This window comes from Thermosyntropha tengcongensis (assembly GCF_055381335.1).
In genome coordinates this window covers 1,990,110-2,104,272 of sequence record NZ_AP042437.1, presented here as the reverse complement: position 1 = coordinate 2,104,272, position 114,163 = coordinate 1,990,110, and the positions used below count along the sequence as shown (strand labels likewise).

Annotated in this window: 132 protein-coding genes, 5 tRNA genes and 2 other annotated features (2 of these 139 only partly in view); of the genes, 128 read left to right on the top strand and 9 right to left on the bottom strand. The window is 43.3% G+C overall.

Annotated features, from left to right (window positions below; all coding sequences use genetic code 11):
* The 33 genes from prfA to disA all read left to right on the top strand — a co-directional run.
* On the top strand, positions 1-670 hold the 3' portion of the coding sequence (gene prfA, locus ACZ42E_RS10280) for a peptide chain release factor 1 (protein WP_464892225.1). It extends 398 nt beyond the left edge of the window; the window shows 670 of its 1,068 coding nt (coding positions 399-1,068); the start codon falls outside the window, past its left edge; the stop codon is at positions 668-670.
* Entirely contained in the window at positions 671-1,528 is an 858-nt protein-coding gene (gene prmC, locus ACZ42E_RS10275; RefSeq protein WP_464892224.1) for a peptide chain release factor N(5)-glutamine methyltransferase, read from the top strand. It begins immediately after the preceding gene.
* Positions 1,529-1,532: 4 nt separating this feature from the next.
* Positions 1,533-2,507, top strand: coding sequence for an L-threonylcarbamoyladenylate synthase (locus ACZ42E_RS10270; protein ID WP_464892223.1), 975 nt, complete (start codon positions 1,533-1,535; stop codon positions 2,505-2,507).
* A gap of 18 nt (positions 2,508-2,525) precedes the next feature.
* The gene (locus ACZ42E_RS10265; protein ID WP_464892222.1) at positions 2,526-3,113 is read left to right on the top strand and encodes a manganese efflux pump MntP; all 588 of its coding nucleotides are present in this window, start codon (positions 2,526-2,528) and stop codon (positions 3,111-3,113) included.
* A 13-nt stretch (positions 3,114-3,126) separates the two neighbouring features.
* On the top strand, positions 3,127-3,639 hold the full coding sequence (locus ACZ42E_RS10260) for a low molecular weight protein arginine phosphatase (RefSeq protein ID WP_464892221.1): 513 nt from the start codon (positions 3,127-3,129) through the stop codon (positions 3,637-3,639).
* Positions 3,617-4,069 (top strand): ribose 5-phosphate isomerase B, encoded by a 453-nt coding sequence (gene rpiB, locus ACZ42E_RS10255; RefSeq protein WP_464892220.1) that lies wholly within the window; start codon positions 3,617-3,619, stop codon positions 4,067-4,069. The genes ACZ42E_RS10260 and rpiB overlap by 23 nt, the downstream gene beginning before the upstream one ends.
* Before the next feature lie 3 nt (positions 4,070-4,072).
* Positions 4,073-4,549 carry a deoxycytidylate deaminase gene (locus ACZ42E_RS10250; protein WP_464892219.1) on the top strand — a complete coding sequence of 159 codons (477 nt, stop codon included), beginning with the start codon at positions 4,073-4,075 and terminating at the stop codon, positions 4,547-4,549.
* A gap of 117 nt (positions 4,550-4,666) precedes the next feature.
* On the top strand, positions 4,667-4,975 hold the full coding sequence (locus ACZ42E_RS10245; protein WP_464892218.1) for a MazG-like family protein: 309 nt from the start codon (positions 4,667-4,669) through the stop codon (positions 4,973-4,975).
* Between the two features lie 150 nt (positions 4,976-5,125).
* Positions 5,126-5,368, top strand: coding sequence for an AtpZ/AtpI family protein (locus ACZ42E_RS10240; protein ID WP_464892217.1), 243 nt, complete (start codon positions 5,126-5,128; stop codon positions 5,366-5,368).
* 75 nt (positions 5,369-5,443) lie between these two features.
* Complete coding sequence (gene atpB / locus ACZ42E_RS10235) at positions 5,444-6,130, top strand: F0F1 ATP synthase subunit A (protein WP_464892216.1); 687 nt, start codon at positions 5,444-5,446, stop codon at positions 6,128-6,130.
* A gap of 43 nt (positions 6,131-6,173) precedes the next feature.
* Positions 6,174-6,392: an ATP synthase F0 subunit C gene (gene atpE / locus ACZ42E_RS10230; RefSeq protein WP_296862755.1), complete on the top strand. Its 219-nt coding sequence runs from the start codon at positions 6,174-6,176 to the stop codon at positions 6,390-6,392.
* Positions 6,393-6,508: 116 nt separating this feature from the next.
* On the top strand, positions 6,509-7,129 hold the full coding sequence (gene atpF / locus ACZ42E_RS10225; protein ID WP_464892215.1) for a F0F1 ATP synthase subunit B: 621 nt from the start codon (positions 6,509-6,511) through the stop codon (positions 7,127-7,129).
* Positions 7,123-7,671 (top strand): ATP synthase F1 subunit delta, encoded by a 549-nt coding sequence (gene atpH / locus ACZ42E_RS10220; protein ID WP_464892214.1) that lies wholly within the window; start codon positions 7,123-7,125, stop codon positions 7,669-7,671. The genes atpF and atpH overlap by 7 nt, the downstream gene beginning before the upstream one ends.
* Before the next feature lie 22 nt (positions 7,672-7,693).
* Positions 7,694-9,208, top strand: coding sequence for a F0F1 ATP synthase subunit alpha (gene atpA, locus ACZ42E_RS10215; protein ID WP_464892213.1), 1,515 nt, complete (start codon positions 7,694-7,696; stop codon positions 9,206-9,208).
* A 15-nt stretch (positions 9,209-9,223) separates the two neighbouring features.
* Complete coding sequence (gene atpG / locus ACZ42E_RS10210) at positions 9,224-10,108, top strand: ATP synthase F1 subunit gamma (RefSeq protein ID WP_464892212.1); 885 nt, start codon at positions 9,224-9,226, stop codon at positions 10,106-10,108.
* A gap of 3 nt (positions 10,109-10,111) precedes the next feature.
* Positions 10,112-11,542, top strand: a complete 1,431-nt coding sequence (gene atpD, locus ACZ42E_RS10205) for a F0F1 ATP synthase subunit beta (RefSeq protein WP_464892211.1) — start codon at positions 10,112-10,114, stop codon at positions 11,540-11,542.
* A 3-nt stretch (positions 11,543-11,545) separates the two neighbouring features.
* Positions 11,546-11,965: a F0F1 ATP synthase subunit epsilon gene (locus ACZ42E_RS10200; RefSeq protein ID WP_464892210.1), complete on the top strand. Its 420-nt coding sequence runs from the start codon at positions 11,546-11,548 to the stop codon at positions 11,963-11,965.
* A gap of 69 nt (positions 11,966-12,034) precedes the next feature.
* Positions 12,035-12,250, top strand: a complete 216-nt coding sequence (locus ACZ42E_RS10195; RefSeq protein ID WP_464892209.1) for a hypothetical protein — start codon at positions 12,035-12,037, stop codon at positions 12,248-12,250.
* A 33-nt stretch (positions 12,251-12,283) separates the two neighbouring features.
* Complete coding sequence (locus ACZ42E_RS10190) at positions 12,284-12,514, top strand: hypothetical protein (RefSeq protein WP_464892208.1); 231 nt, start codon at positions 12,284-12,286, stop codon at positions 12,512-12,514.
* Positions 12,515-12,649: 135 nt separating this feature from the next.
* Positions 12,650-13,384, top strand: coding sequence for a YwmB family TATA-box binding protein (locus ACZ42E_RS10185; protein ID WP_464892207.1), 735 nt, complete (start codon positions 12,650-12,652; stop codon positions 13,382-13,384).
* 71 nt (positions 13,385-13,455) lie between these two features.
* The gene (murA, locus tag ACZ42E_RS10180) at positions 13,456-14,709 is read left to right on the top strand and encodes a UDP-N-acetylglucosamine 1-carboxyvinyltransferase (RefSeq protein WP_464892206.1); all 1,254 of its coding nucleotides are present in this window, start codon (positions 13,456-13,458) and stop codon (positions 14,707-14,709) included.
* 27 nt (positions 14,710-14,736) lie between these two features.
* Complete coding sequence (gene spoIID / locus ACZ42E_RS10175; protein ID WP_464892205.1) at positions 14,737-15,657, top strand: stage II sporulation protein D; 921 nt, start codon at positions 14,737-14,739, stop codon at positions 15,655-15,657.
* A gap of 61 nt (positions 15,658-15,718) precedes the next feature.
* Positions 15,719-15,988, top strand: a complete 270-nt coding sequence (gene spoIIID / locus ACZ42E_RS10170) for a sporulation transcriptional regulator SpoIIID (protein WP_464892204.1) — start codon at positions 15,719-15,721, stop codon at positions 15,986-15,988.
* Between the two features lie 73 nt (positions 15,989-16,061).
* Complete coding sequence (mreB, locus tag ACZ42E_RS10165; RefSeq protein ID WP_464892203.1) at positions 16,062-17,090, top strand: rod shape-determining protein MreB; 1,029 nt, start codon at positions 16,062-16,064, stop codon at positions 17,088-17,090.
* Between the two features lie 70 nt (positions 17,091-17,160).
* Entirely contained in the window at positions 17,161-17,904 is a 744-nt protein-coding gene (gene flgF, locus ACZ42E_RS10160) for a flagellar basal-body rod protein FlgF (RefSeq protein WP_464892202.1), read from the top strand.
* A gap of 133 nt (positions 17,905-18,037) precedes the next feature.
* The gene (locus ACZ42E_RS10155) at positions 18,038-18,763 is read left to right on the top strand and encodes a WecB/TagA/CpsF family glycosyltransferase (protein WP_464892201.1); all 726 of its coding nucleotides are present in this window, start codon (positions 18,038-18,040) and stop codon (positions 18,761-18,763) included.
* 26 nt (positions 18,764-18,789) lie between these two features.
* Complete coding sequence (locus tag ACZ42E_RS10150) at positions 18,790-20,919, top strand: cell division protein FtsA (protein WP_464892200.1); 2,130 nt, start codon at positions 18,790-18,792, stop codon at positions 20,917-20,919.
* 140 nt (positions 20,920-21,059) lie between these two features.
* A complete protein-coding gene (locus tag ACZ42E_RS10145) occupies positions 21,060-21,485 on the top strand; it encodes a CtsR family transcriptional regulator (RefSeq protein ID WP_464892199.1) in 426 nt (141 codons plus the stop codon).
* Between the two features lie 29 nt (positions 21,486-21,514).
* Positions 21,515-22,033: a UvrB/UvrC motif-containing protein gene (locus ACZ42E_RS10140; RefSeq protein ID WP_464892198.1), complete on the top strand. Its 519-nt coding sequence runs from the start codon at positions 21,515-21,517 to the stop codon at positions 22,031-22,033.
* Positions 22,034-22,047: 14 nt separating this feature from the next.
* Positions 22,048-23,121 (top strand): protein arginine kinase, encoded by a 1,074-nt coding sequence (locus ACZ42E_RS10135; protein ID WP_464892197.1) that lies wholly within the window; start codon positions 22,048-22,050, stop codon positions 23,119-23,121.
* 22 nt (positions 23,122-23,143) lie between these two features.
* Complete coding sequence (locus tag ACZ42E_RS10130; protein ID WP_464892196.1) at positions 23,144-25,624, top strand: ATP-dependent Clp protease ATP-binding subunit; 2,481 nt, start codon at positions 23,144-23,146, stop codon at positions 25,622-25,624.
* Positions 25,625-25,756: 132 nt separating this feature from the next.
* Positions 25,757-27,118: a DNA repair protein RadA gene (radA, locus tag ACZ42E_RS10125; protein WP_464892195.1), complete on the top strand. Its 1,362-nt coding sequence runs from the start codon at positions 25,757-25,759 to the stop codon at positions 27,116-27,118.
* Positions 27,119-28,192, top strand: coding sequence for a DNA integrity scanning diadenylate cyclase DisA (gene disA / locus ACZ42E_RS10120; protein WP_464892194.1), 1,074 nt, complete (start codon positions 27,119-27,121; stop codon positions 28,190-28,192).
* Positions 28,193-28,272: 80 nt separating this feature from the next.
* Here disA and ACZ42E_RS10115 read toward each other — a convergent pair whose 3' ends face one another.
* Positions 28,273-28,671 (bottom strand): nucleoside triphosphate pyrophosphohydrolase family protein, encoded by a 399-nt coding sequence (locus ACZ42E_RS10115; RefSeq protein ID WP_464892193.1) that lies wholly within the window; start codon positions 28,669-28,671, stop codon positions 28,273-28,275.
* A gap of 203 nt (positions 28,672-28,874) precedes the next feature.
* Between ACZ42E_RS10115 and ACZ42E_RS10110 the strand changes: the two genes are divergently transcribed.
* Genes ACZ42E_RS10110 through aguB form a run of 5 tightly spaced genes read left to right on the top strand, consistent with a single transcriptional unit; the run spans position 28,875 to position 34,498 of the window.
* Entirely contained in the window at positions 28,875-29,987 is a 1,113-nt protein-coding gene (locus tag ACZ42E_RS10110; protein WP_464892192.1) for a PIN/TRAM domain-containing protein, read from the top strand.
* Positions 29,980-31,164, top strand: a complete 1,185-nt coding sequence (gene ispD / locus ACZ42E_RS10105) for a 2-C-methyl-D-erythritol 4-phosphate cytidylyltransferase (protein WP_464892191.1) — start codon at positions 29,980-29,982, stop codon at positions 31,162-31,164. Before ACZ42E_RS10110 ends, ispD begins: the two co-directional genes overlap by 8 nt.
* A gap of 54 nt (positions 31,165-31,218) precedes the next feature.
* Positions 31,219-32,121, top strand: a complete 903-nt coding sequence (locus tag ACZ42E_RS10100; protein WP_464892190.1) for a DUF1002 domain-containing protein — start codon at positions 31,219-31,221, stop codon at positions 32,119-32,121.
* Between the two features lie 46 nt (positions 32,122-32,167).
* Entirely contained in the window at positions 32,168-33,613 is a 1,446-nt protein-coding gene (gene gltX / locus ACZ42E_RS10095; RefSeq protein WP_464892189.1) for a glutamate--tRNA ligase, read from the top strand.
* A 15-nt stretch (positions 33,614-33,628) separates the two neighbouring features.
* The gene (gene aguB / locus ACZ42E_RS10090) at positions 33,629-34,498 is read left to right on the top strand and encodes an N-carbamoylputrescine amidase (RefSeq protein ID WP_464893531.1); all 870 of its coding nucleotides are present in this window, start codon (positions 33,629-33,631) and stop codon (positions 34,496-34,498) included.
* Positions 34,499-34,538: 40 nt separating this feature from the next.
* Here the strand turns inward: aguB and speE are convergent, their stop codons facing one another.
* The 8 genes from speE to ACZ42E_RS10050 form a co-directional block, all read right to left on the bottom strand.
* A complete protein-coding gene (gene speE / locus ACZ42E_RS10085) occupies positions 34,539-35,444 on the bottom strand; it encodes a polyamine aminopropyltransferase (RefSeq protein ID WP_464892188.1) in 906 nt (301 codons plus the stop codon).
* The gene (arcC, locus tag ACZ42E_RS10080; RefSeq protein ID WP_464892187.1) at positions 35,395-36,402 is read right to left on the bottom strand and encodes a carbamate kinase; all 1,008 of its coding nucleotides are present in this window, start codon (positions 36,400-36,402) and stop codon (positions 35,395-35,397) included. Before arcC ends, speE begins: the two co-directional genes overlap by 50 nt.
* Before the next feature lie 146 nt (positions 36,403-36,548).
* Positions 36,549-37,664, bottom strand: a complete 1,116-nt coding sequence (gene aguA / locus ACZ42E_RS10075) for an agmatine deiminase (RefSeq protein WP_464892186.1) — start codon at positions 37,662-37,664, stop codon at positions 36,549-36,551.
* Between the two features lie 25 nt (positions 37,665-37,689).
* On the bottom strand, positions 37,690-39,102 hold the full coding sequence (locus tag ACZ42E_RS10070; RefSeq protein WP_464892185.1) for an APC family permease: 1,413 nt from the start codon (positions 39,100-39,102) through the stop codon (positions 37,690-37,692).
* Positions 39,103-39,145: 43 nt separating this feature from the next.
* Complete coding sequence (gene ptcA / locus ACZ42E_RS10065) at positions 39,146-40,177, bottom strand: putrescine carbamoyltransferase (protein ID WP_464892184.1); 1,032 nt, start codon at positions 40,175-40,177, stop codon at positions 39,146-39,148.
* A 210-nt stretch (positions 40,178-40,387) separates the two neighbouring features.
* Positions 40,388-41,707: a sigma-54 interaction domain-containing protein gene (locus ACZ42E_RS10060; RefSeq protein WP_464892183.1), complete on the bottom strand. Its 1,320-nt coding sequence runs from the start codon at positions 41,705-41,707 to the stop codon at positions 40,388-40,390.
* 10 nt (positions 41,708-41,717) lie between these two features.
* Complete coding sequence (locus ACZ42E_RS10055; RefSeq protein WP_464892182.1) at positions 41,718-42,947, bottom strand: cache domain-containing protein; 1,230 nt, start codon at positions 42,945-42,947, stop codon at positions 41,718-41,720.
* A 19-nt stretch (positions 42,948-42,966) separates the two neighbouring features.
* A complete protein-coding gene (locus ACZ42E_RS10050) occupies positions 42,967-45,006 on the bottom strand; it encodes a methyl-accepting chemotaxis protein (RefSeq protein WP_464892181.1) in 2,040 nt (679 codons plus the stop codon).
* A gap of 136 nt (positions 45,007-45,142) precedes the next feature.
* Positions 45,143-45,379, top strand: a binding site (T-box leader).
* A gap of 118 nt (positions 45,380-45,497) precedes the next feature.
* Between ACZ42E_RS10050 and cysE the strand changes: the two genes are divergently transcribed.
* The 90 genes from cysE to ACZ42E_RS09600 all read left to right on the top strand — a co-directional run.
* Positions 45,498-46,220, top strand: a complete 723-nt coding sequence (cysE, locus tag ACZ42E_RS10045; RefSeq protein ID WP_464893530.1) for a serine O-acetyltransferase — start codon at positions 45,498-45,500, stop codon at positions 46,218-46,220.
* Positions 46,159-47,745, top strand: coding sequence for a cysteine--tRNA ligase (gene cysS, locus ACZ42E_RS10040; RefSeq protein WP_464892180.1), 1,587 nt, complete (start codon positions 46,159-46,161; stop codon positions 47,743-47,745). Before cysE ends, cysS begins: the two co-directional genes overlap by 62 nt.
* Positions 47,732-48,127, top strand: coding sequence for a Mini-ribonuclease 3 (locus ACZ42E_RS10035; RefSeq protein ID WP_464892179.1), 396 nt, complete (start codon positions 47,732-47,734; stop codon positions 48,125-48,127). The genes cysS and ACZ42E_RS10035 overlap by 14 nt, the downstream gene beginning before the upstream one ends.
* Positions 48,128-48,156: 29 nt before the next feature.
* A complete protein-coding gene (gene thyX / locus ACZ42E_RS10030; RefSeq protein ID WP_464892178.1) occupies positions 48,157-48,846 on the top strand; it encodes an FAD-dependent thymidylate synthase in 690 nt (229 codons plus the stop codon).
* 8 nt (positions 48,847-48,854) lie between these two features.
* Complete coding sequence (rlmB, locus tag ACZ42E_RS10025) at positions 48,855-49,628, top strand: 23S rRNA (guanosine(2251)-2'-O)-methyltransferase RlmB (protein WP_464892177.1); 774 nt, start codon at positions 48,855-48,857, stop codon at positions 49,626-49,628.
* On the top strand, positions 49,600-50,121 hold the full coding sequence (locus ACZ42E_RS10020) for an NYN domain-containing protein (RefSeq protein WP_464892176.1): 522 nt from the start codon (positions 49,600-49,602) through the stop codon (positions 50,119-50,121). Before rlmB ends, ACZ42E_RS10020 begins: the two co-directional genes overlap by 29 nt.
* Positions 50,122-50,345: 224 nt before the next feature.
* Entirely contained in the window at positions 50,346-50,996 is a 651-nt protein-coding gene (gene sigH, locus ACZ42E_RS10015) for an RNA polymerase sporulation sigma factor SigH (RefSeq protein WP_464892175.1), read from the top strand.
* A 67-nt stretch (positions 50,997-51,063) separates the two neighbouring features.
* Positions 51,064-51,138: transfer RNA gene (locus ACZ42E_RS10010), tRNA-Thr, on the top strand.
* A gap of 23 nt (positions 51,139-51,161) precedes the next feature.
* Positions 51,162-51,246 (top strand) — tRNA-Tyr (locus ACZ42E_RS10005).
* Between the two features lie 7 nt (positions 51,247-51,253).
* Positions 51,254-51,329, top strand: a tRNA-Met gene (locus ACZ42E_RS10000).
* A gap of 10 nt (positions 51,330-51,339) precedes the next feature.
* A tRNA-Thr gene (locus tag ACZ42E_RS09995) sits at positions 51,340-51,415 on the top strand.
* Between the two features lie 11 nt (positions 51,416-51,426).
* A tRNA-Met gene (locus ACZ42E_RS09990) sits at positions 51,427-51,503 on the top strand.
* A 127-nt stretch (positions 51,504-51,630) separates the two neighbouring features.
* Positions 51,631-52,833, top strand: a complete 1,203-nt coding sequence (gene tuf, locus ACZ42E_RS09985; RefSeq protein ID WP_464892174.1) for an elongation factor Tu — start codon at positions 51,631-51,633, stop codon at positions 52,831-52,833.
* Between the two features lie 141 nt (positions 52,834-52,974).
* Positions 52,975-53,124: a 50S ribosomal protein L33 gene (gene rpmG / locus ACZ42E_RS09980; protein WP_464892173.1), complete on the top strand. Its 150-nt coding sequence runs from the start codon at positions 52,975-52,977 to the stop codon at positions 53,122-53,124.
* Between the two features lie 23 nt (positions 53,125-53,147).
* The gene (gene secE / locus ACZ42E_RS09975) at positions 53,148-53,390 is read left to right on the top strand and encodes a preprotein translocase subunit SecE (protein ID WP_464892172.1); all 243 of its coding nucleotides are present in this window, start codon (positions 53,148-53,150) and stop codon (positions 53,388-53,390) included.
* An 81-nt stretch (positions 53,391-53,471) separates the two neighbouring features.
* A complete protein-coding gene (nusG, locus tag ACZ42E_RS09970; protein WP_464893529.1) occupies positions 53,472-54,008 on the top strand; it encodes a transcription termination/antitermination protein NusG in 537 nt (178 codons plus the stop codon).
* 16 nt (positions 54,009-54,024) lie between these two features.
* On the top strand, positions 54,025-54,450 hold the full coding sequence (gene rplK, locus ACZ42E_RS09965; RefSeq protein WP_464892171.1) for a 50S ribosomal protein L11: 426 nt from the start codon (positions 54,025-54,027) through the stop codon (positions 54,448-54,450).
* A 53-nt stretch (positions 54,451-54,503) separates the two neighbouring features.
* Positions 54,504-55,205 carry a 50S ribosomal protein L1 gene (gene rplA, locus ACZ42E_RS09960; protein WP_464892170.1) on the top strand — a complete coding sequence of 234 codons (702 nt, stop codon included), beginning with the start codon at positions 54,504-54,506 and terminating at the stop codon, positions 55,203-55,205.
* 16 nt (positions 55,206-55,221) lie between these two features.
* Positions 55,222-55,383 (top strand) — a sequence feature (ribosomal protein L10 leader region).
* 25 nt (positions 55,384-55,408) lie between these two features.
* Positions 55,409-55,933 (top strand): 50S ribosomal protein L10, encoded by a 525-nt coding sequence (rplJ, locus tag ACZ42E_RS09955; protein WP_464892169.1) that lies wholly within the window; start codon positions 55,409-55,411, stop codon positions 55,931-55,933.
* A 75-nt stretch (positions 55,934-56,008) separates the two neighbouring features.
* A complete protein-coding gene (rplL, locus tag ACZ42E_RS09950) occupies positions 56,009-56,392 on the top strand; it encodes a 50S ribosomal protein L7/L12 (RefSeq protein ID WP_464892168.1) in 384 nt (127 codons plus the stop codon).
* Between the two features lie 166 nt (positions 56,393-56,558).
* Entirely contained in the window at positions 56,559-57,419 is an 861-nt protein-coding gene (locus ACZ42E_RS09945; RefSeq protein WP_464892167.1) for a histidinol-phosphatase HisJ family protein, read from the top strand.
* Complete coding sequence (locus ACZ42E_RS09940) at positions 57,416-58,576, top strand: inositol-3-phosphate synthase (RefSeq protein ID WP_464892166.1); 1,161 nt, start codon at positions 57,416-57,418, stop codon at positions 58,574-58,576. Before ACZ42E_RS09945 ends, ACZ42E_RS09940 begins: the two co-directional genes overlap by 4 nt.
* A gap of 7 nt (positions 58,577-58,583) precedes the next feature.
* Positions 58,584-59,930 (top strand): sugar phosphate nucleotidyltransferase, encoded by a 1,347-nt coding sequence (locus ACZ42E_RS09935; RefSeq protein ID WP_464892165.1) that lies wholly within the window; start codon positions 58,584-58,586, stop codon positions 59,928-59,930.
* 71 nt (positions 59,931-60,001) lie between these two features.
* Positions 60,002-60,640, top strand: coding sequence for a hypothetical protein (locus ACZ42E_RS09930; RefSeq protein WP_464892164.1), 639 nt, complete (start codon positions 60,002-60,004; stop codon positions 60,638-60,640).
* A gap of 204 nt (positions 60,641-60,844) precedes the next feature.
* A complete protein-coding gene (gene rpoB / locus ACZ42E_RS09925; RefSeq protein WP_464893528.1) occupies positions 60,845-64,225 on the top strand; it encodes a DNA-directed RNA polymerase subunit beta in 3,381 nt (1,126 codons plus the stop codon).
* A gap of 58 nt (positions 64,226-64,283) precedes the next feature.
* Positions 64,284-67,826, top strand: coding sequence for a DNA-directed RNA polymerase subunit beta' (gene rpoC, locus ACZ42E_RS09920; protein ID WP_464892163.1), 3,543 nt, complete (start codon positions 64,284-64,286; stop codon positions 67,824-67,826).
* 120 nt (positions 67,827-67,946) lie between these two features.
* Positions 67,947-68,195, top strand: a complete 249-nt coding sequence (locus ACZ42E_RS09915) for a L7Ae/L30e/S12e/Gadd45 family ribosomal protein (RefSeq protein ID WP_073093125.1) — start codon at positions 67,947-67,949, stop codon at positions 68,193-68,195.
* Positions 68,196-68,216: 21 nt separating this feature from the next.
* Positions 68,217-68,597 carry a 30S ribosomal protein S12 gene (rpsL, locus tag ACZ42E_RS09910; RefSeq protein WP_073093123.1) on the top strand — a complete coding sequence of 127 codons (381 nt, stop codon included), beginning with the start codon at positions 68,217-68,219 and terminating at the stop codon, positions 68,595-68,597.
* Between the two features lie 14 nt (positions 68,598-68,611).
* Positions 68,612-69,082 (top strand): 30S ribosomal protein S7, encoded by a 471-nt coding sequence (gene rpsG / locus ACZ42E_RS09905; protein ID WP_464892162.1) that lies wholly within the window; start codon positions 68,612-68,614, stop codon positions 69,080-69,082.
* A 26-nt stretch (positions 69,083-69,108) separates the two neighbouring features.
* On the top strand, positions 69,109-71,196 hold the full coding sequence (gene fusA / locus ACZ42E_RS09900) for an elongation factor G (protein ID WP_464892161.1): 2,088 nt from the start codon (positions 69,109-69,111) through the stop codon (positions 71,194-71,196).
* A gap of 62 nt (positions 71,197-71,258) precedes the next feature.
* The gene (gene tuf / locus ACZ42E_RS09895; protein ID WP_464892160.1) at positions 71,259-72,461 is read left to right on the top strand and encodes an elongation factor Tu; all 1,203 of its coding nucleotides are present in this window, start codon (positions 71,259-71,261) and stop codon (positions 72,459-72,461) included.
* A gap of 104 nt (positions 72,462-72,565) precedes the next feature.
* Positions 72,566-72,877, top strand: a complete 312-nt coding sequence (gene rpsJ / locus ACZ42E_RS09890; RefSeq protein WP_464892159.1) for a 30S ribosomal protein S10 — start codon at positions 72,566-72,568, stop codon at positions 72,875-72,877.
* A 151-nt stretch (positions 72,878-73,028) separates the two neighbouring features.
* Positions 73,029-73,640, top strand: coding sequence for a 50S ribosomal protein L3 (gene rplC, locus ACZ42E_RS09885; protein WP_464893527.1), 612 nt, complete (start codon positions 73,029-73,031; stop codon positions 73,638-73,640).
* 40 nt (positions 73,641-73,680) lie between these two features.
* Positions 73,681-74,307, top strand: coding sequence for a 50S ribosomal protein L4 (gene rplD, locus ACZ42E_RS09880; protein WP_464892158.1), 627 nt, complete (start codon positions 73,681-73,683; stop codon positions 74,305-74,307).
* Entirely contained in the window at positions 74,307-74,594 is a 288-nt protein-coding gene (gene rplW, locus ACZ42E_RS09875) for a 50S ribosomal protein L23 (RefSeq protein WP_464892157.1), read from the top strand. The genes rplD and rplW overlap by 1 nt, the downstream gene beginning before the upstream one ends.
* Before the next feature lie 37 nt (positions 74,595-74,631).
* Complete coding sequence (gene rplB / locus ACZ42E_RS09870; protein WP_464892156.1) at positions 74,632-75,456, top strand: 50S ribosomal protein L2; 825 nt, start codon at positions 74,632-74,634, stop codon at positions 75,454-75,456.
* Positions 75,457-75,472: 16 nt separating this feature from the next.
* The gene (rpsS, locus tag ACZ42E_RS09865) at positions 75,473-75,760 is read left to right on the top strand and encodes a 30S ribosomal protein S19 (protein ID WP_464892155.1); all 288 of its coding nucleotides are present in this window, start codon (positions 75,473-75,475) and stop codon (positions 75,758-75,760) included.
* 18 nt (positions 75,761-75,778) lie between these two features.
* Entirely contained in the window at positions 75,779-76,120 is a 342-nt protein-coding gene (rplV, locus tag ACZ42E_RS09860) for a 50S ribosomal protein L22 (protein ID WP_464892154.1), read from the top strand.
* Positions 76,120-76,794, top strand: a complete 675-nt coding sequence (gene rpsC, locus ACZ42E_RS09855) for a 30S ribosomal protein S3 (RefSeq protein WP_464892153.1) — start codon at positions 76,120-76,122, stop codon at positions 76,792-76,794. The genes rplV and rpsC overlap by 1 nt, the downstream gene beginning before the upstream one ends.
* Positions 76,794-77,231, top strand: coding sequence for a 50S ribosomal protein L16 (gene rplP / locus ACZ42E_RS09850; protein WP_464892152.1), 438 nt, complete (start codon positions 76,794-76,796; stop codon positions 77,229-77,231). The genes rpsC and rplP overlap by 1 nt, the downstream gene beginning before the upstream one ends.
* Positions 77,221-77,418 carry a 50S ribosomal protein L29 gene (rpmC, locus tag ACZ42E_RS09845; RefSeq protein WP_464892151.1) on the top strand — a complete coding sequence of 66 codons (198 nt, stop codon included), beginning with the start codon at positions 77,221-77,223 and terminating at the stop codon, positions 77,416-77,418. The genes rplP and rpmC overlap by 11 nt, the downstream gene beginning before the upstream one ends.
* A gap of 22 nt (positions 77,419-77,440) precedes the next feature.
* Positions 77,441-77,710: a 30S ribosomal protein S17 gene (gene rpsQ / locus ACZ42E_RS09840; protein ID WP_464892150.1), complete on the top strand. Its 270-nt coding sequence runs from the start codon at positions 77,441-77,443 to the stop codon at positions 77,708-77,710.
* Between the two features lie 28 nt (positions 77,711-77,738).
* Positions 77,739-78,107 carry a 50S ribosomal protein L14 gene (gene rplN, locus ACZ42E_RS09835; protein WP_073090591.1) on the top strand — a complete coding sequence of 123 codons (369 nt, stop codon included), beginning with the start codon at positions 77,739-77,741 and terminating at the stop codon, positions 78,105-78,107.
* Between the two features lie 17 nt (positions 78,108-78,124).
* A complete protein-coding gene (gene rplX, locus ACZ42E_RS09830; RefSeq protein ID WP_464892149.1) occupies positions 78,125-78,436 on the top strand; it encodes a 50S ribosomal protein L24 in 312 nt (103 codons plus the stop codon).
* 28 nt (positions 78,437-78,464) lie between these two features.
* Positions 78,465-79,010 carry a 50S ribosomal protein L5 gene (rplE, locus tag ACZ42E_RS09825; RefSeq protein ID WP_464892148.1) on the top strand — a complete coding sequence of 182 codons (546 nt, stop codon included), beginning with the start codon at positions 78,465-78,467 and terminating at the stop codon, positions 79,008-79,010.
* An 8-nt stretch (positions 79,011-79,018) separates the two neighbouring features.
* Positions 79,019-79,204 carry a type Z 30S ribosomal protein S14 gene (locus ACZ42E_RS09820; protein WP_073090600.1) on the top strand — a complete coding sequence of 62 codons (186 nt, stop codon included), beginning with the start codon at positions 79,019-79,021 and terminating at the stop codon, positions 79,202-79,204.
* A 28-nt stretch (positions 79,205-79,232) separates the two neighbouring features.
* A complete protein-coding gene (gene rpsH, locus ACZ42E_RS09815) occupies positions 79,233-79,631 on the top strand; it encodes a 30S ribosomal protein S8 (RefSeq protein ID WP_073090603.1) in 399 nt (132 codons plus the stop codon).
* A gap of 18 nt (positions 79,632-79,649) precedes the next feature.
* Entirely contained in the window at positions 79,650-80,189 is a 540-nt protein-coding gene (gene rplF, locus ACZ42E_RS09810; RefSeq protein ID WP_464892147.1) for a 50S ribosomal protein L6, read from the top strand.
* Positions 80,190-80,210: 21 nt separating this feature from the next.
* Complete coding sequence (gene rplR / locus ACZ42E_RS09805) at positions 80,211-80,576, top strand: 50S ribosomal protein L18 (RefSeq protein WP_464892146.1); 366 nt, start codon at positions 80,211-80,213, stop codon at positions 80,574-80,576.
* Positions 80,577-80,607: 31 nt separating this feature from the next.
* Complete coding sequence (gene rpsE / locus ACZ42E_RS09800) at positions 80,608-81,111, top strand: 30S ribosomal protein S5 (RefSeq protein WP_464892145.1); 504 nt, start codon at positions 80,608-80,610, stop codon at positions 81,109-81,111.
* Between the two features lie 12 nt (positions 81,112-81,123).
* Positions 81,124-81,309 (top strand): 50S ribosomal protein L30, encoded by a 186-nt coding sequence (rpmD, locus tag ACZ42E_RS09795; protein WP_073090616.1) that lies wholly within the window; start codon positions 81,124-81,126, stop codon positions 81,307-81,309.
* 19 nt (positions 81,310-81,328) lie between these two features.
* The gene (rplO, locus tag ACZ42E_RS09790) at positions 81,329-81,769 is read left to right on the top strand and encodes a 50S ribosomal protein L15 (protein WP_464892144.1); all 441 of its coding nucleotides are present in this window, start codon (positions 81,329-81,331) and stop codon (positions 81,767-81,769) included.
* Complete coding sequence (secY, locus tag ACZ42E_RS09785; protein ID WP_464892143.1) at positions 81,769-83,034, top strand: preprotein translocase subunit SecY; 1,266 nt, start codon at positions 81,769-81,771, stop codon at positions 83,032-83,034. The genes rplO and secY overlap by 1 nt, the downstream gene beginning before the upstream one ends.
* A 19-nt stretch (positions 83,035-83,053) precedes the next feature.
* Complete coding sequence (locus ACZ42E_RS09780) at positions 83,054-83,701, top strand: adenylate kinase (protein ID WP_464892142.1); 648 nt, start codon at positions 83,054-83,056, stop codon at positions 83,699-83,701.
* Positions 83,701-84,468 carry a type I methionyl aminopeptidase gene (gene map / locus ACZ42E_RS09775; protein ID WP_464893526.1) on the top strand — a complete coding sequence of 256 codons (768 nt, stop codon included), beginning with the start codon at positions 83,701-83,703 and terminating at the stop codon, positions 84,466-84,468. Before ACZ42E_RS09780 ends, map begins: the two co-directional genes overlap by 1 nt.
* Positions 84,469-84,479: 11 nt before the next feature.
* Positions 84,480-84,770 carry an RNA-binding protein gene (locus tag ACZ42E_RS09770; protein WP_464892141.1) on the top strand — a complete coding sequence of 97 codons (291 nt, stop codon included), beginning with the start codon at positions 84,480-84,482 and terminating at the stop codon, positions 84,768-84,770.
* A gap of 2 nt (positions 84,771-84,772) precedes the next feature.
* Positions 84,773-84,991, top strand: coding sequence for a translation initiation factor IF-1 (gene infA / locus ACZ42E_RS09765; RefSeq protein ID WP_073090634.1), 219 nt, complete (start codon positions 84,773-84,775; stop codon positions 84,989-84,991).
* 35 nt (positions 84,992-85,026) lie between these two features.
* Complete coding sequence (gene rpmJ / locus ACZ42E_RS09760; protein WP_073090637.1) at positions 85,027-85,140, top strand: 50S ribosomal protein L36; 114 nt, start codon at positions 85,027-85,029, stop codon at positions 85,138-85,140.
* 20 nt (positions 85,141-85,160) lie between these two features.
* On the top strand, positions 85,161-85,529 hold the full coding sequence (gene rpsM, locus ACZ42E_RS09755; RefSeq protein WP_464892140.1) for a 30S ribosomal protein S13: 369 nt from the start codon (positions 85,161-85,163) through the stop codon (positions 85,527-85,529).
* 24 nt (positions 85,530-85,553) lie between these two features.
* The gene (gene rpsK, locus ACZ42E_RS09750) at positions 85,554-85,946 is read left to right on the top strand and encodes a 30S ribosomal protein S11 (RefSeq protein ID WP_464892139.1); all 393 of its coding nucleotides are present in this window, start codon (positions 85,554-85,556) and stop codon (positions 85,944-85,946) included.
* Between the two features lie 16 nt (positions 85,947-85,962).
* Positions 85,963-86,592 carry a 30S ribosomal protein S4 gene (gene rpsD / locus ACZ42E_RS09745; protein ID WP_464892138.1) on the top strand — a complete coding sequence of 210 codons (630 nt, stop codon included), beginning with the start codon at positions 85,963-85,965 and terminating at the stop codon, positions 86,590-86,592.
* 27 nt (positions 86,593-86,619) lie between these two features.
* Positions 86,620-87,570, top strand: coding sequence for a DNA-directed RNA polymerase subunit alpha (locus tag ACZ42E_RS09740; RefSeq protein ID WP_464892137.1), 951 nt, complete (start codon positions 86,620-86,622; stop codon positions 87,568-87,570).
* Between the two features lie 16 nt (positions 87,571-87,586).
* Positions 87,587-87,928: a 50S ribosomal protein L17 gene (gene rplQ, locus ACZ42E_RS09735; protein WP_464892136.1), complete on the top strand. Its 342-nt coding sequence runs from the start codon at positions 87,587-87,589 to the stop codon at positions 87,926-87,928.
* 7 nt (positions 87,929-87,935) lie between these two features.
* Positions 87,936-88,766 (top strand): ATP-binding cassette domain-containing protein, encoded by an 831-nt coding sequence (locus tag ACZ42E_RS09730; RefSeq protein WP_464892135.1) that lies wholly within the window; start codon positions 87,936-87,938, stop codon positions 88,764-88,766.
* Positions 88,742-89,626: an ATP-binding cassette domain-containing protein gene (locus tag ACZ42E_RS09725; protein WP_464892134.1), complete on the top strand. Its 885-nt coding sequence runs from the start codon at positions 88,742-88,744 to the stop codon at positions 89,624-89,626. Before ACZ42E_RS09730 ends, ACZ42E_RS09725 begins: the two co-directional genes overlap by 25 nt.
* Positions 89,619-90,362 (top strand): energy-coupling factor transporter transmembrane component T family protein, encoded by a 744-nt coding sequence (locus tag ACZ42E_RS09720; protein WP_464892133.1) that lies wholly within the window; start codon positions 89,619-89,621, stop codon positions 90,360-90,362. Before ACZ42E_RS09725 ends, ACZ42E_RS09720 begins: the two co-directional genes overlap by 8 nt.
* Positions 90,359-91,108 (top strand): tRNA pseudouridine(38-40) synthase TruA, encoded by a 750-nt coding sequence (gene truA / locus ACZ42E_RS09715; RefSeq protein WP_464892132.1) that lies wholly within the window; start codon positions 90,359-90,361, stop codon positions 91,106-91,108. Before ACZ42E_RS09720 ends, truA begins: the two co-directional genes overlap by 4 nt.
* 165 nt (positions 91,109-91,273) lie before the next feature.
* Positions 91,274-91,696, top strand: coding sequence for a 50S ribosomal protein L13 (gene rplM / locus ACZ42E_RS09710; RefSeq protein WP_464893525.1), 423 nt, complete (start codon positions 91,274-91,276; stop codon positions 91,694-91,696).
* A gap of 11 nt (positions 91,697-91,707) precedes the next feature.
* Positions 91,708-92,100: a 30S ribosomal protein S9 gene (gene rpsI / locus ACZ42E_RS09705; protein ID WP_464892131.1), complete on the top strand. Its 393-nt coding sequence runs from the start codon at positions 91,708-91,710 to the stop codon at positions 92,098-92,100.
* 162 nt (positions 92,101-92,262) lie between these two features.
* Positions 92,263-94,566, top strand: a complete 2,304-nt coding sequence (locus ACZ42E_RS09700; RefSeq protein ID WP_464892130.1) for an HD domain-containing phosphohydrolase — start codon at positions 92,263-92,265, stop codon at positions 94,564-94,566.
* Between the two features lie 89 nt (positions 94,567-94,655).
* Positions 94,656-95,408, top strand: a complete 753-nt coding sequence (cwlD, locus tag ACZ42E_RS09695; protein ID WP_464892129.1) for an N-acetylmuramoyl-L-alanine amidase CwlD — start codon at positions 94,656-94,658, stop codon at positions 95,406-95,408.
* 5 nt (positions 95,409-95,413) lie between these two features.
* Positions 95,414-96,808, top strand: a complete 1,395-nt coding sequence (gene amrA, locus ACZ42E_RS09690; RefSeq protein ID WP_464892128.1) for an AmmeMemoRadiSam system protein A — start codon at positions 95,414-95,416, stop codon at positions 96,806-96,808.
* A 13-nt stretch (positions 96,809-96,821) separates the two neighbouring features.
* A complete protein-coding gene (amrS, locus tag ACZ42E_RS09685; protein ID WP_464892127.1) occupies positions 96,822-97,820 on the top strand; it encodes an AmmeMemoRadiSam system radical SAM enzyme in 999 nt (332 codons plus the stop codon).
* A gap of 193 nt (positions 97,821-98,013) precedes the next feature.
* Complete coding sequence (locus tag ACZ42E_RS09680; protein ID WP_464892126.1) at positions 98,014-98,796, top strand: short-chain-enoyl-CoA hydratase; 783 nt, start codon at positions 98,014-98,016, stop codon at positions 98,794-98,796.
* Positions 98,797-99,050: 254 nt separating this feature from the next.
* Complete coding sequence (locus ACZ42E_RS09675) at positions 99,051-100,247, top strand: methyl-accepting chemotaxis protein (RefSeq protein ID WP_464892125.1); 1,197 nt, start codon at positions 99,051-99,053, stop codon at positions 100,245-100,247.
* A gap of 107 nt (positions 100,248-100,354) precedes the next feature.
* The gene (locus ACZ42E_RS09670; RefSeq protein ID WP_464892124.1) at positions 100,355-101,008 is read left to right on the top strand and encodes an MBL fold metallo-hydrolase; all 654 of its coding nucleotides are present in this window, start codon (positions 100,355-100,357) and stop codon (positions 101,006-101,008) included.
* 62 nt (positions 101,009-101,070) lie between these two features.
* Complete coding sequence (locus ACZ42E_RS09665; RefSeq protein WP_464892123.1) at positions 101,071-101,355, top strand: DUF4160 domain-containing protein; 285 nt, start codon at positions 101,071-101,073, stop codon at positions 101,353-101,355.
* An 11-nt stretch (positions 101,356-101,366) separates the two neighbouring features.
* Positions 101,367-101,627 (top strand): DUF2442 domain-containing protein, encoded by a 261-nt coding sequence (locus ACZ42E_RS09660; protein WP_464892122.1) that lies wholly within the window; start codon positions 101,367-101,369, stop codon positions 101,625-101,627.
* Between the two features lie 325 nt (positions 101,628-101,952).
* On the top strand, positions 101,953-102,999 hold the full coding sequence (gene argC, locus ACZ42E_RS09655; RefSeq protein WP_464892121.1) for an N-acetyl-gamma-glutamyl-phosphate reductase: 1,047 nt from the start codon (positions 101,953-101,955) through the stop codon (positions 102,997-102,999).
* Between the two features lie 35 nt (positions 103,000-103,034).
* Complete coding sequence (argJ, locus tag ACZ42E_RS09650) at positions 103,035-104,240, top strand: bifunctional glutamate N-acetyltransferase/amino-acid acetyltransferase ArgJ (protein WP_464892120.1); 1,206 nt, start codon at positions 103,035-103,037, stop codon at positions 104,238-104,240.
* A gap of 16 nt (positions 104,241-104,256) precedes the next feature.
* Positions 104,257-105,120 (top strand): acetylglutamate kinase, encoded by an 864-nt coding sequence (gene argB / locus ACZ42E_RS09645; RefSeq protein WP_464892119.1) that lies wholly within the window; start codon positions 104,257-104,259, stop codon positions 105,118-105,120.
* An 18-nt stretch (positions 105,121-105,138) separates the two neighbouring features.
* Positions 105,139-106,329, top strand: coding sequence for an acetylornithine transaminase (locus ACZ42E_RS09640; protein WP_464892118.1), 1,191 nt, complete (start codon positions 105,139-105,141; stop codon positions 106,327-106,329).
* A 13-nt stretch (positions 106,330-106,342) separates the two neighbouring features.
* Positions 106,343-107,284: an ornithine carbamoyltransferase gene (gene argF / locus ACZ42E_RS09635; RefSeq protein WP_464892117.1), complete on the top strand. Its 942-nt coding sequence runs from the start codon at positions 106,343-106,345 to the stop codon at positions 107,282-107,284.
* A gap of 23 nt (positions 107,285-107,307) precedes the next feature.
* Positions 107,308-108,513, top strand: a complete 1,206-nt coding sequence (locus ACZ42E_RS09630; RefSeq protein ID WP_464892116.1) for an argininosuccinate synthase — start codon at positions 107,308-107,310, stop codon at positions 108,511-108,513.
* A gap of 337 nt (positions 108,514-108,850) precedes the next feature.
* Positions 108,851-110,971: a ribonucleoside triphosphate reductase gene (locus ACZ42E_RS09625; protein WP_464892115.1), complete on the top strand. Its 2,121-nt coding sequence runs from the start codon at positions 108,851-108,853 to the stop codon at positions 110,969-110,971.
* Between the two features lie 6 nt (positions 110,972-110,977).
* Complete coding sequence (locus ACZ42E_RS09620) at positions 110,978-111,691, top strand: anaerobic ribonucleoside-triphosphate reductase activating protein (protein WP_464892114.1); 714 nt, start codon at positions 110,978-110,980, stop codon at positions 111,689-111,691.
* Positions 111,692-112,103: 412 nt separating this feature from the next.
* Positions 112,104-112,457, top strand: coding sequence for a phasin family protein (locus ACZ42E_RS09615; RefSeq protein ID WP_464892113.1), 354 nt, complete (start codon positions 112,104-112,106; stop codon positions 112,455-112,457).
* Positions 112,458-112,580: 123 nt separating this feature from the next.
* Positions 112,581-113,123: a hypothetical protein gene (locus ACZ42E_RS09610; protein ID WP_464892112.1), complete on the top strand. Its 543-nt coding sequence runs from the start codon at positions 112,581-112,583 to the stop codon at positions 113,121-113,123.
* 47 nt (positions 113,124-113,170) lie between these two features.
* Positions 113,171-113,620: a MaoC family dehydratase gene (locus ACZ42E_RS09605; RefSeq protein ID WP_464892111.1), complete on the top strand. Its 450-nt coding sequence runs from the start codon at positions 113,171-113,173 to the stop codon at positions 113,618-113,620.
* Positions 113,620-114,163 carry the beginning of an alpha/beta fold hydrolase gene (locus ACZ42E_RS09600; RefSeq protein ID WP_464892110.1) on the top strand. The gene runs 551 nt beyond the window's last position, so 544 of the gene's 1,095 nt are visible here — the first part of the coding sequence; its start codon is at positions 113,620-113,622; its stop codon lies off the right edge, out of view. Before ACZ42E_RS09605 ends, ACZ42E_RS09600 begins: the two co-directional genes overlap by 1 nt.

The following is a 114,163-nucleotide window of genomic DNA, read 5'->3' as shown; positions in this document are numbered from 1 at the left end:
GTACAGCCGTTATGCTGAAGAACAGGGCTGGAAAATCGAGATAATGGATGCCCACTATACAGATATTGGAGGCATAAAGGAAATAATATTTGTGGTAGAAGGAGAAGGTGCTTACAGCAAACTTAAATATGAGTCAGGGGTACACCGGGTACAGAGGGTACCAGCCACTGAATCGGGAGGGAGGATACACACTTCCGCGGCGACGGTGGCTGTTCTCCCGGAAGCGGAGGAAGTGGAAGTAGAGATTGACCCTAATGATTTGAGGATAGATGTGTACTGTTCCAGCGGTCCAGGAGGGCAGTCGGTTAATACTACCCAATCAGCAGTCAGGATTACTCACCTTCCTACCGGATTGGTAGTAACCTGCCAGGATGAAAAATCACAGCACAAGAATAAAGCCAAGGCTATGCGTGTTTTAAGGGCCAGGCTCAAGGAAATGCTGGAAGAACAGAAAAATGCGGAACTGGCAGGTGAAAGGCGGAGCCAGGTAGGAACGGGGGACAGGAGTGAACGTATCCGCACCTATAATTTCCCGCAGGGAAGAGTAACCGATCATCGTATAAATCTTACCCTGCATAAGCTGGATGCGGTTTTGGAAGGACAGCTGGAGGAAATAATTGAGGCTTTGATTACTCATGATCAGACAGAAAGATTGAAACAGGTGGAATAAGTGGGAAATACATGGAGGATAAGAGATTTGCTGGCATGGACAACCCGGTTTTTTACTGATAAGGGGCTGAAAGAACCGCGGCTGGAAGCGGAGATTCTTTTGGCTTCTGTGCTGGGTAAAGACCGGGTATATTTGTATACTAATTATGATTTGCCGGTTAACCAAAAAGAGCGTGAAGTTTACCGGGAATGGATTAAGAGGAGGGTACAGGGGGAGCCTGCAGCTTATATAACAGGGAATAAAGAGTTTATGTCGCTTGATTTTAAGGTGAATCCCCATGTTTTAATACCCCGTCCGGATACGGAAATACTGGTAGAAGAAGCTATGAAACTGGCTGCCAGGTGGCCGGGGGAAGTGAGGATATGTGATGTGGGAACCGGTTCCGGTGCTATTGCAGTCAGTTTGGCCTATTATTTAAAAAATGCCCGTGTCTATGCTACTGATATATCCAGGGAAGCCCTTAAAGTGGCAGCCTATAATGCAGAAAGGCACGGGGTAGAAATTGTACTGGAAGAAGGAGATCTTTTAACCCCCTTTTTGGATAAAGGGGAAAAATTTCACCTTATTACGGCTAATTTGCCGTACATAAATGAGGAAGACTATGAAATGCTTGATGTATCAGTAAAAGGTTATGAGCCTGAGCTGGCCTTGCTGGCTCCCGGGGATGGCCTTGATTTATACCGGAGGCTGCTTCCCCAGGCCTTTGCACTGCTTTATGATGGAGGTTACCTGTTGATGGAAATCGGCTTTAATCAGGGGGAAAAAGCTCTGCATATGACAAAAGGATGGGGGAAGGCTGAGATTATAAAAGATCTGGCGGGAAGGGACAGGGTGGTCAGGTTGAAAAAGGAGGAGTAAAATTTTGGAAACAGCATATTATAAAGTAAATGCTGAACATCCAGAAAAGGATATCATCTTAAAAGCAGCAGAACTTTTAAAAAAGGGTGAGGTTGTAGTATTCCCTACCGAGACTGTTTATGGGGTGGGAGCGGTATTTGACAACCCGGAAGCAGTGAAAAAAGTTTTTGCTGCCAAAAAGAGGTCTCCTGACACCCCTCTTCTGGTTCATTTAAGCTCTATTGAACAGGTAAAGCTGGCAGTGGATGAAATTCCCCCTCTGGCTTTGCAGCTGATGGAAAAGTTTTGGCCAGGACCGTTATCCCTCATTTTGCCGGCTAAAAAAAGTGTGCCCCGGGAAGTTACCGGGGGTAAGGATAGTGTAGGCTTGAGGATGCCTTCCCATCCGGTAGCCAGGTCGCTGATCGACATTACTGGACCTCTGGCAGCTACCAGTGCCAATCTGTCAGGCAGGCCAAGTCCGGTTACTGCTGAACATGTAAGGCAGGACTTGCACGGCAGGGTTTCTATGGTGCTGGATGCAGGGGAAACTGGAGTAGGAATAGAATCTACCATTATCGACATGACAGGAGAAGATTTAAAAGTCCTGCGGCTGGGGGGAGTTTCTACTGCGGATATTGAAAAGGTTATCGGCTATAAGCTGGAAGATTTTGCTCTTAACAAAAAACAGCGTTATATGCTTAAAACCCGGGTTCTACTGGCAGAGAACGATAGTCATCTGTATTCTCTTATTGGTCGGGAAGACATAAAGGGGAGCAAAAAGGGTATTGTTTTTTATGATGAAGAAGAGCATGAAATAGAAGGGATAGACGAAAAATATAGACTAGATTTGAGAGAAAACAGCACTTTCTTTTTTTCGCTTTTGCGGGAAGCGGAGAGCAGAGGGATAGAAGTTTTGATATTTTCACCCCTGCCAGGAGATGTAAAAGGGTTAAACCTTTCTCTTATTGACCGCATTTATAAGGCAGCGGAAAATTAATGTTATGGAGAGATAAAAATGTGGACACAGCTGGCGACGGTAATTTTAATTGCTATAGTTCTGGGAATGGATGCTTTTTCCCTTTCCATGGGGATGGGCCTGAATGGAGTAAGCCGACGGTATGAGATTAAATTTGCCTCAGCGGTAGGAGTAATGCATGTAATAATGCCCCTCATAGGGTTAAGCCTGGGACTGGCGGTTGGGAAAATACTGGGGGTATGGGCAGGCAGGCTGGGAGCCTTGATATTAATATATATAGGGGTAAGTTTTTTGCGCCATGGATATCAGGATATAAAAGGGGAAACTTTATCTTTCGCGGAAGCCAGAAAAAGATTGGAGAAAAAAGAACAGCTGCTGAAAGATGATTTCAAGACTTTGCTTATACTGGCTTTTTCGGTGAGCGTAGATGCCTTAACGGTGGGATTTAGCCTGGGAACCCTCAACATGCCTTTATTGTGGACGGTTGTTATCATGGGCATCATAGCGGGAACCATGACTTTTCTGGGCTTTATTGGGGGTCGGATTTTCAGCAAACTGGTAGGAAGTTATGCCCAGATGGCAGGAGGATTAGTTTTGCTTTTTCTGGCAGTAAAACTGGTTGTTTAAGGGGGGGAAGAGCTTGGCAGCAAGGAATATATTATTTGTCTGTACGGGCAATACCTGCCGCAGCCCTATGGCAGCTGCCCTTTTTTTGAAGCTTCTGGAAGAAAGGGAAGCAGGGTTGAGCAGTAAGTTCCAGGTTTTGTCAGCGGGCATTTTCGCTCAGGACGGCATGAAAGCAAGCCGGGAAGCCATAGAAACTATGAAGGAAGAAAATATTGACCTGGAGAATCATGAAGCCCAGATGGTATACCCTGACCTGGTAAGGGATGCTGATTTAATACTTGCTATGACTGAAAATCATAAAAGGATTTTGCTGGACAAATTTCCGGAGGCAGAGCCCAAGATATTTACCCTTATGGAGTATGCGGGGCTTGAGGGAGAAATTCATGATCCATTCGGTTTGGGTAAGGAGGAGTATTTGAAAACTGCCAGACAGCTTAAGGAGGTGCTGGCAGGGGTGATAGAGCGTTTGCTGGAAAAAAGAGAAGAAGAGGAAGGAGATAAAGATGAAAGTAGCCATAGGCAATGACCATGCAGGGGTAGTATTGAAAGAGGAAATAGTATCTTTTCTAAAAAATGAAGGATATGAGGTTATCAACTGCGGTACTGACACATTTGAGTCTGTAGATTATCCTGATATTGCCGAAAAAGTAGCCAGGGAAGTTTTGGATAAAAAAATTCCCGGGATATTGATATGTGGGACAGGCATAGGCATTTCTATTGCAGCCAACAAAATACCAGGCATAAGGGCTGCTCTCTGCAATGACCTTTTTACAGCCCGCATGACCAGAAAACATAATGATGCCAATATTCTGGCCCTAGGAGCCAGGGTTATAGGGCCAGGATTGGCGCTTGAAATCGTACGTGAATTTTTAAATACTGATTTTGAGGGAGGAAGACATAAGGGACGTGTAGAAAAAATAACTCTTATTGAGAAAAAGTACCGGGAGCAGGTTTGAGATATGCAGGACGCAGAAAAAGGACTAAGACTAAGGCCTGGCTGGGATGAATATTTTTTGCAGCTGGCGCGGCTGGTGGCCAGCAGATCTACCTGCCTGCGCAGGCAGGTGGGGGCAGTTCTGGTAAAAAAGGAGCGCATAATTGCAACCGGCTATAATGGAGCACCCAGAGGGATAAAGCATTGCTTGGAAGCAGGGTGCCTCAGAGAGGCTATGGGAATACCTTCGGGGCATAGATATGAATTGTGCAGGGGGGTTCATGCCGAGCAGAACGCCATCATAAATGCTGCTTATTATGGGGTGGCTACCGAAGGGGCAGTTCTATACTGCACCAACCAGCCCTGCATTATATGTGCCCGCATGATTGTAAATGCGGGAATTATAAAAGTGGTATACGAAGAAGAATTTGGTGATGAACTGGCCCGGGAATTTTTAAAGGAAGCGGGGATTGAGTTAGTGTTATATAAATCCGGGGTTTAGAATATTAAAAGAAAAACAGGGAAAAGCGAAAACTGAAGCGCATAAATTAGTTTTATGGACTACAAAAAAATTAGCAATAATATAGCTGGATGTGTAATATTATAGTGGAGAGGTTTTATGAATACGAAGACACTTTCATTGCCTAAACTGAATCAGCTTAATCCCACTTTGGAGTCAACCGCCTTGAAGCTTATGGAAGAGGCAGGGGAACTGGCCCAGGCGATTGGCAAGTTTAGAGGGTTAAGCGGAGAAAAGGTTAATATGCCGGAAGAAGAGGTATTAAGGCAAATTGCCCGGGAGCTTCTGGATGTGGCGCAAACGGCAGTCACCATGATGTTTGTTATGGAAGATAATTATGGAATAAATATTGATGAATTGCTGAAAGAGCATGTGGATAAATTAAAAGGGAAAGGATATCTGCTCTAGAATAAGTTAACGTTATTAACATAATTTTCCGAATATTTAGAGCAAATTGTCGTGAAAAATAAAAAAATTTTGTTTTGAGTAGCAGGGATTTTTAAATTTTTATTGAATAAATAAATTTGAATAATAGCCTTAATGATAAGGAGAGTTTGAATGGCAGAAAACAAAAAAAACTGGCCTAAAGCACTGGCTAATGCTATAAATTTAGCTACTTCGGTAGCAGCAGCAGTAGCTTTAGGGATTTTAGGCGGGGGCTGGTTAGATAAAAGGTTTGAGACAGGAATGGTTTTTACAGTAATTGGTACTTTGTTGGGTATAGCCACTGCTGGTAAAATAATGTGGGAAAGGCTGAACCAGATTTCGATGGCGAGAAAGAATGAAACAGATAAAGAATAGCAAAGGGGCGCAACCTACTTTAAGTAGGTGGAAATACGAATTTAACAAAATAACTAAGGAAGGGGGGAAAGAAAGATGTTTACCTTTGGTATGCTGGATGGAGTTCTTTTTCATTTGGGGCCGATACCTGTTGATCATATCGTTGTTACACAATGGGCAATAATCGCTATAATAGGTATCATTGCATTTATGGCTACCAGGAACATGCAAATGGTTCCGCGGGGCCTGCAAAATGCTTTTGAAGCCTTGATTGTATGGACTTACGACTTTTTTACCCAGCTTATGGATAAGGAACATATTGCTAAAAAATATGCTCCGCTTTTGTCCACATTTTTCCTCTTTATAATTGTTTCCAACTACAGTGGGTTAATTCCAGGAGCTGGGCAGATACCGGGTTATCAGCCGCCTACAGCTAACTGGAACACTACTTTGGCTTTAGCTCTTATAACTGCCATAACTGTGCAAATCGCAGGCTTTGCTGAGCATGGTGTGCATTATCTTGGGCATTTCATAAGTCCCAGTCCGCTTATGCTGCCGCTTAATCTTCTGGAAGAAATCACACATCCTTTATCACTCTTTTTACGTCTATTCGGGAATATATTTGGTGAAGAGATGATCCTGGCATTTATGTTATACCTGGTTCCTTTCCTTATCCCAGGATTGCTTATGGGGCTAAGTGTCCTTTTAGCAGCTATTCAGGCAGTAGTTTTCACTATATTGTCAGCTAGCTACATAGCTACTGCAACTGGAGAAGGTCATTAAAAATTATTAACCCATGGATGATGCTTTGAAAGGGGGGAGAAAAATGGGTATTGCTTTAGGCGCAGGTTTAGCGGTATCTATCGCAGGTCTTGGCGGTGGCGTTGGAATGGGTATTGCTGGTGGCAAGGCTATCGAAGCTATTGCAAGACAACCAGAAGTAGGTGGGGACGTAAGAACCCTCATGTTCATTACCTTCGCATTTATTGAAACCTTGACTATCTATGGTTTGTTGATTGCATTTATGCTGGTTGGAAAAATGTAATATACACCAATACACCGTCAATTCATCTTGGCAGGGCGATAGAGCTATATTCTTGTTAGAAGCCTAGCTCTATCGCTCGAATACTATTTGCTCTTAAGATTGGAGGTAGCGCATCCGTGACAAAGAACAAAAGATATATTTTCATGATCCTCCTTTTAACATTAATAATGACCATAGGATTTGCCAGTTTAGCTTATGCGGCGGGGGCTGGTGAAGGGGTTATACCTGCACCGGAAGGGCATACACCTCATTTCCCCAACTGGTATGCGATAGGATGGACTGCAGTAAACTTCTTCCTCTTGTTAGCTGTTTTGTACAAATTTGCTTTTGCACCTATTAATAATATGCTCGAACAGCGCACGAACACCATCGAAAGCTCTCTTAAGCATGCTGAACAGGTTAAAGTAGAAGTTGAAGAGATGAGAAAAGAAGCGCAGGCTAATTTGGCTGAGTCTCGCAAACAAGCACAGGAGATCGTAGCCCGTGCTACCAAAGCTGCTGAAGATGCCAAAAATGAAATAATAACCAAGGCTAAAGAAGAAGCAGAAAACATGAGGCAGAAGGCTTATGCTGAAATTCAGGCCGCTACTGAAAAAGCCAAAATCGAACTTAAAGATGCAGCTGCTATGCTGGCCTTGATGGCAGCGGAAAAAGTTTTGGAACGGGCTATTACTGAAGAAGACCATAAGAATATGGTCGCTAAATTTATTAATGAGGCAGGCGATTTGATGTGTTAAACAAGAGCGTCGCCAGGCGCTATGCCGAAGCCTTTTTTAGCATTGCTAAAGAGAGGGAAAAAATTGATGAGTACCAGCAGGAATTAGAGGTAGTAGTTCAGGAAATTAACCAGATAGAGCATTTAAAAGAATATTTGGCTCATTTACTGATACCAACCAGGGATAAAAAAGAAACTATAATAAAGGTTTTAGGAAACAAGGTTTCCGAGATAACTCTTAATTTTATATGCATGATCATTGATAAGAGAAGGGAAAGGTATATTGAACTCATTGTGGAAGAATATAAAAATATGGCCGATGATTTCCGCAATATAACTAAAGCTGAACTTATTTCTGCCCGTGAAATACCTGAAGAACAGGTAGCAGTTCTGGCAGAAAAATTGTCCCAGGCGACAGGGAAAATTGTCAAACTCACGCAAAAAGTTGATCCATCTTTGTTAGGTGGAGTGAAGATCAGAGTAGGTGACCAGATTATTGATGGCACGGTAGCGAAGAAACTAGAAACACTTCGTGAAACTTTGAAACAGGCAAAGATAAGTTAAATTGATAGGGGTGAGCACGTAAATGAGTATTAGACCTGAAGAGATTAGCGCTATATTAAAACAGCAGATTGAGCGCTACCAATCAGAGATCGAAGTTAGCAATGTGGGCTCTGTAATATATGTTGGGGACGGTATTGCACGTATATATGGATTACAGGGCGCCATGGCTGGCGAGCTTCTTGAATTTCCGGGTGGAACATATGGTATGGTTCTGAACCTGGAAGAAGACAATGTTGGTGCTGTTTTGCTGGGTAACTATGAACATATCAAGGAAGGCGATATCGTTAAGGCTACCGGAAGAATAATGGAAGTTCCGGTTGGAAAAGAAATGCTGGGCCGAGTAGTTAATGCTTTGGGACAACCAATAGATGGTAAAGGGCCTATCAATGCTACTGCCTACAGACCAATTGAACGTATAGCACCAGGGGTTGTTACCCGTGCTCCAGTTAACACACCGATGCAAACAGGGCTCAAAGCTATTGACTCCATGGTACCGATTGGAAGGGGTCAGCGTGAGCTTATAATTGGTGACCGTCAGACCGGTAAAACTGCTATAGCCATAGATGCTATTATAAACCAGCGTGAAAAAAGAGATATGATATGTATTTATGTAGCCATCGGACAGAAGCAATCAACAGTAGCAGGAATTGCTGCTAAACTCGAAGAAATGGGAGCTATGGACTATACTATCATAGTTGCTGCTACTGCTTCTGAGCCGGCACCGCTGCTCTACATTGCACCATATGCGGGTGTTGCTATGGCTGAAGAATTTATGGAAAAAGATAAAGCAGATGTACTTATTATTTATGATGACCTGTCCAAACATGCAGTAGCTTATCGCGAAATGTCACTGCTCCTTAGGCGTCCTCCTGGACGTGAGGCTTATCCCGGTGACGTTTTCTATCTGCATTCCCGCTTGTTAGAGAGGGCATGTAAGCTTAATGAAGCGCATGGTGGAGGGTCAATTACTGCTTTGCCCATAATTGAAACGCAGGCCGGTGACGTTGCTGCTTATATACCGACCAATGTTATATCTATAACTGATGGACAGATATATCTGGAAACCGACCTGTTCTATGCAGGTCAGCGCCCTGCTATAAACGTTGGTCTTTCTGTAAGCCGTGTTGGTGGGGCAGCTCAGACCAAGGCTATGAAAGCAGTTGCTGGACAACTGCGACTTGACCTTGCACAATACCGTGAGCTGGCAGCATTTGCTCAGTTTGGGTCTGACCTGGATAAGGCAACTTTGGCACGCCTTACCAGAGGGGAAAAAGTAAGTGAAATATTGAAGCAGAAGCAGTATTGCCCCATGCCTATGGAAGAGCAGGTAGTAGTAATCTATACCGGTGTAAATGGATTTTTGGATGACATCCCCACAGAGAAGATTGCTGAGTTTGAACAGGATTTCCTTAAGTTCATGCACAGCGCACATGCTGATATATTAGCCACCATAAGAGATACTGGAAAGTTGGAGGATGACACTAAAGAAAAACTGAACAAGGCGATTGAGGAATTTAAGTCCACTTTTGCAGTTTAGGTGGTGAATAAATAAATGGCAAAAGCAGGTGTAAGAGAATATAAACGCAGGATACGAAGCGTAAAAAATACTCAGCAGATTACCAAAGCCATGAAGATGGTGGCAGCTGCTAAACTGCGCCGCGCGCAAGAAACAGCTGAAGCATCAAGGCCTTATACGGAAACTTTGCGCGATACTTTGGCTCGCTTGTCAGCGGTAGCAGTAGATCTGGAACATCCTCTCCTGACTAAGCGGGAAGAGGTTAAGAGCGTTGGCTATATTGTAATAGCAGCTGATCGTGGACTTTGTGGGGCATATAATACCAATATAATAAAGGCGACTAATGCGGCTATTGAAGAAGAAGAAAGGAAAGTTGAAAATAAGATAATAGCGGTAGGACGCAAGGTGCGCGATTTCTACCGCAAACGTGGGGGCTTAATAGCGGAATATGTTAACCTGGGTGACAATATAAACTATGCAGATGCCAGGGAAATAGCTCAGTATGTTATGAAAGCCTATGAAGATGGCGAGCTGGATGAAGTTTATGTAGTATATGCTCGTTTTGTAAATGCCCTGCGCCAAGTACCAACAATTGAAAAAATATTGCCAATTGAACCACCAGCTACTGAGGGAGAAACGGAAGAAGCATTTGTTGAATATATTTATGAGCCTAATGCTGCAACGATATTGTATACTCTCTTGCCTCGTTATGTAGGGACTCAGATATATCATGCTATGCTGGAAAGTAAGGCAAGTGAACATGGAGCTCGTATGACTGCCATGAGCAACGCAACAGACAATGCAGCAGAAATTATAGATAACCTGACTCTGGAAATGAATAAGGCTCGTCAGGCAGCAATTACGAAAGAAATTCTGGACATAGTTGGTGGTGCTGAAGCTCTCAAAAAAGGAGGAAAGTAGAGGATGGCTAATGTAACTTATGGTGAGGTAACCCAGGTTATAGGTGCAGTTGTTGACATAAAATTTAAGCCTGGTGAACTGCCGGATCTAATGAATGCGATTGTTATAAAGGCTGAAGATCAAGGGCCGGAGTATAGAGGACCAAAAGATATCAACATTACTCTGGAAGCTATGCAGCTTTTAGGTAATGATACGGTTAGATGTGTTGCCCTCCAGTCAACCGATGGACTTATGAGGGGAATGAAAGCTGTAAATACCGGTGCCCCCATCAAGGTTCCGGTGGGAGAAGGCTGCCTGGGAAGAATACTCAATGTTTTGGGTGAGCCGGTAGATGAAAAAGGTCCTGTAAATGCAGCTGAATATTGGGCTATTCACCGCAAACCCCCGGCACTGGTTGACCAAACCCCGGCAACTCAGATACTGGAAACGGGAATTAAAGTTACCGACCTTATTTGTCCCTATGCTAAAGGTGGTAAGATAGGGCTGTTCGGCGGAGCAGGGGTTGGTAAGACAGTTATAATAATGGAACTTATAAGAAACATCGCTTATGAGCATGGTGGATATTCTGTTTTCACCGGTGTTGGCGAACGTACCCGTGAAGGAAATGACCTGTGGCTTGAAATGACGGAGTCCGGAGTTATCGAAAAATGTGCACTGGTTTATGGTCAGATGAATGAGCCGCCGGGAGCACGCTTGAGAGTAGGGTTAACTGGGCTTACTATTGCTGAATATTTCCGTGATGTAAAAGGGCAGGACGTTTTGATATTTATCGATAATATATTCCGTTTTGCTCAGGCTGGTAACGAGGTTTCCGCTTTGTTAGGCCGTATGCCGTCCGCTGTTGGTTATCAGCCGACCCTGGCAACTGATATGGGGACCTTGCAGGAACGTATTACCAGTACCAAATATGGTTCTATAACCTCAGCACAGGCAGTTTATGTTCCGGCTGACGACCTGACTGACCCGGCACCGGCTACTACCTTCGCTCACCTGGATGCAACAACGGTTTTGGCACGGTCCATTGCTGAAAAGGGAATATATCCTGCTGTTGACCCGTTGGATTCAACTTCCCGTATCCTGGATCCATTAATTCTGGGTGAAAAGCATTATTATGCTGCTCGTGGTGTACAGAAGATACTGCAGAGATATAAAGAACTCCAGGATATTATAGCTATACTTGGTATGGATGAATTGACTGATGAAGACAAACTCGTGGTGGCAAGGGCTAGAAAGATTGAAAGGTTCCTGTCTCAGCCGTTCCACGTTGCTGAACAGTTTACTGGTAACCCGGGTATATATGTACCGGTTGCCGAGACGGTTGAATCGTTCACTCAGGTTCTGGAAGGCAAACACGATAACTTGCCTGAAGCAGCATTCTATATGGTAGGAAATATTGATACGGTTCTGGCCAAAGCTAAGAGTCTGGAGGCGTAGCCTATGGCAGAAAACACCTTTATGCTTGAAATAATAACCCCGGAAGAGATACTCCTGAGAGAAGAAGTACAGTTTGTTGTGGTTCCGGAAACTCAGGGAGAATTAGGGGTTTTGAAAAATCACGCACCCATGATAGCTGCCTTGAATATAGGTGTATTAAGATACACCGATGCAGCGGGAGAGGTAAAGAAGGTAGCCATCAGTGGAGGATTTATGGAAGTTATTTATAATGAAGCAAGGGTACTGGCAGAAACTGCAGAGCGGGGATCAGAAATTGATATCTTGCGTGCTCAGGAATCTTTAAAAAGAGCTAGGAAAAGACTTGAGCAGAGAGATGAGAGTATAGACTTTGCCCGCGCTCAAAGGTCTCTGCAGCGTGCAATTGCACGACTCAAGGCTGCGGATGCTTATAATGAACAGTAAGCTTTTGCAAAGCCGGAAGCTTTGGCTTCCGGCTTTGAGTTAGAAGAATGTCAGCAAAGAGGGTAGGATGTGGATAAGCAAAGCATAATTAAAGTTTTTTTAATAGCTATCCTCATTTATTATTTGATTAAAATAGCCCTGGCTATTTTGCTGAGGGAAGTCTTGCGCCAAATGGAGGAAAAGGGAAGGAAAAGGGAAGAAAAGCGCAGGCAGTATTTTGCTGAACAGCGCCGAAAAAGGGAAGAAAGGTGGTACAAAAAACCACCGGATAATTATGATGTATAAAATATTATGAAAATTTAAGGTTGGGGTATAAAAATGCAACAGAAATTTATGTATCTTATAATATTTGTGTTTGTTGCGACTGTACTTTTTGGCTTTTTAATATGGTGGCAGCTGGGAAGAATTGCTAAAAAGGCTTTAGAAGCCAAACAAAAAAAAGAAGCTTATATGGCTGAAATAATGAAGCAACAGGAAGAAGAGGGGGAAAAGTCAGCTGTGGTTATGGAAGAAGAAGCCCCTGGAAACAAAGATACAGAGGAAGTTTAATAACCTAACTTAATAAGATAAGGAATAAATTACCTGCGTGAAGCGGGTTTTTTGTTTTCTCCCCTGCATTAATGAATAGACATTTCTATTCATGGCAAAAATTTTTAACAGAAGAGGTGCGGGGGAGGTTTTTTTATGAAAAAAATTTTACTTTATATAATTTTTTTTACACTATTATGCTGGGGAGGAAATTATAGCATAGATTATACGATTGGCAAACAGCTTGCAAATCGTTCACCATATTACCTATCTTTTGCATCAATCGGTGTAAATTCTCTCACATCAAATCTGGATGCCTGGGTAAAAATAAAAACAAACTCCTCAAAAGCAGAATTAGAAGCTTATCTTGCCAGAATTTCAGCCAGCTTGGATGTTCCATTAATCAGGGAAAAAATAGTTTATACAGAAGATAGCGGGGTAAAGACTATTTTATACAGAACTGCCAGTAAAGGTCAAAAAATAAGCCTGGTTTTAGAATCGGATGAAGAAGAAACCAGTATAGTGGTATCTATTACCGGTAAAGGCGATGCCGTTTTATTGAAAAATTATGAATCAAAACTGGAGCAGATTGATTTAGACTGGACCTATTATTATACTTATCGCGGCCATATTGGCCAGATAATAGCATATGATGCGCAAACTGAGCTTATAAAGGTCATGTTAAAAAATCTAAAGGCCAGGGAAATAAGCTGGTATAAAAACGGTAAAGTAACCAGCTGTGCTGCTTATTCCCCGGTTTTAACTCCCTTTACTCCTTCCGTAAGCCTGGAAGGGAAAAAATATAATTTGCAGATAGCCGTTCAGGTAGATGAAAAAAAGAATAAGACTTATATAATAATCGGGTCGCCACTTATACTAGGGGAGTATTAAATATTTTTACATAAGCCCGACACTCAATAATCTGGTGTCGGGTATATTTTACCCACAAAGGAGGTGATTTTATGAGCATAATTGTAAAAGGAAAAACCAGATTAAAGGGGGAAGTGGAGATAAGTTCTTCCAAAAATGCCATACTTCCCATTTTGGCAGCCTCGCTTTTAACGGAAGATAAAGTGATTTTGAAAAAAGTCCCCCTTATTGAGGATGTAAGAGTAATAAACTGTTTAATAAAAGAACTGGGGGTTAAAATTAAAGAAGACGGCAATACAGTCGAGATTGATGGACAGGCATGTACTACTAACCCGCCTTATGAACTGGTAAAAAAGATAAGGGCTTCCTTCCTGCTTATGGCACCTATTTTGGCCACCCAAAAAGAAGTGAAGGTTTCCCTCCCTGGTGGATGCGCTATCGGGACCAGGCCTATTGATCTTCATCTTAAAGGATTTAAAGCCCTGGGAGCAGAACTCACGCTCACGGGGGGAGATATTATAGCCAAAGCCAAAAAACTCAGAGGGACTCATATTTATCTGGATTTTCCAAGTGTAGGGGCGACCGAGAATATAATGATGGCAGCCAGTCTGGCAGCTGGCACCACCTATATAGAAAATGCCGCTTTGGAGCCGGAAATTGTTGACCTGGCCAATTTTATAAATGCCATGGGAGGAAAAATAAGTGGGGCAGGAACCAATGTAATACGCATTGACGGGGTAAAAAAGCTGAAAGGAACGGAATATACAAGTATTCCTGACCGTATTGAGGCAGGTACTTTTATGCTGGCAGCAGCAGCGACTGCTGGCGATGTGGTGGTTAATAATGTTATTCCCGAACATGTAAAAGCGGTAACTGCCAAACTTATAGAAAGCGGTGCTGAAGTAGAGGAAGATGATAATAGAATTCGGGTAAAGGGAAAAGAAAGAATAAATCCAGTTTATATCAAGACTTTGCCATATCCAGGTTTTCCTACGGATATGCAGGCACAATTCATGGCCTATCTTAGCATAGCTGACGGCAGCAGTATTGTAACCGAATCGGTTTTTGAAAATCGTTTTATGCATGTACAGGAATTAATGCGCATGGGGGCTTCCATAAGGATAGAAGGCCGTACCGCAGTAATAAAGGGGGTATCTGAGCTTAACGGGACAGAGGTAACGGCGACTGATTTAAGGGCAGGAGCAGCACTCTTGATAGCTGGCATGATGGCTACAGGAATTACTAGAGTGAATAACAGCTATCATATAGACCGGGGATATGAAAATATAATTGATAAATTTAGAAAATTGGGAGCGGATATGAAGAGAGAGTTAGTTAGCATATAAAGAAATTTATTTTAATATTATTTTAATATGACAAGAAAAATATTTTTTATTTTTTTATTTTTATTATTAACGATAATTTTGATTATTTATTATTTATCAGAAAAAAGATGGGAGGTTAGTAAAGAACCCTATATAAAACTTTATTTAAGCCAGAAAAATGAAGTTATAAATTTGAAACTGGAAGAATACATTAAAGGGGCAGTGGCAGCCGAAATGCCTGCCTCTTTTGAACTGGAAGCCTTGGAGGCACAGGCAGTATGTATAAGGACTTATACAGTAAGAAAAATTTTACATGGGCAAAAGTACCAAAAAGGGGCTGATCTTTCAGATAATATAAATGAATGCCAGGCTTATATATTAAAAGAAGAATTTAAAAAGCGCCACCCCCGTAATTATAAGAAACTGTACAAAAAAATCGAAGAGGCAGTTTCAGGTACCAGGGGCATCGTAATGATTTATGATGGTGAGCCGATAGATGCTGTATACCATTCTACCTGTGGGGGAAGAACAGAAAATGCTGATGAGATATGGAAAAATAAGATTCCATACCTGATTTCTAAAAAATGTTCTTATTGCAGCAATTCTCCAAGATATCGAGATATTAGAGAAATTTCTTATGCTGAGATAAAAAAAGAGTTAAAAATACCTTATGATGTAAAAAAAGTCAGCATAGCAGAAAAAACAACAAGCGGCAGGGCTAAAAAAATAAGGATAAATGATGACATAATAATAGAAGGAGGCTATTTCAGGCAAAAATTTGCTCTTCCGTCTACCTGGTGGGAATTTGAGAACCAGGGTGACAAGGTACTTGTAAAAAGCCGGGGATATGGACATGGAGCAGGCATGTGCCAGTATGGCGCAAATGGAATGGCGCAAAAAGGGTATGATTATAAAGAAATATTGCAGTATTACTATACAAATGTAAAATTTTGCAAAATAGATTATTAAGTTCTCCTCCTTTCTTATGGTGAATATATTTTGTAATAATCACCGTAAGAGGGGGAAGGGGATGCAAAATTATATAAGAAAGAGAGCGGTGAAGATTGCCAAACACATAATAAAAACTTCTGATACGGTAAGACAAACTGCCGAAGTGTTTGGCATAAGCAAGAGCACAGTGCATAAAGATGTAGCAGAGCGTTTACCCAGGATAGACAGCGATCTGGCAGAAGAAGTCAAAAAAATTTTGGAAAAGAATAAAGCAGAACGGCATATACGAGGAGGAGAGGCCACCCGGCTTAAATATGCGGCTTTAAAAAATAATGCCCCGGAAATATAAAAGATATAGCCATAATTTAATATTAAAGGTAAAATAATGTTGTAATTAAACGAGTTCGGGAGGGCATATGTCGATGTTTTTTGCTGAAGATATAGGAATTGATCTTGGAACTGCCAGTGTGCTCATTTTTAAAAAAGGCAAGGGAATTGTTCTGCATGAGCCTTCGGTAGTAGCTATCGATAAAAATACGAATAAAGTTATAGCCGTAGGAGAAGAAGCAAGACAGATGCTGGGCAGAACGCCAGGACATATAATAGCTGTACGCCCTTTAAAAGATGGGGTTATTGCAGATTATGACATGACAGAAAAAATGCTTTCTTTTTTTATACGCAAAGTTATAGGACAAAAATTTTTTTTCAAGCCCCGGGTGATTGTATGTATCCCTACCGGTGCTACTGATGTAGAGGAAAGAGCGGTAAGACAAGCTACTCTGGCAGCAGGGGCCAGACAAGCTTACATAATAGAAGAACCCCTGGCAGCAGCTTTGGGAGCCGGACTTAATATTGCAGAGCCTACAGGACATATGGTGGTAGATATAGGAGGAGGAACTTCAGACATAGCAGTATTATCGCTGGGGGGAATTGTATGTAATGCCTCTTTGCGCGTAGGAGGGGACAAGTTTGATGAAGCTATTGTACGTTATGTGCGCCGGGAATATAACCTGATGATAGGAGACAGAACGGCGGAGGAAATAAAGATAAAAGTTGGCACCGCTTTTGTGCGGGATGAAAACCGCAACAAATCTATGGAAGTAAAGGGAAGGGATCTGGTATCAGGACTCCCCAAAACGATAACTATAACGGCAGAACAGACCTGGGAAGCCCTGCAGGAGCCGATAGAAGCGGTTATAGAAGGGGTCAAGAAGGTTCTGGAGATTACTCCGCCGGAACTGGCGGCTGATATTGTAAATAATGGAATAGTAATGACCGGGGGAGGAGCGCTCCTTGATGGGCTGGATTTACTGCTTTCCAAACGGACGAATTTGCCGGTGCATATTGCTGAAGACGCTATTTCCTGTGTAGCCAGGGGAACCGGCAAGGCGCTCCAGGAGATGAATATACTGGAACAGACGAAAAGCAGGTCAGCCAGAAGGGTATTGTAAAAAGATTAAAGATTTTAGTTTTCTTTTTCGATATTATTATATAAATGACAGCAGGTGGGGGTAATTAAAGTTGATAAAAGGTTTGTATACGGCAGCAGCCGGGATGATGCTTAATATGGCCAAACAGGATGTTATAGCCAATAATATTGCCAATGTAAATGCCAGCGGCTATAAAAAGGATAGCGCAGTAGCGAGGGCTTTCCCGGAAATGCTTATAAGCAGGCTTAAAGATAAAGATTCCCCCCAGTTTGTTGGCCCGCTGGGAACGGGAGCCTGTATAGCTGGTATATATACCGATTATGGGCAAGGAAATTTGAAAAGAACAGATAATATATATGATCTGGCCATTGATGGGGAAGGTTTTTTTGTGCTGCAGCTTCCGGACGGAAGTGAAGTGTTTACCCGCAGCGGCAGCTTTAAGGTTAGCGCGGATGGCTTTCTGGTAAATAATAATGGTTATAGGGTGCTTGATATAAATGATCAGCCCATTCATATAGAAGGGGAAGATTTTACGGTTGATGAGAGAGGAGTAATTTCAGTTAATGGGGAAGAGGCTGCCAGGATTAAAATAGCAGCCTTTGCTGACCTCAACCAGCTCAGAAAAAGAGGGGACAGCACTCTAACTGGGCCCGCTTATAATATAGATAATAGTTCCCGCATACGGCAGGGATACCTGGAAGAGTCCAATGTAAATGCCGTCAGGGAAATGGTAGATTTGATTACTGTGGTAAGAAGTTATGAATCACTGCAAAAAATGGTGCAGGCTGAGGATGAAACGATCAAAACAGCTATAGATCAGGTAGGAAGTGTTTAAATATCAGCAAGTAGTGAATAAAAAGAGCATTTATCCGGCATGCTGGGGATAAATGCTCTTTTGTTTGTATTTTGCCAGCTGGAAATGATAATTTTTGCTAAAATTAATAGAGAGATTAAAAAGGAGTAAGGCGATGGGAAGAGACAGGATTGAAATACTGGGATGCTGCATAGATATGGTCGATAGTGAACAGGCTTTAAAAAAGGCCGAAGAGTTTATTTTAAGAGGGATTCCTTCCCAGGTTATTACCTTGAATGCAGAAATAGCTTATATGGCAAGCAATGATGAGAGGCTGAAAACGGTGATTAATGAGGCCTCCCTGGTTACTCCAGACGGGATCGGCATAGTTTGGGCGGCCAGAAAGAAAGGCTATATCTTAAAAGAAAGGGTTACCGGCATAGATATGGTTTATAATTTGTGCCGCCTGGCAGCTCTAAAGGGGTATAAGGTTTTTATGCTGGGTGCTGCGCCGGGGGTGGCAGAAAAGGCGGCGGAAAAACTTAAACAGATGTATCCCCGGCTTATGGTATGCGGCACCAGGGACGGCTATTTCAAAGAGGAGGAAAAGGACGAAGTCATAAAAGGGATAAGAGAAGCTTCGCCCCATATCCTTATGGTGGCACTGGGGGCTCCCAGGCAGGAATTTTTTATAAACCAGCATAAAGATGAGCTAGGGGTTCCTCTATGTATTGGGGTAGGGGGAAGTTTTGATGTCATCGCGGGAGTCAAAAAGAGAGCTCCTTCATTTATGATAAAACTTAACCTGGAATGGCTTTACCGGCTTTTGTCTGAACCTTCCAGAATCAAGCGGCAGCTGGCTCTGCCCAAATTTGTATTTAAGGTATTGAGGGAAAAATAAATACTCCTTTTAAGGGGGATTGCATAATGGACAATATGGTTTTTGCCCTGGATATAGGGACGCGCAAGATTGTAGGGCTTATCATGGAAAAGGATGGGGATAATCTAAAAGTTCTGGACAGTGAAATGATAGAACATAAAACCAGAGCTATGCTGGATGGGCAGATACATGATGTAGAGGCGGTAGCCGATGTTATAAGAAAGATAAAAAAACGGCTGGAAGAAAAAAATGGCATACATCTGGAAAAAGCGGCCGTAGCAGCTGCCGGCAGAGCGCTTAAAACCGAGTGGGGAGAAAAAAAGAAGAAAAGGCCCATGCTGGATGAGATTACCTTGGAAGAGGTAAGGGCTCTGGAAATTGAAGCGGTGCAGGAAGCTCAGATGAAGCTCATGCAGGATAATATATATGGGCAGGATAAGGCTCATTATTTTTGCGTAGGATACAGTGTAGTTTATTATGAACTGGATGACCAAAAAATAGGCAGCCTTATAGGGCAGAGGGGTTCTCTTATAAAAGCCTGCGTCATCGCCACTTTTCTTCCCCGGGTGGTGGTAGACAGCCTGCTTTCTTCCTTAAAGAGGGCAGAGCTTGATATCTTAAGCCTTACCCTGGAGCCTATTGCGGCTTTATCTATTACCATCCCTCCCAGCATGAGGCTTTTAAATCTGGCGCTGGTAGATATAGGAGCGGGGACTTCCGATATAGCGATAGTAAGAAATGGGGATATCATCGCTTATGCCATGGTGCCAGTTGGCGGGGATGAAATGACAGAAGCTCTGGCAGGCCATTACCTGCTGGATTTTAATACAGCAGAAGAGCTCAAAAGAAGCCTGCTCGCCAGGGAAGAGGTAAAGATAACAGATATTTTGGGCAATGAAACCTTGCTCCCCCGCAGTGAAGCAGTAAAGGTGATGGAGCCGGTAGTAAGCGAACTCTGCCAGCAGGTAGCCGGTTATATTACTGCTCTTAATGGAAAGGCGCCGGATGCAGTGCTGCTGGTAGGAGGGGGAAGCCTTACTCCTGGCTTGCTGGCCAGATTGGCCGAAGAGCTTAAGCTTCCCTTAAACCGGGTAGGGATAAGAACGCCGGATAAATTTGGCAATATCTATCTGGAAGCTGACTATCTCAAAGGGCCTCAGGGGGCTACTCCCCTGGGAATTGCTTATTATTCCCTTACCAATCCGCCGGCTCCTTTTATAAAGGTCGAAATAAACGGCAGGGAACTTATGCTCTGGAATACGGGAGAGATAAATGTAGGCAGGGCTCTTTTGGCTTCCGGCTTGCCCCTTAACAATATTTACGGAAGGCCTGGGCTGGGGAAAACCGTGGAAATTAATGGAACAGTAAAAATAATAAAAGGAGAGATGGGCAGTCCGCCGCTTATCCGGGTTAATGGAGAAGAAGCAAATCTGGAAACCCTGGTAAAAGAAGGGGATGTTATACAGTTTATCCCGGGGCAGGAAGGAAAAGAAGCAAAGATCCTGGTAAAAGACTTGATAAAACTGGATGAGGCTTATGTTCTGGTAAATGGAGAAAAAATAAACTTAAAGCCCAGCATAGAGATAAATGGAATTCCTGCTGGATGGGAAGATGAAGTCCCGGACAGGGCCAAAATAACCTGGCAGAGACCGGAGGCGGTTAAAGACATTCTGCTTTTGGCCGGAGTTCCTGCAGAATACCTGGAAGAAAAAGTTTACCGCTATTACCTTAACGGAAAAGAGATGTTTTTGCGCTGGCTGCCGCTTAAAGTAAAAGTGGATGGAAAAATGGCCAGCCTGGAGGAAAAAGCCCCGCCTTTTGCGGAAATTCAGTATGAATATAGCCGGCTTAAGCCCCGGCTGCGGGATGTGATTAAAGAAGGGGAGATAAACAGGATAAAGGTTCTCGTAAATGAACGGGAGATATTTTTAAACAGCCGGCCCAAAGAGATAAAAGTAGATGGGGAAAAGGCTGACTTAGATACTGAGCTGACGGAAGGAATGAAGATAGAAATTGATAAAGAAAAAAATGGAGCCATATTGAGCGATATATTCAAGGTAATAGAGGTTGAACCGGTAACTTCAGGCAAATTGATAATGGAGGTGGATGGCCAGCCGGCGGGATTTACCACCCCTATATACGACAACAGCCGCATAACGATAAAATGGGAAAGATAGGGCAGCTTCAAGCTGTCTTTTTTTATATAAAAAATCAGGATAAGGAAATAATATTTTTATGAAAAAAAGGATTGATTTTTGACTTTTGTTGACTATAATAAAAAACAGAAAGGTCAAAAAAGGTCAAGAGAGGGATGACCATGAAAAAAAGCCTGGCAGATAAAATTGAAGAATACCTGAAAGTGCTTATCGAACGAAGTGAAAACAGACAGGTAGAGATCCAGCGTTCGGAACTGGCAGAAACTTTTGACTGTGTCCCTTCTCAGGTGACTTATGTTTTGAGTACCCGCTTTACGGAGGAAACTGGTTATCTTACGGAAAGCAGAAGGGGAGGCAAGGGGTATGTAAAGATTACCCGCCTGGAGCATGGGGATTTAAAGTCTGATACGGCACGCAAAGAGCTCATCAGTTTTATTGATGAGATGAAGGATAAAAGGAATATAAGTGCCAAAGAGGCAGAAATGCTAAAATTTTTGACTAACTATGCCTTTAAAGGCTTTTCGGCTGAAGAAAGAAACCGCATCTTTAAAGCGGTAAAGCAGGCGCTTGCTGACTACCTGCTTTAGGAATGTATAAAAGGAAGGGGGATTTTGATATGTACTGTGAAGAATGCAAGGTAAGGCCGGCGACGGTACACCTTACCCAGATTATCAACGGACAGACTATGCAGACACACCTTTGTGAACAGTGTGCAGCCAAAAAAGGGGCGGCGATGTTTAATTTAAATATTGAACCGGGATTTTCCATACCTAATCTTTTAGGTACCTTATTTGGCAATGTTTATAACATGCAGGGAGTAGCTGCCCCGACGGCAGCCAATACGGTATGCAGCAACTGCGGCATGAATTTTGAGAGAATAAGGCAGACAGGAAAACTGGGATGTTCTGAATGCTATTCTGCATTTGAAAGAGAGCTGGAGCCTACTTTGCGCAGGGTACACGGCAACAGCCAGCATATAGGCAAGATTCCCAAACGGGGCGGCGGAAAGGTTATGCTGAAAAAGAAGATTGAAGAGCTTAAAAGCCGTTTGCAGAAGGCAGTAGCCAGGGAAGAATATGAAAAGGCAGCCGAGATAAGGGATGAGATAAAAAGGCTGGAAAGGGACATGGAGTGAGGAGGTGAATTTATATGAGCATAAATGATCTTTTAAACCAGAATTTTGTAGCCTGGATGGATGCCGAAAAAGGCCCGTCCTCAGATGTGGTAATAAGCAGCCGGGTGCGGTTGGCCCGCAATCTGAACCTGATACCTTTTCCCCATCTGCTGGATGAAAAGAGTGGGGGACAGGTAATTGAAGAGATAAAGAAAGCCTGGAAAAAGAGCGGCTATCATGAACTTTTAGCTATGGATCTGGTGACTTTTAATGAACTTCCTCTGCTGGACCGCAAGATATTGATGGAAAAACACCTCATAAGCCCTGAACATAGCGAATCCAATGCCTCTTTTAAAGGGATTATGGTGAATAAAGATGGCTCCCTGGCCCTTATGATAAATGAGGAAGATCATCTGCGCATGCAGTGTTTTTTGCCTGGGCTTCAGCTTATGGAGTGTTACAACCGGCTGCAGGGTGTTGATGATGAACTGGAAAAGTACCTGGATTTTGCTTTTGATGAGAAGAGAGGATATCTTACTTCCTGCCCCACCAATGTGGGAACCGGCATGAGAGCTTCGGTGATGCTTCATTTGCCTGGCCTGGCTATAAGTGGGCAATTAAACCGGATTTTCCAGAATGTGAGCCAGCTGGGCATGACGGTAAGAGGGCTTTATGGAGAAAATACCGATGCGGTAGGGAATTTTTATCAGCTCTCTAATCAGATAACCCTGGGGCAGACGGAAGAAGATATTATAAATAACCTTACTGGTATAGCCGGACAGATTATTGAACAGGAAAGAATAACCAGGGAAAGGCTTTTAAAGGAAATGCCCTATCAGCTGGAAGACAGGATTGGACGGGCTTACGGAATACTCACCAATGCCCGGGTCATTACTTCCAATGAAGCCATGATGCACCTGTCGGATGTAAGGCTGGGAGTTGATCTGGGGATTATAAAAGATTTGAAACCTTTTGCCATAAATGAGCTTATTGTAGCCTTGAGGCCTGCCCACCTGCAGAAAAAGGCGGGCAAGGAGATGGAACCTTTTGAACGTGATGTTAAAAGGGCGGAAGTTATTAAAGAAAAGCTTTTAAGAACGAGAAAATAGGTAAAAAAGGAGGTTGGTATTTATGTTTAGAAGATTTACCCAGAGAGCCAAGAACGCGGTTATGTATGCTCAGGAAGAAGCCAGGAATTTAGGGCATCCTGCTATTGGGACTGAACATATACTTTTAGGCCTTCTGAGGGAAGGAGAAGGAATAGGGGCTAAAGCCCTTACCAGTTTGGGAGTAGATTTGGATAAGGTAAGGCAGGAGGTTATTAAGATTATCGGCCAGCGGGGAGGTGCTGAAACTCCGGATGGAGACCTGCCTATAACCCCCAGGGCTAAAAAAGTTTTTAATCTAGCTTTTGATGAGGCCAGGCTGCAGGGGGTAAATTATGTGGGGACTGAACACCTGCTGCTTGCTCTCCTGCGGGAAGAAGAGGGCGTAGCCGGCCAGGTCCTGGTTTCCATGGGAGTAAGGCTGGATGAGGTGAGAGAGCAGGTTATGCAGCTTCTGGGCGGAGAAGCTGGCCTTAATGTAGGAAATCCCCCCATTTATCAGGAACCGGTAATTAACCAGATTAATCCGCAGTCCATAAAGAGAAAAACGAAGAGCAAAACTCCTACCCTGGACGCGTTTGGCCGCGATTTAACCCATGATGCTCTGGAAGGACGTTTAGATCCGGTTATCGGGCGGGAAAAGGAGATAGAACGTGTTATTCAGATTTTATCCCGGCGCACCAAGAATAATCCGGTTTTGATAGGAGATCCGGGAGTTGGGAAAACGGCTATTGTAGAAGGTTTGGCCCAGCGGATTGTTGAAAACAAAGTGCCGGAAATATTGAGCGACAAGAGGGTAGTGGCCCTGGATCTCTCATCCATGGTGGCAGGAACCAAGTACAGAGGAGAGTTTGAAGACAGGCTAACCAAGGTGGTTAATGAGATAAAATCGGCTGGTGATGTGATTGTATTTATTGATGAACTGCATACGATTGTAGGGGCAGGCGCAGCAGAAGGGGCCATCGATGCTGCCAATATATTAAAACCTTCTCTGGCTAGAGGAGAGTTTCAATGCATAGGGGCTACTACTTTAAATGAATACCGCAAGCATATCGAAAAAGATGCGGCTTTAGAACGCAGGTTCCAGCCGGTGCTGGTTGATGAGCCTACTGTTGAAGAAAGCATCGAGATTTTAAAAGGATTGCGTGACCGTTATGAAGCCCATCATGGAGTGAAGATCAGTGATGAAGCTATCGAAGCAGCTGTAAAGCTGTCTGCCAGATATATTACTGACCGTTTCCTGCCTGATAAGGCTATAGACCTTATAGATGAAGGGGCTTCCAAGCTGAGGCTGGCCAATTATGTCCTGCCTGATGATTTAAAAGAAAAAGAGGCTAAATTAGAAGAAATAATTAAAGAAAAAGAAGAGGCTATCAATGCCCAGGAATATGAAAAGGCTGCCCAGCTAAGGGATGAAGAGCAGAAATTAAGGGATGAGATTGAAAGCCGGCGCAAGGAATGGGTAAATGAGCGCAATAAGGAGCTTAGAACTCTTACAGAAGAAGATGTAGCCAAGATTGTATCTGACTGGACCGGCATTCCGGTAAGCAAACTGGCAGAAGAAGAAACTGAAAAACTGGTCAACCTGGAAGAAGTTCTGCATAAGAGGGTAGTGGGACAGGATGAAGCAGTAAAAGCAGTAGCCAGGGCGGTACGAAGAGCCAGGGCCGGGCTTAAGAATCCTAAACGTCCCATAGGTTCCTTTATATTCCTGGGGCCTACCGGGGTAGGAAAAACCGAACTGGCAAGAGCCCTGGCCGAGGCCATGTTTGGAAGTGAAGATGCCCTTATAAGGCTGGATATGTCAGAATACATGGAAAAACATGCAGTATCCCGCATGATAGGAGCCCCTCCTGGATATGTAGGTTATGAGGAAGGCGGCCAGCTTACAGAAAAAGTAAGGAGAAAGCCTTATTCAGTAGTCCTGCTGGATGAAATTGAAAAAGCCCATCCCGAAGTATTCAATATACTGCTGCAGATTCTGGAAGACGGCCGGCTTACGGATGGACAGGGAAGGACGGTTGATTTCCGCAATACCATCATAATTATGACTTCCAATGTGGGGGCTGAATCTATACGCAGTGCTAAAAGAGTGGGCTTCAGCAAGAGTGATGATGAGGCTGAAAATTATAACAAGATGAAGGAAAGGGTTATGGAACAGCTTAAGCAGACTTTCCGGCCAGAATTTTTGAACCGTATTGACGAAATAATAGTATTCCAGAGCTTGTCTGATGAACAGCTCAAGAATATAGTAGATCTGCTGCTTAAGGAAGTAAAAGACCGCCTGGCAGAAAGCGGTTATGAACTGGAAGTAACGGAAGGGGCCAAGGAGGTTATAATGAAAGCCGGCTATGATCCGCAGTATGGAGCAAGACCTTTAAAACGGGCTATCCAGAGAATGATAGAAGATGCCGTAGCGGAAGAAATCCTTAAGAAAACAGTAGTTCCCGGAGATAAAATTCTGGTAGATGCCGAGGAAGGCAAGGTGGTAGTAAAGAAAGGATAATATCAAACCAAAAGGGCAGCGATTAAAAAGCTGCCCTTTTTTGTTTGGGTTTTTATAGCAAGGAATTTTATGTTAAATTGATAGTAATACAGTATCTGTTAAATATTATAATGGTGTTTAGAGGAGAATGCTATGGGGAAAAATGTAACCAGGTTTGTGTGCGTTTCCTGCGGATATGAGGCAGGCAAGTGGCTGGGCAGATGTCCGGGATGCGGCAGCTGGAATACCATGCAGGAAGAAAAAAAAGAACATAAGCCGGGAAAAGGGGAAGAAAAAAGAGGAAGAACCGTTGCTCTAAGCCATATCCAGAATGATGAAGTACAAAGGGTAAGTACCGGAATTGGTGAACTGGACCGGGTGCTGGGCGGTGGAATTGTGCCTGGCTCCCTTATCCTGCTGGGTGGAGATCCGGGAATAGGGAAGTCTACACTGCTTTTGCAGGTGGCAGACTACATAGCCAGGCAGGGGGAAAAAGTTTTATATCTATCCGGAGAAGAGTCCTTTAGACAGATTCGGCTGCGCTCCTTGCGGCTGGGCATCGATAATGAAAATATATACCTTCTTAATGAGCAGAATATAGATTTTTTGGGTGATTTTATACAGGAAGTAAAACCAGGACTTATCATAATTGACTCTATTCAAACCGTTTATTCAAGCAGCATATCTTCGGTTCCAGGAAGCGTATCCCAGCTCAGGGAGTGTACTGCCCGCATTATGGAATTGGCCAAAACCATGGATATAAGTGTTTTTCTTATCGGGCATGTTACCAAGGAAGGAGCTATAGCTGGGCCTAAAATACTGGAACATATGGTGGATGTAGTCGTCTATTTTGAGGGAGATAAAAATTTTGCTTTCCGGCTGCTTAGAGGCATAAAAAACCGTTTCGGGGCTACGGATGAACTTGGCATACTGGAAATGACGGGACAGGGGCTGTGGGAAGTAAAAGACCCTTCCATGTATTTTTTGGATACTGCTGATAAAAATATGAGCGGAACTGCCGTAGCCGTAAGCTTTGAAGGAAGCAGGCCTTTTTTGATTGAAGTGCAGGCTCTGGTATCCTCTTCTTTGCCGCCTTATGCGCGCAGAATGGCTTTTGGTGTAGATCAGAACCGGCTGGCTTTACTGATAGCGGTTCTGGAGAAAAGGAGAGGGGTTCTGCTTTCTAACTGTGATGTCTATCTTAAAGTAACAGGAGGATTGTTTTTAAAGGACCCGGCGGTAGATTTGGCTATTATTGGGGCGGTGTTTTCCAGCTATAAAGACAAACCTCTGCCTTCAGATATGGTTTTGATAGGAGAAGTCGGCCTTTCGGGAAGGATAAGGCAGGTGCCTTTTATTGATGCCCGGCTTAAGGAAGCGGAAAAGATGGGGTACAAAAAAGCGGTTATTCCATCCGGATTAAGTTTTAAGCCGGGATTTAAACCGGATATGCGAATAATCCAGGTTGGCATGCTGGATGAGTTTATAGAAGTTTTAATGGAAGGATGGGGTTAAATGGAAGATATTTATCATGGAAAGTTCAGGCATTCACTGCAGCTTTTGGCGCCCGGAAGCCTGTTCAGGATAGGGGTGGAGAACATTTTGCAGGCTAATACGGGAGGCCTTATTGTGGTAGGCAATTCCCCGGAGCTTATGAAGCTGGTAAGCGGGGGGTTCAAGATAGACTGTGAATATACTCCTGCCCGCCTCTATGAGCTGGCCAAAATGGATGGAGCTATAATAATGAATGGTGATGCTACCCGCATCCTTATTGCTAATGCCCAGCTTGATCCTGACCCCAGCCTTCCTTCGCAGGAGACAGGTATAAGGCATCGGACGGCAGAGAGAGTAGCCAAGCAGACAGGTGAACTGGTGGTAGCTATATCGCAGAGGCGCAAGGTGGTAACCCTTTATCAAGGGAATATAATATTCAGGCTTCGTGATATATCGACACTCCTGGTTAAGGCTAACCAGGCTTTGCAGACCCTGGAAAAATACCGCAATGTTATGTACAAGGAGCTGCAGAGGCTGGGCGGATTGGAGTTCGAGGATGTGGTGACGGTATCTGAAGTATGCGAAGTCCTGCGCCGTATAATAAAAGTTTTACATATAGGAGAAGAGATAGAAAACTACATTGCAGAACTGGGAAGTGAAGGAAGACTGGTAAAGATGCAGCTTGACGAGATGCTGACCAACATAAGGGAGGAAGCTTTGTATATAATTCAGGACTATAACCGTACGCCGGATAAGAGCCCCCAGGAACTTTTGAATACTATGCTGAGGGCGTTTGAGGAGGATATATCTGATTCGGTATTTATTGCCAGGATTTTATCCCTGGGGACAACCGCCAGCCATCTGGAACAGCAGGTATCTCCGCGCGGCTACCGGATGCTGCAAAAGCTGCCCCGTATACCAGCTGCGGTTATAGATAACCTGGTCCAGCGCTTTGCCCTCTTAAGCAATATAATGCGCGCCAGTATAGAGGAACTGGATGAAGTAGAGGGTATTGGCGAAGTGAGGGCACATTCTATCAAGAATGGGCTTAAACGTATGCAGGAGCAGCTGTTTCTGGAATATAAATATATATAAAAAATAGCAGCCAGGATTTGAGAATTCTGGCTGTTTTTGCTTTTTATAAAAAGTTTCAGGGTTAAAAAGAGATGAATTTATCAGGTCATGTTGAAGATGCCTAGAGTGGTGGCTTTTTTGTATTCTTTTATGAAGATGTCATAAAGGCTTATATCCAGGGTGTTGCATAAAGCGGCAGAATAAAATAGCATTTTTCCCATTTCGTTTATTATTATTTCTTCACAGTGGGGACACAGCTTTCCTCTTACATGGCTGTCCAGGAATTTCTTAAGTTCTTCAATCGAATCTATTTCCTGCGGGATCTGGATTTTGCAAGCGTCTACGCTTATGCATCCACACTCGGTTACGGCTTTAGCTACTGCCCGGTTTACCCGGCTTACTGATTCGGAAAGCTTGGTGGTTATATCTAAGATGCTGCGGTGCCTGATTAAAAGCTCACCTACAACATTCTGGAATTCATCACAAATCAAGTCCTTCATAAAAGACTTGCCTCCTCATATGCTTAAGTTTAGATAATTATAGCCTTTATTTCTAGGCTTTGTCAATTTAATATGTTGTCACCTTATGTCGGGAATCCCTTTATTAAGGGGAAAAGAGGCCTACAAATTAATGGAATAATTTACAAAAAAATTGGTATAATTATTCACCTGGTATAGAAAAATATTTATTGGAGGTGAATAATATGCCAAAAAAGTTAATTTTCTCAAAACTGGTATTTTTCCTGGCTTTGTCTTTGGCCTGTTTGTCTGTTTATGTGTTAAATATTTTTCTTCATCTGGAATGGCTGTATTTGATAGGGACGGGTTTTTTGATTCTGGTTATATCGTTTATACTCTTTAATAGTATTTTTGTTTTTTTGGCCAGCGCTTTGCGCAGGCTAAATAGGCTGCTGGATAGTACTTCCATAGAAGTTATAGTAGGAGGAGCGGCAGGGCTGGTTTTAGGGGGTATAGTAGGGGTTCTAAGCAGTTTCCCCTTTTCGCTTTTTGAGGGAATAGGAAGTTATATTACTTTGATTGTCTTCCTGGTTAGTGGCTATATTGGCTTTAAGGTGGGAAGCAGGAGAGGTAGCGAAGTATTGCGGCTTTTCAGCTATATAAACAGCAGGGGAGACATGGCAGGGGAAGAAAAGAAAAATTCTTTGAAGATTTTAGATACCAGTGCTATTATTGATGGAAGGATTTATGATGTGTGTTTGGCTGGTTTTATTGATGGGACTTTGCTGGTGCCTACTTTTGTTATTGCTGAACTTCAGCATATTGCCGATTCTTCGGATACAGTGAGACGCAATAAGGGGAGAAGGGGGCTTGATCTGCTTTCCAAAATGCAGAAGCATGAAAAGATAAAAATTGATATAATAGAAGCGGAATGGGACGAAGATAAAGATGTGGACAGCAGATTGATAAGGCTTTGTAAAGAGCTTAACGCAGCTATTATAACCAATGATTACAATTTAAATAAAGTAGCTGAGCTGCAGGGGATAAAGGTGCTTAATATAAATGAACTTACCAATGCGGTTAAAGTAATGGTCTATCCGGGAGAGACTATGCACATAACTATCCTTAAAGAGGGCAAGGAGGAAGGACAGGGAGTAGGCTATCTGGAAGACGGCACTATGGTGGTGGTAGAAGATGCCTGGCAGGATATAGGGCATGAACTGGAAGTAGTAGTGACCAGCGTTTTTCAGACAGCAGCCGGCCGCATGATCTTTACCCGCAAGGTGAAGGAGGAGCCTGATGCTTCCAGCAATGTTTCTTATGTGATAGAGGCTAAAGAGGTGAATGTATATGGCTAATGGCCTAAAGGCGGTGGTGGCAGCCGCTGGCCAGGGGAGCCGTATGAAGGCGGATATAAATAAGCAGTATATTATGCTTAAAGGGAAACCGGTGTTGTTTTATTCACTCCATACTCTGGAACAGATGGATATAGTTGAGGAGGTAGTAGTGGTAGCCCGTGCAGAAGAAATAGACTACTGCTACCATAATGTCATACAAAAGTACAAGCTTAAAAAAGTGAAAAAAATAATACCTGGAGGCAGGCAAAGACAAGATTCAGTAGAATTGGGTTTGCAAGCTCTGGATAAAGGGACCGAAGTGGTAGCCGTGCACGATGGGGCACGGCCACTTTTTGTGCCTGCCATGCTGGAAGAATTATATCGGGAAGCCAGGAAGTGGGGAGGGGCGGTTCCCGGAATAAAGCTTAAGGATACGGTTAAAAAGATAGATGAGGAAGGCTTTATATCTCATACATTAAAGAGGGAAGAGCTTATAGCGGTACAAACTCCCCAGGTATTCCGGTATGATGAACTTGTTTATGCTTATGAAAAGGCAAGGCAGGAAGGTTTTTACGGCACGGACGATGCTTCCATCTATGAGCGTTATGTGGGAAAGGTAAAGGTTGTAAATGGGGATGAACGCAATATAAAAATAACTACCCCGGAAGACATACTGATAGCAGAACGATTTTTAGAGGAAAAGAGTGAAGGTTTTATGCCTTTTCGTATAGGGACTGGATATGATGTGCACCGCCTGGTGGAAGGAAGGAAGCTGGTGCTGGGAGGGGTAGAAATACCTCATGCTAAAGGGCTTTTAGGCCATTCTGATGCTGATGTGCTTTTACATGCTATTTGCGACGCCCTTTTAGGAGGGGCTGCTCTGGGAGATATAGGAAAGCATTTTCCTGACACTGATGAAAAATATAAAGGGATAAGCAGTTTATTGCTATTGAGAGAAGCTGGCTTAAAAGTGAGAGAAGCAGGATTCAGGATTGTAAGCATAGACAGCACGATAGTTGCCCAGGAACCAAAACTTGCCCCTTACATAGAGATGATGCGCAAGAATATTGCAGAAGCTTTAGAGATTGATTTATCCAGAATAAATGTCAAGGCTACTACTACAGAAGGCCTGGGCTTTGAAGGAGAAAAAAGAGGTATTTCGGCACAGGCAGCAGCTTTGCTAACAGGTATATTTTAATAATTATTTTGCTCCTTCCTGGGAAAAATTAAGAAAAAAGGGAGGAGCAGAGCCATGCGGGAAAAGATTGCTTTACTGGTTTTTTTGCTTATGGCAGCCACCGGCATACTTTATCTTAATCAAGCAGATAAAGTGCATATGGTAGAAAAAAACGCCAGTACAAAAGTAGTTGTAACTTTGGGAGAAGATTTGACCGAAAACCAAAAAGATGAGGTGCTGGGTGTTTTTGCAAAATTCAAGGATTTAAGTGATGTAAGGATAATAACGGTGAGCAACCGGGAAGAAAGACAGCTTTTATCAGGGATAGTTGATGAAAAATTAATTGGCAGCAGGGCTATATCTTCGGCTTATGTTGAACTGATGGAGAAGAGCAGCGGGATAGAGGTAAAAACTGAAAATATAACCTCCATTACCCCTTTTATGTATGCCAATGCTTTAACGACGGCGGGAGTTGAAGATGCACGGGTAGTGGTGGCAGCACCTTTCCCGGTTTCCGGAACTGCTGCTCTGGCTGGAATAATGAAGGCTTTTGAAACGGCAAGTGGGGAAAAACTCCCAGCCAGGGCCAAGGAAACTGCTGTAAGGGAAGCTGCGGAGGCTTCCCGCCTGGGAGAAAAGATTGGCAAGGATAATGCTGAAAAATTAATGTATGAAGTTAAGAAAAGGGTTATCGATGAAAATATTTCTGATCCAGAAGAGATAAGAAAGATAATAATCGAGATAAGCGGGGATCTTAATATTAGATTGTCCACGGAAGATGTGGAACGCATAACCCAGCTTATGCTCAGGATAAGAAAGCTTAATATAAGTATTAATGACCTGGGAGCCCAGCTAAAGCTTTTAGACCGTAATTTAAAGGAGATAAAAGGAGTAAGGGGAGAACTGGAAAGTTTCTGGCAGAGACTGCTTCAGTTTTTGCAAAATCTGATAGTTATGATTAGACAGTCTTTGGGTTAAGATAAGGTTTGATTTTTTTGTGTATTTTAAGGGAGGGATAAGCATAATGAGAAAGATTAAGGTAAGATTTGCTCCGAGCCCCACCGGGCCTTTGCATATAGGGGGAGCCCGCTCAGCTCTTTTTAACTATCTTTTTGCTGTGCGCAATGATGGAGAAATGGTTTTGCGCATAGAGGATACTGATTTAGAACGTTCCCGCCGGGAATATGAGGAAGAAATTATAGAGTCCCTGCGCTGGCTGGGCATAAGCTGGACGGAAGGGGTGGATATAGGCGGCGATAATGGCCCTTACCGCCAGACGGAGAGGCTTGATATATACAGGGAATATGTAGAAAAATTGTTGGCTTCGGGGCAGGCTTATGAATGCTTTTGCAGCGAAGAAGAGCTGGAAAAGGAACGGGAGGAGCTTTTGGCCAGGGGAGAGATGGTGCGCTATTCCGGAAAATGCCGCTATCTTACGCCAGAAGAAAGGGAAGAAAAATTAAAGCAGGGCATTAAGCCGGCTATCAGGTTTAAGGTGCCGGATAATAAGGTATATGTAGTAAATGACCTGGTAAGGGGAAAGGTAGCTTTTGAAACAAATAATATAGGGGATTTTATAATTGTAAAATCTGACGGCATACCTACCTACAATTTTGCCGTAGTAGTAGATGATGCCCTGATGGGGATAACCCATGTCATAAGAGCGGAAGAGCATTTGTCTAATACACCCCGGCAGCTTATGCTTTATGAAGCTTTAAATTTCAAAATTCCTGAATTTGCCCATATTTCGCTTATTTTGGGCAGTGACCGCCAGAAGATGAGCAAAAGGCATGGAGCAACCTCGCTTATCCAGTATCGGGAAAAAGGTTATCTGCCGGAAGCTTTGTACAATTTTTTGGCTCTTTTAGGCTGGTCGCCGGAAGGAGAAGAAGAAATACTTACTCCTGAAGAAATAAACAGGAGTTTTTCCCTGGATAGGGTGTCTAAAAGCCCAGCTGTTTTTGATTTGGATAAACTTAACCATATAAATCAACAGCACATAAAGATGCTTACCCTTGACAGGCTTAAAGAACTTTTACGCCCTTATCTGGAGGCTTCCCCCTATAAGGATGAGGTAAACAAGATGAGTTCTGAAAAATATGAGCTTCTGGTTACTGCTTTGCGCGATTATCTGGTCTGTTTGAGTGATATAACTGAACATGCCGGGGTTTTGTTTGAGGATATAGAATATGAAGAAGAAGCCCTGGAGGTTTTAAAAGGGGAACATGTTAAGGATTTGCTTAATGAATTTATAGCTGCCTATCCTGATAATGATGGGGTAGAAGAGATAAAACAGTATATAAAGAGCCTGATGAAGAAGATGAAGCTGAAACCTAAAGATGTTTTTATGCCTTTGAGATGCGCGCTTTCCGGCAAAACCCACGGCCCGGACCTTCCTTACCTTATAAGCATATGGGGAAGAGAGGAAGTTGAAAGAAGGGTAAGGAAGACTTTGGAACAAATAAAGTAGATAGGGGAGAATATGGTGGCTAAAGTTGTTGTTAGTGCAGTCCAGATGAGCTGTGATGCTGATATAGATAAAAACCTGGAAAAAGCAGATTTTTTTGTGAGAAAGGCTGCCAAGGAAGGTGCGCAAATAATCTTGCTGCATGAACTGTTTGAAACCCTGTATTTTTGTCAGGTGGAGGATTTTGGTTTTTATAAATATGCTGCGGAACTAGAAAATAACAGGGCAGTTACCCACTTTCAAAAAGTGGCGGCTGAACTGAAGGTAGTCTTGCCAATAAGCTTTTATGAAAAGAAAAACAGAGCATATTATAATTCAGTAGCCGTGATAGATGCAGATGGCAGCATATTAGGGGTTTATCGGAAAACCCATATTCCTACTGGGCCTGGTTATGAAGAGAAGTTTTATTTTAATCCTGGCGATACAGGTTTTAAGGTTTGGAAAACTAGATATGCGACTATAGGGGTAGGAATTTGCTGGGATCAGTGGTTTCCGGAGGCTGCCAGGTGTATGGCCCTTATGGGGGCGGAACTGCTTTTATATCCGACATCAATAGGGTCAGAGCCGGAGGAGCCAGAAGTAGATTCAAAACAACACTGGCAGATATGTATACAGGGGCATGCTGCAGCGAATATAATGCCGGTTATTGTAGCTAACCGGGTAGGTACGGAAAGGATAGGCAATTCTTCTATCAACTTTTATGGTTCTTCTTTTATTACTGATCATACTGGCAGGATATTAAGCGAAGCAGATAGACATTCGGAAGAAATAATTATCTCTGAATTTGATTTAAAAAAAGTGGAGGAATTTAGAATTTCCTGGACTGTTTTTCGGGATCGCAGGCCAGAAATGTATAAACCTATAATGACCAATGATGGTATATTATAAATGTAAAACAGGCAGAGCCTGCGCTCTGCCTGTTTTTATGCTATTTTACGCAAGAATCCAGCATTTCCCGAACATAGGTAGGAAGGGCAAATGCTCCGCGATGAATATCAGAGTTGTAATAGCGTGTTTTTATTCCCATGCTCTCCCATATATCTGGTTTATGGTCATCTAAGGGATCATATTTTTTAGAAGCAAACCCAAATAACCAGTGACCAGAAGGATAAGTTGGAATATGGTACTGGTATACTTTTACTTTGGGGAAGATTTCCCTGATTTTTTTGTGTGCTTTTTTCATTTCATTGGCATGAAATTCAAAATATGGCGATTCATGTTGATTTACCAGTATCCCGTCTTCACTCAATATGCGATAACAGGCTTGATAAAATTCGGTAGTAAACAAGCCTTCCCCGTAGCTTATGGGATCGGTTGAATCTACTATTATTAAGTCATATGTCGCATCAGGCGCCTTTTTTACAAAAGCAAGTCCATCTTCGAAGTAGAGGTTTATACGTGGGTCTTTATCTAAATGCCCTGCTGTTTGGGGAAGATATTTTTGACATAAACGCACGACCCGCTCGTCAAGCTCTACCATGTCAATTCTTTCTATATGGGGATAGCGGGCTATTTCCCGTGAAGTTCCGCCATCCCCGCCGCCGATTATTAATACCTTTTTAATGGCAGGATTAGTAGCCATGGCTACATGGGTAATCATCTCATGGTATATGAATTCATCTTTTTGGGTAACCATGACAAGGCCATCCAGGGTGAAGATAACCCCGTAGGTTTCAGATTCAAAAAAGTCGATTCTTTGATATTTAGTCTGTTCTGTATATATGTGCCTTTTAAGCTTTATGGATATTTTTGTGTCATCATCCCAACGTTGTGAATAGACGAGATCAACATATGGAGGTTTGGTCGAAATCTCCTGATTTAAAGGAATAGTCATTATATCTCCTGCCCTGTGAAGTAATTACGGTACCGGTTAACCCCTCGATACCCTGCTTAGCTTTTTCTAAAGAGGTTATCAGGGCTTTACGGTCGGGCTTCCCTTCCACAAACGCAATGGCCGCTTGTACTTTAGGCAGCATGGATCCAGCTGCAAAGTGTCCTTCTTTAATAAGTTCATTGGCTTCTTCTACTGACAGTTCAGATAGCCACTGCTGATCAGGTTTACCGAAATTGATAGCAACTTTTTCTACAGCAGTTAAGATGATCAAGCGGTCAGCTTCGATTAAATCAGCCAATTTAGCGCTGGCAAAATCCTTGTCGATAACAGCAGATACACCGATAAGCCTATTATCTGCACGCATGACTGGAATTCCGCCGCCGCCGACAGTAATGACTACCTGTCCTGCTTCGATTAGTGCTTTAATAGTTTCTTTTTCTACAATGTCAATAGGCTTGGGTGAAGGGACTACCCGCCGATATCCGCGTCCCGCATCTTCTATCATAGTATAGCCTTTGGTTTTTTGCAAGTGTAATGCCTCTTCTTGCGTATAAAAAGAGCCTATGGGTTTGGTGGGATTTTTGAATGCTGGATCATAGGGATCGACTATTACCTGAGTTATAATAGACGCAATCGGGATATGCAGACCCCGTTTGGCAATTTCTTCGCCGATGGCATTCTGTAAGTGGAAGCCTATGTATCCCTGGCTCATGGCGTTACATTCGGGAAAAGGCATTTCCGGGATATTAGACTGTTGTTTGGAAGCGATCTCCATGGCCAGATTGATCATACCTACCTGTGGCCCATTGCCGTGAGCGATAGCTACTTCATGGCCAGCTTCAATTATGTCTACAATCGATGCAGCAGTTTTGCGAGCTGCCTCCAGCTGTTCCTGGGGGGTATTACCGAGGGCGTTTCCGCCTAAAGCGATTACGATACGTTCTTTTCTATTCATCATGTAACCACCTTTCCTTAATTTTTATAGTTAAAGTTAGAGACCTAGAATTTTGAACTGTACTTTGCACTTTTACCTGCTAAACAAGTACCAGCAATTCTAGGTCTCTGTTTGGAGGAGGAGTATTATGATTGATAATTATGAGGGGATTAGTAACCTAAGGGCTGCTGCTGGGTTATACAGTGGATACATCCACCGCCGAGCAGTATTTCTTTGGCGTAAACACCTACTACCTTGCGGTCATAGTACAATTCCTGCAGTTTTCTCAATGCTTCTTCATCATGAGGATCATTGAAGGTAGGCACGATTACGCCGCCATTTGCAATATAGTGATTTATATATGAACCAGCTAAACGGTCGCCAGGCTTGCGCGGCAGAGTTCCGTCTACGGCATCTACTCCCAGGCTTTCTTCTTCTGTGATGTATATAGGGCCTGGTTGGTGGATTTTATGTATCTCAAATCTGCGGCCTCTGGCGTCTGTTTGGGAAGATAGATATTCAAAAGCTTCCCGGGATATCTCATATTGTGGATCTTCTGTATCATCAGTCCAGGTAAGGGCGATTACCCCCGGACGAACAAAGCAGGCCAGATTGTCTACATGTCCATCAGTTTCGTCATTATATACCCCACGGGGAATCCATAAGATTTTTTCAACATTCAAATACTCTTTAAGTATTTCTTCGAGTTCTTCACGCGAATACTCAGGATTGCGGTTCGGGTTCAAAAGGCATTCTTCCGTAGTCATCAATGTGCCTTCCCCGTCTACATGTATAGAACCGCCTTCCAGAACGATAGGGGCCTTATAACCTTCTATACCCTCAATTTCCATGACTTTGGCAGCTACCATATCATCTTTATCCCAGGGGAAATACAGTCCGCCGTTGAATCCGCCCCAGGCATTGAATTTCCAGTCAATTCCCCTTACTCCGCCTCTGCCGTTTATTACAAAAGTGGGACCTACATCACGCATCCAGGAATCATTGGTAGACATTTCAACAACTCTTATGTTTCTGGGGAGTTTATGACGGGCATTGGCAAATTGAGCTTCTGATACGCACATGGTTACAGGTTCAAATTGGGCTATAGCTTTGGCTACTTCTACAAAAGCTTCCTGGGCCGGTTTGGCACCGTATCTCCAGTTATCAGGCCTTTCCGGCCAGATCATCCAGCAGCCGGCATGTTTGTGGAATTCAGCTGGCATAAAATACCCGTCTTTTCTGGGGGTAGTAAGTTGATTTATCATTATTTCAGCAGCTTGATTCATAGAGGTCGCCTCCCTTAAAAGTAGATTAATTATTGATACATTCTTCTAATTCAGGCAGTTCAGGTTTTTCAGTTATATAACGGTGTACTATGATTTCTCCCACTGCTAATGTAATAATGGTTCCTATCAGTACCGGGACAGCAAATCCCCAGTCTATGGGTTGTCCAGGAACCCAGATGAAGAATACGATGGACTGGATTACGAAAAGCTCAGCGATAATGGCTATGAGGTTTACAAACCAGGGACTGCCCGGAACTTTATAGGGTCTTTCAATGTCCTTGTCTATTTTGCGCAGCTTGATAAATACCGGGAATAGAATAGCGTAAGGCAACAGGAATATTATGGAACTAAAGGCGAACATAGACCAGAAAAGTTCCTCGGAAGTAGCAGCTACCATGCCGTAGCATATAAATACCAGGGTAGATACTAAACCGGTTATGATAGCAGCGCCTTTGGGAGTCTGGTTTTTTTCATCAATTATGCCGAATACTTTGGGGAATTCACCGGCTTCGGCAGCTTCTACTGCAGCCCGGTTAGCTCCCAGAGTCCAGGTAACCATGTTGGCGAAGAAAGTAAACATTATCATGATGCCAAGAGCAGTTATTATAGAGTTGGATACCCCTATAGAGCCGAATACTACATCGAGCATGTCGATTATACCGGTTACCAGGCTGAGATTGTCTAAGGGGACGGTAATCAAAAGTGCCAATGTGGTAGCCAGGTAAAGCAAAGTTATTATGATACCTGAGCTTATTACAGCTTTAGGAATATCCTTGGTAGGATCTTTCATTTCTTCAGCAGCACTGGACATAAGTTCAAAGCCGGAAAGGTTATAGATGATTACAGGGAAGAAAAAGAGTCCTGCATCAAGTTTGGGTTTGATAGTTTGCCAGTTTATCGTATTGGCACTTCCTTTGGAGGTTAAGGCAATAACAGCAGCTATTACCATGGCCAAAACGACGAACATTTTGGTTATGGCACCTATATTGGGAACCCATTTAGAGACCTCCAGAGATTTTATGTTGAACCATACGGTGATCCAGGTTATAATAATTCCGACTATAACCTGCCCCCAGAGGCTCATATCCGGGAAGAACATTTGAGCAAACACTCCAGCGAATATTATGTATACTGCCGGCATCCAGAGCGCTACATTTACCCAGTAAAACCAGGTAGTACGGGCGGCCCATTTACTGCCGAAAGCTCTTTTGGTCCACACATATAAACCGCCCTGTTCAGGATAGGTAGTGCCGAGTTCTGCGCTGATAAGTCCATAAGGCAAGAAGTAGATAATGGCACATATTATCCACCAGCTTATAGAAGCGGGACCTATTGCTGCTGATGCTGGCAGAGTATCAATAAGGAAGATAGCGGCAAATGAGAAGAAGAAAAGGTCCCAAAAGGTTAAGGTTTTTTTCCTTGTCGATGTTTCTGACATACAAATCTCCTCTTTTCGTTTTTTTCAAGAAGGCGGGTAGGGGTTATTTATTCCATACCCGCTTGTCGCTGTTTAAGAAGGACTCGATGCGTCCTTTGTGGTAAGCTTTCTGTTCGGGAGAAGCTTTGGCGATTCTCGGATAGGTGAAGTAGACTAAAAGAGCCATTTGAGCAGTTAATCTGTTTTCTGCTTCGTCAAAAACTACTGATTGTTCGGAATCGATAACTTCATCCAAAACTTCTACATTACGCGATGCAGGCAAGCAGTGCATAAATATGGCATGGGGAGCAGCCTTGGCCATAACCTCTTTGGTAACCTGATAGGTAGGTTTAAAGGCCTGTACTCTTTCTTCTGCTTCATCTTCCTGGTCAACCCACCACCACAAATCGGTATATACAACATCAGCACCTCTTACTGCTTCCATAGAATCGGTTACGGTGACTGAACCGCCGGAAATTCTGCAGTTTTCTTCAGCTATTTTTATCCATTCCATGGGTGATTGATATTTTTTGGGGGCAATATGAGTAAAGTGCATTCCCATCCTGGTTGTTATGTGCATAAGGGAACTGCACACATTGGTGCGGTCGCCGATAAATACAACTCTCAAATCTTCCAGGCGTTTGCCTTCCGGAAGGTGTTCCATCATGGTAAATACATCTGCAATAACTTGAGTAGGATGGTTGTAATCGGTTAAACCGTTGATAACAGGAACGGTACAGTATTCTGCAAGCCCTAAAATAGTTTCATGTTTGAGGGTACGAGCCATAATTACGTCGCACATGCGGGACAAAACTTTGGCTGTATCGTAGAGTGACTCTCTTACTCCCAGATGGATTTCACCGGGTTTTAGATATAAAGCATGTCCTCCCAGCAACTGCATGGCAACTTCAAAAGATACACGGGTTCGGGTAGAAGGCTCTTCAAAGATCATGCCCAGGGAGCATCCCTCCAAAAGTTTGGGAACTGCACCTTCCTTGCGCGCTTCTTTGAGCATTTTCATGAGCTCAAAGATCTGCATAAGTTCTTCTTTGCTGAAATCCTGGGTGTCGATAAAGTGTCTTAAATCTTTCATCATAAACCACGCTCCTTTAAATTTTTTTATCTGCCTACTTGATGGAGCAAAAAACATGCCAAATAAAAAGACAGGCTATTTTTAGGGATTTAAATAGCCTGTCTTTTTATTGGGATATGGTTTTTATGACTAGTGTCAAAATGAAACAGATTTCAAAAGTGATTGTGGGAACAAGCAGATGTTTCGAAAATAAAATATGTCAAAATGGTATTGCTAACTTTTAGTGCCAAAATATTTGGCGATTTTGCGGTATATGGAAGAACGGCTTATGCCTAAAGCTTCTGCTGCCAGGTTTTTTCCCTTTTCATCCCAGCCAAAATAGGAGAGAGCCTGTTCAATAGCTTCTTTTTCCAGCTCCTCCAGGGTTTTAAAAAGAGGAGCCTCAGCAGTTTTATAGGTATTATCCATAAAAGACATGAAATGATCAGGAAGGCTAGAAACCGATATATAATGCCCTTCTTCAAAGTTCATGGCGTGTTCGATAGTGTTTTTAAGTTCCCTTACATTACCTTCCCAGGGATAAGCCATGAAGATATCTTTTACCTGGGAAGTTAATCCACGTATGGATTTGTGCATAGTTTTATTGAATTGGTCTATAAAATGATAACTGAGCTTTATTATATCCCCTTTTCTCTCCCGTAGGCTGGGTATTCTTATAGATATGACATTAAGGCGGTAGTAAAGGTCTTTGCGGAAAGTACCTTCTTCTACCATGGTTTTAAGGTCTATATTGGTTGCCCCAATAATGCGGATGTTGATATTTATAGTCCGGTTACCCCCCAATCTTTGAAAACTGCCGTCTTCCAGAACCCGCAGAAGCTTGTTCTGCATATAGGCGCTCATATTCTCTATTTCATCAAGGAAAATGGTACCGCCATTTGCCTGTTCTAACAGGCCTAATTTGCCGCTGCGCCTGGCACCAGTAAAGGCACCTTCTTCGTAGCCGAATAATTCTGACTCTAAAAGGGAGTCGGGAATGGCTCCGCAATTTATTATTACCATGTTTTTATCTTTGCGTTTGGACAATTTATGTATAGCATGAGCGAACACTTCTTTCCCGGTGCCGGTTTCCCCGATTAAAAGCACGGAAGAATCATTGCTGGCTACTTTGATTACTTTGTCTTTAGCTGCCTTGATGGCCTTGCTTTCTCCTACTATTTCAGGAAGCGGGTCGTTAGTATCTTTTACCTGCATGTATTCTATTACGCAGAGGACGATTTTATCTTTGCTGAACTGTTTTATATGCCTGGTCCAGTATTCAACATATGCTTTGGTAGAGCTATCCAGATATCCTGAGAAGGAAAGGGTGGTTTCCTCCTCGCTTTTGCGCACACAACTGGCGAATTTTTCAATAAAGGCTGCTGGACAGCTGGTTAAGAACTTTTCTGCTGTTTTATTGCAGAAGATTTTTTGTGCAGCATAGTCAATAATTGTGCTGCCTTTTTTGTATAAATCCATTGTATTTAAGTAAGAGGTAAATATTTGCATATCCTCTTCTGTTTGAGCAAGATCGAGGGTTACCACTTTATACATAGTTATCCTCCTAGCAGTTGAAGTTGTCCAAACCTTCAGCCAGCGCTTTTATGAGAACCTGTATCTCGCTCAAACAGTCGTATATATCATTAAAGGCTTTTATTTCTGAATTTAACATGGAAATAACTGTGCGATCGCCAAATTCATGCTGTTCATAAATTTGAAGCTGTTTTCCCCAGCTGTCCAGTATGTTTTCACACTGATGGCATATATTAGAGACAGCAGGCAAAAGCTGGGTAAGGGTTATATTTTCATTTTCCAGGCCTTCTTCGATATCTAATAATTCATCATTTATGGTTTCTAATATGCTTAAATTGGCGGCGGTTATTTTGTAGTTGTCTTCTATATGGGTACCCAGTTTTTTAACTAAAGAAATAAGCAGTTCGGTTGATGTACTGGATTTTTCTATGATACTATTGATTTCCCCGGATTTTTCATGTATCAGGTAAGAAGTATCTTTTATGCGTTTTACCAGGTCGCGCAACCTGTCGTTCATGCTTTCAAAATGTTCAGCCAGTTCTCTAAATTCCTTGATGTCAAATTCTTCAGGATTAAAGGAAGCCAGGTTGCCTTTTTCTATTTCATATATTCGATTTTGAAACTTGCGCAGGTTGTTTTCCAGCACTTTGCCTATGATGGTAGAACCCCAAACAGCTATGAGCAGAGCTATAAAGGCGATTATTGAAGTATTTATTAAAACTGATTTTTGCAGGTTTCTAACATATTCTTCGCGTATGTCTACTGCCACTACTGCTACTACATTACCTGTGCTGTCGTAGACAGGTCCGTAAGCGGTGTACCAGGTGCCGAAAGTGTCTTTATAGGGTTTGGGGGTTACTGTAAATTCTCCATTAAATGCGTCTCTTATGTAAGGGGTTAGAATATAATCCTGCATAAATGACAGATCAGGGTCATAAGAAGCTAAAACCATTTTGGTGGTGTTGCCGCTTCTTATCAGAGTGTATATGTCAGCTACATTTAATTCCTTGCGGTATTGGGCTAAAAACTGGTTGGTTTGTATATAATATGGGTCGTTAATGCTTTTTATGGTTTTATGTTTGTCACCATCGATAAGATAGTGTGAAGATATAGCAGTTTCGATTAGCTTGTCGCGGGTGATGTCCATAATGGTGGAATTGGCTTTTTCATAGTATAGAACGGAAAAAACGGCAATTATGATGATAAAGAGTATTATAAAAAACAACTCAATTCTGGTTTTAAAACTGTCTCCCATTTTCATGATTTGTTAACATCTCCTTTTATAGTTTAAATTTATTTATAAGCTCATTGAGGCTCTGAGCGTTTTGAGCCATATGTACTGCATTTTGGTAAATTTCTTCTAGCTGGGAGGCAATTACATTTACATTGTTTTTTATCTCCTGGGAAGAAGCTGACGACTCTTCCATAGCAGTAGATACATCATTGAGAGCCGTGTTAACTTGGAGGATTGAATCTGCTATACTTGCCAGGGCAGCAGCAAATTCCTGAGTCAAATTTTGTATGAATAGAGCGTCCCTGGCATATTGTTCTCCTGCCTCAAACATTATATCGTAATCGGGTATTACTTGTTTATCAATAAAACTTAGAATTTCCTGGATATAGAGGGTAATGTTATGTACTGACTGTTTTACCTGGACAATTAGTTTTTGTATAACTTCTGCCGTTTGTGCTGAATTTTCGGCTAATTTTTTTACTTCGGAAGCTACCACCACAAAACCATGCCCTTGTTCGCCGGCACGTGCTGCTTCTATGGCAGCATTAAGCGCCAAAAGATTAGTCTGCCTGGCGATTTGGAAAATAGCGGTTGCCATTTCGCTTATTTGTTCTACTACTTGAGTTTCTTCAATAGCTTTTATTATTTCCTGCTGTTTTTCCTGATAAATAGATTTGGTGGAATTCCTGGATGCATGAGCATATTTTATGGTTTCTTCCGCGCGCTTTTTGATTTCGGCAGCCTTAGTCTCACTTTGACATATCTTATTCTTCAAATCTTCAGTAGCAATAGTTATTTGTTTGCTGAATGAGGTAATTTGGTTTAGAGAAATACTGATATCTTCCATGCCTTTGGCAATCTGTTCTACGGAAGCATTTATGGTTTGACCTTTGGCGTTGATATTTTCTACATTTAGAAGAAGTTTTTGGCTCGCAGTATCAGTTTTATTTATTGATAAAGCCACTTCTTTCAGAAGGATTCGTATTTTACCTGTCATGTTGTTGAAAGCATGAGCCAGTTTTCCTGTTTCATCATGGCAGTGCATGAACTTGGAGTTTACCTTTTGCGTAAAGTCGCCTTGCGCCATATGGTTAGCATGTTCGGCCAGATTGTTTATAGGTTTGGTAACCATATTTGCTACACTAAAGGTAGCTAATATGGCAGCCAGGATTATGAGCAGGGATATGATTAAAATGTTGTGTTTTAAAACCGAAGCTTTTTCGATTACTTCTGCCTGGGGGGCGGTAACAGCAATGGACCATTTAGTGTTTTTTATGGGGGCATAGGCGATTATTTTCTTTTCATTTCGTACCATATAGCTGTTTATATTTGACTGGCCTTTAGACATGTCCAGAAGTATCCGGGATAAACTGGCGGGGATTTTATTTTCCTTTTCCAGTTCGGGAATATTTCCTACTGATCCGGAAAAGTATTTGTGAGCGATAATTTTGCCGTTTTCATTTACTATGAAAGCATAGCCGCTCTTTCCATAAGATATGTTTTTTACCATTTCGTTGAGCTCTTGCTGGCTGATAATGCCTACCAGTACGCCGGTTATTTCACCATCAGCGTAATGGTATATGGGATAAACTATAGCAGATGAAGATGCAGGATCAATTTCACTTAATATACTGGAAGAAAGAATAACTGGATTTCCTTGCAAAGCCTTTTTCAAATAATCTGGGCTTCCTACATCCAAGCGTTTGCCATTTGTAAAGCAGGCACTTCCGTTTTTATCAATAATGCCGAACTGAATAAAACCCAGCTCTGATGCCCATTTCAATTCTCCTTTCAGGGCATTGATTTTTTCTTCCAGGGTAGTTTCACGGTTGTCTTTTATACCCATAATCAAGTCCCAGGTAGCTAAACTTTGCAGTACATATACATTGGCATTTATACGGGCATCTATAGTATCAGCTGCTTGTTCAGCCAATTTGAGCATGGCCTGTCCGGCCTCTGCTTCCAGGGCTTTTTCCGAACGGGTTATGCTTATATAGCCAAGGAGCAGGCATGATATGAGAATAATGCCTCCAAAAAGTAGGATGAATTTGTGGTGCAATTTTTTTTCCCTGTTTGCTAACAACATGCAAATACCTCCCGCGTACCTTGATGTTTGTAATTTTTTAATGCAATTTTTGTGCCAGCTTTGGGCAAGAAACCTGATTATGTTTAGATTGACATGGGAGATTAAACTTGTGTACAATTTACTTAAACTAATATTTCGAAATGCTGAGAATGGGAAGAGTAGGCAGCGATCGCTTACAGAGAAGAAAGGTCAGCGGCTGAGAGCCTTTCTAAGTATGAAGCTGTCCGAAGTGCGCCCGGGAGCAGGCGTGCCGAAGTGATAGTAGGCAGGTCCGGTTTAAACCGTTATATTTTCCTCAGAGGGAGATGTCATTTTTATGACATCTAACAAGAGTGGAACCGCGGAAAGCCGTAGAAGGCCTTTCGTCTCTTGAGAGATGAAAGGCTTTTTTATTTAAGGATAAAAGGGGTGATAGGTTATGGGGTGTAGATGCTGGGGAGATGGCTTCAGCTAAAATTAAAAATTTACAAGGAGGGCAAAATATGTTTAAAATATTTAAAACTTTAAGGGAAGAAATACAGGTAGTTTTTGACAGAGACCCGGCGGTTAAGAGCGTATGGGAGGTAATATTCTGCTATCCAGGCTTTCATGCAATTATAAGCCATCGTATAGCTCATTTTTTCTATCAAAAGAAGTTTTATTTTATTGCCCGTTTAATATCCCATATAAGCCGCTTTTTTACCGGTATTGAAATACACCCAGGAGCCAAGATTGGCAAAAGGTTTTTCATAGATCATGGAAGTGGTGTAGTTATAGGCGAGACTGCTGAGATAGGCGATGATGTGACTATATATCAGGGGGTTACCCTAGGGGGAACTGGAAAAGAAAAAGGAAAAAGACACCCGACTATCGGCAATAATGTGGTTATAAGTGCGGGGGCCAAGGTATTAGGCTCTTTTACCGTAGGGGATAATGTTAAAATAGGAGCTGGCTCGGTAGTTTTAAAAAGTGTTCCCCCGAACTGTACGGTAGTAGGGGTGCCGGGAAGGATAGTTATAAGGGACGGAGCCAGGGTAGAAAACAGCCGCATAGAGGTAGACCTGGAACATCACATGCTGCCCGATCCCCTGGAAGAGACTTTGATTGCTATGCAGGAAAAAATAGCTGAATTAGAGAGAAGATTAGCCAGGTATGAAGAGGAGGCCTTAGCAAATGCTGGTATACAACACGCAAAGCCGCAAAAAGGAAGAGTTGATTCCGCTAGATCCGCCTAATATAGGCATGTATGTGTGCGGGCCTACTACCTATAATTTTATCCATCTGGGTAATGCCCGCCCTTTAGTTTTTTTTGATACCGTAAGGCGTTATCTGGAATACCGGGGATATAAGGTGAAATATGTCCAGAATTTCACGGATGTAGATGACAAAATAATTAACCGGGCTTTGGAAGAAGGGGAAGACCCTTTAAAACTGGCATCCAGATATATTGATGAATACTTTAAAGACGCTGATGCCCTGGGGGTAAGAAGGGCTGATGTGCATCCCCGGGTAAGCGAACATATAGGTGACATTATAGAAGCTATAAAAGGGCTTGTTGAGAAGGGATACGCCTATGCTGTAGACGGGGATGTGTATTACCGGGTAGAAGCTTTTCCGGAGTATGGGAAACTTTCTGGGAGAACGCTGGAAGAAATGATGGCAGGAGCCAGGGTAGAGGTAGATGAGAGAAAAGAAAACCCGGCTGATTTTGCTCTGTGGAAAAAAGCTAAGATAGGTGAACCTTATTGGGAAAGTCCCTGGGGAAAAGGGCGGCCTGGATGGCATATTGAATGTTCGGTTATGGCTGTCAAATATCTGGGAGAGACGGTTGATATTCACGGAGGAGGAAATGACCTTATATTCCCCCATCATGAAAATGAGCTGGCCCAGGCGGAAGCTTTGACGGGGAAACCTTTTGTCCGCTACTGGATGCATAATGGGTTTATTACCGTAAATAACGAAAAGATGTCAAAATCCCTGGGGAACTTTTTTATCCTGCGCGATATATTGTCCAAATTCCCGCCCGATGTGGTGCGCTTTTACCTTTTAAGCGTCCACTACCGCAGCCCTTTAGATTTTGATGACGGAAAACTTAAAGAGGCGGCCAAAGCTCTGGGACGCCTTAAAAATACCCGGCTTTTGGCCAGGGAGTTTATAGGGGAAGGGAAAGAAGGAACGGTTTTAGCTGAAGATGATTTTATAAAAAGCATAAAGGCAGAAGAGGCAAAATTTATCGAAGCTATGGATGATGATTTTAATACTGCCCAGGCATTGGCCTATCTTTTCGATATGTCCCGATTGATAAATGCTTATATGGCAGATGCAGATAAAAATGATGCCCTGCATCGAGCAAAGGTGAGGGAAGCTCTAGGTATTTTTGAAAGTCTGGGGGATATACTGGGCATTTTTATGGAATACAAAAATGAAGATGAGAGCCTGTGGCTTGATGTGGCTCAGATAATGCTGGATGTAAGAAAGATGCTCAGAGAAGAGAAAAAGTTTGCTCTGGCAGATGGGATAAGGGATTCCCTTAATGGACTGGGACTGGCTATTGAGGATACTCCGGAAAAGAGCAGGATAAAGGCAGAAGCTGCACCTTTGCTGGAAGAAATAATGGAAAAGCTTCTTCTGATGAGGGCAGAGCTCAAGAAGAATAAAGATTATGCCAAGGCAGACTATATAAGAGATAAACTAAAAGAGAAAAATATAGTCATAGAAGATACCAGGGAAGGGGCCAGATGGCGTTTTGAACATTTATGAGAATATAGATGAAAACCTTTTGCGTGAATATTCAGCGGTAGTTCTGGCTTATATAGGTGATGCGGTTTTTGAACTTATGGTGAGAACCCATGTAGTAGCAGAAGGCAACCGCAAGGTTAAGGATATCCATCATGCTACGGTGGAAAAGGTAAAAGCAGAGAGCCAGGCTAAAGTGATAAGGAAGATTTTTGACGAACTTACCGAAGAAGAAAAAGATATTGTTATCAGGGGGAGAAATGCGAAGACTACTCCGCCCAAAAATGCGGACCCCGGAGATTATAAAATGAGCACAGGATTTGAAGCCCTTTTAGGCTATCTTTACCTTAAAGGGGATGAGGAAAGGCTTATTTATCTGGTAAAAAAAGCTCTTGAAGAGGAATAGCTTTTTATTGTTTATGAGGGAGGATAATTATGCTCAAGATAAAGCCGCAGGTTTTAGTGCCTGAAGAGGAGCTAAATCGGGGAAAAATGCTTTTTGTGGAGCGGTGTGCCCGTATATGCTATAAATCGGAAGACAGCATAAAAGAAGAGGTTAATGCTGCTTTTCTTAAAGGTATACTGGCTCGGGGACATGAATCGGTTATTGAACATGAAAAGATAAGCGTTATGTTTATAGTAGATAGAGGAATAAGCCATGAGATAGTAAGGCATCGTATAGGAAGTTACAGCCAGGAGTCTACCCGCTATTGTAATTATGCCAAAGAAAAATTTGGCCATGAGATAGCAGTTATTGAACCTTATTTTTTAACCGGAGAAGCCTATGAGGAATGGGAAAGAGCCTGTTTGCAGGCAGAGAAAAGCTATTTTGCCCTGCTCGACAGGGGATGTTCGCCTCAGGAAGCAAGAAGCGTCTTGCCTACCTGCTTGAAAACAGAAATAGCGGTAACCTACAACCTGCGGGAATGGCGGCATTTTTTCAAGCTGCGCTGTGATAAGGCAGCCCATCCGCAGATGAGGCAGGTAGCTATTCCGCTTTTGCGCCTTTTCCGGGAAAAATTTCCGGTGCTGTTTGATGATATAGATTATGATGCTGATTTTCCGCAGGAATACTATGCCGAGGTAGTGTTGACAGATTATTTGTTCAGGCCGCTTGAGGCTTGAGGGAGGAAATGATGAGAGAAAAGATTGCCGGTATAAACGCGGTTACCGAAATGCTTAAGGCTAAAAGGCGCCTTATCTATAGAATTTTTATCCAGGAAGGGAAAAAAGGCGAAAAAATTGAAGAACTGATAAGGCTGGCCGAAAAAAATAATATTACTATACAAAAATTAAACAGGCAGGAAATAGATAAAATATACCCTTTAAAAAACCACCAGGGAGTAGTTGCGGAAGCGGAGCCTTATGCTTACAGCAGCCTGGAAGAAGTGCTGGAATACGCCCTTTTTAAAGGGGAAGAACCTTTTCTGCTTCTGCTGGATGGGATTGAGGATCCCCAGAATATGGGGGCTATAGTGAGGACTGCTTTGTGTGCAGGGGTGCATGGGGTAGTAATACCCAAACATCACGCCGTAGAAGTTACGGATGCAGTAGTCAGAGCTTCTGCTGGAGCGGTTGAGTATATGCGTATAGTCAAAGCTACCAATCTGGTACAGGTTATAAAATATTTAAAAGAGCATGGTTTTTGGATAATAGGAACTGATGCGGGAGCCAAACAGGATTACTTTGACTTTAAGTATCCTTCTCCGGTTGCTCTGGTGGTAGGAAGTGAAGGAGAAGGGATGCGCAGGCTGGTAAAGGAAAACTGCGATATACTGGTCAGAATACCTATGCAGGGGGATATAAATTCGCTTAATGCGTCAGTAGCGGCTGCCCTCGTTATTTATGAAGCGGTCAGGCAGCGGAAAATGGTGGAGAATGAAAATGAACCGGGTGCTTATAATTGACGGCTACAATATAATATACGGATGGCCGGAGCTGAGAAAAATAGCCCGCGTTTCCCTTGAGGAGGCGCGGGATAAGCTTGTTTCCATAATGGCTGATTATGCTGGCTTTACAGCTGAAAAAATAATCATCGTTTTTGATGCAGCAATGACAGCAGATAAGGGAAATTTGGAGAAGCTTCCTCCCAATCTGGAAGTGGTATTTTCTGATTATGGTGAAACTGCAGATCAGCTTATAGAAAAGATGGTGTTTAAGAAAGCATGGAATGAAGGGATAAGAGTTTTTGTGGCTACCTCTGACCAGGCGGAAGGGAACCTGGTTTTTGCCAAAGGTGCCTGCCGTCTTTCCGCTCTTGAACTCAGGGAAGAAGTAAAAAGGGTTCGCTGGGAAGGAAAAGGGCTTGTTAAAAATGATGACGAAAAATGGCTGCTATACTCCCAGCTGGATGAAAAAACACTGGCCAAATTAGAAAAAATGCGACGTAAAGAGGGATGAATTGTATACAGAATAAGCCTGGATGGTTTACAGGGTATTTTCGGTATTTGAATACAGGTGGGGGAAGGAAATCTGCGGAAATTTTTGCCACATATTTTGTCGAAAAAGGCCTTTAAAGCCTAACATCTGTTTTCTTGACGAGGGACAGGAGTAATAGATATAATTACAATATGCTAAAAGGGGGAAAGTCACTTATTAAATACATAGCTATTGGGGGCGATTGAATGTCCAGTTCTATCGCTGAACGGGAAGCTTATCTTGCCTATTTGGAGCTGGAAGACGAAGATATAGTAGAATTGGCGCAAAAGGGAGACCAGGCGGCAGTAGATTTTCTGGTAGATAAATACAAGAATTTTGTAAGGGCCAAAGCCAAGTCGTATTTCCTGGTGGGGGCAGACAAAGAGGATATAATACAGGAAGGAATGATAGGCCTTTTTAAGGCGATAAGGGATTATAAGCAGGACAAGCTTACTTCTTTCAGGGCGTTTGCGGAGCTGTGCATTACCAGGCAGATAATTACCGCTATAAAAACGGCCACCCGGCAGAAGCATATCCCGCTTAATTCTTATATTTCTTTAAATAAGCCTATTTATGATGAAGAATCAGACCGTACCCTCATGGATATAATCTCCACTGCAGCGGTAACCAATCCAGAAGAGATTGTTATAAGCCAGGAAGAGTTTATATTTATTGAGAAAAAAATGGGGGAAATTTTGAGCTCCCTGGAATGGAAGGTTTTAATGGCTTATCTGGAAGGCAAGTCTTATCAAGAAATTGCCGAGGAGCTGCAGAGGCATGTTAAATCTATCGACAACGCCCTGCAGAGAGTAAAGCGCAAGCTGGAAAAATATCTGGAAGAAAGGCGCAATGAATAAAACAAAATTTTCCTCTGAAATAGCGCTTGACATTATAGTACATAGGGTATACAATATTACTTGCTGAGCCGAGCTAGCTCAATGGTAGAGCAGCTGACTTGTAATCAGCAGGTTGCGGGTTCGAGTCCTGTGCTCGGCTCCATTTGAAAGCCCAATAGTTTACATGGAGGGATACCCAAGCGGCCAAAGGGGGCAGACTGTAAATCTGTTGGCTCAGCCTTCGAAGGTTCGAATCCTTCTCCCTCCACCATTTACGACGCGGGATGGAGCAGTTGGTAGCTCGTCGGGCTCATAACCCGAAGGTTGCAGGTTCAAATCCTGCTCCCGCAACCATGAATATCAAGCCCATATAGCTCAGTCGGCAGAGCGCATCCTTGGTAAGGATGAGGTCACCGGTTCAAGTCCGGTTATGGGCTCCATTATATAATATGGCGGCGTAGCTCAGCTGGCTAGAGCATACGGTTCATACCCGTAGTGTCAGGGGTTCGAATCCCTTCGCCGCTACCATACTATGTTAACAAGGAGTGGGATTTTTTCTCACTTCTTTTATTTTATAAACAAATTGGTTAAAATATAAAATGGCGGTAAAAAATAGCCTGTAAAAGTAATGTGAAAGGGGAAAGGTGAGAAGAAGATGGCAAAGGCAAAATTTGAGAGGACCAAGCCGCATCTTAACATTGGGACCATAGGGCACGTAGACCATGGCAAGACTACTTTGACAGCAGCGATTACTTATGTATTGTCCAAAGTAGGTGGAGCTCAAGCTACCTCTTATGATGAAATCGACAAGGCACCGGAAGAAAGGGAAAGAGGAATAACCATCAACACAGCGCATGTGGAATATGAGACCGAGAAGAGGCATTATGCCCATGTGGACTGTCCGGGACATGCTGACTATGTAAAGAACATGATAACCGGAGCAGCCCAGATGGATGGGGCCATACTGGTAGTAAGCGCAGCAGATGGTCCGATGCCGCAGACCAGAGAGCACATACTTTTGTCCCGTCAGGTAGGAGTACCGTATATAGTAGTATTTTTGAACAAGATAGACATGGTAGATGATGAAGAATTATTAGAACTGGTAGAGATGGAAGTAAGAGAACTGCTTAATGAATATGAGTTTCCGGGAGACGATGTACCTGTAATCAGGGGATCTGGGCTTAAGGCATTAGAATGCGGATGTGGAAGCAGGGACTGCGAATGGTGCGGCAGGATCTGGCAGTTAATGGATGCAGTAGATGAATATGTGCCGATGCCGGAGAGAGATGTAGACAAGCCGTTCTTGATGCCGATAGAAGACGTATTTACCATAACCGGAAGAGGAACCGTAACCACCGGGAGAGTAGAGAGAGGAAAGGTAAAAGTAGGGGACGAAGTAGAGATAGTAGGGTTGAGAGAAGAGACCAAGAAGACCGTATGCACCGGAGTAGAAATGTTCCGGAAGCTGCTTGATGAAGCACAGGCAGGAGACAACATAGGGACCCTGTTAAGAGGAGTAGACAGGAAAGAAGTAGAAAGAGGAATGGTGCTGGCCAAGCCGGGCAGCATAAAGCCGCATACCAAATTTAATGCAGAGGTATACGTTTTGACCAAGGAAGAAGGGGGAAGACACACTCCGTTCTTCAGCGGATACAGGCCGCAGTTTTATTTCCGTACAACTGACGTAACAGGAGTAATCAGCCTTCCTGAAGGTGTAGAGATGGTAATGCCTGGGGACAACGTACAGATGACTATCGAGCTTATCACCCCGATAGCTATTGAAGAAGGATTGAGATTTGCGATAAGAGAAGGCGGAAGAACTGTTGGCGCCGGTGTTGTTACTTCTATAATTGAATAATTAAAGAAAAAAGGAGAAAAGCTTTTATACAGCAGGGTGCTCTTCCCCTGCTGTATTTTGGTATTGGCATTCTCTTGACATATAGCAAAGCTTGTGCTAGAGTATTGTAGGATTTTTGTGCACGATACGGAGGTGGCAAGAATGAGAGTAGGAATAACCTTGGCATGCACTGAGTGCAAACAGCGTAATTATACAACTACTAAAAATAAGAAAAAACATGCTGAAAGGCTGGAAGTAAAAAAATACTGCAAATTCTGTAATGCCCATACTTTACATCGGGAAATCAAGTAATATTATTGGGGATGTGAATAGCTTTGGCGAAGAATAATACTCCTGTTAAAGAAGAAAGCAATGTTACCAAAAAGATAAATAACACCAGGGAATATCTGATAAGTGTTTATAGTGAGCTGAAAAAGGTGCACTGGCCCAATCGCGCCCAGCTTATCGGATATACTGGAGTAGTGCTTTTTACTGTTTTGGTGGTCGGTTTGATTATATGGCTTTTTGATTCCGGACTGTCTTTTGTGCTGGAAAAGCTTTTCAAAGCCATGGCCTGATATGAGGAGGTGCCTCTTATTACTGCTGACAGGGAATTGGACCAGAAAAAAACCAGGTCATCCAGGGATGAAGTGATAGATTTGGATGCTTTTAAGGGAGACTGGTATGTAGTTCATACTTATTCGGGTTATGAAAACAAGATAAAGATAGACCTGGCTAAAAGAGTTGAAACCATGCATATGCAGGACAAGATTTTTGGGGTTTTAGTTCCGGAAGAACAGGAAGTGGAATATAAAGGCGGCAAGAAAAAGGTAACGAGCAAAAGGGTTTTCCCGGGCTATGTCCTGGTAAATATGATTATGGATGAAGATTCATGGTATGTAGTAAGGCATACGCCGGGTGTTACAGGCTTTGTTGGCACAGGCAATAAACCGGTTCCCTTGCAGCCAGAAGAAGTTAAAAAGATACTCAAGCAGATGGGCATACTGGAAACCAGGGCGCAGATTATAGACATAAAGGTAGGGGAAAATGTAAAAGTAAAGACAGGGCCTTTTGCTAATTTTGAAGGGACTGTAACAGAACTTTTGCCTGATAGGGGCAAGGTAAAGGTGGTAATTTCCATGTTCGGCAGGGAAACCCCTGTGGAGCTGGATTATGAACAAATAGAGAAAATATAGATGAGGAGGTGGAACCATGGCTAAGAAAGTTATAGGTAAAGTATCACTGCAGCTTCCTGCTGGTAAGGCAACACCTGCACCTCCTGTTGGACCAGCTTTGGGTCAATATGGAGTTAACATCATGGGGTTTTGCAAGGAGTACAATGCCAGAACTGCTCAACAGGCAGGGTTTATCATTCCGGTAGACATTACCATATATGAAGACCGCTCTTTTACTTTTGTTACTAAGTCTCCGCCAGCATCGGACCTGCTCAAGAAGGCAGCCAATGTAGAAAAAGGATCTGGCGTGCCCAACAAGAATAAGGTTGGCAAAGTAACCAGAGCTAAACTGGTTGAGATCGCTGAAACCAAAAAAGAAGATTTGAATGCTAAAGATCTGGATGCTGCGGTAAGGATGATAGAAGGAACTGCTCGCAGTATGGGTATTGAAGTAGTTGACTAATTTATGATGGTGTGGGAGGAAAAAATCCGATTTAACCACAAGGAGGAATTAAGATGAAAAGAGGAAAGGCTTATAAAGAAGCTGCAGCAAAAGTTGATCGCAGCAAGCTTTATGATACTGTGGAAGCTTTGAAACTGGTAAAAGAACTTGCTCATGCCAAGTTTGATGAAACTGTTGAAGTACATGTAAAACTGGGAGTTGATCCCAGACATGCTGATCAACAGGTAAGGGGAACTGTTGCGCTGCCTCATGGAACCGGTAAAACCCGCCGGGTATTAGTTTTTGCTAAGGGAGAAAAGGCTAAAGAGGCAGAAGCGGCAGGCGCTGATTATGTTGGTGCTGAAGAACTGGTAGAAAAGATTCAGGGTGGATGGTTTGACTTTGATGTGGCGGTAGCTACCCCTGATATGATGGGGATGGTAGGTAAGCTTGGTAAGATACTGGGACCCAGAGGGTTAATGCCTAACCCCAAATCAGGTACGGTTACCATGGATATAGCTCGCACCATAAATGAGCTTAAAGCAGGTAGAATTGAGTATCGTGTTGATAAAACTGCTATTGTGCATGTGCCGATTGGAAAGGTTTCTTTTGAGCTGGAAAAATTGGTAGAAAACCTCAATGCTTTTGCTGAAGCCTTGATAAAAGCTAAACCAGCTGCTGCTAAAGGACAATATATACGCTCGGTAACTGTTTGCTCAACTATGGGACCGGGAATAAAAATTAGCCCTCTTGCATTTACGGCAGCAAACAAGTAAACTTAATAAAGTTAATAAAATTGAAAAATAATAACTGTAGATAGTCGGTGGCCAAAGGCCTTAATGAACTTGCTGAAAGTTCGCCTGCTGAGGTTATGAAATAGGTAGCTGTCTTTTGTTTTGAAAAGATAGCTTAAATGCCTCTGCACTATCTGCAGAGGCATTTTTGATATATAAAGGTTTTAAAGAAGGGGGTGAATCGAGTGCCCAAGATTGAAGAAAAACAAAAAATAGTTAAGGAAATCGAAGAAAATATCAAGGAATCTGCCCTGGTAGTGTTCACCGATTTCAGAGGCCTTACTGTAGAAGAAATGACCAACTTGCGCGTTAAACTTAGAATGCCGGGGGTTCAATATAAAGTCTTAAAGAATACGATGATGAGGTTTGCTCTGCGCAATCTCGGCCATGAAGATGTTGCTGAGCAGATCGAAGGACCTAATGCAGTTCTTTTCAGTAAGGATGATCCGGTAGCTCCAGCTAAAGTGCTGTTTGATTTCATCAAAGAGACCAAAAAGCTGGAAGTAAAAGGTGGACTGCTGGAAGGGAAGCTGGTAACAGCTGATAAAGTAAAGGCTTTAGCCGATCTGCCCCCGAGAGAAGTGCTGGTGGCTCAGGTACTTGGCACCATGCAGGCACCTATCCAGGGATTTGTCAATGTGCTCAATGCCAATATTGCTGGTTTGGTAAGGGTTTTGGATCAGATAAGAGAACAGAAAGCTGCCAGCTAGTGTTGAAATGTTTGTTTATATCGCTAATTTGCCAAAAAATAAAATTTAAAAGTATTAAAGGGAGGTTTTTAAATAATGAGTAAAGTACAGGAAGTTATTGATATTATTAAAGGATTAACCGTTCTGGAACTTTCCGAAGTGGTAAAGGGTTTAGAAGAAGAATTTGGTGTTAGCGCTGCTGCTCCGATGGCTGTTGCAGCTATGCCGGTAGCTGGTGCTGCTGCTCCTGCGGAAGCTGCAGAAGAAAAGACTGAATTTGATGTAATCTTAACTTCTGCTGGAGACAAGAAAGTTAATGTTATCAAAGTTGTTCGTGAATTAACCGGTTTAGGGCTTAAGGAAGCTAAAGATTTAGTTGACAGTGCTCCGAAACCGATTAAAGAAAAAGTATCCAAACAGGAAGCTGACGAAATCAAGGCTAAGATCGAAGAAGCTGGCGGTTCTGTAGAAATTAAATAGCCTGCCTAAAAAAGAAGCAGTTTTAAGCTGCTTCTTTTTTTGGGTATTGATTTTTAGTTCATGTTATATATAATTTTTTTTAGTGAGATAAATATATATCCTGTGGCAGGGGTGTAAAATCTTATCTTCTTTCCAGCTGCGAAGGGGGAAAGGAGGTAGGTTTTACTTGGCGAAGGAAGGCAGCTGGGAAGCTGCCTTTTTTGGTGATTATCATATTCATTCCTCTTTTTCTTCAGATGCGGATGCCTCTTTATATGATATAAGTACCTGTTCTGTCAAAAAAGGACTAAAGGAGATAGGTATTGCTGATCACATTTCTTTTTTCCCCCAGGATCCTAATTATATACTTTTTAAAGATTATGAATCATATAAAAAGGAAATAGAATTGGTTAGGTGTGATTTTAAGCCTCATTTAAGTATATGGTGGGGAGTTGAGATTGATTATTATTATGAAAAAGAACTGGAGATAATAAATTTTTTGAATATGTATGATTTTGATTATTGTCTAGTTTCTGTCCACTATGTGGATGGATTCTCACTGATGGAGGAAAAGTTTTATAGGGAATATAGCCCTGAGAAAGGGGTAAAAAAATATATCGAGATTTTACAAAGGGCATTAAATGCTGTTCCTTCTGGAATGCTTTCTGCAGCTGCTCATATCGACTGGATAAAAAGGGGATGGAAAAAATACTGGGGTTTTTACCCTTATGATCCGGATTTTCTTTTAAGGCAGGGCCTGGGAAATGTTTTGCAGCTTATAGTCCGAAGGGGAGTTTTTCTAGAAATAAATAGTTCTGGTTACAGACGTCACTTAGGAGAGCCTTTTCCCGGACAAGAAATTTTAGCATGTTACAAGGAAGTTGGCGGCAAATATTGTATTTTAGGTTCAGACGCGCATCATAAAGAAGAAGTAGCTGCTGATTTTTTGAAGATTAGGCCTATGGTGCGTTATTTAGGTTTAGAATTAGTTTCACTTGGGCAAATAATTAAAAAATATAAAAATAAAAAACAGGAGGGGTGGTTATGATGAAAAAGAAAAAGGAAATCAGGGTAGCTATTGCAGGTGTTGGCAATTGCGCGAGCGCGCTTTTACAGGGTATTGAGCTTTATTCGCATGATGAAGAGCTAAAAAAGGAACCTATAGGTCTTATGCATTATGATTTGGCAGGTTATAAGCCAGAAGACATAAAAATAGTAGCGGCTTTTGATATCGATGCCAGAAAAGTAGGAAAGCCTTTAAAGGAAGCGCTGTTTGCTAAGCCTAATTGTACTAAGGTTTTTTATGAGAATTTACCGGATTATCCAGTGACTGTTCAAATGGGGCCTGTGTTAGATGGTTTTTCTGAGCATATGAAAGATTATCCTGAAGAACAGAGTTTTGTGGTGGCAGATAAAGAGCCAGTAGATGTGGTTAAAGTTTTGAAAGATAGTGGAGCTGAAATGTTGATAAATTATTTGCCAGTAGGCTCTGAGGAAGCGACTAAATTTTATGCGGATGCTTGTCTTAAGGCAGGGATAGGCTTTATAAATGCGATACCTGTCTTTATAGCTTCCGATCCGATTTGGGCAAAGAAGTTTGAAGAGAAAGGGCTGCCTATTATAGGTGATGATGTTAAGTCCCAGGTGGGGGCAACTATTACTCATCGAGTCCTTACTAAGCTTTTTGAAGATAGAGGGGTAAAGATTACACATACCTACCAGCTGAATTTCGGCGGTAATACGGATTTTCTCAATATGCTCAATAGAAGTCGGCTGAGATCGAAGAAGAAATCGAAAACACAAGCTGTTCAGTCTGAGATGAAAACACCTATGATAGACAATGATATACACATAGGGCCTAGTGATTATGTGCCTTGGCTGAAAGATAATAAAGTTTGTATGATACGCATGGAGGGGTTAGGATTTGGTAAGGTTCCAATAGAATTGGAATTAAGGCTTTCAGTGGAAGATTCTCCGAATAGTGCAGGAGTAATAATTGACGCTATCCGCTGTATGAAATTGGCGCTTGACAGGGGCTTGAAAGGACCTCTTTATGAAATTTCCGCTTATACTATGAAATCGCCTCCATTACAGTTTACTGATGCGGAGGCTAGAAAAATGGTGGAAAGCTTTATTAAGGGAGAAAACTATAATGTAGATTTTTCCTGGCTTAAAAAGGCGATGGTAGCTGAAGGAGGTATGTAATAGTTCAATGAAGGCTTTGGTTATTGCTGCGGGCGAAGGCAAAAGATTAAGAGAATCTGGTTATAAAGGGGCTAAGCCCCTTTATAACATCTTAGGGCTTAGCTTGTTGGCTAGAATTTTGCTTAGTTTGAGGGAAGCAGGGATTAAAGAGGTTTTTGTGGTAATAGGTTATAAAGGGGAAGAAATAAAGAGGAGAATAGGAAATGGAGAAATATGGGGGATAAGTGTAGATTATATTTTTAATGGAGAATGGCATTTAGGCAATGGGGTTTCGGTTTTGGCGGCAAGAGATTATTTGCGAAATGAAAGTTCTTTTATTTTGGTGATGGCTGATCATATACTGGAGCCGCGTTTGTTAGAAATAGTCTCTAGCTTTAAGCCGTTAGAAAATGGGTTGTATGTAGGGGCGGACTTTAAACTGGATAAGATTGTTGATATAGAAGAAGCAACCAAATTAAAGGTTGTAGATGGAAGAGTTACAGCTATAGGCAAGAAAATAAATGATTTTCAAGCAGTTGATTGTGGGGTTTTTCATGTTACTCCCTTTATTTTTGAGATTCTAGAGCGGAACAAGGAAAAAGGGGTTTATTCTTGGAGTGAGGCAGTACAGGTATTAGCTGATAACGGAAAGGTGTGGCCTGTAGATATAGGGGAGTGTTTTTGGGTTGATGTAGATAATAGGGAAGATGCTAAAAGGGCAGAAAAATTTTTGCTTAAAGGATTGCCTTCTGACAAGGATGGTGTTATAGCACGTTATTTGAACCGAAAAATATCGGTGAATATAACTAGGCTTTTAGCTAATACCGGAGTTAAGCCTAATCATATATCATTTGTCAGTTTTTTAATTTGTTTGCTGTCAGCGCTATTTTTTGGCATAGGATGTAATGCATATGCTGGTATTTTGGCGCAGATAGCATCCATACTTGATGGGGTAGATGGGGAACTGGCCAGGCTTAAATTTTTGCGTTCTAGATGGGGGGAAATATTAGACGCATTTTTAGATCGTTATGGGGATGGATTTATAATAATAGGTATGGGAACTGGGGTCTTTTTAAACAACCAAGCGGAAATTGAGATATTGGGGGTATGTTTGGCACTAGCTTTATTAGGCGCTCCTTTATCCATGTTGTTTAAGGAAAAGGTAAAAAATATATATAACGGACAGTATCTGCCCAGGAAAGAAGGGGTTTTAGCTAATATGTTGTTGGGCAATCGGGATGGAAGGCTTTTTTTGGTAATGTTGGCGGGGGTTTTAGATAAGCCTTTTGGGGGATTAGTCGCATTAGCACTTACTTCTCATTTATTATTGTTTTTTAGAATGGTTATGGCCAGAAAATATCTGCAGGAAATATAAATATACAGTATTTTTCTTTTGGTAATTTTTTGTTATAATGCGAAAGATAGAAATTAGATGGAGGCGAGAAATTGATAAGCAAAAAAGTTTTAAGTATTTTTTTTATATTGATGGTCTTATTTTTTTTAGAGGGATCAACTGTTGCTGAAGAAAACAAATACTGCTATTTTCAATTGGTGATAAGAGATGACAGAAGAGTAGAGGAAAAAATAACTTTTACCCCTAAGGCTTTAAGGGATAAGGCGCTTGCAGATAGTAGTAGCTCAAAATTAATAAACAGTATAGAAGAGTATACTGAAATGGGCCAGGCTTTTCCGCTGGAGGTACAGGTTAAAAATCGTATTTTATGGGATAATTATATAATAAGGAGCAATTATGGGAAAAATAAACTGGTAGATGAACTTATAAGTCGTGCTGACCAGGTGGTTTTTTCTTTGCAAATACCGGGGATTATAAGTGAATCTTCAGCTGCCAGAAAAGAGGGTAATACTCTGATTTGGACTATTTCTGCTGAAGAAAAGCCGGATATTTATGTGAATGCTGCGGTAATAGACGGTTTCAGACTGGCTTTGTTTATTTTGGGCATAGGCATTTTGCTGGCTTTTGGCTATTTTATAGGTGCTCTCCTTAGAGTAAACAGAATAATAGAAGAAGAATACAGCCTGGATACGGCTAAAATGCCTGAAACAAAAGAAAATAACCGAAAATAGCCGGCAAAAACGAATTTTTTAGTGTTCAACAGTAATAAAAATTAATTTCTTGACTTGACATGGTGCTTGTGATAAAATCAATAATTGCCATTGTATTAAGTAAAAAAGTTTTGGAAATTGTGGGGGTTAAAAGCGAGGTTTGGGATAACCTTGCTTTTCACTCGTTTTGGAATAATTAAAAGGGGTGATTTTGCATTGGCCCATATGCAAAAGTTTGGCAGGGTAGAGAGGCTGAGCTATTCCCGCATTGCTGAAGTAATTGAATTACCAAACCTTATTGAAGTTCAGCTTAAATCTTACAAGTGGTTTTTGGAAAAAGGCTTGCGAGAAGCTTTGGAAGAAGTATTTCCGATTACTGACTTTGCTGGCAATTTCGAGCTTGACTTTTTGGATTATACTTTGGGGGAACCCAAATATTCGGTTAATGAATGTAAAGAGAGAGATGTAAGCTATCAGGCTCCTTTAAAACTTAAGGTCAGATTAACGGAAAAAAGCACCGGTGAGATTAAGGAATCAGAAGTGTATATGGGCGATCTGCCACTGATGACGGAAAGAGGCACCTTTATAATAAATGGTGCTGAGCGAGTGGTAGTAAGTCAGCTGGTAAAATCACCCGGAGTATATTTTAGTGATCGGGTAGATGTGGCAGGCAATATTCTGTATGGTGCCACTATTATCCCTAATCGTGGTGCCTGGTTTGAACTGGAGATGGACAGTTCTGGCGCTATATATGCCAGGATTGATAAAAATAGAAAACTGGTAGTAACTGCCTTTTTAAGGGCTTTAGGATATGAAACTAATGAAGATATATTAGCTTTATACAATAATGATGAATCTATTAAAAAGACTCTGGATAAAGATAACACCACCAACAAGAAAGAAGCTTTAATCGAGTTTTATCGCAGGTTAAGGCCAGGTGAAATGGCGACTGAGGATGCTGCGGAAACTTTGCTTAACAACCTGTTTTTTGATCCCCGCCGTTATGATCTGGCACATGTAGGAAGATATAAGATAAATAAAAAACTCGGCCTTGATATTCCTGCTGATGTTAGACATCTTACCAAAGAGGATATTATCGAAACTATTCGCTATCTTATTGGGCTTATAAATGGACAGGGAAAGACTGATATTATAGACCATTTGGGGAACAGGCGCCTGCGCTCGATTGGTGAACTTCTGCAAAATCAGTTCCGCACCGGATTGGTACGCATGGAACGAGTAGTACGTGAGCGCATGAGCCTGCATGACATAGAAAATTTGACTCCCCAGGTGCTCATTAATATAAGGCCTATAAGTGCTGCCGTTAAAGAGTTTTTCGGCAGTTCTCAGCTGTCGCAGTTTATGGCTCAAACTAATCCTTTAGCCGAGCTGACTCATAAGAGACGTTTAAGTGCACTGGGGCCGGGTGGTCTTACCCGCGAAAGGGCAGGATTTCAGGTGCGCGACGTTCATCATTCCCACTATGGGCGTATTTGCCCTATAGAAACACCGGAAGGACCTAATATAGGTCTTATCGGGTCTCTTGCCACCTACAGCCGGGTAAATGAGTTTGGTTTTATTGAGACTCCTTACCGCAAGGTGGACAAGGAGAACAAAAGGGTTTTGAATGAAATTGTATATCTTTCTGCTGATGAAGAAGAAAATTACACTATTGCCCAGGCTAACAGCCCAGTAGATGAAAATGGGTACTTTATAGGGGACCGTATAGAAGCCAGACGGGGAGAAGAAATTGTTGAGGTAAGCCCGTCTCAGATAGATTATATGGACGTTTCTCCCAAGCAGGTATTCAGTGTAGCTACTTCCCTTATACCATTTTTGGAAAATGACGATGCTAACCGTGCCTTGATGGGAGCCAACATGCAGAGGCAGGCGGTGCCTCTTATAAAAACGGAAAGGCCGATTGTAGGTACAGGGCTTGAATATAAAGCGGCTAAAGATTCTGGAGCGGTAGTTGTATGTAAAAGAAGCGGGATAGTAAAGAGCGTAAGCGCCAACCGTATAGTTATACAGACTGATGATGGCGATACTGATGTATATGAACTGCTCAAGTTTATGCGCTCTAACCAGGGAACCTGCTATAACCAGCGGCCTATTGTGGAGGTAGGCGAAAGGGTAGAAGCGGATACCATTATAGCTGATGGCCCCAGTACGGATCATGGCGAATTGGCTCTGGGTAAAAATGTGCTGGTTGCTTTTATGCCCTGGGAAGGATATAACTATGAGGATGCTATTTTACTTTCTGAACGGTTGGTAAGAGAAGATGTATTTACTTCTATCCATATTGAAGAATATGAATGTGAGGCTCGTGATACTAAACTGGGGCCGGAAGAGATAACCCGGGACATTCCCAATGTATCGGAGGATATGCTTAAAAACCTGGATGAAAACGGTATTATAAGGGTGGGAGCCGAAGTAAGGCCTGATGATATTCTGGTGGGCAAGGTAACTCCTAAAGGGGAAACTGAACTTACGCCGGAAGAACGCCTTTTGAGAGCTATATTTGGTGAAAAGGCAAGGGAAGTAAGGGATTCTTCTTTGAGGGTGCCCCATGGTGAATCGGGCAAAGTGGTGGCAGTTAAGAAATTTTCACGCGAAAATGGAGATGAGCTTCCCCCAGGAGTAAATCAGCTGGTAAGGGTTTACGTGGCTCAGAAGCGCAAAATATCTGAAGGGGACAAAATGGCAGGGCGCCATGGGAATAAAGGGGTTATCTCCCGCATAATGCCGGAAGAGGACATGCCGTTCCTGGCTGATGGCACTCCGGTAGATATTGTGCTTAACCCGCTGGGAGTTCCTTCCCGTATGAACATAGGGCAGATTCTGGAATGCCATATGGGATGGGCAGCTAAAGCTTTAGGGCTTCATATCGCGACACCGGTATTTGATGGGGCCACAGAAGAGGATATTTTTGCCAAACTCAAGGAGGCAGGGCTTCCGGAAACCGGAAAAACCATACTTTATGACGGACGAACAGGGGAGCCTTTTGATAATCCGGTAACGGTAGGGGTTCTCTACATGCTGAAGCTGGCTCACCTGGTTGATGATAAGATACATGCCAGGTCGATTGGGCCTTATTCTCTGGTTACCCAGCAGCCGCTGGGAGGTAAAGCCCAGTTCGGTGGCCAGCGTTTTGGAGAAATGGAAGTATGGGCATTAGAGGCTTATGGGGCTGCCTATACCCTGCAGGAAATACTGACGGTAAAATCTGACGATGTAGTGGGAAGGCTTAAGACCTATGAAGCTATAGTAAAAGGGGAAAACATACCTGAACCAGGAGTTCCGGAAGGTTTCAAAGTGCTGATAAAAGAGCTGCAGAGTTTGGCTCTGGATGTCAGAGTTTTATCGGGTGATGATAAGGAAGTTGAAATAAAAGGAGCCGATTATGAAGCGCTAGAAAGAGATCGGGCTCAAGAACTGGGTATTGATTTGCCTTTATCACTGCCTACTGTGGGAGGCAACCGGGCAGAGGAAGACCTGGAAGAAGATGAGGGAGAAGAATTTGAAGATATTGACGAATTAGATATTGTTCGGGATTTGGAAGATGTGGATGAGGACCTGGATTTTGATGATGATGACGGATTTTAAAATATAAATAGACTCTCAGGGAAGAAGGGCCATAATCTTCTGGAAGGGAGAGACTAATTTGTTGGATGTTAATAATTTTGAACGTATAAAAATATCTTTGGCATCTCCGGAACAGATCCGCTCCTGGAGCAGCGGGGAAGTAAAAAAACCTGAAACCATAAATTACCGCACCTTGAGACCTGAAAAAGAAGGGTTGTTTTGCGAAAAAATCTTCGGGCCAGTTAAAGACTGGGAATGTCATTGTGGAAAATATAAGCGGGTGCGCCACAAGGGCATAGTTTGTGATAGATGTGGAGTAGAAGTAACTACTTCTAAAGTGCGGCGTGAAAGAATGGGGCACATTGAGCTTGCTGCCCCTGTATGCCACATATGGTATTTAAAAGGTATTCCCAGCCGTATAGGGCTTCTTCTGGACATATCGCCCAAAGTTTTGGAAAAAGTAATCTACTTCGTAAATTATATAGTTATTGAGCCGGGAGATACGCCGCTTTTAAAGCATCAATTGCTGAATGAAAAAGAATACCGCGAATACCGGGAAAAGTATGGAAATGCCTTCCGGGCAGGCATGGGTGCGGAAGCAGTTAAAACCCTCCTGCAGGAGGTTGACCTGGAAAAGTTATCCCGGGAACTCAAAGAGGAAATTGCAACCAGTACCGGACAAAGAAAAGCAAGGGCCATAAAAAGGCTGGAAGTGGTGGAAGCGTTTCGTTTATCAGGCAACAAGCCGGAATGGATGATTTTGGATGTGCTTCCGGTAATACCTCCGGAACTAAGGCCTATGGTACAGCTGGATGGTGGACGTTTTGCCACTTCTGATTTAAATGATCTGTACCGCCGGGTTATAAACCGCAATAACCGGCTAAAGAGGCTAATCGACTTAGGAGCTCCTGATATAATTGTCCGTAATGAAAAGCGTATGCTGCAGGAAGCAGTAGATGCGCTTATCGATAATGGAAGAAGGGGAAGGCCGGTAACTGGTCCCGGAAACAGACCGTTAAAATCTTTAAGTGACATGCTGAAAGGTAAACAGGGACGTTTCCGTCAAAACCTTCTGGGTAAACGCGTTGACTATTCCGGACGTTCGGTTATCGTGGTAGGCCCCCGGCTTAAGATGCACCAGTGTGGGCTTCCCAAGGAAATGGCCCTGGAACTTTTCAAGCCTTTTGTCATGAAGAAACTGGTAGATAAAGGGCTGGCTACCAATATAAAAAGTGCCAAAAAGATGGTAGAGAGAGGCCGGGATGAAGTATGGGATATACTGGAAGATGTTATTAAAGAACATCCTGTGCTTTTGAACCGGGCTCCTACTCTGCACCGGCTGGGGATTCAGGCATTTGAACCTATTCTGGTAGAAGGAAGAGCGATACAGCTGCATCCATTGGTATGTACTGCTTATAATGCGGACTTTGATGGAGACCAGATGGCAGTGCATGTGCCGCTGTCAGCTGAAGCCCAGACCGAAGCAAGGCTTTTGATGCTGGCTACCAATAATATCCTGAATCCTAAAGATGGGAAACCGGTAGTTACTCCTACCCAGGATATGGTTATAGGTATATACTATCTCACTTATATGAGTAAAGAAGAGTGGGAGAAAGAAAATGTAAAGGCCTTCAGTTCTCCGGAAGAGGCTCAGATGGCTTATGAGGCCGGGATTATCAGCCTGCATGAAAAGATAAAGGTGCGTATAAAACTTCCCGAAAAGACGGGTAAGGAATTTCTTAAAGATCCCAATCCGGTATATAGAGAACAAATTGTGGAAACTTCAGTGGGAAGGGTCATATTTAATGAGATTATTCCTGACAGCCTGGGTTATTATAATGAAACTATTGATAAGAAAAAGCTGGGCAACATTGTTTATGACTGCTACCGGCTGGAAGGAAACGCCAAGACAGCAAAGATGCTGGATGGCATAAAAGAGCTGGGATATAAATTTAGTACCCGGGCAGGAATCAGCGTAGGTTTGATTGACTTTAAAACCCCGGAAGCCAAAGCAGAAATTATTGCTGAAGCTGATAGAGAAGTAGATGCTATCCAGGATGAATATATGCAGGGGCTTATAACCGAAGAAGAAAGACATAACCAGATAGTAGAAGTTTGGACCAAGGCTACTGATGCTGTTACTGAAGCCTTAAAGAATTCACTTCCAGAAGATAACCCGGTATATATGATGGCCATATCAGGTGCGCGCGGTAATATGCAGCAGATAAGGCAGCTGGCTGGTATGCGCGGACTTATGGCTGACCCTTCGGGTAAGATTATAGATTTGCCCATAAAAGCAAACTTCCGTGAGGGACTTACCGTTCTGGAATACTTTATATCTACCCACGGGGCTCGCAAAGGGCTGGCAGATACCGCTTTAAGAACTGCTGACTCTGGATATCTTACCAGGCGTCTGGTAGATGTGTCGCAGGATGTTATTGTAAGAGAAGCTGACTGCGGTACCCTGGAAGGGATATGGGTAGAAAAAATAACCGAAGGCTCTCAGCTTATAGAACCCCTGCATCAGCGCATAATAGGCAGGGTATCAGTAGATACCATCGTACATCCGGAAACTGGTGAGGTTCTTGTAGAGGAAAATACCGTAATAGATGATGAAGCAGGCTACGCTATAGAAAGGGCAGGAATAGAAAGGGTAAAGATAAGATCGGTGCTCACCTGCAAGACTAAACATGGGGTATGCCAGAAATGTTATGGCCGCAACCTGGCTACCGGCTATGATGTAGAAATAGGGGAAGCAGTAGGAACTTTGGCTGCCCAGTCTATAGGTGAGCCGGGAACTCAGCTTACCATGCGTACCTTCCATACCGGTGGTATTGCAGGTGAAGATATAACTCGCGGTTTGCCGCGTGTTGAGGAGTTGTTTGAGGTACGCAAGCCGAAAGGGCAAGCCCTGGTAACTGAGGTTAGTGGAAGGGTGCATTTTGTTGAGAACAAAGGTAAGCGGGAAGTTGAAATAATAGGCGACAATGGTGAAGTTTTAGCCAGTTATCCTGTACATTATGGTTCCCGTCTCAAGGTGGGAGAAGGCGACTATGTTGAAATAGGCGATGCTTTGACGGAAGGGCCTTTAAATCCGCATGATATTTTAAATACCAAGGGATTGCAGGCTGTACAGCAGTATCTGCTGCAGGAAGTGCAAAAGGTTTACCGTTCTCAGGGTGTTGACATAAATGACAAGCATATTGAAATAATGATACGCCAGATGCTCAAGAAAGTACGCATAGAGGAAGCAGGGGATACCAATCTGCTCCCGGGCTCCTTTGTAGATATTGCTACCTTTGAAGAGGAAAACCTTGAGGCTATCAAGAAAAATAAGCTCCCTGCAGTATGTAAGCCAATGCTCTTAGGTATTACCAAGGCTTCACTCAATACTGAATCGTTCCTGTCAGCTGCTTCTTTCCAGGAAACTACCAAAGTATTGACGGAAGCAGCTATCAAAGGGAAGGTGGATACCCTTATAGGGCTTAAGGAAAATGTTATAATAGGTAAGCTTATACCAGCCGGAACCGGGTATCCTATTTACAAAAAAGTAAATATCTGTGAAAACAGGCCTTCTGTTGATGAAAATGCCGGTAATCAGGCAAATGAGCAGCAGGGATAGATATTTATGAAACGAAATAAAATATTTGACTTTAGAAGGAGCCAAGTGCTAAAATATCTAAGTGCGTGGCAAGTAAACTCTGCGGTTGCTTGGATTTAATCAAGCAAGGAGGGTCGTAAATTGCCATTGGCAGAACTTAAAAATGCTCCCAAGGTGATAGGAACCAAACAGGTAAAAAAAGCTATTGCCAAAGGGAACGCCAGGAAGGTTTATATTGCCTGTGATGCTGAACCGCATATTACTGAACCTATAAAGGCGGCATGCCTGGAAAAGAATATAGAGATTGAGATGGTGGAAAGTATGGAAATACTGGGCCATACCTGTGGGATTGATGTAGGTTCAGCCGCAGTAGCTATAATCAATGAATAAGGCGGGGAAGGAGGTGCAAAGATGCCGACAATAAACCAATTGGTAAGAAAAGGACGTTCTAAGGTAAAAAGAAAATCAACTGCACCAGCCCTCAAAAGCTGTCCGCAGAAGAGAGGGGTATGTACCCGTGTTTATACTACAACCCCTAAGAAGCCGAACTCTGCTTTGCGTAAGGTTGCCAGGGTGAGATTGACCAATGGGATTGAAGTTACTGCTTATATTCCTGGAATTGGACACAACCTGCAGGAGCACTCGGTTGTTTTGATTAGAGGCGGCAGGGTAAAGGACTTACCAGGGGTGAGATATCATATTATAAGAGGAACCTTAGATGCAGCCGGGGTACAGAATCGTGCCCAGGGAAGATCCAAATATGGTACCAAGAGACCTAAACAGAAGAAATAGGAAGGAGGCTCGGCATGCCTAGAAAAGGGCCTGTCCCCAAAAGGGATGTTCTGCCTGATCCGATTTATGGCAGCAAGGTGTTTACCAAACTGGTCAACCAGGTTATGTGGGATGGCAAAAAAAGTCTGGCTGAAAAGATATGCTATGGGGCATTTGACATTATAGCCCAGAAAACAGGAAGAAATCCTATGGAAGTTTTCGAAGAAGCTATGAAGAATGTTACTCCAGTGGTAGAAGTAAGGGCCAGACGTGTTGGTGGTGCCAACTATCAGGTTCCGGTAGAAGTAAGACCGGAGCGCAGACAGACTTTGGCTATCAGATGGTTGGTAACCTTTGCCCGCAAACGTGGTGAAAAAACTATGGCTCAGCGCTTAGCGGCTGAAATAATGGATGCTGCCAATAATACAGGCGGAGCAGTTAAGAAAAAAGAAGATACCCATAAAATGGCTGAAGCCAACAAGGCTTTTGCTCATTATCGCTGGTAAAGGATTGAGGCGAGGAGTGGTTTATAGTGCCTGACCACAGTGCTCTATCTGCCGTCAGAAATATAGGTATAATGGCGCATATTGATGCAGGCAAGACAACTACTACAGAGAGGATACTCTATTACACGGGTAAAGTCCATAAGATGGGGGAAGTCGATAAAGGCACAGCTACTATGGATTGGATGACCCAGGAGCAGGAGCGGGGTATAACTATTACTTCCGCTGCTACTACCTGCCGGTGGAAAGATCATACTATTAACATTATCGACACGCCCGGACATGTGGACTTTACAGTTGAAGTGGAAAGGTCTTTGCGCGTGCTCGATGGGGCTATAGCTATATTCTGTGCGGTGGCTGGAGTACAGCCGCAGTCAGAAACGGTCTGGCGGCAGGCGGACAAATACCACGTTCCTCGTATAGCATATATAAACAAGATGGACCGGATTGGAGCTGATTTTTTCCGGGTTATAGATATGATGAAGCAAAATTTGGGTTGTGAACCGGTGCCGGTCCAGTTGCCTATAGGTGCTGAAGATTCCTTTATAGGTGTAATTGATCTGATAAGGCTGGTTGCTTATGTTTATGACCAGGATGAAACTGGGGAGACTTACACGACAAGAAAACTTACAGATGAGGAAACTCTTCAGGCGGAAGAATACAGGAATTTACTTTTAGAAAAGCTTGCCGAATATGATGATGAAATTATGGAAAAATATCTGGAAGGGCAAGAATTTACGCCTGAAGAAATAATAAGGGCTTTGCGCAAAGAAGTGATATCCAATAACCTGGTTCCGGTTTTCTGCGGTTCTTCTTTTAAAAATAAAGGGGTTCAAATGCTGCTTGATGGAGTAGTTCATTATCTCCCTTCACCGTTAGACCTCCCTCCGGTGAAGGGTAAAAGCATGGATACCGGGGATGAGGTAGAGTTTAAAGCTGATCCGGATGAGGCGCTGTGCGCTCTAGCCTTTAAGGTTATGAGTGATCCTTATGTGGGTAAACTTACTTACCTGAGGATTTATTCTGGCACTTTGAAAACAGGGATGCAGGTTTTGAATGTTGGCAAAGGTCGCAAAGAGCGCATAACCAAGATTTTAAGGATGCATGCTAACCACAGGGAAGAAATGGATGTGGCTTACGCCGGTGACATAATAGCAGGGGTAGGGCTAAAAGATACAACAACTGGTGATACCTTGTGCCTGGAAAACAAGGTTGCCCTGTTAGAACCGATGAGCTTCCCTGAACCGGTAATCGATGTAGCGATCGAGCCAAAAACCAAAGCTGATCAGGATAAGATAAGTGAGAGCCTGGCAAGGCTGGCAGAAGAGGATCCTACTTTTAGAACCAGAACCGACCCTGAAACAGGACAGACCATAATATCGGGGATGGGAGAGCTTCATCTGGAGATTATTATAGACAGGCTGCTCAGGGAATTTAAGGTAAATGCTAATGTAGGAAATCCACAGGTAGCATATAAGGAAACCGTAAAGAATAAGGCGCGAGGAGAGTTTAGACTGGAAAAACAGGTGGGAGGTCGTGGGCAGTTTGCCCATGTTGTTTTAGAGGTCCTTCCTTTAGAAGAAGGAAAAGGGAAAAACTTTGTGGATAAAACTTCCGAAGAGATAATCCCGCGCCAGTTTATAGAACCGATCAAAGCCGGAGTCATGGAGGCTTTACAGGCTGGTATATTGGCTGGATATCCTGTTGATGACTTGGAAGTTGTGCTTCTGGGCGGTTCTTATGATGAGGAAGCTTCCAATGAACAGGCGTTTAAAGTGGCAGCAGTTATGGCTATAAAAGAGGCTTTGCAAAAAGCTGATCCCTGTTTGTTGGAGCCTATTATGGAAATAGAAATAATTTGCCCGGAAGAGTATGTAGGGGATGTAATATCCGATCTTAATGCGCGACGAGGCAGGATATATAATTTAGAAGAAGCTAAAGATGGCAAGATAATCAAAGGTACTGTGCCTCTGGCGGAGACTTTTGGCTATGCCACCAGCTTAAGATCTTTAAGCCAGGGCCGCGCTACATTTTCTATGCATATCAAGAATTATGCTGAAGTACCTGAAGCTAAAAAAAGGGAAATTATCGCCAAAAGATATGGATTGCCTATTTAGAAAGGCAGTGTTTAACTTAATGCAAATGCTGGAGAAAATCTGAAAGGAAAGGTGAGAAGAAGATGGCAAAGGCAAAATTTGAGAGGACCAAGCCGCATCTTAACATTGGGACCATAGGGCACGTAGACCATGGCAAGACTACTTTGACAGCAGCGATTACTTATGTATTGTCCAAAGTAGGTGGAGCTCAAGCTACCTCTTATGATGAAATCGACAAGGCACCGGAAGAAAGAGAAAGAGGAATAACCATCAACACTGCTCACGTAGAGTATCAGACCGACAAGAGGCACTATGCCCATGTGGACTGTCCGGGACACGCTGACTATGTAAAGAACATGATAACCGGAGCAGCCCAGATGGATGGGGCCATACTGGTAGTAAGCGCAGCAGATGGTCCGATGCCGCAGACCAGAGAGCACATACTTTTGTCCCGTCAGGTAGGAGTACCGTATATAGTAGTATTTTTGAACAAGATAGACATGGTAGATGATGAAGAATTATTAGAACTGGTAGAGATGGAAGTAAGAGAACTGCTTAATGAATATGAGTTTCCGGGAGACGATGTACCTGTAATCAGGGGATCTGGGCTTAAGGCATTAGAATGCGGATGTGGAAGCAGGGACTGCGAATGGTGCGGCAGGATCTGGCAGTTAATGGATGCAGTAGATGAATATGTGCCGATGCCGGAGAGAGATGTAGACAAGCCGTTCTTGATGCCGATAGAAGACGTATTTACCATAACCGGAAGAGGAACCGTAACCACCGGGAGAGTAGAGAGAGGAAAGGTAAAAGTAGGGGACGAAGTAGAGATAGTAGGGTTGAGAGAAGAGACCAAGAAGACCGTATGCACCGGAGTAGAAATGTTCCGGAAGCTGCTTGATGAAGCACAGGCAGGAGACAACATAGGGACCCTGTTAAGAGGAGTAGACAGGAAAGAAGTAGAAAGAGGAATGGTGCTGGCCAAGCCGGGCAGCATAAAGCCGCATACCAAATTTAATGCAGAGGTATACGTTTTGACCAAGGAAGAAGGGGGAAGACACACTCCGTTCTTCAGCGGATACAGGCCGCAGTTTTATTTCCGTACAACTGACGTAACAGGAGTAATCAGCCTTCCTGAAGGTGTAGAGATGGTAATGCCCGGGGACAACGTACAGATGACTATCGAGCTTATCACCCCGATAGCCATTGAAGAAGGATTGAGATTTGCGATAAGAGAAGGCGGAAGAACTGTTGGCGCCGGTGTTGTTACTTCTATAATTGAGTAAGGGATGTAAACCTGGTCGTTCGTTTAAGGAACGATCAGGTTTGTTCCTGCAAAACACCCGGCTGCGTGTAACGAATAACCCAAGTTAAGGAGGTTAATGCTGGAGTGAGTGCTAAGCAGAAAGTAAGAATAAAATTAAAAGCTTTTGATCATAAACTGCTTGATCAATCCTCACAAAAAATTGTGGAAACTGCTAAAAAGAATGGATCAAGGGTTTCGGGACCAATTCCCCTGCCCACAGAGAGAACTATATACACTATTTTAAGATCTCCCCATGTAAATAAAGATTCCAGGGAGCAGTTTGAAATGAGAACTCACAAACGCCTTATAGATATACTGGATCCTAACCCCAAAACTATTGATGCCTTAATGCATCTGGATCTGCCTTCCGGAGTAGACATTGAAATTAAGCTTTAATTCTGCCCAGAGGTTAAAGCTGAAAGACTAGTGGGTGTTAAGGTCTTAAGGCGAAGAGAGTAGAGAATGTGAAGTTGGAGATCCCACTTCCAACCAATCACAAAGAAAGTTAGGAGGTAACAAAGTGGCTAGAGATGTAAAAAAAGGCATAATGGGCATTAAAGTTGGCATGACCCAGATATTTGATGAAAATGGCAAAGCGATACCTGTTACTGTAGTAGAGGCAGGTCCCTGTACGGTTATTCAGAAAAAGAAAGTCGAAACTGATGGTTATAACGCTATTCAGGTAGGCTTTTACAACCTGAAAGAAAAGAAGGTTAATAAGCCGTTGAAAGGACACTTCAAGAAAGCCAATGTAAAGCCTATGCGTTATATAAAAGAGTTCAGAGTAAGTGATGTAGATGCTTATGAAGTTGGGCAGGAAATCAAGGTCGATATTTTTGAACCCGGGGATATAGTGGATGTGGTAGGCACTTCCAAGGGTAAAGGATTTGCTGGTGGAGTAAAGAGACATAACTTTGCCCGTGGGTCTATGGGACATGGATCAAAATATCATCGCCGTCCGGGTTCTCTGGGAGCTAAAGGACCTGCTCGCGTATTTAAAGGACGTAAGCTTCCTGGCCGCATGGGAGGCGAAAGGGTTACTGTCCAGGGCTTGAAGGTAGTAAAAGTCTATCCGGAACGTAATCTTATCCTGATCAAGGGTGCAATTCCAGGGCCCAAAAGAGGTCTGGTTATGATAAAAGACTCAGTTAAAGCCTAAAAGAATGATGACCTGAACTGGAAAAGAGGAGGTTGTGAAAATGCCTAAGGTAGCGTTGTATGACATGAGTGGGGCCCAAATAGGCGAAATTGAATTGAATGATAATGTTTTTGGCATAGAACCTAACGAAGCAGTACTGGCTGATTTTGTAAAGATGCAGCTGGCCAATAAAAGAGTAGGAACTGCTTCTACTAAAAATAGAGGGGAAGTAAGCGGAAGTGGAAGAAAGCCATGGAGACAAAAAGGTACCGGCCGTGCTCGTGTAGGCAGCATCCGCAATCCTATCTGGAGAGGCGGCGGAATAGTTTTTGGACCCAAACCGCGTGATTATTCTTACCGCTTACCCAAAAAAGTTAGAAGATTGGCTATGCGTTCTGCATTGTCAGCCAAAGTTAAAGACAATAATATCATCGTAGTTGATAAACTGGTCTTTGATGAGCCTAAAACCAAGAAAATGGTTGAGGTTTTAAAAGCCTTAAATGCAGGGAAAAAGACTTTGCTGGTTACACTGGATTCTGCTGACAGCAATGTAGTAAAATCCGCCCGCAATATACCGGGAGTTAAACCTTTAAGAGCCGATTTTATAAATGTATATGATCTCTTAAAGTATGAAACCCTGCTTATTACCAAAGATGCTGTGGCCAAGGTAGAGGAGGTGTTCGCATAATGAAGGACCCTCGCGATATTATCATCAAACCGGTTATAACTGAAAAATCGATGGATCTTTTAGCTGACAACAAGTATACCTTTATTGTTGATAAAAAAGCCAATAAAACTGAAATAAAGAATGCTATAGAAAAAATCTTTGATGTCCGGGTAGAAAAAGTACGCACCATGAACGTGAAAGGCAAGACAAAGCGTATGGGAAGATTTGAAGGCAAAACCCCGGACCGCAAAAAAGCTATCGTAACCCTTAAACCAGGACATAAGATACGCTTATTCGAAGGTATGTAATAGGTGTTTGGCTGTGCAGTAAGGAGGGAAAGTAAAAATGCCGGTAAAAAGCTATAAACCTGTGACACCTAGCAGAAGACACATGACTGTGATGTCATTTGAAGAAATAACCAAGAAAGAGCCTGAAAAGAGCTTAACCGTTCCTCTTAGAAGCAAAGCGGGACGCAATGCTAAAGGCCGTATTACGGTAAGACACAGAGGTGGCGGACATAAGCGCTTATACCGCATAATTGACTTTAAGCGGACAAAAGATGGAGTTCCTGCTAAAGTAGCGGCGATTGAATACGATCCTAACCGTTCAGCTAATATTGCCCTTTTGCACTATCTGGATGGACACAAGGCTTATATAATCGCACCGGATAAGTTGAAAGTTGGGGACATAGTTGAATCTGGACCTGATGCTGATATAAAGCCGGGCAACGCTCTCCCGTTAAGGGATATACCGGTTGGTACTCTTATCCACAACATCGAATTAAGACCAGGCAAAGGCGGCCAGCTGGTTAGAGCAGCCGGATCTGTAGCGCAGCTTATGGCTAAAGAAGGCGACTATGCTCATGTAAGGCTGCCTTCGGGAGAAGTTAGACTTATTCACTTGAACTGCCGGGCAACTGTTGGCCAGGTAGGAAATCTTGACCATGAAAATGTTACTATCGGAAAAGCTGGTAGATCACGCTGGTTAGGAAGAAGGCCTACGGTTCGCGGTGCAGCTATGAACCCGGTTGACCATCCACACGGCGGTGGAGAAGGTCGTGCTCCTGTAGGAAGAAAATATCCGGTTTCTCCTTGGGGTAAGATTGCTATTGGTGGCAAGACTCGCAAGAAGAAACCTTCTGATAAGATGATTATCAAGAAACGCAAATAATTAAGGAGGTCTACAAATGGCTAGATCACTAAAAAAGGGACCTTATTGTGATGAAAAACTTTTAAAAAAGATAGAGGCCATGAATGAATCTGGCCAGAAAAGGGTTATCAAAACCTGGTCCAGACGGTCTACTATTATGCCGCAGATGATTGGCCATACTATTGCTGTACATGATGGACGCAGGCATGTACCGGTTTATATAACCGAAGAAATGGTAGGCATGAAGCTGGGAGAATTTGCTCCTACCCGCACATTTAAAGGGCATGCCGGTTCCAAGAATGAAAGAGCAAGCAAGTCAAGATAAAGAAAGGAGGCAGCCATCGTGGAAGCCAGGGCAGTTGCTCGTTATCTCAGGGTATCTCCTCTTAAGGCTCGTCAGGTAGTTAACTTGATAAGAGGAAAAGATGTAAATGAAGCTTTAGCGATTCTTAAATATACCAACAAAAGGTCTGCTCCTATGATCTATAAACTTTTAAAATCTGCTATTGCTAATGCTGAGCACAACTATGACATGGATTCTGATGATTTATATATATCTGAGATATATGTTGACGAAGGGCCAACAATCAAGCGCATGCGTCCTCGGGCTTATGGAAGAGCAGATCTGAGGCGTCACAGAACCAGCCACATAACTGTTGTTTTAAGGGAAAAGGAGGTTAAATAGTGGGTCAGAAGGTTCATCCGAAAGGATTTAGGCTTGGGGTAATAAGAACTTGGGATTCCAACTGGTATGCTGACCGGGATTACACCGATCTGCTCCATGAGGATTATAAAATCCGCAAATTTATAAAAGAACGTTTTTATATTGCCGGTATTTCCCGTATAGAAATTGCGCGTACCGGAAACAGAGTGAGGGTTACTATCCACACTGCTAAACCTGGTATTATAATCGGCCGGGGCGGAAATGAAGTTGAGGTATTAAGAGATGAGTTAAATAAGATGACCGGCAAGAATGTGAGCATAAATATCCAGGAAATAAAGAAACCCGAACTGGATGCCCAGATTGTAGCAGAAACGATAGCTCAGCAGATTGAAAAGAGGGTTGCTTTTAGAAGGGCAATGAAACAGGCTTTGGCCAGAACTATGCGGGCAGGAGCCGTAGGCATGAAAGTTGCCGTGTCCGGAAGGCTGGCGGGAGCTGAAATAGCAAGAACCGAGTGGATTTCTGAAGGCAAGGTTCCTCTGCATACCTTAAGGGCAGATATTGACTATGGATTTGCTGAAGCTAATACAACTTATGGAAAAATCGGGATAAAGGTTTGGATAAACCGGGGCGAAATTTTGCCGGAAGCAAAAAAGAGACCCCCGCAGAAAGTAGTGGAGGAGGCAGATAACTAATGCTTACCCCGAAGAGAGTTAAGTATAGAAGACCGCACAGACCTAGAAAGCTTACAGGTAAGGCAAATAAGGGGAATACAGTAACTTATGGCGAATATGGACTTATGGCTTTAGAACCCGGATGGATCACCAACCGCCAGATTGAGGCTGCTCGTGTTGCTATAACCAGGCATGTAAAAAGAGGCGGAAAAGTTTGGATAAAAATATTCCCGGATCGTCCGATTACTGTAAAACCGGCAGAAACTCGTATGGGTAAAGGGAAAGGTTCTCCTGAACACTGGATAGCAGTAGTAAAACCGGGAAGAGTTATGTTTGAGCTTTCCGGTGTTAGCGAAGAAGTAGCCAAGGAAGCCATGCGCCTGGCATCTCACAAACTGCCGGTTAAATGTAAATTTGTGAAACGTGAAGAAATGGGTGGTGAGGCTAGTGAAAGCTAAAAAAATGAGAGAACTTACCGATCAGGAACTCTTGAAAAAGGTTGATGACTATAAAGAAGAGTTATTCAATTTAAGGTTTCAACTGGCCACCGGTCAGTTAGACAACCCCATGCGCATAAGGGAAGTAAAGAGAAATATCGCCAGATGCAAGACGGTTTTAAGACAGCGGGAGCTTGCGAAAAAGTAATTAGGGCAAAGGAGGTCTAAGGGTGGCTGAAAACCGTGGAAATAGAAAGGTAAGGCTGGGGACTGTTGTAAGCGATAAGATGGATAAGACGATTGTGGTAAGGGTAGAGACAGTCAAACAGCATCCTTTGTATAAGAAAACGATAAAGACCAGCAAAAAATATAAGGCTCATGATGAAAATAACGAAGCTAAAGTCGGTGATGTAGTAAAAATTATGGAAACCCGTCCCTTGAGCAAAGAAAAAAGATGGAGACTGGTGGAAATTGTAGAGAGAGCTAAGACTTTAGAGTAGGCCTGCATCATGAAGGGAGGTTTACACGATGATTCAGCAAGAAACTATACTTCAGGTAGGAGATAACACAGGAGCTAAAAAGCTTTTATGCATAAGGGTTCTTGGTGGCTCTACCAGAAGGTATGCTACCGTGGGGGATGTCATAATCGCTTCAGTTAAAGAAGCAACCCCAGGCGGCATAGTGAAAAAAGGCGATGTTGTGAAAGCGGTGGTAGTTCGCACCAAGAAGGAAATAAGACGCGAAGATGGTTCATATATATCTTTTTCCGAAAATGCAGCGGTAATAATAGATAATAACAACAATCCTAGAGGGACCCGTATATTTGGGCCTGTAGCCAGGGAACTCAGAGAAAAGAATTTCATGAAAATAGTATCCCTAGCTCCGGAAGTCCTTTAAGCATGGAGGTGTGAGCGATGCGCATTAAAAAAGGCGATAATGTACTGGTTATTACAGGAAAGGACGCCGGCAAAAAAGGAAAGGTGCTTAGAGTAATTCCCAAAGAAAATCGTCTGGTAGTTGAAGGGATAAACAAAGTTAAGAAACATCAGAAACCTTCCCGGGCTTTCCCGCAGGGAGGCATTCTTAAGATCGAAGCACCTTTGCATGCATCAAATGTGATGCTTATATGCAATAAATGCAATAAGCCGACCCGTGTGGGTGCTAAAATCCTTGACAATAAAGAAAAAGTACGAGTATGCAAAAAATGCGGAGAGATAATAGACTAATGCTCCCGGAAAGGAGGCTTAAAATTACATGGCCAGGTTACAGGAACTATATAGAGAAGAGATAGTACCTAAGCTTATGGAAAAGTTCGGATACAAGAATGTTATGCAAGTTCCTAAAATAGATCGCATAGTTCTGAATATTGGGGTGGGAGAAGCTATTCAAAACCCCAAAGCACTGGATGGAGCGGTAAATGACCTTACTGCTATAAGCGGACAGAAACCGGTTATAACCAGAGCGCGCAAGTCAATTGCTGGTTTTAAGCTGCGTGAAGGTATGCCGATTGGCTGTAAGGTTACTTTGCGCGGAGAAAGGATGTATGACTTTTTAGATAAGCTCATAAATTTTGCTCTCCCCAGAGTACGTGACTTCAGAGGTGTTTCACCTGATGCTTTTGACGGCAGGGGGAACTATCATCTGGGAATCAAGGAACAGACTATTTTCCCGGAAATCGAATATGACAAGATTGATAAGGTGCGGGGTTTAGAAGTATCTATTGTTACTACCGCCAAGACGGATGAAGAAGCACGTGAGCTGTTAAGACTCATGGGAATGCCGTTTAGAGATAGGGGGTAAGTGAATAAATGGCTAAAAAGGCTATGATAATTAAACAGCAGAGACCTCAGAAATTTAAGGTTCGCGAATATAATCGCTGCAAGATTTGCGGCCGGCCTAGAGCATATATGCGCAAATTCGGAATGTGCAGAATTTGCTTCCGTCAACTTGCTCACAAAGGCGAAATTCCAGGAATTAAAAAAGCAAGCTGGTAGTGTTGCTATTGTAAAGGAGGTATAAAATATGGTCATGACTGATCCCATAGCCGATTTCCTGACCAGAATCAGAAACGGCAATATGGTGATGCATGAAACCGTTGAGGTACCCAGTTCTAAGATGAAACTTGCTATTGCCAAGATTATGAAAGATGAAGGGTACATCAAGGATTATGAATATATCGAAGATGGAAAACAGGGAATAATCAGGATATACCTCAAGTATGGCCCCAACAAGGAAAAAGTTATTACCGGATTAAAAAGGATCAGCAAGCCAGGACTCAGGGTATATGTTAAAAAAGATGAAGTGCCTAAAGTTTTGGGTGGACTGGGAACAGCCATCATATCCACTTCGAAAGGCGTAATGACTGACAAAGAAGCCCGCAAGCTTGGTCTGGGCGGAGAAGTAATCTGCTATATATGGTAGCTGAAGGAGGGAAAATACGTGTCAAGAATTGGTAGAAAGCCTATCAGTCTACCCAAGGGAGTAGAAGTTACGATAGAGAATAAGGTTATAACTGTAAAGGGGCCGAAAGGTGTTTTGTCTCAGGAGATTCCCGGTGATATAGTTATAACCAGGGAAGAAGACCAGTTGATTGTAACCAGAGAAAATGATCTGCGCCATAATAGAGCTTATCATGGTTTGGTCAGGGCTTTGGTTGCTAACATGGTAGAAGGAGTTACCAACGGCTTTGAAAAACGGCTGGAACTGGTAGGGGTAGGTTACCGTGCTCAGATGCAGGGTAAAAAGCTGGTTATAAATATAGGCTTTTCCCATCCCGTAGAAATAGAACCCCCAGCAGGGATCGAGTTTGAAGTTCCTGCACCTACTAAAATTGTAGTCAAGGGTATTGATAAGCAGCTGGTTGGCAACACAGCAGCTCATATTAGAGCGATAAGGAAGCCTGAACCGTACAAAGGAAAAGGTATCAAGTATGAAAATGAACAGATTAGGCGCAAAGCTGGTAAAGCAGGTTCTAAATAGGTTTAGGAGGGAGTGACAACCTTGTTTAAAAAACCCAGCAGAAATGAATTAAGGAAAATAAAGCACAAGCGGGTACGGAAAAAAGTTTTTGGTACGGCAGAAGCTCCCAGGCTTTGTGTTTATAAAAGCCTCAATCATATATATGCACAGATAATCGATGATGAAAGCGGAGTTACTCTGGTGGCAGCTTCCACTCTGGACAAGGATCTGCGTGGGCTTTCTTCTACCAGAGATATAGAGGCTGCTAAAAAAGTAGGGGCTGCCATTGCTGAAAGGGCGCTGGCTAAAGGGATAACCAGAGTAGTCTTTGACCGCAGCGGCTACAAGTATCACGGCAAAGTTGCTGCTTTAGCTGATGCGGCCAGAGAAAAAGGGCTTATTTTCTAGTCTATAAACTGTATGAGCTAGGAGGGAAAAGATGAGCGATAATAGACAGGCTCTTCCGGAAATGATAGAAAAAGTTATCAACATCCGCAGAGTGGCGAAAGTTGTAAAGGGCGGACGCCGCTTCAGCTTCAGCGCCCTGGTAGTTGTAGGTGACGGCCAGGGTAAAGTTGGGGTTGGCAAAGGAAAAGCAGCTGAAGTTCCGGAAGCTATTCGCAAGGCTATAGAAAATGCCAAGAAAAATATGATTACTGTGCCGCTTATTGATGACAGAACTATCCCGCATGAGCAGACGGTTAAATTCGGAGCTGCCAAGATATGGATGAAGCCTGCTGCTCCTGGTACTGGTGTTATTGCAGGAGGCGCTGTACGTGCAGTTTTGGAGGCAGCCGGGGTAAAAGATATTTTGACAAAATCCCTGGGGTCCAATAATGCCATAAACATGGCTTATGGAACTATCGAAGCATTGAAAGGGCTTAAGAGACCGGAAGATGTTGCAAAACTGCGGGGCAAAACAGTGGATGAGATATTGAACTAGGGAGGGATAAACTTGCCTAAGAAGCTTAAGATTACTTGGAGTAAGAGTACTATAGGCTGCCCTCAGACTCAGAGAGCGACTATCAAAAGTTTAGGCCTTAGAAAACTTAACCAGTCAGTGATAAAAGAAGATTGCCCCCAGATAAGAGGGCAGATAAACAAGGTAAAGCACTTACTTACCGTAGAGGAAATAGACTAAACTTAAGGGAGGTTTTATAGTGAGACTGGATGAGCTAAAATCTCCAGCAGGTGCGAATAAACGCCCCAAACGGGTAGGAAGGGGTCCAGGCTCCGGGCACGGAAAAACTTCTACTCGCGGGCATAAAGGGCAAAAAGCTCGTTCTGGCGGGGGCGTAAGGCCAGGTTTTGAAGGTGGACAGATGCCCTTGCAGAGGCGCATACCCAAACGCGGGTTTACCAATATATTCAAGAAAGAATATGCTATCGTGAATGTTAAAGATTTAAATATCTTTGCGGATGGAACCGAAGTTACTCCTGAACTGCTTATAGAAAGCGGCTTAGTAAGGAAACTGAAGGATGGAGTAAAGATATTAGGTGACGGCGAACTGGAAAGAAGCCTCATTGTTAAGGCACATAAAGTAAGCAAACAGGCCGAAGAGAAGATAACAGCCAGGGGCGGCAGGGTTGAGGTGATTTAATGTTTGGCTCTTTAGGGCAGGCAGCAAAAATAGGAGACCTGCGTAGCAAGATATTGTTTACCTTATTAATGCTCCTGGTGTTCAGGCTGGGAGCCCATATACCCGTACCGGGGATTAATTCAGAGGCTATACAGGAACTCTTAGGTGGTCAGCTTTTTGGTTTTTTTGATATAATTTCTGGTGGTGCATTTAAGAAGTTCAGTATTTTTGCGATGAGTATTACACCCTATATTAACGCATCAATTATAATGCAGCTTCTGCAGGTTATTATTCCCCGGCTGGACGAACTGGCCAAAGAAGGGGAAGAGGGGCGTAAAATCATCGCTCAGTATGTACGCTATGGTACGGTTGTATTAGCTTTTATCCAGGCGATTGGAATGTCTATTGCCCTGGGACGTTATGGGGTAGTCCAAAATCCGGGCGTAGGTTCTTATCTTTTGATTGCGCTTTCTCTTACCGCGGGGACTGCTTTCCTGATGTGGATAGGAGAAATGATCACCGAAAGAGGGATAGGCAACGGAATTTCCCTTTTGATCTTTGCTGGTATCGTATCGCGTTTGCCTGGTGAATTTGCTGCGGTTATTCAGCAGATTTCTGGTGGAATAATCGGAGCTTTCAATATAATCCTGTTCATTGTAATTGCCCTGGCTATAATTGTGGCAATTATTGCTGTCAATGAAGGACAGAGAAGGATACCGGTACAGTATGCCAAAAGGGTAGTAGGAAGAAAACTTTATGGCGGACAAAGCACCTTTTTACCGCTTAAAGTCAACTCGGCCGGGGTTATTCCTATAATCTTCGCTATGTCGCTCATGATGTTCCCGGCGACCATAGCTTCCTGGACTGATCCCCAGTCGAGCCTTAACCAGTTTTTGAACAATTATTTCCATTTTGGAACCGCAATCTATAATATACTATATGCAGTTTTAATCGTTTTCTTTACCTATTTCTATGTAGCTATAATATTCAATCCCCTGGATGTAGCCGAAAATCTCAAGAAATATGGAGGCTTTATACCAGGAATAAGACCGGGAAGGCCTACTGCTGAATATATAGACAAGGTTCTGTCAAGGCTAACTTTGGCAGGCGGAATTTTTCTGGCTTTGATTGCCGTTTTGCCTACCATAGTCATTGCAATAACCGGAGTAAAGGGGATATGGTTTGGAGGAACGGCGCTGCTTATAGTAGTTGGGGTTGCCCTTGACACTATGAAGCAGATAGAGGCTCACCTCCTCTTAAGGAATTACGAAGGTTTTATAAAATAAAAACAGGAGATGATCGGCAGTGAATGTTATCTTAATGGGGCCTCCAGGTGCAGGTAAAGGAACCCAGGCGGAAAAGATTAAAGCAGCCTATCCCATTCCTCATATCTCAACCGGGGATATGTTCAGGGAAGCGGTAAGCAACAAAACCCCCCTGGGTATGGAAGCCAAAAAATATATGGATGAAGGGAAATTAGTTCCTGATGAGGTTACCATAGGGATAGTGAAAGAACGGCTTATGCAGCCGGATTGCAGCGAAGGTTTTTTGCTGGACGGATTTCCAAGAACAGTGGCGCAGGCTGAGGCACTGGATGAACTGCTCAAAGGAATAGGCAAAAAACTGGAAGCAGCTATAAATATTTATGTTCCCGATGATATACTGATTGAGCGTATGACAGGAAGGGTAACCTGCAAAGAGTGTAAGGCCGTTTATCATCTTAAATTTAATCCGCCTGCCAAAGAGGGCATATGCGACAAGTGCGGAGGAGAACTGGTTGAACGCAGTGACGATAGAGGGGATATAGTCAAGAAACGCCTGGAGGTTTATAATGAACAGACTAATCCTCTTATCGAATATTATAAGAGAACGGGAATTCTTTATAATATAGACGGTAACCGGTCTACTGAGGAAGTTTTTGCAGACATAAAGAAGGTATTGGAGAATCTTTGATGATAATACTGAAGACTCCTTATGAAATTGAAAAGATGCGGAAAGCCGGAAAGGCAGTGGCCGAAGTTTTAAGCATATTGGAGGAAAAGGTAAAGCCGGGGATAACTACTGCTAACCTTAATGCTATAGCTGAATACGAATGTAAAAAGCGGGGTGCACATCCTGTTTTCAAGAATTATCCCAATCCCCGGCGCGGCCGTCCTTTTCCCGGTGTTATATGTGCCTCTGTAAATGATGAAGTGGTGCACGGCATACCTTCAGATAGGGTTTTAAAAGAAGGAGATATAGTAAGTATCGATTTTGGGCTTATGCTTGATGGATTTGCCGGGGATTCTGCCATTACGGTCCCGGTAGGGGAAGTGAAGCCTGAAGTCCTCAAACTTATAAGAGTAACCGAAGAAGCCCTTTATAAGGGGATAGAAAAAGCAGTTCCTGGTAATCGTTTGGGTATGGTATCGAACGCGATACAGGTTTATGCTGAGACACATGGTTTTTCGGTGGTAAGAGAGTTTGTGGGACATGGAATAGGCCGCAGTATGCATGAAGATCCGCCCGTTCCTAATTTTGGCCGTCCAGATCGGGGACCGGTATTGAAAGAAGGCATGACTCTAGCTATTGAGCCTATGCTTAATATGGGGACCTATAAGGTTTATGTAGATATTGATGAATGGACAGCCAGGACTTTGGACGGCAGTTTTTCAGCGCATTTTGAACATACTGTTGCCATAACCGCCGATGGTCCGGAAATATTGACTTTGAGGAATTAGGAGGCGGTTTAATGGATGAAAGGATAGGCCGGGTAGTTATATCCAAGCGAGGCAGAGACAAAGGAAGGCTATTTGTGGTGGTTGATGTGGTAAATAATGATTACTGCCTCATAGCGGATGGAGACCTGCGCAGGATTGAAAAACCCAAGCTTAAGAACAGCAAGCACTTGCAGTTTACGAACTGGATAGCGGAAGATGTGATGGCTTATCTGAAAGAAAGGAAGATGCCGGAAAACCATGTAATCAGGAAAAACCTTAAGCGGATTGAGGAAGCTAGAGAAAGAGATGGGAAGGAGGTCTGATAATGGCTAAGGATGATGTTATTGAGGTCGAGGGTACGGTTATAGAACCACTGCCTAACGCTATGTTTCGAGTCGAACTGGAAAACGGCCATAAAGTCCTCGCCCATATATCTGGAAAGATGCGCATGAATTTTATAAGGATATTGCCAGGAGATAGAGTAATGGTAGAATTGTCGCCCTACGATTTAAACCGCGGCCGCATAGTTTACCGTTTTAAATAATGGTATCCCGAATGTCGATTAAGGAGGGAATAGGCTTGAAAGTTAGACCATCTGTAAAACCTATGTGCGAAAAATGCAAGGTAATAAAACGCAAAGGCAAGGTTATGGTTATATGTGAAAATCCTAAACACAAACAGGTACAAGGTTAATAATCTGGAGGTGAATAGATTTGGCAAGAATTGCGGGTGTAGACCTACCGCGTGATAAGAGAGTGGAGATTGCTTTAACCTATATATATGGGATAGGAAAACCGTCTTCCCAGAAAATATTAGCCAAGGCAGGTATAAATCCTGATACGCGAGTCAAAGATTTAACTGAGGAAGAAGTTTCCAAATTAAGAGAGATTATCGACCGTGAATATACGGTAGAAGGTGACCTGCGCCGTGAAGTCAGCATGAATATAAAGAGATTGATGGATTTAGGCTGCTACAGAGGACTGCGTCACCGCCGTGGATTGCCGGTAAGAGGCCAGAGAACCAAGACTAATGCTCGTACTCGCAAAGGGCCGAGACGTACCGTTGCCGGCAAGAAGAAATAGTCAAAGGAAAAGGGGGATAATTTAGTGGCCAAAAAGACAACCACCAGGGTTAAAAGGCGTGAAAAAAAGAATGTCGAACATGGTATCGCTCATATAAAATCTACTTTTAACAACACTATTGTTACTATAACTGACAAAAACGGTAATGCTATTTCCTGGGCCAGTGCTGGTACTGTTGGATTTAAGGGCTCAAGAAAGAGCACTCCGTTTGCTGCTCAGCAGGCAGCTGAGGCAGCTGCGAAGGCAGCCATGGAACACGGCATGAAAGAAGTTGAATGTTATGTAAAAGGGCCTGGGGCAGGCAGGGAAGCAGCTATAAGGTCTCTGCAGGCTGCCGGACTTGAAGTAAGCTTAATCAAAGATGTTACACCTATTCCGCATAATGGATGCAGACCGCCTAAAAGAAGAAGGGTTTAAGGAGGTAGTGGTTTAAGTGGGAAGATATACTGAAGCAGTTTGCCGCCAGTGCCGTCGTGAAGGAGAAAAATTGTATTTAAAAGGGGACAGATGCTATTCTGACAAGTGTGCACTAGAAAGGCGCCCCTACGCTCCGGGAGTACATGGGCAAGGTCGCAGACAGAAGCTTAGCGAATATGGGATTCAGCTGAGAGAGAAACAAAAAACCAAAAGAATTTATGGCGTTCAGGAAAGACAATTCCGTAATTACTTTGAAAAAGCTGAGCGTCAAAGAGGCATAACCGGTGAAAACCTGCTGATACTTCTGGAAAGAAGGCTGGATAATGTGGTATATCGTCTGGGATTTGCCTCTTCCCGCAAAGAAGCGCGACAGCTGGTAAACCACGGACATTTTACAGTTAATGGCAAGAAGGTAAATATCCCTTCTATGCTGGTTAAGGTTGGAGATGTGATTCAGGTAAGGGAAAAGAGCAAAGCATCTCCCAAGTTCCAGGAATTGAAGGAACAGGCTGCTTATAAGGCAGTTCCGGAATGGCTCAGTGTAGATGTAGAAAATATGAGTGGTACTGTTTTGGCTTATCCGACTAGAGATCAGATTGATACTCCAGTTAAGGAACAGCTTATCGTTGAGCTGTATTCAAGATAAAGACCTCTGAAGGAGGGGATTAAATAAATGCTGGAGATGGAAAAGCCCCGTATCGAATGTGTAGAGAGAAATGAGGAAGCAAACTACGGGAAATTTGTTATTGAGCCTCTGGAAAGGGGATATGGCACTACCCTGGGTAACTCGTTAAGAAGGGTTTTGCTTTCATCTTTACCCGGAGCTGCCGTAACCTCGATAAAGATTGATGGGGTTCTGCATGAGTTTTCTACTATTCCTCATGTAGTGGAAGATACTACCGAAATAATTCTTAATATCAAGCAGATGGTGGTAAGCTATACGGGTAATGAACGTAAAATCATAAGGCTTGAGCAGACAGGGCCTAAAAAGGTTACTGCCGGGGATATCGAGCCAGATGCGGAAGTTACTATATTAAACCCGGATCTGCATATAGCTACTCTTGATGAAGGAGCCAAACTTAATATCGAGATGACGGTAGAGAGAGGACGGGGCTATGTAAGTGCAGATCAGCAGCCGATAAAGAAAGAGGAAATAGTAGGGGTAATTCCTATAGACTCCATTTATACGCCGATAAAGAAAGTCAACTATACCGTGGACAATACCAGGGTAGGCAAACGCACTGACTATGACCGTCTCACCCTGGAAGTATGGACCAATGGCAGCATTACTCCTGAAGAGGCTATAAGCTTATCAGCTCAAATCTTGATCGAATATCTGAAGCTTTTCACCGAAATTGATGATACCTATGCCGAAGTAGAAATTTTGGTGGAAAAAGAAGAGGAAAAGAAAGACAAGATCCTGGAAATGTCCATTGAAGAGCTGGAGCTTTCGGTCAGAGCGTCCAACGGGCTTAAGAGAGCAAATATCAATACGGTGGGCGATTTGATCAATAAGACCAGAGAAGAAATGAGCAAAATCAGGAATCTGGGACAAAAATCCCTGGAAGAAATCGAAAGAAAGCTTAAAGAGCTGGGCCTGGGCTTTAAACAGCCAGAGGACTGAGAAAGGAGGGCATAAGGTGAGCTATCGTAAATTAGGTTTAAGAAGTGATCACAGAAAAGCTATGCTCAGAAACGCAGTTACTTCACTTTTAGATCAGGGAAGAATAACTACTACAGAAACCAGAGCCAAAGAGATTCAGCGCATAGCTGACAAGATGATTACCCTGGGCAAACGGGGAGACTTACATGCCAGAAGACAGGCTTATGCCTATATAATGCGTGAAGATGTAGTTTATAAGTTATTTACCGAACTGGCTGAACGTTATGCAGACAGGCAGGGAGGCTACACCCGGGTTATAAGGACTGGCTTTAGAAAAGGGGACGGAGCTCCCATGGCCATATTAGAATTAGTTGACTAAGCAAATTATGATAAGGTTTGAAAATGTAAGCTATAGATATAAAGGCCATCCCGAATATATACTGCGGAATGTAAGCTTTAGCATCGAAAAAGGTGAGTTTATAGGGGTGGTAGGCAAAAATGGCTCCGGCAAATCAACTTTAGCCCGTATGTTTAATGGGCTGCTGCTTCCAAGCGAGGGAAAAGTCCTGGTAGATGGGCTGGATACCAGAGTGGCCAGTAACCTTTTTGATATACGGCGTAAAGTGGGTTTGCTCTTTCCTAATCCGGACAACCAAATAGTATCCAGTGTAGTGGAAGATGACATAGCTTTCGGACCAGGAAATTTAGGCCTTGCTCCGAAGGAGATAAGAGATAGGGTAGATTATGCACTAAAGCTGGTAGAGATGGAGGAGTTTAAAAAACATCCTCCTTATCTTTTATCGGGAGGGCAAAAACAGAGAATAGCCCTGGCAGGGCTTCTGGCATTAAAGCCTGATTATCTGGTTTTAGATGAACCTGCTTCTATGCTGGAAATAGAAAGCAGGCATAAGATAGCCGGGATTTTGCGGAGAATAAACCGGGAAGCAGGGGTTGCGCTTATCTGGATAACCCATAACCTGGAAGAGATAATCTATGCTGACCGGATAATGGTCCTAAAAGAAGGAACTTTGATTGAATATAAAAACTCTAAATCGCTTTTTTTGCAGACTGAAATATGGCAAAAAGCGGGTGTAGAACCTTTAGGCTATGCCCGCCTGCTGGAACTTTTGGGTATAGACGAAACCCTTATAAATCCCCGCAATTTTACACCGCAGGAACTGGTGGATTTTTTATGTCAATTAAAATGGAAAAGGTAACTTATATATATCAGCCAGGAACCCCCTGGCAAAAAACAGCTCTTTGCGATATGTCACTTTCCATAAAAAAAGGTGATTGTGTCGGCATTATGGGCAGGGCAGGTTCAGGCAAATCTACCCTGCTGCAGGTTTTAAATGGCCTTTTAAAGCCGCAGGCAGGCAGGGTAGTAATAGATGGTGTGGATATAAAGGACTTGTCTCCTGATAAAAAAGCCCTGTTAAGGCGTAAGGTAGGATTAGTTTTTCAGTTTCCCGAGGAGCAGTTTTTTTCCCCCACGATATACGAGGAAATAGCTTTTGGGCTGCGAAGTGCAGGCCTGGAAAATGAAGAAATAGAAGCACGGGTAAGAAATTCCCTGCAAAAGGTAGGGTTAGACTATGAGGCTTTTAAAGACCGCTTTCCGTATACTTTAAGCAGTGGAGAAAAAAGGAGGTTAGGGCTGGCTATCGTATTAGCTTTGCATCCGGATTACCTTTTGCTGGATGAGCCAACAGCAGCTTTGGATTTTGAAGGAAGAGAAAAGATACATGCGATAATAAAAGAGGTTAATCAGCAGGAAAATACTACAGTGATTATCGTGGCCCATCACCTGGAACATCTGGTTAATGTCTGCAATCGCATAATAATCCTAGAGGCGGGCAGGATAGCCATGGATTTAAAAACGGAAGAACTGGCAGCTTATGCTGAAGAACTGGCAGGGACGGGCATTTATCCTCCTTTTCACCATCAGGTTATATACGATCTTAAAAAAAGGGGTTTTGATATCAACATCCATCTTAAAACCCGGGAAGAGGCAGCCAGGGAGATAAAGAGAACATTTCCTTTTCTGTCAAACGAGGAGAAAAGAAAAGGTGAATAGAAACACAGGCATAGGACAGTATATACCAGGGGATTCGCCCATGCACAGGCTGGATCCCCGCAGTAAAGTAATAGCGACTCTCTTTTTCATAACAGCAGGGCTTGCTGCCCCCTTTCCCCAGCCTTTGCTGGCAGTTGTGCTGGCAGGATTGCTGCAGGCTTTTTTAACCGGCATAAATCTTCCTTACTATTTAAAATCAAGCCGGGTTTTGTTTTATCTTGTTTTAATCACTGCGCTTTTACAGGTTATTTTGGGGGTAAGGCCGGAAAAAGCCGGAGAACTTATCCTGCGACTTACCTTGATTATCATGGCTGTACAGATACTCATGACTACCACTTCCCCGCTCGCTTTGATGAGCGCCCTGGAAAGGATGCTATCGCCTTTCAAGCGATTAAAGCTGCCCGTAGAGGAGCTTATTATGATAATGACCATAGCACTGCGCTTTATTCCCCTTTATATGGAGGAGTGGGAACGTATAAAAAAAGCCCAGATGAGCAGGGGAGTAAATTTTGCGGATAAGCATGTGGCAAAAAGGATTAAAAATATTACAGCTTTATTAGTTCCGCTTTTTCGAATTTCTTTTGAGAGAGCCGGTGAGCTGGCTTTAGCCATGGAGACCAGGTGTTATCAGGGAGCCAGGGAGAGGACTTATCTTTATGATTTCAAAATTACTGCCAGTGATCTGTTTTATATCGCAGTTACAGGAGGAATAGCTTTTATAAGCATTTGCCTATGAACAGGGAGGAAATAAAAAGGGTAAAGCTGATAATAGAATATGATGGAACCAATTATCACGGATTTCAGGTGCAGAATAATGCTCACACTATCCAGGCGGAGATCGAAAAGGCTATCAATAAACTTACCGGGGAAAAAGTTGTGCTGGCAGCAGCCGGGAGGACTGATGCTGGTGTACATGCCCTGGGACAGGTAATTGCCTTTGACACCTCCTCCCGCATACCGCCTGACAGGTGGAAATACGCCTTAAACAGTGTGCTGCCAGGTGATATAAGGGTGAGGGAAAGCTCCTATGTGGAAAAAGGTTTTCATCCCAGGTTTAATGCTGTAAGCAAGACTTATCACTATCTTATCTACCGTAGGGAGAAGGGAGCCCTTTTTTACCGGAATTATGCCTGGGTAAACAGTGAGGTGCTGGACGTAGATGAGATGAAAAAGGCTGCCTGTTATATAAAAGGCACCCACGATTTTCGTTCGTTTTGCAGCAGCGGCTCTTCCGTAAAAAACTTTACCCGTACGGTAAAAAAACTGGAAATTGAGGATGAATTCCCTTTTTTATGGCTTAAAATCGAAGCAGATGGCTTTTTATACAATATGGTAAGGATTATAACCGGTACCCTGGTGGAAATTGGACAGGGGAAATATAAAGCTGAAGATATGAAAAATATAATAGAAGCCAGGGACAGAAATAAGGCAGGCATCACAGCTCCGCCGCAGGGGCTGTATCTGATAGAGGTAAAATACTGAAAAAATAAAAATTTACCCTTTTCTTGACAAAGATAAATCAAATTAGCTAATATAATTAGGTAGGCTTGTTTATATGCCTGTCTGGCCCCGTTGGCAGGCATAATAAGATAGAAGATGATGCTAAAATTTGAGATAAAAACAGGAGGGAAAACTGTGAAAACCTACATGGCAAAACCTGCGGAAGTTGAACGCAAGTGGTATGTTATAGATGCCAGCGGCAAGCCGTTAGGCAGGCTGGCTTCAGAAGTGGCTGCCATTTTGAGAGGCAAGCATAAACCTATATATACGCCGCATGTAGACACTGGTGATTATGTTATCATAATAAATGCCGAAAAAGTGGTATTAACCGGAGATAAGCTGAACAAGAAAATGTACCGCCACCATTCCGGATATCCAGGCGGTTTGAAAGAAATGAGCTACCGTGAACTTTTACAGAAGAAACCGGAAAAAGCTATTGAAATTGCAGTAAAAGGGATGCTGCCCCACAACCGTCTGGGAAGAAAGATGTTCAAAAAACTTAAAGTCTATCGTGGGAGCGAACATCCACATCAGGCTCAAAAACCGGAAATTCGCGAGCTTAGAGGGTAAGGAGGATGAAGATGGCAAAGGTACAGTACTGGGGAACCGGGCGCAGAAAAAAAGCGGTAGCCAGGGTAAGGCTGGTACCTGGTGATGGCAGGATAATCATAAATAATCGGGAATTTGAAGATTTCTTCCCCAATAAGGTAAGCCGCCTTATAGTTAAACAGCCTTTAGTTTTAACTGGAATGGAAGGCAGATTTGATGTTATCTGCCGTGTACACGGCGGTGGGATAAGCGGACAGGCAGGAGCAGTACGTTTAGGTATTGCCCGCGCACTGGTAAAAGCTAATCCGGATTTGAGGCCGCAGCTTAAGAAAGCCGGTTTCTTAACCCGCGATCCGCGCATGAAAGAAAGAAAGAAATACGGTCTGCACAAAGCCAGAAAAGCACCGCAGTATTCCAAACGCTAAAGTATATGCCTTGCAGGGCAAGGGAGGCAGTCTATTTTGGATTGCCTCCCTTATTTTTTTATTTATAGCTGTAAATACAGCAAGCTAATAGCTTATAATATAATTGTATAAAAATTGACAAAAAAGCTTATTTTCATACAACTGCAGCGGGCGGGGATGTATATGGCGAAAAAAACTTTGGGCATATTTTTATTACTGGTTTTATTGCTGGGAATAGGATTGAAAATAAATATGGAAAGGGAAGCTAGAATCGGGAAGTTTAAGTCTGATTACCAGAAAATAAGAATAGTTATGGATGACAATTATCCCCCATATGTTTTTCGCAATGAGAAGGGGGAACTTAAGGGGATACTCATTGATTACTGGAAGCTGTGGGAGGAAAAAACCGGCATAACGGCTGAGATAACGGCTAAAGACTGGGGAACAGCCTTATCCGAAATGAAAGAGGGAAAATATGATGTTATAGATACACTATTCTATACGGAAGAAAGGGCCCGCCTTTTTACATATTCCAGGCCTTATACCACTATCGAAGTGCCTATCTTTTTCCACCAGAATTTTTACGGCATAAGTGATGCGGATTCCCTTAAAGGCGTTATAGTTGGGGTTAAAAGCGGAGATGCCAGTGAAGCCTTTTTGAGGGATAAAGGGGTAAAAAACCTGGTAACTTATGAAAGTTATGAAGATATCATAGAAGGAGTCAAGAACAGGGAGATATTGGTGTTTGTAATGGATAAGCCGCCGGCTTTTTATTATCTTTATAAATATGGCTTGATTGACCAGTTCAAGGTTAGCTCCCCCCTTTATACCGGGGAGTTTCACCGGGCTGTCCGCAAGGGGGATGAAGAGCTGCTGAAAGCAGTGGAAGAAGGGTTTGCGCTCATTTCTCCGCGAGAATACCGCGCGATTGAGAAAAAATGGATGGGGCAGCCTCTTTATGAGCACCCTTATGTCAAGTATTTGCCGCACTTAATACTGGCAGCTGCTTTTATATTTTTTATCATATTACTCTGGAATTATCTTTTACAGAGAGAAGTGCGCAGGAAAACACAGGAACTGGAGGCAGAAAAGGAGCTTCTTTCCATAACCCTTTATTCTATAGGTGATGGGGTAGTGACTACCGATAAGGAGGGAAGGATTGTCGCCCTTAACCGGGCAGCCAGTGAGATCGCGGGCTTTTCCGAGGATGAAGCAAAGGGGCTTGCTTTTTCTGAGATTTTTTGCCTGATAAATGAAGAAGATGGAAGTAGAGAACCATGTCCGGCAGAAAAGGTTATAAAAACCGGGGAGATCGAAGAACTGGGAAATCATATATGCCTGATACATAAAGATGGGCATAAGGTGCCGATTGCCGACAGCGCTGCCCCCATAAAGGACAGCAAGGGCCGCATATGGGGAGCGGTGGTAGTTTTTCGGGATGTAACCAGGGAAAGGGAACAGAGGGAAAAGATTGTATATTTAAGCTATCATGATGTTTTAACCGGCCTTTATAACCGCCGGTTTATGGAGGAAAAGATAAAGCTCCTGGAAAGGGAAGAAATTCCGGTAACTGTCATCATGGGGGATGTTAATGGATTAAAGCTTACCAATGATGTTTTCGGCCATGAGGCTGGAGACAGGCTGTTAAAGGAAGCAGCCAAAATTTTCAGAGAGGTTGGACAGGATAAAGATATCATCGGCCGCTGGGGAGGAGATGAATTTTTACTCTTGATTCCCTATTCTACACCAGGTGAAGGGGAAGAGATTATAGGAAAAATAAGGGAAAGATGCAGAGAAACCAGAATAGAAGAGGTCAGGCTCAGCATATCCCTGGGCAGCTCTTTTCGGGGCAATGGGAGGCAAAGCCTTAGATACCGCATAAAAGAAGCAGAGGAAAGGATGTACCGCCAGAAGCTTATTGAAGGCAGAAGCTACCGGCATGGAATAATTGAAAGCCTTCTTTCCACCTTGTTCGTGAAGAGCATGGAAACCCGGGAACATACGGAGAGGATTAAGGATTTGTGCCTGCTGGTGGCAGAAAGGATGCTTCTTTCCAGCCGGGAAAAGGATGAACTGGTTCTCCTGGCTCTTTTGCACGATATTGGAAAAGTAGGCATAGAAAAAGATATACTGCTTAAGCCGGGGGCTTTAACTGAGGAAGAGTGGAAGGAAATGAGAAAGCACCCGGAAATCGGCTACCGCATAGCCCTTAACACTCCGGAACTGGCGTTTATTGCCGAATACATACTTTATCACCATGAGAGGTATGATGGAAAAGGCTATCCGCAGGGACTAAAGGGTAAGGAGATACCCCTTCTCTGCCGCATTTTAGCACTGGCAGATGCCTATGATGCCATGACCCAGGACAGGGTTTATCGTCCAGCCATGCCTAAAGAGGAAGCCCTTGCGGAGATAAGGAAAAACCGGGGAAAACAGTTTGACCCGGAAGTAGCGGATATTTTTTTAGATATTGTCGAAAAGCTTTAGCCCATGGTTTTTATGCCTGCAAAGCTGTAATGAAACTTCCGGATAAGGCATATATAAACTAATAATATGCCGCAGCGGGAGGAAAAAAGGTGAAAAAATATATTATATTTTTAAAGAGAAATAATGCAGGGATTGTAATTTTTGCCTGTTTTTTTCTTTTGTGTATCCTGGCAGCTTTCTTTGAGTTAAGGGAACCAGAAGGGATTGCTGCCTATAACCTGGCAAGCAAGGTAATAGTTGTGGACCCTGGACACGGCGGGATAGACACAGGAGCGGTCCGCGGGGATATAGTAGAAAAGAATATAACCCTTAAAATCGCGGAAAAGCTGGCCGGGGAACTCAGCAAGGGGGGAGCGGCGGTAATTATGACCCGCCAGGGGGATACAGACCTGGTGGAGGAAAATTTTAAAGGAGGTTACAGGGAAAGGCACCGTTTGGGGCTTACCAACCGGGTTAAAAAAGCTAACCAGACAGGAGCTGACCTTTTTATAAGCATCCATACCAATGCGGATCCTAATCCGCGCTGGCGGGGTGCGCAAACTTTTTATCATCCAGGCAGCATAGAAAGCAAAAAGGCAGCAGAAGCTATACAGGAGGAGATAAAGAATTGCCTTAAAAATACCTCACGGGCAGCTTTGGCCGGCGATTATTTTGTCATGAATAATACCGAGATGCCAGCCGTTCTGGTGGAGGTGGGCTTTATATCCAATCCAGAAGAAGGAAAACTTTTGTGTGATGAAGAATATCAGCGAAAAATGGCCTGTGCCATATGCCAGGGAATAGAAAAATACTTTGCTTTGCAGGATAGTGTACCACCTGAAAAAGAGGCAGAAAGGAGATAGGGATTATGCTTGCCTATGCTGCTCTTATGCCCCATCCTCCGATTGCAGTACCTGAAGTGGGGGGTGCAAATAGCCGGAAAATAGATAATATAGGAAAGGCCATGGAGAGTATAGGAAAAGATATAAAAGAAGCCGGGGTAGATACCTTAATTTTTATAACTCCCCACGGCAATGTTTTTTCTGATGTTTTAACCTGCCTGGCCTTGCCTCATCTTTACGGCGATTTGGCTTCTTTTGGCTGCCCTCAGGTGAAGCTGGAGGCGAAAAATGATCTTAAACTGCTTGAGGAACTGTCTTCTACAGCAGCTAAAAAAGGGATAGACTTTATTCCTGTCAATGAGGAGATTGCCAAAAAGTACCGGCTTAATACCAGGCTGGATCACGGCATACTGGTGCCTTTTTATTATCTTAAAAAAGCCGGCCTGGAAGATGTTTGCCTGCTTCCGGTAAGCATAGGCGGACTTCCCACCCTGACACTTTACCTTTTTGGACAGGCTTTAGCAGAAGCTGCTGATAACATAAACCGCAGGATTGCGGTTATTGCTTCTGGAGATATGTCCCACCGCCTAAAAGATGACGGGCCTTACGGATATCATCCCCAGGGCCCCGGGTTTGACCGCATGATAAAAGAGTACCTGGAAAAAGGGGATGTACAAGCCCTGCTCAATATTCCTGAAGATGTGAGGGAAGCAGCCGGAGAATGCGGTTACCGTTCACTGGTCATAATGCTGGGAGCCCTTGATGGAAGGGATTTTACCGTAAAACATGTGGAATATGCCGGACCATTTGGGGTAGGCTATCTTACAGCCGGGCTTGTGCCTGGGAAAGAGAGAGAAAGCCTGCTTATGAAACTTAAGAAGGATAAAGCGGAATTTATAAAAAAACGGCGGGAAAATGAGTCTGCCCCTGTAAAATGGGCGCGCCAGGTAATTGAAAGCTATGTAAGATATGGGGTCATACCCGATATTCCACCTGAACTGGAAAGCCTTAAAAAGGAAAGGAAAGCGGCTTTTGTTTCTTTGAAGAAAGATGGCCGTTTAAGGGGATGTATAGGAACTATACTTCCCTGCTACGGGAATCTGGCGGAAGAAATAGCCTATAATGCGGTGAGTGCCGCTACCAGAGATCCCCGGTTTTTGCCGGTAAAAGAAGATGAGCTGGAAGAAATAGTTTACTCGGTGGATATTCTGGAAAAACCGGAGCGGTGTACGAAGGAAGACCTGGAGCCCAGGAAATACGGGGTTATAGTGAGCAAAGGGAAAAGAAGGGGGCTTCTTCTGCCGGATTTGGAAGGGGTAGATACGGTAGAGGAACAGCTTAAGATTGCCCTGCAAAAAGCCGGCATAGAGGAAGATGAGGATTACGAGATTGAACGCTTTACCGTGACCAGATACACTTAAGGGGGCTTTGGTGGTGATAACAAAAGAGGCGGTTTTTTATGAGCAGCTCAAGGCTGATGAAGTGAGATGCCTTTTATGCCCGCATACCTGCCGGATAATGCCTGGAAAAACCGGCCTTTGCCGGGTGCGGAAAAACATTGCCGGCAGGTTAATAAGCTTAAGCTATGGGCAGATATCGTCCCTGGCCCTGGATCCGATAGAAAAAAAGCCCCTTTATCACTTTTATCCCGGCAGGAATATCCTTTCCGCAGGGAGTTTTGGCTGCAACCTGGCCTGCGGATTTTGCCAGAATTACAGCATAGCTCACGGGGAGCCTTTTTTATACCAGTTTATGCCGGAGGAGCTTTTAGATCTGGCTTTAGAAGAAAAAGAAAAGGATTCTGTAGGCGTTGCCTTTACCTATAATGAGCCCCTGATCTGGTATGAATATATAAGGGATACGGCAGAGCTTTTAAAGAGCCAGGGGTTAAAAACGGTTCTGGTTACCAATGGCTATATTGATAAACATGCCTTTAAAAAGCTTTTGCCGTTGATTGATGCCCTTAATATCGATATAAAAGCATTTAATGATGAATTTTACCGCCGCCACTGCCGGGGAGATTTAAGGACCGTGCTGGATAATGTTGAACTAGCGGCAGGCTATGCGCATGTAGAGATTACTACTCTTATCATACCAGGAGAAAATGATGATAAAAGGGAGATTAAAGCTCTGGCTTCTTTTTTGGCCAGGATAAATCCGCAAATTCCCCTCCATTTTTCCCGCTATTACCCGGCTTACCGGTTCAGGCTTCCCCCTACCCCGGAAGGGACCTTGCGGGAGGCTAGGGATATAGGCAGGGAATGTCTTGATTTTGTCTATCTGGGGAATATGCCGGGAGAAGAAAATAATACAGCGTGTTTAAACTGTGGCCGGGTGATTATAAAACGCCATGTTTATAATGTTGCCTTAGCCGGCGTAAAAGATGGCAGGTGCGCTTTTTGTGGCTCTGATCTTCCTTATATAGTTATGTGAACAAGATAAGGGAAAGCTTTTTAAGCTTTCCCTATCTATATGAAAGCCCCCGGATAATAATCCGGAAGCTGTTCTATAATTAGCATACCCACAATTAAATATATGAATACGGGGAAAGAAAAGTTACAGAAATATTCTAAATTTCTTAATTTTGTTATAAGATAGAGGTAGAAAATGTAAAGGGGTGAGGGGTGTGGACTATAAATATTTAAAGGTTGAAAAAGAAGGCTATGTTGGCATTATTACCATTAACCGGCCGGAGGTTTTGAATGCTTTAAGCAGCGAAGTTTTAAAGGAGATAAAAAGGGCAGCCGAATATATGGAAAAAGATGATGAGGTAAGGGTAGTGATAATAACCGGTGCCGGGGAAAAAGCGTTTGTGGCCGGAGCTGATATCAAGGAAATGCAGCCTTTAAATGCTGTGGAGGGCAGGAACTTCGGCAAACTGGGACAGGAAGTTTTCCGCTACCTTGAAACCATGGAAAAGCCGGTTATTGCGGCGGTAAACGGCTTTGCCCTGGGAGGCGGCTGTGAACTGGCTATGGCAGCTGATATAAGGCTGGCCTCCGAAAAGGCCAGATTTGGCCAGCCGGAAGTAACTCTGGGCATTATACCCGGTTTTGGCGGAACCCAGAGGCTGTCCCGCCTCATAGGGGAAGGCAGGGCTATGGAGCTTATTCTTACCGGAAGAATGATTACTGCGGAAGAAGCCTTGCGCATAGGCCTGGTAAATGCTGTTTATCCACCGGATAAACTTATGGAAGAAGCCAGAAAGATGGCAGAAATGATTGCGAAAAATGCCCCTTTGGCGGTAAGGTTTGCCAAGGCTGCCATAAACAAGGGATTGCAGGCAGATATAGATACGGCTATGAGCATAGAGGCAGACCTTTTTGGCATGTGTTTTGCCACCGAAGACCAGAAGGAAGGGATGAAGGCTTTTATAGAAAAGGGAAAAATAGAATTTAAGGGGCGCTAAAAACCGGCGATGGCTAAGGGATTTGCCGGAAAATAAGGCTTTTTAAAATAATCGGGGCACAGGCCAGCTGTATAAGGCTGGCCTTTTTTTGTCCATAAAGCGATGTTATGAAATACATAGAAAAAGATTTAAGCTGCAGCAAGAGGGATCAGGGCAGAAAATGGCGAAAAAGGAAACTGGAATAGTGTCAGAAAATAAAATATTTTTGTAATATTTGCCCGCGTAAAGTATGGGGACAAAACAGGAGGGGTATTATGCTAAATCGCCGCAGGCTGTGGGAGGAAGAGCTGAAGCAAAAAGAGGAGGAGATAGCCCGCCTTAAAAAGGAGATAAGTATTTTAAAAGCCGTCCAGAATGCCATGCCGGATGCCTATTACATAAGGGACATGGATTACAACATCATCCTGTGGCCCAGGATGATGGAGGAATTGACTGGTTATAAAGAGAGTGAAGTTTTGGGCAGGAAGTGTTATGACATAATAAAAGCCCCGGTGTGCAAGGATTGCCCCACCCAGAAATGCGTCCTTGCCAAATCAGGTTTTGTCAAGGATGCCCAGGATACCATGTATGACCGCTATGGAAATCCCAAGGTTTGCCTGGTTTCCAACGGCGGGGTGTATGATGAAAATGGAAACCCCATAGGGGCTATTGAAATCAGCCGGGATATTACCAAATACCAGAACCTTATAAATTCGGTAGGAGCGGAAGCGGAGCAGCTTAGCGCTGTTTCCGAGGAACTGGCGGCATCTTCTGAAGAGGTGAGCGCCCTTTCGGAAAAGGTGAGCGACAATTCGGCAGAAGTTTTGAAACTTACAGAATCCGGGGTAAAAAACAGCCGGGAGATTAATGAGAAAACCCGGCACTGCCAGGGATTTGCCCAGGATATAAGAAAGAACATGGAGCGGATAAACCAGTCCATGCATGACTCAGTTGCCAAAACCGAAGTCTTAAAGCAGAAATCGGAATTTATCATCAATATCGTGACTTCTATCCAGAATATAGCCTCCCAGACTAACCTCCTGGCACTTAATGCTTCCATCGAGGCAGCCCGGGCGGGAGAGGCAGGGAAAGGCTTTGCCGTAGTGGCCGATGAAATCCGCAAGCTGGCGGAGAGCTCCAGCCTGTCAGCCCAGGAAATAAAGGGCACGGTAGATGAGATAACCGGGCTGGTTGCCCAGGCTACCCAGTATCTTTTAGATACGGCTAAAGAGCTGGAAGAAGGGCAGAAAAGGATTGCGGAACTTACCCACTTGATTGAGGAAATAGCCAGAGGTTCCGATGAAAGCCTGAATTTAATGCAGTCTATAAATGAAGCTGCCAGCTATACTTCCCGCATAAGCGAAGAGCAGAACCAGTCTATGTCGGAAGTCGCCCGGGTGGGACAGGAACTGGCCTTAATTGCCCAGAAGTTGCAGGAAGAGCTGGAGAAGATGAGGAATGTGAGTTTGTAAGGGGATGTGTCTAAAAACCCTGCTTTTAAGAAAGGCAGGGTTTTTCCTTTTCCTTCCCTTTAACCAGGTTTATAATTAAAGAAAAAGAGAGGGAAGAAGGGGTAGGGATGGAACTTAATATAGTGACTTTAGGAATAACCAATACCTATATAATAAAGGGGAAAAACGGCTATGTGATGGTGGATGCCGGGGAATTAAGGAAAACGAAGAGCTTTGTGAGGCAGGTCAAGAATCTGGGGATTGAGCCGAAAAAGATAAATCTTATTGTCATTACCCATGCCCATTTTGACCATATAGGGAGCCTGGCGGATATTAAGGAGCTTTGTGGTTGTCCGGTTTTGCTGCATCCTCATGAAGCTGATATCTTGAGCCGGGGGGAAGTGGTGATACCGCCAGGCACCAATCCGGCCGGCAGGATGATAAGCGGGATGGGAAAAGGCTTTAAGTTTCTTTTTCGCTTTAAGCCGGTTACTGCCGAACTAAGATGTGAAGGGGAATTTGATTTGAGGCCTTATGGAGTGGAAGGAAAAGTTATCCCCACTCCCGGACATACTTCCGGCTCGCTTTCGGTGGTTCTGGAGGATGGAAGGGCTATGGTAGGTGACCTGGCCATGAATTTCCCCCTTACGAAAACCCATTATCCTATTTTTGCCGAACTGCCGGAAGAGGTGTATAAGAGCTGGCAGAAGATAAAGGAGATGGGAGGGGAAACGGTTTATCCAGCTCACGGTACATGTTTTCCGGTAAGCGAGCTTGATTGACATAAAATTTTCAGAAAACAGATTTGGTGGTATAATTTAGATAAGATTGATGTAGTTTGTAAATGCGGAGAGGATTGGAAATGCCGACTATAAGCATGTTCTATGGCATAATTATTAAAATGTTTTATGCTCCTGAAGAACACAATCCTCCTCATTTTCATGCTTACTATGGTGAGCATAGGGCAATTATTGATATAAGGACCTGTGAGCTAAAAGAAGGTTATTTGCCTAAAAAGCAGCTTAAGATTGTTTTGGCGTGGGCAGAGCTCCGGCAAGAAGAGCTTATGGCGAACTGGGAACTGGTCATGAACGGGGAAATTCCTTTTGAAATTGAGCCTTTAAAGTAGGAGGTGGAAGTATGTATCTGGCTGTCGTAGCTGTTGAACCTTTAAGTGAATATAGATTGCTTTTAACTTTTGAAAATGGTGAGAGGAGGATCTTTGATATGAAGCCTTATTTGGAAAAGGGTATTTACCGGGAGCTTAAAGACGAAAGTAAATTTAGAACCGTCAGGGTGTCTTTTGATAGTATTGAATGGTGCAATAAAGCTGACATCGACCCTGAGTTTTTGTATGAAAAGAGCGTTAAATACTCTGCAGAGCAGATGCGAACAGGTTAAAGGATGAGATACCTGTTCTAAGATTTTTATCCTTAAAAATGAAAAGACCAAAATTTTTATCGGCAGCTTAACAGGGCTGCTTTTTATTTTTAACCCTATTGAAAAAATATTCATGTAGATGTATAATTATTAAAACCTGAAGCGGTTACAGGATATGGATATTTTATATAGATGAAGGTTTTGCATAAAAGGCATTTTCAGTTTTTTCTGGCAGGCATCATCCCGTTATTTAAGCCTGGGTGGATGATACCTGAAAAGGATTTATAAAAATATAGGTTATGCAAAAATTTAAGATTATAGACAGGCTGCAGGGAGGCATTTTGCGATGCACAAATATAAAATCGGCATTATCGGGGACGGCTATACAGCAGCTGACCTTTTGCGGCTGCTTGCTGGGCATGATGAGGTAGAGGCGGTTTTGATATTTTCGGCGGATAATGTGGGAAAAAGGATAGATGAGGTGTATCCCAGCCTTTCCCGTTTTCACTCGCTAACCTGTATGGCGACTGATTTGGAGATGATAAAGGAAAAATGTGATGCGGCGTTCCTGGCTCTTCCCCACGGGCTTTCGGTTCCGATAGTTGCTGAGCTTAACAGGTGCGGGGTAAAATGTATTGACTTAGGGGCCGATTTTAGGCTAAAGAATCCGGAAGTCTATGAGCAATATTATGAAAAAAAGCATGAGAATATAGAACTTTTGAAAGAGGCGGTATACGGCATTCCGGAACTGAACCGGGAGGAGATAAAAAAGGCATCGGTTATTGCCAATCCCGGCTGTTTCCCGACCAGCAGCATAATACCTCTGGCTCCCCTTCTTAAAGCCAGGGTTATAAAAAATGAAAATATAATTATCGACTCCAAAACCGGGGTTTCGGGAGCAGGACGGGGGCTAAAACAGGCCAGCCTTTTCTGTGAGGTAAATGAAGGGGTTAAGGCCTATGGGGTAGGCAATCACCGGCACTTTCCGGAAATACTGCAGGAACTTGAAAAGGCAGCTGATTGTAAGGTGGATATGGTCTTTACCCCCCACCTTATTCCCATGAGCCGGGGGATTTTGAGCACCATTTATGTAGAGCTTGAAGAAGGGGTAAAGGAAGAAGATTTGCGAACAGTTCTTAATGAAAAATATAAAGATGAGTTTTTTGTCCGCATACTGCCTGAAGGGATTATGCCGCATACCAGGTGGGTAACCGGCAGCAATTTCATAGATATAGGGGTTTATGCTGATGAAAAGAGAAAAAAAGGGATTATAGTTTCCGCCATAGACAATCTGGTCAAAGGAGCTTCAGGACAGGCTATCCAGAATTTAAACCTGGTTCTGGGGATAGATGAAGGTAAAGGCTTAAGAAACCTGGCTCCGCTATTTCCCTAAACATTTTGCCAGTTAATGGAGGAGGATGAGAAAGCATGAAAGTCATAGAAGGTTCCATAACTGCCCCTAAAGGCTTTAAAGCGGGGGCGGTATGCTGCGGGGTCAAGAAAAAAGGGAAAAGGGATGTAGCAGTTATCTATTCCGATGTTAAGTGCAGGGCAGCCGGCGTTTTTACTACCAATAAGGTGCGGGCAGCCTGTGTGGATATAACCAGAAAACATCTGGAGAATGGAGAAGCGCAGGCTATTGTGGTAAACAGCGGCAATGCCAATGCCTGCACCGGCGAGAGAGGGGTAGCCGATACCCTGGAGATGGCAAGCCTTACCGCGGAACTTTTGCATATAAAGCCGGAGGATGTCCTGGTTGCTTCTACCGGAGTTATAGGGGTATTTATGCCTATGGACAAGATAAGGGATGGGATAAGAAGGGCCAGGGAGGCTTTAAGCGCTGACGGGGGACATGAGGCAGCTCTGGCCATTATGACTACTGACCTGGTGGCCAAGGAAATCGCGGTGGAGATAGAGCTTGACGGCAAACCGGTAAGGATTGGAGCGATAGCTAAAGGTTCAGGCATGATTCATCCGAATATGGCGACTATGCTGGCTTTTATAACTACCGACGCGGCAATTACGGCTGAATGTTTGCAGGCAATTATAAAGTCATCAGCTGATATTTCCTACAACATGATAAGTGTGGACCGGGATACTTCCACCAATGACATGGCGCTTATCATGGCCAATGGGCTTGCCGGCAACAAGCTTATTGATGATATGACATCCCCCGATTTTAAAAAGTTTAAGGAAGCGGTTGATTTTGTGAATATAAACCTGGCCAAGATGATTGCCCGGGATGGGGAAGGGGCTACCCGGCTTATAGAAGTGCAGGTGGTGAATGCTCCTGATGAGGAAAATGCCCGGCTTATTGCCCGTTCTATTGTATCTTCCAATCTTACCAAAGCGGCAGTTTTCGGAAGAGATGCCAACTGGGGAAGGATTCTGGCGGCTGCCGGGTATTCAGGAGCTGATTTTGACCCTTACAGGGTGGATGTTTATCTGGGAAGCGAAAAGATGGCGGAAAACGGGATGGGGCTCGTTTTTGATGAGGATAGGGCAAGAAAAGAGCTGGATAAGGACCCGGTGATAATAAGAGTAGATTTGAAATCCGGGGGTTTTTCCGCTACTGCCTGGGGATGCGACCTTTCTTATGAATATGTGCGCATAAATGCAGAATACCGGACTTGATGGGAGGGTAATATAAATGGTAGCCACTCCAATGGAAAAAGCGGAAATACTGGTGGAAGCCCTGCCTTATATTAAGGAATTCTACGGCAAGAAGGTGGTCATAAAATACGGCGGGGCAGCCATGACCGACTGCCAGCTTAAAGATAAGGTCATGCAGGATATCGTTCTCATGAAATATGTAGGCATGCATCCGATTGTGGTACATGGCGGCGGGCCGGAAATAAGCCAGATGCTGGAAAGGTTAAACCTGAAGAGCGAATTTGTGGAAGGGCTAAGGGTGACTGATGCCGATACCATGGAAATAGTGGAAATGGTGCTGGTAGGCAAGGTTAACAAGGAGATTGTGGCTGGTATTGAAGCCAGCGGCGGGAAAGCTATCGGCATTTCCGGAAAGGATGGCGGGCTTATAAAGGCCGGTCCTATTGATCCTTCCGGCAAGCTCGGATTTGTAGGGGAGGTAAGGAGTGTAAACCCGCAGATAATTGAAACCGTAATAGAAAATGGATATATACCGGTAATCGCTCCCATCGGCATGGATGCCAAAAAACAGAGCTATAACATTAATGCTGACCTGGCTGCAGCGGCAATTGCCGTGGCCATGAAGGCAGACAAACTGGTGCTGCTCACTGATGTGCCCGGCCTTTTGCGGGATCCTGCTGATCCGGAATCCCTCATATCGGTACTCAAGGTAAGTGAAGTAGAAACCTATATAAAAGAAGGGGTAATAAGGGGAGGCATGCTGCCCAAAATAAAATGCTGCGTGGAAGCGGTGAGCGGCGGTGTTGGAAGGACGCACATTATAGATGGACGCGTTCCCCATGCTATCCTTCTTGAGATATTTACTAACCGCGGAATAGGCACGATGGTAATCAATGAATAGGAGAAAGGGGAAACCTTGATGGCTAACCAGGGGATTATCGATAAAGGACAGGAAAATATTATGGCCACTTACGGCCGTTTTCCGATAGCTTTGGTTAAGGGTAAAGGTTCTTATGTGGTGGATGCTGATGGCAAACAGTATCTGGATTTTGTGGCCGGCATAGCTACCTGCGCGCTGGGTCACTGCCATGAGGAACTGGTACAGGTTATAAGGGAGCAGAGCCAGAAGCTGTGGCATGTTTCCAACCTGTACTGGATAGAGCCGCAGGTGGAGCTGGCAGGAGAATTAACCAGGCTTTCCGGCCTTGACAAGGTTTTCTTCTGCAACAGCGGGGCAGAGGCTAATGAGGCAGCGATTAAGCTTACCCGCAAATATTTTTACCGGCAGAAACATCCAGAAAGGAATAGAATAATAGTTTTTAAAAACTCTTTTCACGGGCGCACCATGGGAGCTCTGGCAGCTACCGGGCAGGAGAAATATCATGAAGGATTTGCCCCGCTTTTAGAAGGATTTTTATATGCCGAGTATAATGATATAACTTCAGTGGAAAAGCTGCTTGATGATACGGTAGCCGGGATAATGGTGGAAGCTGTGCAGGGTGAAGGGGGAATAAGGCCGGCTGACATAAATTTCCTGCGCTCTTTGCGGGAAATCTGCAGCCGGGAAGGAATTTTTCTCATTTTTGACGAAGTGCAGACAGGTATAGGAAGAACCGGCAAATTCTTCGCTTTTGAACATTATGGGGTAAAGCCTGATATAATGACCCTGGCTAAAGGTTTGGGGGGAGGCTTCCCTATTGGGGCTATGCTGGCGACTGATAAGGCGGCTTCCGGCTTTGCCCCGGGAGACCATGCCTCTACCTTTGGCGGAAATCCCCTGGCCTGCGCAGTGGGCAGAAAGGTGGTAGAGATAGTAAAAAGGGAAGAGTTTTTAAATGAAGTAGAAAAAAAGGGGGAAATGCTGCGCAAGGCTTTGGAAAAAATAGCGGACAGCCGCATAAAGGAAGTAAGGGGCAAGGGGCTTCTTCTGGGGATTGAATTTACAGGGGAGGTAAAAGGGCTTATCGATATATGCCGGCAGCAAGGTCTGCTCCTTGTTGGGGCAGGACCTAATGTGGTGCGCATGGTTCCACCTTTGACTGTAAGTGAAGCGGAGATAAACCAGGCGGTAAATATATTGAAAGAGGCTTTAAAAATCTGGCAGGAGTAAAGGAGAGGAGAATATGTTCAAGATTGATGACCGGCTTAGAGGGCGGGATTTTATCTGTATTCATGATTTTACCGTAGAGGAGATAGCCTATATTCTTGAGGTAGGACATGCCCTGAAAAAGATGCAGAAAGAAGGGATTGAACACCATTACCTGAAAGGAAAGACTCTGGGCATGATATTCCAGAAGTCATCTACCCGCACCCGGGTAGCTTTTGAAGTAGGTATGTATCAGCTGGGAGGGCATGCCCTGTTTTTGAGCCCGCGGGATATCCAGCTGGGAAGGGGAGAGACGATAAAGGATACAGCCAAGGTGCTTTCCCGCATGGTAGATGGCATAATGATCCGCACCTTTTCCCATGAGGAAGTCCTGGAACTTGCTTATCATGCTGATGTTCCGGTGATAAACGGGCTTACCGACCTTCTGCATCCTACCCAGATTATAGGGGACTTGATGACTATTCAGGAACACAAAGGTACTTTAAAAGGCCTTAAGTGTGCTTTCGTGGGAGATGGCAACAATGTGGCCCACTCCCTGCTTTTTGGCGGTGCCAAAGTGGGAATGGATGTGGTGGTTGCAACTCCGCCCGGTTTTGAACCGGATAGGGAGATTCTTGAAAAAGCCAGGGAAGATGCCAAAGCTACCGGGGCCAGGCTGTGGGTGGTAAATGACCCGAAAGAAGCTGTCAAAGGAGCCGATATAGTGTATACTGATGTATGGGCCAGTATGGGGCAGGAAGAACAGGCCGAGGAAAAGGAAAAGAAATTCTGGCCTTACCAGGTAAATGCCGAACTTATGAGCCTGGCAGCCAAGGATGCGATTGTCCTGCACTGCCTGCCGGCGAAAAGGGGCAAAGAGATAACTGATGAGGTTATGGATGGGCCGCAGTCGGTAGTTTTTGATGAGTCAGAAAACCGGCTGCATGCCCATAAGGCGATTATGGCGGTTATTATGTAGAATTAATTTGGGAGGCAGATTTTATGGAAAAAGTAGTTTTAGCTTATTCGGGAGGACTGGATACTTCTATAATTATTCCCTGGCTCAAGGAGAACTACGGTTATGAAGTAATCGCTTTCTGTGCCGATTTGGGACAGGGAGAAGAACTGGACAATATAAAAGAAAAGGCTATCAAATCCGGGGCGTCCAAGATATATGTGGAAGACTTAAAGGAGGAATTCGTGCGGGAATATATTTTCCCGGTTTTAAAGGCAGGAGCTGTTTATGAGAAAAAGTACCTGCTGGGAACCTCTTTTGCACGGCCGCTTATTGCCAAAAAGATGGTAGAGATTGCGGAAAAAGAGGGAGCCATAGCTGTTTGCCACGGAGCAACCGGCAAAGGAAATGACCAGGTAAGATTTGAGCTGGGGGTCAAAGCTTTAAATCCGGATCTTAAGATTATTGCCCCCTGGCGGGAATGGGACATAAAATCCAGGGAAGATGCGATTGATTATGCCAAAAAACACGGGATAGATGTTCCGGTCACTAAAGAGAAAATATACAGCCGGGACCGCAACCTCTGGCATATATCCCATGAAGGCGGCGATTTGGAGGATCCTGCCAATGAACCTAAAGATGACCTTTATGTATTGACGGTTCCCCCGGAAAAAGCGCCTGATAAACCTACCTATCTGGAAATAAGCTTTGAAAAGGGAGTGCCGGTAGCGATAAATGGCAAAGCATACGGGCCAGTGGAGCTTTTGGCTGAATTAAACCGTATCGGCGGTGAAAATGGCGTAGGTATTGTGAGCATGGTAGAAAACAGGCTGGTAGGTATGAAATCGAGAGGGGTTTATGAAACACCTGGCGGTACGATACTCTATACTGCCCATGATGAGCTGGAAAGGCTTACCCTGGACAGGCGCACCCTCAAATTCAAGCATGAAATGGCTATCACCTATGCGGAACTTGTTTATGACGGCAACTGGTTCTGCAAATTAAGATACGCGCTGGATGCTTTTGTGGAAGAAACGCAGAAAACGGTGACCGGTACGGTTAAAGTAAAGCTGTACAAGGGAAGCTGTCAGGCGGTAGCCTCCTGGTCTCCTTATTCGCTTTACAATGAAGATCTTGCTACTTTTGGAGCCAGTGAAATGTACAGCCATAAAGACGCTGCCGGCTTTATCAACCTGTTCGGGCTTCCGCTTACCGTGCAGGCTTTGCTGGACAGGAAAATCAAGGGAGAATAAGAAGGTTTTTAAAGAGGGGACAGTTAGCTGTCCCCTCTTTGTTTTTTAAAAAAGACCTTTTCCAGCTGCTTGTTTTGTTTTATAATTTAATTCCCTGTCTTTTTTGGGTAAAGAAAAGTGAAACTTAAGGCTGTTTTGCCTTTCATATTCCTGTGGCTGGAAATAAAATGGAGAGGAATAAAAAGAAAAACAAAAATAATGAACCAAAAACTTGCTGGCTGGTATTTGCTGAACTGTGCCCCATGATATACACTATATAGTGCAGTTTATTAAAATGACCACAATATATAGTGGCAAAAAGCAAGCTAAATCTTCTTTGATCTGAGGAGGAAGAGGAATGGACATTACAAAGATTAAAAAGAGGGATGGCCGCATAGTTCCGTTTGAAAAAGAAAAGATAACCAAGGCTATCTGGAAGGCAGCGCAGGCAGTAGGCGGAAAAGATTATAACCTGGCGGTGGAGCTGACCGAGAAAGTGGTGGAAATAGCCCAGTATGTAAATGGGGATGAGATTGCCACCGTAGAAGATATTCAGGATCTGGTAGAAAGGGTTCTGGTAAAGAACGGGCATTACAAAACTGCCAAGGCTTACATACTTTACCGCAAACAGAGGCAGGATATGCGGGAAGCAAGCCAGCTTCTGGCCAATAATAAAATTATATCCGATTATCTGGAAAAGAATGACTGGCGGATAAAAGAAAACTCCAACATGACTTACTCGCTGCAGGGCATGAATTTTCACATTTCTTCCATACTGGTATCCCAGTACTGGCTTAACCAGATTTATCCCCCGGAAATAAGGGAAGCTCACATAAGCGGTGATTTTCATATTCATGACCTGGGGATACTGGGAGTTTACTGCGTAGGCTGGGATATAAGGGATCTTTTGATGGAAGGGTTTAAAGGGGTAAGAGGCAAGGTGGCCAGCAAGCCGGCCAAACATTTCCGTTCCATACTGGGGCAGATTGTAAACTTCTTCTTTACCCTGCAGGGAGAAGCTGCCGGGGCGCAGGCTTTTTCCAACTTCGATACCCTGCTGGCTCCTTTTATCCGCTATGATAACCTGGACTACAAGCAGGTTAAGCAGTGTCTGCAGGAATTTGTATTCAATATGAATGTGCCTACCCGGGTAGGTTTTCAAACTCCCTTCACCAATGTCACTTTAGACTTAAAAGTGCCGGAATTTATGAAAAATGAGCCGGTAATCATAGGCGGCAAGTATATGGATGCCACCTATGGCGAGTTTCAGGAAGAAATGGACATGTTTAACCAGGCTTTTGCGGAAGTTATGATGGAAGGGGATGCCGAAGAAAGGGTATTTACCTTCCCCATCCCTACCTATAATATAACGGAAGATTTTGACTGGGATAATCCCCGTTACGATAAAATATGGCAGATGACAGCTAAATACGGCATACCCTATTTCTCCAATTTTATTGGCTCTGACATGAGGCCGGAAGACGCGCGGAGCATGTGCTGCCGGCTGCGCCTTGACAACCGGGAATTGAGGAAAAGAGGCGGAGGCCTTTTTGGAGCCAATCCTTTGACCGGTTCTATTGGAGTTGTAACTATAAATATGAGCCGTATAGGCTATCTTTCCAAAAGCAAGCAGGAATTCTTTGAACGGCTGGCACATGTGATGGATTTGGCCAAAAACAGCCTGCAGATAAAGCGCAAAACCCTGGAAAACCTTACTGAAGCTGGCCTTTATCCTTACTCCCAGTTCTACCTGCGCAATGTAAAAGAAGGGTTTGGGCAGTACTGGAAAAACCATTTTTCAACTATCGGGCTTATCGGCATGAATGAAGCCTGCCTCAACTTTATGGGCAAGGATATCGGAACTCCTGAAGGCATGGAATTTGCCAAAGAAGTTCTGGATTTTATGCGTGAACGCCTGCAGCAGTACCAGGAAGAAACCGGTGACATATATAACCTGGAAGCTACCCCGGCGGAAGGGGTAAGCTACAGCATTGCCCGCAAGGATAAGGAACAGTTTAAGGATATAATTGTGGCCAATGAGGAAGAATACAGGAGGGGAGCAGAACCTTATTACACCAATTCTACCCAGCTCCCGGTATATTATACAGATGACCTGTTTAAGGCTTTAAAGCTGCAGGATGAACTGCAGACCCGCTATACGGGAGGGACTGTATTCCATGTTTTCCTGGGCGAGTCGGCACCTTCGCCGGAAGCTGCCAAAAGGCTGGTTAAAAAAATATGCGAACAGTTCCATCTGCCGTATTTTACGCTTACTCCCACTTTCAGCGTATGCCCGAGCCATGGGTATTTGAACGGCAAGAAGCCGGTATGCCCGGTATGTGCAGCTGAAGGCAAGCAGACTAGTTGTGAAGTCTACTCCCGGGTGGTAGGCTATTTAAGGCCGGTAGACCAGTGGAATGCAGGCAAGCAGGCAGAGTTCCAGAACCGGAAATCTTTTGATAAAGCTTTGCTGGGTTGATGTCAGATGGAATTTGCAGCTTTATTAAAACAGAGCCTACTTGATTATCCGGACCGGATTGCAGCGGTAGTTTTTACCTACGGCTGCAATCTGCGCTGTCCTTTTTGCCATAATGGCCACCTTTTGATAAAGCCGAGCAGGAGAGAAAAGAAGTTTATCACGGAAGAAGAGATTTTGGCTTTTCTTGAAGAAAGGCAGGGTTTTCTGGATGCCCTGGTCATAAGCGGAGGCGAGCCTACTTTAAATGCTGGTTTGCCTGATTTTATAGAGAAGGTCAAGAATTATGATTTGCTGGTCAAACTGGATACTAATGGGACAAATCCTGAAATGCTGAAAATGCTTATAGAAAAAAGGCTGGTAGACTATATAGCTATGGATATAAAAGCTCCCCTGGATTTTGACGTTTATGCCAGAGCCTGTGGGAATATAACGCGGGAGCTTTTTATGAAGGTGAGAAACAGTATAAAAATATTGATGGATGCGGATATAGATGTGGAGTTCAGGACTACGGTGGTACCAGGGCTGCACAAAAAGGAAGATATAGAGAGGATAGCTCAGTGTATCAGAGGTGCTGCCCGATATACTTTACAGCAGTTTGCCCCTGAGAATGCGTTAAAGGGAAGTTATCAGCATATTCAGCCTTACAGCAGCGAAGAGCTGCAGAATATGGCTTTGAAATGCCGGGAGTATGTGGAACTGGTTAAAATAGCAAATATTTAAAAGCCTGGTAAATTTCCGGTTAATTAGAACCTAACCGGGAATTTACTATTTTTTTACCAAAATGTGCTTGCTAAAAAGAAGAGGAGATATTACTATATTCTTAAAGGGGAATAATTTATTGCAGTATAAGCAGAAATCTTGCCGCATATATCTTCTCTATTATTTCCTGCTATTTTTTCCCGCACACTTTTCATTAGCAGTCATTTTATTAATAGAGTTCACATATACTGTTGATGTCATTTCATTATTCGCACCCTGTATTTAGTAAATTTTTCAATCACTCTCTGTTGAATTTTGTAACTTTTTCCCATTCCATTTTTTAATAGATCAAGGGGGGTGCTTATTTTCAGATAACTATAATAGAAAATTATTATTAGTATTATATTTATTGCATTAAGGAGGAGGGTTATTTATGTTAAATGCCAAGGAGAGTATGGAGAAATCTTTTGTTATGCTGGAGTCTGCCCTGGAGAAGTACTGGGATATGTGGCTGGTAGCCCTGGGAAGCATGTCCTGGAGCCAGGAACAGGCCGAAAATATGATAAGGAAATATCTGGATCAGCGCAAGACAGCTCGTGAAGAGAGTACCAAGATAATTGAGGAGATGCTGCAGCAGGTTAAGAAGAACCAGATGGACCTGCAGAATATGGTAAAAGAAGCGGTCGCTTCAGCGTTAGAGAATGCTAATTTTCCGACTTATGTCAGTGCTGTAGATGAGTTAAAGAAAAAGGTAGACGAGTTATCAAAGAAAATGGAAGACAAATAGTATTTAAAAGCTTTAAAATAATAAAAAAGCGCGGATATATCAGCTAACTCTGATTTTCCGCGCTGTTTGCTAATTGAGGGTGATTTTAAATAATCTGAAAATTTACCCGAAAGGAGTAACGAAATGCCAGAAGAAAACAAGGGCAAAAATGGTTTTGGAAAGGGAAAAGATGAGATTTTAATGCCAGATTTCAGCGATTTGTGGAAAGAGATGTACTTCAGGATGGAAGAAACCTGGGCCAATGCGATGAAAGAAGTTATCAGCACCAAGACTTTTGTTGACTATCTGGATAAAGTGCTGGAATACAACTTAAATACCGAAAAGGTAATACGCCAGAGCCTGGATAAATATATGGAACACGTGCCGGTGCCGTCCAAAAAAGATGTAGCCAGAGTGGCGGAATTGGTTATTTCTATGGAAGAAAAGATAGATGTATTGGAGTTTGAGTTTTTGAAAAATTTTGAGACGATGGCGGAAAGCCTGTTAAAGATGATAAATTTGCAAGAGAAGCTGCAGGCTGAGATTTCAGCTTTAAGGCAGGATGTTAATATGCTTTTGAGCAGGTTTGGCAATATAGAATTGGATGAAACGGCCAAAATAGATGCGGAAAAAGTAGAAAAAAAGTCAAAATCTTCTCGTAAGGCGGAGAAAGAAAAAAGAGAATAGTGAAGGTTTTTGGTTAACCGACAAAAATGATAAAGAGGGGATATTAAGTGATTGAAAATATATATAGTGAGCTGAAAGTTGGAGACAAAGGGTTTGTTGAAAAAACTATAACGGAAACCGATGTTTATCTTTATGCCGGGATTACCGGAGACTTTAGCTGGCTGCATGTCAATGAGGAAAGGGCTAAAAAAGGGCATTTTAAAACCCGCATTGTGCATGGAATGCTTCTGGCAGGGCTTATTTCTAATGTAATAGGCAACCAGATGCCGGGGGCAGGAACTATCTATGAGTCGCAAAATTTGCGCTTTTTGCGGCCATGTTATATTAATGACACTATAAGGGCGGAAACTGAGGTTATTGAACTTATGGAAAAAGGCCGGGTAAAGCTTAAGACTACCTGCTGGAACCATAAAGGGGAATTACTGATAGATGGGGAGGCGGTAGTTATACCCCCGCGCAAACATGTGATAAAAGAAGAAGGGGAGGGGGTTAAGTAATGGCCAAGAAAGGTATCCGCATATTAAGAGGTTCTCCTGAAGAAGTTGGGCAACAGCTGCAGGAAAATTTTGATAGAATGCTTGAAAGTACCCGCAAATGGCTGGAAATACTGTCATTTGACCCGGAACCGGAAACCGGACTTACTCCCAAAAATATTATCTGGCGCAAAAACAAGGCCAAGCTTTATCGTTATGTTAATGGTGAAGTAAAATACCGCACCCCTGTTCTTTTTATATATGCACTTATTAATAAGGCATATATACTGGATTTAACTCCTGGCATGAGCCTTATAGAACATCTGGTAAAAGAAGGGTTTGATGTTTACCTTCTGGACTGGGGAGAATTCCAGTGGGAAGATCGGGACCTGCGCTATGACGATTTTGTGTGTGATTATATAGCCAGGGCAGTAAAAAAGGTATGCCAAGTTTCAGGAACTGAAAGCCTGAGCATGGCAGGATACTGCATGGGCGGAACCATGACCACCATGTATGCTGCTTTATACAGCAGGCCGGAAGTCAAGAATATAATATATATTGCTGCAC

What these genes read in the sequence shown, in the direction of transcription:
- ACZ42E_RS10265 (WP_464892222.1), top strand. Translation starts at nt 2,526, where the DNA reads ATGTGGACACAGCTGGCGACGGTAATTTTAATTGCTATAGTTCTGGGA.
- rpiB (WP_464892220.1), top strand. Translation starts at nt 3,617, where the DNA reads ATGAAAGTAGCCATAGGCAATGACCATGCAGGGGTAGTATTGAAAGAG.
- ACZ42E_RS10250 (WP_464892219.1), top strand. Translation starts at nt 4,073, where the DNA reads ATGCAGGACGCAGAAAAAGGACTAAGACTAAGGCCTGGCTGGGATGAA.
- ACZ42E_RS10245 (WP_464892218.1), top strand. Translation starts at nt 4,667, where the DNA reads ATGAATACGAAGACACTTTCATTGCCTAAACTGAATCAGCTTAATCCC.
- ACZ42E_RS10240 (WP_464892217.1), top strand. Translation starts at nt 5,126, where the DNA reads ATGGCAGAAAACAAAAAAAACTGGCCTAAAGCACTGGCTAATGCTATA.
- atpB (WP_464892216.1), top strand. Translation starts at nt 5,444, where the DNA reads ATGTTTACCTTTGGTATGCTGGATGGAGTTCTTTTTCATTTGGGGCCG.
- atpE (WP_296862755.1), top strand. Translation starts at nt 6,174, where the DNA reads ATGGGTATTGCTTTAGGCGCAGGTTTAGCGGTATCTATCGCAGGTCTT.
- atpA (WP_464892213.1), top strand. Translation starts at nt 7,694, where the DNA reads ATGAGTATTAGACCTGAAGAGATTAGCGCTATATTAAAACAGCAGATT.
- atpG (WP_464892212.1), top strand. Translation starts at nt 9,224, where the DNA reads ATGGCAAAAGCAGGTGTAAGAGAATATAAACGCAGGATACGAAGCGTA.
- atpD (WP_464892211.1), top strand. Translation starts at nt 10,112, where the DNA reads ATGGCTAATGTAACTTATGGTGAGGTAACCCAGGTTATAGGTGCAGTT.
- ACZ42E_RS10200 (WP_464892210.1), top strand. Translation starts at nt 11,546, where the DNA reads ATGGCAGAAAACACCTTTATGCTTGAAATAATAACCCCGGAAGAGATA.
- ACZ42E_RS10190 (WP_464892208.1), top strand. Translation starts at nt 12,284, where the DNA reads ATGCAACAGAAATTTATGTATCTTATAATATTTGTGTTTGTTGCGACT.
- ACZ42E_RS10185 (WP_464892207.1), top strand. Translation starts at nt 12,650, where the DNA reads ATGAAAAAAATTTTACTTTATATAATTTTTTTTACACTATTATGCTGG.
- murA (WP_464892206.1), top strand. Translation starts at nt 13,456, where the DNA reads ATGAGCATAATTGTAAAAGGAAAAACCAGATTAAAGGGGGAAGTGGAG.
- spoIID (WP_464892205.1), top strand. Translation starts at nt 14,737, where the DNA reads ATGACAAGAAAAATATTTTTTATTTTTTTATTTTTATTATTAACGATA.
- spoIIID (WP_464892204.1), top strand. Translation starts at nt 15,719, where the DNA reads ATGCAAAATTATATAAGAAAGAGAGCGGTGAAGATTGCCAAACACATA.
- mreB (WP_464892203.1), top strand. Translation starts at nt 16,062, where the DNA reads ATGTTTTTTGCTGAAGATATAGGAATTGATCTTGGAACTGCCAGTGTG.
- ACZ42E_RS10155 (WP_464892201.1), top strand. Translation starts at nt 18,038, where the DNA reads ATGGGAAGAGACAGGATTGAAATACTGGGATGCTGCATAGATATGGTC.
- ACZ42E_RS10150 (WP_464892200.1), top strand. Translation starts at nt 18,790, where the DNA reads ATGGACAATATGGTTTTTGCCCTGGATATAGGGACGCGCAAGATTGTA.
- ACZ42E_RS10145 (WP_464892199.1), top strand. Translation starts at nt 21,060, where the DNA reads ATGAAAAAAAGCCTGGCAGATAAAATTGAAGAATACCTGAAAGTGCTT.
- ACZ42E_RS10140 (WP_464892198.1), top strand. Translation starts at nt 21,515, where the DNA reads ATGTACTGTGAAGAATGCAAGGTAAGGCCGGCGACGGTACACCTTACC.
- ACZ42E_RS10135 (WP_464892197.1), top strand. Translation starts at nt 22,048, where the DNA reads ATGAGCATAAATGATCTTTTAAACCAGAATTTTGTAGCCTGGATGGAT.
- ACZ42E_RS10130 (WP_464892196.1), top strand. Translation starts at nt 23,144, where the DNA reads ATGTTTAGAAGATTTACCCAGAGAGCCAAGAACGCGGTTATGTATGCT.
- radA (WP_464892195.1), top strand. Translation starts at nt 25,757, where the DNA reads ATGGGGAAAAATGTAACCAGGTTTGTGTGCGTTTCCTGCGGATATGAG.
- disA (WP_464892194.1), top strand. Translation starts at nt 27,119, where the DNA reads ATGGAAGATATTTATCATGGAAAGTTCAGGCATTCACTGCAGCTTTTG.
- ACZ42E_RS10115 (WP_464892193.1), bottom strand. Translation starts at nt 28,671, where the DNA reads ATGAAGGACTTGATTTGTGATGAATTCCAGAATGTTGTAGGTGAGCTT.
- ACZ42E_RS10110 (WP_464892192.1), top strand. Translation starts at nt 28,875, where the DNA reads ATGCCAAAAAAGTTAATTTTCTCAAAACTGGTATTTTTCCTGGCTTTG.
- ispD (WP_464892191.1), top strand. Translation starts at nt 29,980, where the DNA reads ATGGCTAATGGCCTAAAGGCGGTGGTGGCAGCCGCTGGCCAGGGGAGC.
- ACZ42E_RS10100 (WP_464892190.1), top strand. Translation starts at nt 31,219, where the DNA reads ATGCGGGAAAAGATTGCTTTACTGGTTTTTTTGCTTATGGCAGCCACC.
- gltX (WP_464892189.1), top strand. Translation starts at nt 32,168, where the DNA reads ATGAGAAAGATTAAGGTAAGATTTGCTCCGAGCCCCACCGGGCCTTTG.
- speE (WP_464892188.1), bottom strand. Translation starts at nt 35,444, where the DNA reads ATGACTATTCCTTTAAATCAGGAGATTTCGACCAAACCTCCATATGTT.
- arcC (WP_464892187.1), bottom strand. Translation starts at nt 36,402, where the DNA reads ATGATGAATAGAAAAGAACGTATCGTAATCGCTTTAGGCGGAAACGCC.
- aguA (WP_464892186.1), bottom strand. Translation starts at nt 37,664, where the DNA reads ATGAATCAAGCTGCTGAAATAATGATAAATCAACTTACTACCCCCAGA.
- ACZ42E_RS10070 (WP_464892185.1), bottom strand. Translation starts at nt 39,102, where the DNA reads ATGTCAGAAACATCGACAAGGAAAAAAACCTTAACCTTTTGGGACCTT.
- ptcA (WP_464892184.1), bottom strand. Translation starts at nt 40,177, where the DNA reads ATGATGAAAGATTTAAGACACTTTATCGACACCCAGGATTTCAGCAAA.
- ACZ42E_RS10060 (WP_464892183.1), bottom strand. Translation starts at nt 41,707, where the DNA reads ATGTATAAAGTGGTAACCCTCGATCTTGCTCAAACAGAAGAGGATATG.
- ACZ42E_RS10055 (WP_464892182.1), bottom strand. Translation starts at nt 42,947, where the DNA reads ATGAAAATGGGAGACAGTTTTAAAACCAGAATTGAGTTGTTTTTTATA.
- ACZ42E_RS10050 (WP_464892181.1), bottom strand. Translation starts at nt 45,006, where the DNA reads ATGTTGTTAGCAAACAGGGAAAAAAAATTGCACCACAAATTCATCCTA.
- cysS (WP_464892180.1), top strand. Translation starts at nt 46,159, where the DNA reads ATGCTGGTATACAACACGCAAAGCCGCAAAAAGGAAGAGTTGATTCCG.
- thyX (WP_464892178.1), top strand. Translation starts at nt 48,157, where the DNA reads ATGCTCAAGATAAAGCCGCAGGTTTTAGTGCCTGAAGAGGAGCTAAAT.
- rlmB (WP_464892177.1), top strand. Translation starts at nt 48,855, where the DNA reads ATGATGAGAGAAAAGATTGCCGGTATAAACGCGGTTACCGAAATGCTT.
- ACZ42E_RS10020 (WP_464892176.1), top strand. Translation starts at nt 49,600, where the DNA reads ATGAAAATGAACCGGGTGCTTATAATTGACGGCTACAATATAATATAC.
- sigH (WP_464892175.1), top strand. Translation starts at nt 50,346, where the DNA reads ATGTCCAGTTCTATCGCTGAACGGGAAGCTTATCTTGCCTATTTGGAG.
- tuf (WP_464892174.1), top strand. Translation starts at nt 51,631, where the DNA reads ATGGCAAAGGCAAAATTTGAGAGGACCAAGCCGCATCTTAACATTGGG.
- rpmG (WP_464892173.1), top strand. Translation starts at nt 52,975, where the DNA reads ATGAGAGTAGGAATAACCTTGGCATGCACTGAGTGCAAACAGCGTAAT.
- rplK (WP_464892171.1), top strand. Translation starts at nt 54,025, where the DNA reads ATGGCTAAGAAAGTTATAGGTAAAGTATCACTGCAGCTTCCTGCTGGT.
- rplA (WP_464892170.1), top strand. Translation starts at nt 54,504, where the DNA reads ATGAAAAGAGGAAAGGCTTATAAAGAAGCTGCAGCAAAAGTTGATCGC.
- rplL (WP_464892168.1), top strand. Translation starts at nt 56,009, where the DNA reads ATGAGTAAAGTACAGGAAGTTATTGATATTATTAAAGGATTAACCGTT.
- ACZ42E_RS09940 (WP_464892166.1), top strand. Translation starts at nt 57,416, where the DNA reads ATGATGAAAAAGAAAAAGGAAATCAGGGTAGCTATTGCAGGTGTTGGC.
- ACZ42E_RS09935 (WP_464892165.1), top strand. Translation starts at nt 58,584, where the DNA reads ATGAAGGCTTTGGTTATTGCTGCGGGCGAAGGCAAAAGATTAAGAGAA.
- rpoB (WP_464893528.1), top strand. Translation starts at nt 60,845, where the DNA reads ATGCAAAAGTTTGGCAGGGTAGAGAGGCTGAGCTATTCCCGCATTGCT.
- rpsL (WP_073093123.1), top strand. Translation starts at nt 68,217, where the DNA reads ATGCCGACAATAAACCAATTGGTAAGAAAAGGACGTTCTAAGGTAAAA.
- rpsG (WP_464892162.1), top strand. Translation starts at nt 68,612, where the DNA reads ATGCCTAGAAAAGGGCCTGTCCCCAAAAGGGATGTTCTGCCTGATCCG.
- tuf (WP_464892160.1), top strand. Translation starts at nt 71,259, where the DNA reads ATGGCAAAGGCAAAATTTGAGAGGACCAAGCCGCATCTTAACATTGGG.
- rplC (WP_464893527.1), top strand. Translation starts at nt 73,029, where the DNA reads ATGGGCATTAAAGTTGGCATGACCCAGATATTTGATGAAAATGGCAAA.
- rplD (WP_464892158.1), top strand. Translation starts at nt 73,681, where the DNA reads ATGCCTAAGGTAGCGTTGTATGACATGAGTGGGGCCCAAATAGGCGAA.
- rplW (WP_464892157.1), top strand. Translation starts at nt 74,307, where the DNA reads ATGAAGGACCCTCGCGATATTATCATCAAACCGGTTATAACTGAAAAA.
- rplB (WP_464892156.1), top strand. Translation starts at nt 74,632, where the DNA reads ATGCCGGTAAAAAGCTATAAACCTGTGACACCTAGCAGAAGACACATG.
- rpsS (WP_464892155.1), top strand. Translation starts at nt 75,473, where the DNA reads ATGGCTAGATCACTAAAAAAGGGACCTTATTGTGATGAAAAACTTTTA.
- rplP (WP_464892152.1), top strand. Translation starts at nt 76,794, where the DNA reads ATGCTTACCCCGAAGAGAGTTAAGTATAGAAGACCGCACAGACCTAGA.
- rplN (WP_073090591.1), top strand. Translation starts at nt 77,739, where the DNA reads ATGATTCAGCAAGAAACTATACTTCAGGTAGGAGATAACACAGGAGCT.
- rplX (WP_464892149.1), top strand. Translation starts at nt 78,125, where the DNA reads ATGCGCATTAAAAAAGGCGATAATGTACTGGTTATTACAGGAAAGGAC.
- rplE (WP_464892148.1), top strand. Translation starts at nt 78,465, where the DNA reads ATGGCCAGGTTACAGGAACTATATAGAGAAGAGATAGTACCTAAGCTT.
- ACZ42E_RS09820 (WP_073090600.1), top strand. Translation starts at nt 79,019, where the DNA reads ATGGCTAAAAAGGCTATGATAATTAAACAGCAGAGACCTCAGAAATTT.
- rpsH (WP_073090603.1), top strand. Translation starts at nt 79,233, where the DNA reads ATGGTCATGACTGATCCCATAGCCGATTTCCTGACCAGAATCAGAAAC.
- rpsE (WP_464892145.1), top strand. Translation starts at nt 80,608, where the DNA reads ATGAGCGATAATAGACAGGCTCTTCCGGAAATGATAGAAAAAGTTATC.
- secY (WP_464892143.1), top strand. Translation starts at nt 81,769, where the DNA reads ATGTTTGGCTCTTTAGGGCAGGCAGCAAAAATAGGAGACCTGCGTAGC.
- map (WP_464893526.1), top strand. Translation starts at nt 83,701, where the DNA reads ATGATAATACTGAAGACTCCTTATGAAATTGAAAAGATGCGGAAAGCC.
- ACZ42E_RS09770 (WP_464892141.1), top strand. Translation starts at nt 84,480, where the DNA reads ATGGATGAAAGGATAGGCCGGGTAGTTATATCCAAGCGAGGCAGAGAC.
- infA (WP_073090634.1), top strand. Translation starts at nt 84,773, where the DNA reads ATGGCTAAGGATGATGTTATTGAGGTCGAGGGTACGGTTATAGAACCA.
- ACZ42E_RS09740 (WP_464892137.1), top strand. Translation starts at nt 86,620, where the DNA reads ATGCTGGAGATGGAAAAGCCCCGTATCGAATGTGTAGAGAGAAATGAG.
- ACZ42E_RS09730 (WP_464892135.1), top strand. Translation starts at nt 87,936, where the DNA reads ATGATAAGGTTTGAAAATGTAAGCTATAGATATAAAGGCCATCCCGAA.
- ACZ42E_RS09725 (WP_464892134.1), top strand. Translation starts at nt 88,742, where the DNA reads ATGTCAATTAAAATGGAAAAGGTAACTTATATATATCAGCCAGGAACC.
- truA (WP_464892132.1), top strand. Translation starts at nt 90,359, where the DNA reads ATGAACAGGGAGGAAATAAAAAGGGTAAAGCTGATAATAGAATATGAT.
- rplM (WP_464893525.1), top strand. Translation starts at nt 91,274, where the DNA reads ATGGCAAAACCTGCGGAAGTTGAACGCAAGTGGTATGTTATAGATGCC.
- rpsI (WP_464892131.1), top strand. Translation starts at nt 91,708, where the DNA reads ATGGCAAAGGTACAGTACTGGGGAACCGGGCGCAGAAAAAAAGCGGTA.
- ACZ42E_RS09700 (WP_464892130.1), top strand. Translation starts at nt 92,263, where the DNA reads ATGGCGAAAAAAACTTTGGGCATATTTTTATTACTGGTTTTATTGCTG.
- amrA (WP_464892128.1), top strand. Translation starts at nt 95,414, where the DNA reads ATGCTTGCCTATGCTGCTCTTATGCCCCATCCTCCGATTGCAGTACCT.
- ACZ42E_RS09675 (WP_464892125.1), top strand. Translation starts at nt 99,051, where the DNA reads ATGCTAAATCGCCGCAGGCTGTGGGAGGAAGAGCTGAAGCAAAAAGAG.
- ACZ42E_RS09670 (WP_464892124.1), top strand. Translation starts at nt 100,355, where the DNA reads ATGGAACTTAATATAGTGACTTTAGGAATAACCAATACCTATATAATA.
- ACZ42E_RS09665 (WP_464892123.1), top strand. Translation starts at nt 101,071, where the DNA reads ATGCGGAGAGGATTGGAAATGCCGACTATAAGCATGTTCTATGGCATA.
- ACZ42E_RS09660 (WP_464892122.1), top strand. Translation starts at nt 101,367, where the DNA reads ATGTATCTGGCTGTCGTAGCTGTTGAACCTTTAAGTGAATATAGATTG.
- argC (WP_464892121.1), top strand. Translation starts at nt 101,953, where the DNA reads ATGCACAAATATAAAATCGGCATTATCGGGGACGGCTATACAGCAGCT.
- argJ (WP_464892120.1), top strand. Translation starts at nt 103,035, where the DNA reads ATGAAAGTCATAGAAGGTTCCATAACTGCCCCTAAAGGCTTTAAAGCG.
- argB (WP_464892119.1), top strand. Translation starts at nt 104,257, where the DNA reads ATGGTAGCCACTCCAATGGAAAAAGCGGAAATACTGGTGGAAGCCCTG.
- ACZ42E_RS09640 (WP_464892118.1), top strand. Translation starts at nt 105,139, where the DNA reads ATGGCTAACCAGGGGATTATCGATAAAGGACAGGAAAATATTATGGCC.
- argF (WP_464892117.1), top strand. Translation starts at nt 106,343, where the DNA reads ATGTTCAAGATTGATGACCGGCTTAGAGGGCGGGATTTTATCTGTATT.
- ACZ42E_RS09630 (WP_464892116.1), top strand. Translation starts at nt 107,308, where the DNA reads ATGGAAAAAGTAGTTTTAGCTTATTCGGGAGGACTGGATACTTCTATA.
- ACZ42E_RS09625 (WP_464892115.1), top strand. Translation starts at nt 108,851, where the DNA reads ATGGACATTACAAAGATTAAAAAGAGGGATGGCCGCATAGTTCCGTTT.
- ACZ42E_RS09620 (WP_464892114.1), top strand. Translation starts at nt 110,978, where the DNA reads ATGGAATTTGCAGCTTTATTAAAACAGAGCCTACTTGATTATCCGGAC.
- ACZ42E_RS09615 (WP_464892113.1), top strand. Translation starts at nt 112,104, where the DNA reads ATGTTAAATGCCAAGGAGAGTATGGAGAAATCTTTTGTTATGCTGGAG.
- ACZ42E_RS09610 (WP_464892112.1), top strand. Translation starts at nt 112,581, where the DNA reads ATGCCAGAAGAAAACAAGGGCAAAAATGGTTTTGGAAAGGGAAAAGAT.